General features: G+C 36.7%; 104 protein-coding genes and 1 pseudogene (2 of these 105 only partly in view). 26 read left to right on the forward strand and 79 right to left on the reverse strand.

Translation table 11 applies throughout. The annotated features are described in order from the left end of the window. The 7 genes from ABEB31_RS11670 to ABEB31_RS11700 all read right to left on the reverse strand — a co-directional run. On the reverse strand, positions 1-384 hold the start of the coding sequence (locus tag ABEB31_RS11670) for an alpha/beta fold hydrolase (protein WP_347051840.1). It extends 606 nt beyond the left edge of the window; 384 of the gene's 990 nt are visible here — the first part of the coding sequence; it begins with the start codon at positions 382-384; its stop codon lies off the left edge, out of view. 161 nt (positions 385-545) lie between these two features. After that, entirely contained in the window at positions 546-932 is a 387-nt protein-coding gene (locus ABEB31_RS11675; RefSeq protein WP_347051841.1) for a hypothetical protein, read from the reverse strand. A 9-nt stretch (positions 933-941) separates the two neighbouring features. Further along, a complete protein-coding gene (locus tag ABEB31_RS11680) occupies positions 942-1,379 on the reverse strand; it encodes an acyl-CoA thioesterase (protein WP_347051842.1) in 438 nt (145 codons plus the stop codon). Between the two features lie 80 nt (positions 1,380-1,459). Next, positions 1,460-1,834, reverse strand: a complete 375-nt coding sequence (locus tag ABEB31_RS11685; RefSeq protein WP_347051843.1) for a hypothetical protein — start codon at positions 1,832-1,834, stop codon at positions 1,460-1,462. Positions 1,835-1,847: 13 nt separating this feature from the next. Then, on the reverse strand, positions 1,848-2,309 hold the full coding sequence (locus ABEB31_RS11690) for an SRPBCC family protein (protein WP_347051844.1): 462 nt from the start codon (positions 2,307-2,309) through the stop codon (positions 1,848-1,850). 27 nt (positions 2,310-2,336) lie between these two features. Next, positions 2,337-2,729, reverse strand: a complete 393-nt coding sequence (locus ABEB31_RS11695) for a nuclear transport factor 2 family protein (RefSeq protein ID WP_347051845.1) — start codon at positions 2,727-2,729, stop codon at positions 2,337-2,339. Between the two features lie 138 nt (positions 2,730-2,867). Beyond that, positions 2,868-4,130, reverse strand: coding sequence for a Na+/H+ antiporter (locus ABEB31_RS11700; RefSeq protein ID WP_347051846.1), 1,263 nt, complete (start codon positions 4,128-4,130; stop codon positions 2,868-2,870). 281 nt (positions 4,131-4,411) lie between these two features. Between ABEB31_RS11700 and dnaK the strand changes: the two genes are divergently transcribed. The 5 genes from dnaK to ABEB31_RS11725 all read left to right on the forward strand — a co-directional run bounded on the left by dnaK (position 4,412) and on the right by ABEB31_RS11725 (position 9,502). Next, entirely contained in the window at positions 4,412-6,298 is a 1,887-nt protein-coding gene (gene dnaK / locus ABEB31_RS11705; RefSeq protein ID WP_347051847.1) for a molecular chaperone DnaK, read from the forward strand. Positions 6,299-6,502: 204 nt separating this feature from the next. Continuing rightward, a complete protein-coding gene (locus tag ABEB31_RS11710) occupies positions 6,503-7,057 on the forward strand; it encodes a helix-turn-helix domain-containing protein (protein WP_163394675.1) in 555 nt (184 codons plus the stop codon). Continuing rightward, entirely contained in the window at positions 7,054-8,304 is a 1,251-nt protein-coding gene (locus ABEB31_RS11715; RefSeq protein ID WP_163394676.1) for a site-specific integrase, read from the forward strand. Before ABEB31_RS11710 ends, ABEB31_RS11715 begins: the two co-directional genes overlap by 4 nt. A gap of 5 nt (positions 8,305-8,309) precedes the next feature. After that, a complete protein-coding gene (locus ABEB31_RS11720; protein ID WP_163394677.1) occupies positions 8,310-9,059 on the forward strand; it encodes a hypothetical protein in 750 nt (249 codons plus the stop codon). Positions 9,060-9,166: 107 nt separating this feature from the next. Continuing rightward, entirely contained in the window at positions 9,167-9,502 is a 336-nt protein-coding gene (locus ABEB31_RS11725) for a helix-turn-helix domain-containing protein (RefSeq protein WP_163394678.1), read from the forward strand. 105 nt (positions 9,503-9,607) lie between these two features. Here the strand turns inward: ABEB31_RS11725 and ABEB31_RS11730 are convergent, their stop codons facing one another. The 12 genes from ABEB31_RS11730 to ABEB31_RS11785 form a co-directional block, all read right to left on the reverse strand. Then, a complete protein-coding gene (locus ABEB31_RS11730; protein WP_163394679.1) occupies positions 9,608-10,342 on the reverse strand; it encodes a metallophosphoesterase family protein in 735 nt (244 codons plus the stop codon). Between the two features lie 23 nt (positions 10,343-10,365). Beyond that, positions 10,366-11,436: an ACR3 family arsenite efflux transporter gene (gene arsB / locus ABEB31_RS11735; RefSeq protein ID WP_163394680.1), complete on the reverse strand. Its 1,071-nt coding sequence runs from the start codon at positions 11,434-11,436 to the stop codon at positions 10,366-10,368. Positions 11,437-11,438: 2 nt separating this feature from the next. Next, entirely contained in the window at positions 11,439-12,053 is a 615-nt protein-coding gene (locus ABEB31_RS11740; RefSeq protein ID WP_163394880.1) for an arsenate-mycothiol transferase ArsC, read from the reverse strand. 46 nt (positions 12,054-12,099) lie between these two features. After that, a complete protein-coding gene (locus ABEB31_RS11745) occupies positions 12,100-12,573 on the reverse strand; it encodes a DUF6428 family protein (protein ID WP_163394681.1) in 474 nt (157 codons plus the stop codon). Between the two features lie 85 nt (positions 12,574-12,658). Next, positions 12,659-13,144 (reverse strand): GNAT family N-acetyltransferase, encoded by a 486-nt coding sequence (locus ABEB31_RS11750; protein WP_163394682.1) that lies wholly within the window; start codon positions 13,142-13,144, stop codon positions 12,659-12,661. A 10-nt stretch (positions 13,145-13,154) separates the two neighbouring features. Beyond that, on the reverse strand, positions 13,155-13,487 hold the full coding sequence (locus tag ABEB31_RS11755; protein WP_163394683.1) for an ArsR/SmtB family transcription factor: 333 nt from the start codon (positions 13,485-13,487) through the stop codon (positions 13,155-13,157). A 197-nt stretch (positions 13,488-13,684) separates the two neighbouring features. After that, positions 13,685-14,476, reverse strand: a complete 792-nt coding sequence (locus ABEB31_RS11760) for a cation diffusion facilitator family transporter (protein ID WP_163394684.1) — start codon at positions 14,474-14,476, stop codon at positions 13,685-13,687. 4 nt (positions 14,477-14,480) lie between these two features. Then, complete coding sequence (locus ABEB31_RS11765) at positions 14,481-16,649, reverse strand: TonB-dependent receptor (protein WP_163394685.1); 2,169 nt, start codon at positions 16,647-16,649, stop codon at positions 14,481-14,483. A 785-nt stretch (positions 16,650-17,434) separates the two neighbouring features. Continuing rightward, the gene (locus ABEB31_RS11770) at positions 17,435-18,667 is read right to left on the reverse strand and encodes a hypothetical protein (RefSeq protein ID WP_163394686.1); all 1,233 of its coding nucleotides are present in this window, start codon (positions 18,665-18,667) and stop codon (positions 17,435-17,437) included. Then, on the reverse strand, positions 18,664-19,104 hold the full coding sequence (locus tag ABEB31_RS11775; RefSeq protein WP_163394687.1) for a Rieske (2Fe-2S) protein: 441 nt from the start codon (positions 19,102-19,104) through the stop codon (positions 18,664-18,666). Before ABEB31_RS11775 ends, ABEB31_RS11770 begins: the two co-directional genes overlap by 4 nt. Positions 19,105-19,106: 2 nt before the next feature. Continuing rightward, a complete protein-coding gene (locus ABEB31_RS11780) occupies positions 19,107-20,312 on the reverse strand; it encodes a di-heme oxidoredictase family protein (protein WP_163394688.1) in 1,206 nt (401 codons plus the stop codon). Positions 20,313-20,789: 477 nt separating this feature from the next. Continuing rightward, a complete protein-coding gene (locus tag ABEB31_RS11785) occupies positions 20,790-21,548 on the reverse strand; it encodes a phosphatase PAP2 family protein (RefSeq protein ID WP_163394689.1) in 759 nt (252 codons plus the stop codon). Positions 21,549-21,866: 318 nt separating this feature from the next. Here ABEB31_RS11785 and ABEB31_RS11790 point away from each other — a divergent pair, with 318 nt between their 5' ends. From ABEB31_RS11790 to ABEB31_RS11800, 3 genes are all read left to right on the forward strand, one after another. Then, positions 21,867-22,052, forward strand: a complete 186-nt coding sequence (locus tag ABEB31_RS11790) for a hypothetical protein (RefSeq protein WP_163394690.1) — start codon at positions 21,867-21,869, stop codon at positions 22,050-22,052. A 798-nt stretch (positions 22,053-22,850) separates the two neighbouring features. Continuing rightward, entirely contained in the window at positions 22,851-23,522 is a 672-nt protein-coding gene (locus ABEB31_RS11795) for a response regulator transcription factor (protein ID WP_163394692.1), read from the forward strand. A gap of 203 nt (positions 23,523-23,725) precedes the next feature. Next, positions 23,726-24,406, forward strand: a complete 681-nt coding sequence (locus ABEB31_RS11800; protein ID WP_188726545.1) for a DUF1345 domain-containing protein — start codon at positions 23,726-23,728, stop codon at positions 24,404-24,406. Between the two features lie 516 nt (positions 24,407-24,922). Here ABEB31_RS11800 and ABEB31_RS11805 read toward each other — a convergent pair. From ABEB31_RS11805 to ABEB31_RS11835, 7 genes are all read right to left on the reverse strand, one after another. Next, positions 24,923-26,725: a heavy metal translocating P-type ATPase gene (locus tag ABEB31_RS11805; protein WP_347051848.1), complete on the reverse strand. Its 1,803-nt coding sequence runs from the start codon at positions 26,723-26,725 to the stop codon at positions 24,923-24,925. A 249-nt stretch (positions 26,726-26,974) separates the two neighbouring features. Further along, a complete protein-coding gene (locus ABEB31_RS11810; RefSeq protein ID WP_341874176.1) occupies positions 26,975-27,952 on the reverse strand; it encodes a bestrophin family protein in 978 nt (325 codons plus the stop codon). Next, positions 27,924-28,496: an MgtC/SapB family protein gene (locus ABEB31_RS11815; protein ID WP_347051849.1), complete on the reverse strand. Its 573-nt coding sequence runs from the start codon at positions 28,494-28,496 to the stop codon at positions 27,924-27,926. Before ABEB31_RS11815 ends, ABEB31_RS11810 begins: the two co-directional genes overlap by 29 nt. 20 nt (positions 28,497-28,516) lie before the next feature. Next, a complete protein-coding gene (locus ABEB31_RS11820) occupies positions 28,517-28,804 on the reverse strand; it encodes a heavy metal-binding domain-containing protein (RefSeq protein WP_163394694.1) in 288 nt (95 codons plus the stop codon). 22 nt (positions 28,805-28,826) lie between these two features. Next, positions 28,827-30,086, reverse strand: a complete 1,260-nt coding sequence (locus ABEB31_RS11825; protein ID WP_163394695.1) for an efflux RND transporter periplasmic adaptor subunit — start codon at positions 30,084-30,086, stop codon at positions 28,827-28,829. 11 nt (positions 30,087-30,097) lie between these two features. Beyond that, positions 30,098-34,447, reverse strand: a complete 4,350-nt coding sequence (locus ABEB31_RS11830; RefSeq protein WP_163394696.1) for a CusA/CzcA family heavy metal efflux RND transporter — start codon at positions 34,445-34,447, stop codon at positions 30,098-30,100. A gap of 379 nt (positions 34,448-34,826) precedes the next feature. Further along, positions 34,827-35,162, reverse strand: coding sequence for a DUF6660 family protein (locus ABEB31_RS11835; protein ID WP_163394697.1), 336 nt, complete (start codon positions 35,160-35,162; stop codon positions 34,827-34,829). 308 nt (positions 35,163-35,470) lie between these two features. On the opposite strand from ABEB31_RS11835, the gene ABEB31_RS11840 reads away from it, so the two are divergent. The 5 genes and pseudogenes from ABEB31_RS11840 to ABEB31_RS11860 all read left to right on the forward strand — a co-directional run. Continuing rightward, complete coding sequence (locus tag ABEB31_RS11840) at positions 35,471-36,157, forward strand: response regulator transcription factor (protein WP_163394698.1); 687 nt, start codon at positions 35,471-35,473, stop codon at positions 36,155-36,157. Further along, positions 36,150-37,418 (forward strand): sensor histidine kinase, encoded by a 1,269-nt coding sequence (locus ABEB31_RS11845; RefSeq protein WP_163394699.1) that lies wholly within the window; start codon positions 36,150-36,152, stop codon positions 37,416-37,418. The genes ABEB31_RS11840 and ABEB31_RS11845 overlap by 8 nt, the downstream gene beginning before the upstream one ends. Before the next feature lie 54 nt (positions 37,419-37,472). Then, a complete protein-coding gene (locus ABEB31_RS11850) occupies positions 37,473-39,434 on the forward strand; it encodes an LTA synthase family protein (protein ID WP_163394700.1) in 1,962 nt (653 codons plus the stop codon). After that, a complete protein-coding gene (locus ABEB31_RS11855; RefSeq protein ID WP_347051850.1) occupies positions 39,382-40,317 on the forward strand; it encodes a diacylglycerol/lipid kinase family protein in 936 nt (311 codons plus the stop codon). The genes ABEB31_RS11850 and ABEB31_RS11855 overlap by 53 nt, the downstream gene beginning before the upstream one ends. Before the next feature lie 88 nt (positions 40,318-40,405). Beyond that, positions 40,406-40,972 (forward strand): annotated as a pseudogene (locus ABEB31_RS11860) (HAD-IC family P-type ATPase); the annotation flags it as partial. A 199-nt stretch (positions 40,973-41,171) separates the two neighbouring features. On the opposite strand, the gene ABEB31_RS11865 reads toward ABEB31_RS11860, so the two are convergent. The 37 genes from ABEB31_RS11865 to ABEB31_RS12050 all read right to left on the reverse strand — a co-directional run bounded on the left by ABEB31_RS11865 (position 41,172) and on the right by ABEB31_RS12050 (position 79,339). Next, positions 41,172-41,786 (reverse strand): DUF305 domain-containing protein, encoded by a 615-nt coding sequence (locus ABEB31_RS11865; protein ID WP_163394702.1) that lies wholly within the window; start codon positions 41,784-41,786, stop codon positions 41,172-41,174. 17 nt (positions 41,787-41,803) lie between these two features. Continuing rightward, complete coding sequence (locus ABEB31_RS11870; protein ID WP_163394703.1) at positions 41,804-42,142, reverse strand: four-helix bundle copper-binding protein; 339 nt, start codon at positions 42,140-42,142, stop codon at positions 41,804-41,806. 18 nt (positions 42,143-42,160) lie between these two features. Beyond that, the gene (locus ABEB31_RS11875; protein ID WP_347051851.1) at positions 42,161-42,832 is read right to left on the reverse strand and encodes a DUF305 domain-containing protein; all 672 of its coding nucleotides are present in this window, start codon (positions 42,830-42,832) and stop codon (positions 42,161-42,163) included. A 222-nt stretch (positions 42,833-43,054) separates the two neighbouring features. Next, a complete protein-coding gene (locus tag ABEB31_RS11880; RefSeq protein ID WP_163394705.1) occupies positions 43,055-45,670 on the reverse strand; it encodes a multicopper oxidase domain-containing protein in 2,616 nt (871 codons plus the stop codon). A 27-nt stretch (positions 45,671-45,697) separates the two neighbouring features. Continuing rightward, positions 45,698-46,186: a DUF305 domain-containing protein gene (locus ABEB31_RS11885; RefSeq protein WP_229684341.1), complete on the reverse strand. Its 489-nt coding sequence runs from the start codon at positions 46,184-46,186 to the stop codon at positions 45,698-45,700. 147 nt (positions 46,187-46,333) lie between these two features. After that, entirely contained in the window at positions 46,334-47,206 is an 873-nt protein-coding gene (locus tag ABEB31_RS11890) for a DUF2911 domain-containing protein (protein WP_347051852.1), read from the reverse strand. Between the two features lie 12 nt (positions 47,207-47,218). Beyond that, positions 47,219-48,463, reverse strand: a complete 1,245-nt coding sequence (locus ABEB31_RS11895; protein ID WP_347051853.1) for a hypothetical protein — start codon at positions 48,461-48,463, stop codon at positions 47,219-47,221. A gap of 26 nt (positions 48,464-48,489) precedes the next feature. Continuing rightward, positions 48,490-51,015 (reverse strand): heavy metal translocating P-type ATPase, encoded by a 2,526-nt coding sequence (locus tag ABEB31_RS11900; protein WP_347051854.1) that lies wholly within the window; start codon positions 51,013-51,015, stop codon positions 48,490-48,492. Positions 51,016-51,191: 176 nt separating this feature from the next. Beyond that, entirely contained in the window at positions 51,192-51,731 is a 540-nt protein-coding gene (locus ABEB31_RS11905; protein WP_347051855.1) for a DUF3347 domain-containing protein, read from the reverse strand. Between the two features lie 21 nt (positions 51,732-51,752). Next, positions 51,753-52,967 carry an efflux RND transporter periplasmic adaptor subunit gene (locus ABEB31_RS11910; protein ID WP_347051856.1) on the reverse strand — a complete coding sequence of 405 codons (1,215 nt, stop codon included), beginning with the start codon at positions 52,965-52,967 and terminating at the stop codon, positions 51,753-51,755. A 3-nt stretch (positions 52,968-52,970) separates the two neighbouring features. Continuing rightward, positions 52,971-54,308, reverse strand: coding sequence for a heavy metal-binding domain-containing protein (locus tag ABEB31_RS11915; RefSeq protein WP_347051857.1), 1,338 nt, complete (start codon positions 54,306-54,308; stop codon positions 52,971-52,973). Further along, positions 54,286-55,536 carry a TolC family protein gene (locus ABEB31_RS11920; protein WP_347051858.1) on the reverse strand — a complete coding sequence of 417 codons (1,251 nt, stop codon included), beginning with the start codon at positions 55,534-55,536 and terminating at the stop codon, positions 54,286-54,288. The genes ABEB31_RS11915 and ABEB31_RS11920 overlap by 23 nt, the downstream gene beginning before the upstream one ends. Further along, positions 55,520-57,523: an efflux RND transporter permease subunit gene (locus ABEB31_RS11925; RefSeq protein ID WP_347051859.1), complete on the reverse strand. Its 2,004-nt coding sequence runs from the start codon at positions 57,521-57,523 to the stop codon at positions 55,520-55,522. The genes ABEB31_RS11920 and ABEB31_RS11925 overlap by 17 nt, the downstream gene beginning before the upstream one ends. Next, positions 57,441-58,751 carry an efflux RND transporter permease subunit gene (locus ABEB31_RS11930; protein WP_089055911.1) on the reverse strand — a complete coding sequence of 437 codons (1,311 nt, stop codon included), beginning with the start codon at positions 58,749-58,751 and terminating at the stop codon, positions 57,441-57,443. The genes ABEB31_RS11925 and ABEB31_RS11930 overlap by 83 nt, the downstream gene beginning before the upstream one ends. Before the next feature lie 4 nt (positions 58,752-58,755). Beyond that, positions 58,756-59,226, reverse strand: coding sequence for a heme-binding domain-containing protein (locus ABEB31_RS11935; RefSeq protein ID WP_347051860.1), 471 nt, complete (start codon positions 59,224-59,226; stop codon positions 58,756-58,758). Position 59,227: 1 nt separating this feature from the next. Continuing rightward, positions 59,228-59,917 (reverse strand): DUF3347 domain-containing protein, encoded by a 690-nt coding sequence (locus tag ABEB31_RS11940; protein ID WP_347051861.1) that lies wholly within the window; start codon positions 59,915-59,917, stop codon positions 59,228-59,230. A 29-nt stretch (positions 59,918-59,946) separates the two neighbouring features. Next, entirely contained in the window at positions 59,947-60,801 is an 855-nt protein-coding gene (locus tag ABEB31_RS11945; protein WP_160374889.1) for a DUF3347 domain-containing protein, read from the reverse strand. A 149-nt stretch (positions 60,802-60,950) separates the two neighbouring features. Continuing rightward, the gene (locus ABEB31_RS11950) at positions 60,951-61,319 is read right to left on the reverse strand and encodes a hypothetical protein (protein ID WP_160374890.1); all 369 of its coding nucleotides are present in this window, start codon (positions 61,317-61,319) and stop codon (positions 60,951-60,953) included. A gap of 222 nt (positions 61,320-61,541) precedes the next feature. After that, positions 61,542-61,760, reverse strand: coding sequence for a hypothetical protein (locus tag ABEB31_RS11955; protein ID WP_163394718.1), 219 nt, complete (start codon positions 61,758-61,760; stop codon positions 61,542-61,544). Positions 61,761-63,157: 1,397 nt separating this feature from the next. Beyond that, a complete protein-coding gene (locus ABEB31_RS11965; protein ID WP_160374891.1) occupies positions 63,158-64,213 on the reverse strand; it encodes a hypothetical protein in 1,056 nt (351 codons plus the stop codon). 19 nt (positions 64,214-64,232) lie between these two features. Beyond that, the gene (locus ABEB31_RS11970; RefSeq protein ID WP_160374892.1) at positions 64,233-65,036 is read right to left on the reverse strand and encodes a hypothetical protein; all 804 of its coding nucleotides are present in this window, start codon (positions 65,034-65,036) and stop codon (positions 64,233-64,235) included. A gap of 28 nt (positions 65,037-65,064) precedes the next feature. Continuing rightward, positions 65,065-65,910 carry a conjugative transposon protein TraN gene (gene traN / locus ABEB31_RS11975; RefSeq protein ID WP_160374893.1) on the reverse strand — a complete coding sequence of 282 codons (846 nt, stop codon included), beginning with the start codon at positions 65,908-65,910 and terminating at the stop codon, positions 65,065-65,067. A gap of 18 nt (positions 65,911-65,928) precedes the next feature. Then, the gene (gene traM / locus ABEB31_RS11980; RefSeq protein WP_160374894.1) at positions 65,929-67,212 is read right to left on the reverse strand and encodes a conjugative transposon protein TraM; all 1,284 of its coding nucleotides are present in this window, start codon (positions 67,210-67,212) and stop codon (positions 65,929-65,931) included. Positions 67,213-67,216: 4 nt separating this feature from the next. Continuing rightward, positions 67,217-67,711: a hypothetical protein gene (locus ABEB31_RS11985; protein ID WP_347051862.1), complete on the reverse strand. Its 495-nt coding sequence runs from the start codon at positions 67,709-67,711 to the stop codon at positions 67,217-67,219. A gap of 13 nt (positions 67,712-67,724) precedes the next feature. Beyond that, positions 67,725-68,345 carry a conjugative transposon protein TraK gene (traK, locus tag ABEB31_RS11990; protein WP_347051863.1) on the reverse strand — a complete coding sequence of 207 codons (621 nt, stop codon included), beginning with the start codon at positions 68,343-68,345 and terminating at the stop codon, positions 67,725-67,727. Between the two features lie 17 nt (positions 68,346-68,362). Beyond that, a complete protein-coding gene (traJ, locus tag ABEB31_RS11995) occupies positions 68,363-69,559 on the reverse strand; it encodes a conjugative transposon protein TraJ (RefSeq protein WP_347051864.1) in 1,197 nt (398 codons plus the stop codon). Between the two features lie 11 nt (positions 69,560-69,570). After that, complete coding sequence (locus ABEB31_RS12000; RefSeq protein WP_160374898.1) at positions 69,571-70,206, reverse strand: TerB family tellurite resistance protein; 636 nt, start codon at positions 70,204-70,206, stop codon at positions 69,571-69,573. Continuing rightward, complete coding sequence (locus ABEB31_RS12005) at positions 70,203-70,832, reverse strand: hypothetical protein (RefSeq protein ID WP_347051865.1); 630 nt, start codon at positions 70,830-70,832, stop codon at positions 70,203-70,205. The genes ABEB31_RS12000 and ABEB31_RS12005 overlap by 4 nt, the downstream gene beginning before the upstream one ends. A gap of 14 nt (positions 70,833-70,846) precedes the next feature. After that, positions 70,847-71,533: a conjugal transfer protein TraI gene (locus tag ABEB31_RS12010; RefSeq protein WP_347051866.1), complete on the reverse strand. Its 687-nt coding sequence runs from the start codon at positions 71,531-71,533 to the stop codon at positions 70,847-70,849. Positions 71,534-71,552: 19 nt separating this feature from the next. Continuing rightward, entirely contained in the window at positions 71,553-74,024 is a 2,472-nt protein-coding gene (locus ABEB31_RS12015) for a TraG family conjugative transposon ATPase (RefSeq protein ID WP_347051867.1), read from the reverse strand. A 30-nt stretch (positions 74,025-74,054) separates the two neighbouring features. After that, the gene (locus ABEB31_RS12020) at positions 74,055-74,381 is read right to left on the reverse strand and encodes a DUF4133 domain-containing protein (RefSeq protein ID WP_347051868.1); all 327 of its coding nucleotides are present in this window, start codon (positions 74,379-74,381) and stop codon (positions 74,055-74,057) included. Then, entirely contained in the window at positions 74,341-74,871 is a 531-nt protein-coding gene (locus tag ABEB31_RS12025) for a hypothetical protein (protein WP_347051869.1), read from the reverse strand. The genes ABEB31_RS12020 and ABEB31_RS12025 overlap by 41 nt, the downstream gene beginning before the upstream one ends. An 11-nt stretch (positions 74,872-74,882) precedes the next feature. After that, positions 74,883-75,221, reverse strand: coding sequence for a DUF4134 domain-containing protein (locus ABEB31_RS12030; protein ID WP_347051870.1), 339 nt, complete (start codon positions 75,219-75,221; stop codon positions 74,883-74,885). Positions 75,222-75,358: 137 nt separating this feature from the next. Beyond that, positions 75,359-75,838 carry a hypothetical protein gene (locus ABEB31_RS12035; protein WP_347051871.1) on the reverse strand — a complete coding sequence of 160 codons (480 nt, stop codon included), beginning with the start codon at positions 75,836-75,838 and terminating at the stop codon, positions 75,359-75,361. A gap of 279 nt (positions 75,839-76,117) precedes the next feature. Continuing rightward, positions 76,118-77,326, reverse strand: coding sequence for a hypothetical protein (locus ABEB31_RS12040; RefSeq protein WP_347051872.1), 1,209 nt, complete (start codon positions 77,324-77,326; stop codon positions 76,118-76,120). Positions 77,327-77,425: 99 nt separating this feature from the next. Beyond that, on the reverse strand, positions 77,426-78,061 hold the full coding sequence (locus tag ABEB31_RS12045) for a helix-turn-helix domain-containing protein (RefSeq protein ID WP_347051873.1): 636 nt from the start codon (positions 78,059-78,061) through the stop codon (positions 77,426-77,428). A gap of 549 nt (positions 78,062-78,610) precedes the next feature. Further along, a complete protein-coding gene (locus ABEB31_RS12050; RefSeq protein WP_347051874.1) occupies positions 78,611-79,339 on the reverse strand; it encodes a hypothetical protein in 729 nt (242 codons plus the stop codon). Positions 79,340-79,691: 352 nt separating this feature from the next. Here ABEB31_RS12050 and ABEB31_RS12055 point away from each other — a divergent pair, with 352 nt between their 5' ends. Both ABEB31_RS12055 and ABEB31_RS12060 read left to right on the forward strand, forming a co-directional pair. Continuing rightward, the gene (locus ABEB31_RS12055) at positions 79,692-81,365 is read left to right on the forward strand and encodes an AraC family transcriptional regulator (RefSeq protein WP_347051875.1); all 1,674 of its coding nucleotides are present in this window, start codon (positions 79,692-79,694) and stop codon (positions 81,363-81,365) included. A gap of 136 nt (positions 81,366-81,501) precedes the next feature. Next, on the forward strand, positions 81,502-81,678 hold the full coding sequence (locus ABEB31_RS12060) for a histone H1 (RefSeq protein ID WP_133525787.1): 177 nt from the start codon (positions 81,502-81,504) through the stop codon (positions 81,676-81,678). 103 nt (positions 81,679-81,781) lie between these two features. Here the strand turns inward: ABEB31_RS12060 and ABEB31_RS12065 are convergent, their stop codons facing one another. The 8 genes from ABEB31_RS12065 to ABEB31_RS12100 form a co-directional block, all read right to left on the reverse strand. Continuing rightward, entirely contained in the window at positions 81,782-83,881 is a 2,100-nt protein-coding gene (locus ABEB31_RS12065) for a DUF262 domain-containing protein (RefSeq protein ID WP_347051876.1), read from the reverse strand. Continuing rightward, positions 83,878-85,698, reverse strand: a complete 1,821-nt coding sequence (locus ABEB31_RS12070; RefSeq protein ID WP_347051877.1) for a DUF262 domain-containing protein — start codon at positions 85,696-85,698, stop codon at positions 83,878-83,880. Before ABEB31_RS12070 ends, ABEB31_RS12065 begins: the two co-directional genes overlap by 4 nt. A 161-nt stretch (positions 85,699-85,859) precedes the next feature. After that, a complete protein-coding gene (locus ABEB31_RS12075; protein ID WP_347051878.1) occupies positions 85,860-86,477 on the reverse strand; it encodes an ADP-ribosyltransferase in 618 nt (205 codons plus the stop codon). A gap of 66 nt (positions 86,478-86,543) precedes the next feature. Continuing rightward, positions 86,544-86,951: a hypothetical protein gene (locus ABEB31_RS12080; protein WP_347051879.1), complete on the reverse strand. Its 408-nt coding sequence runs from the start codon at positions 86,949-86,951 to the stop codon at positions 86,544-86,546. Between the two features lie 165 nt (positions 86,952-87,116). Further along, positions 87,117-88,220 (reverse strand): hypothetical protein, encoded by a 1,104-nt coding sequence (locus ABEB31_RS12085; RefSeq protein WP_347051880.1) that lies wholly within the window; start codon positions 88,218-88,220, stop codon positions 87,117-87,119. 61 nt (positions 88,221-88,281) lie between these two features. Then, positions 88,282-90,000, reverse strand: a complete 1,719-nt coding sequence (locus ABEB31_RS12090) for a hypothetical protein (protein ID WP_347051881.1) — start codon at positions 89,998-90,000, stop codon at positions 88,282-88,284. Further along, positions 89,978-91,093, reverse strand: a complete 1,116-nt coding sequence (locus ABEB31_RS12095) for a hypothetical protein (RefSeq protein WP_347051882.1) — start codon at positions 91,091-91,093, stop codon at positions 89,978-89,980. The genes ABEB31_RS12090 and ABEB31_RS12095 overlap by 23 nt, the downstream gene beginning before the upstream one ends. Before the next feature lie 225 nt (positions 91,094-91,318). After that, positions 91,319-91,579, reverse strand: a complete 261-nt coding sequence (locus tag ABEB31_RS12100; RefSeq protein ID WP_133525793.1) for a helix-turn-helix domain-containing protein — start codon at positions 91,577-91,579, stop codon at positions 91,319-91,321. A 527-nt stretch (positions 91,580-92,106) separates the two neighbouring features. Between ABEB31_RS12100 and ABEB31_RS12105 the strand changes: the two genes are divergently transcribed. The 3 genes from ABEB31_RS12105 (at position 92,107) to ABEB31_RS12115 (ending at position 99,210) form a co-directional block, all read left to right on the forward strand. After that, positions 92,107-95,130: a SusC/RagA family TonB-linked outer membrane protein gene (locus ABEB31_RS12105; RefSeq protein ID WP_347051883.1), complete on the forward strand. Its 3,024-nt coding sequence runs from the start codon at positions 92,107-92,109 to the stop codon at positions 95,128-95,130. Positions 95,131-95,205: 75 nt separating this feature from the next. Then, positions 95,206-96,543, forward strand: coding sequence for a RagB/SusD family nutrient uptake outer membrane protein (locus ABEB31_RS12110; RefSeq protein ID WP_347051884.1), 1,338 nt, complete (start codon positions 95,206-95,208; stop codon positions 96,541-96,543). A gap of 3 nt (positions 96,544-96,546) precedes the next feature. Next, entirely contained in the window at positions 96,547-99,210 is a 2,664-nt protein-coding gene (locus tag ABEB31_RS12115) for a S9 family peptidase (protein WP_347051885.1), read from the forward strand. A gap of 59 nt (positions 99,211-99,269) precedes the next feature. On the opposite strand, the gene ABEB31_RS12120 is transcribed toward ABEB31_RS12115, so the two are convergent. The 3 genes from ABEB31_RS12120 to ABEB31_RS12130 all read right to left on the reverse strand — a co-directional run bounded on the left by ABEB31_RS12120 (position 99,270) and on the right by ABEB31_RS12130 (position 101,738). Continuing rightward, positions 99,270-99,530 carry a hypothetical protein gene (locus ABEB31_RS12120; RefSeq protein WP_160374927.1) on the reverse strand — a complete coding sequence of 87 codons (261 nt, stop codon included), beginning with the start codon at positions 99,528-99,530 and terminating at the stop codon, positions 99,270-99,272. 103 nt (positions 99,531-99,633) lie between these two features. Beyond that, positions 99,634-101,151, reverse strand: a complete 1,518-nt coding sequence (locus tag ABEB31_RS12125; protein ID WP_347051886.1) for a MauE/DoxX family redox-associated membrane protein — start codon at positions 101,149-101,151, stop codon at positions 99,634-99,636. Positions 101,152-101,444: 293 nt separating this feature from the next. Beyond that, positions 101,445-101,738, reverse strand: coding sequence for a hypothetical protein (locus ABEB31_RS12130; RefSeq protein ID WP_347051887.1), 294 nt, complete (start codon positions 101,736-101,738; stop codon positions 101,445-101,447). 360 nt (positions 101,739-102,098) lie between these two features. Here ABEB31_RS12130 and ABEB31_RS12135 point away from each other — a divergent pair, with 360 nt between their 5' ends. From ABEB31_RS12135 to ABEB31_RS12155, 5 genes are all read left to right on the forward strand, one after another. Continuing rightward, positions 102,099-102,491 (forward strand): plasmid mobilization protein, encoded by a 393-nt coding sequence (locus ABEB31_RS12135; RefSeq protein WP_347051888.1) that lies wholly within the window; start codon positions 102,099-102,101, stop codon positions 102,489-102,491. Next, entirely contained in the window at positions 102,476-103,765 is a 1,290-nt protein-coding gene (locus ABEB31_RS12140) for a relaxase/mobilization nuclease domain-containing protein (protein WP_347051889.1), read from the forward strand. Before ABEB31_RS12135 ends, ABEB31_RS12140 begins: the two co-directional genes overlap by 16 nt. A gap of 17 nt (positions 103,766-103,782) precedes the next feature. After that, on the forward strand, positions 103,783-105,759 hold the full coding sequence (gene mobC, locus ABEB31_RS12145; RefSeq protein WP_347051890.1) for a conjugal transfer protein MobC: 1,977 nt from the start codon (positions 103,783-103,785) through the stop codon (positions 105,757-105,759). Between the two features lie 33 nt (positions 105,760-105,792). Then, positions 105,793-106,758, forward strand: a complete 966-nt coding sequence (locus tag ABEB31_RS12150; RefSeq protein WP_347051891.1) for a PDDEXK nuclease domain-containing protein — start codon at positions 105,793-105,795, stop codon at positions 106,756-106,758. Positions 106,759-106,848: 90 nt separating this feature from the next. After that, on the forward strand, positions 106,849-108,084 hold the full coding sequence (locus ABEB31_RS12155) for a competence protein CoiA family protein (protein WP_347052241.1): 1,236 nt from the start codon (positions 106,849-106,851) through the stop codon (positions 108,082-108,084). Here ABEB31_RS12155 and ABEB31_RS12160 read toward each other — a convergent pair. From ABEB31_RS12160 to ABEB31_RS12180, 5 genes are all read right to left on the reverse strand, one after another. Beyond that, the gene (locus tag ABEB31_RS12160) at positions 108,081-108,791 is read right to left on the reverse strand and encodes a hypothetical protein (protein WP_347051892.1); all 711 of its coding nucleotides are present in this window, start codon (positions 108,789-108,791) and stop codon (positions 108,081-108,083) included. The two genes, ABEB31_RS12155 and ABEB31_RS12160, sit on opposite strands and share 4 nt — an antisense overlap. Before the next feature lie 24 nt (positions 108,792-108,815). After that, positions 108,816-109,109, reverse strand: coding sequence for a hypothetical protein (locus tag ABEB31_RS12165; protein ID WP_347051893.1), 294 nt, complete (start codon positions 109,107-109,109; stop codon positions 108,816-108,818). Positions 109,110-109,141: 32 nt separating this feature from the next. Next, positions 109,142-109,795 carry a hypothetical protein gene (locus ABEB31_RS12170; protein ID WP_347051894.1) on the reverse strand — a complete coding sequence of 218 codons (654 nt, stop codon included), beginning with the start codon at positions 109,793-109,795 and terminating at the stop codon, positions 109,142-109,144. 80 nt (positions 109,796-109,875) lie between these two features. Then, complete coding sequence (locus tag ABEB31_RS12175; RefSeq protein WP_347051895.1) at positions 109,876-112,911, reverse strand: hypothetical protein; 3,036 nt, start codon at positions 112,909-112,911, stop codon at positions 109,876-109,878. 156 nt (positions 112,912-113,067) lie between these two features. After that, complete coding sequence (locus tag ABEB31_RS12180; RefSeq protein ID WP_347051896.1) at positions 113,068-114,204, reverse strand: NACHT domain-containing protein; 1,137 nt, start codon at positions 114,202-114,204, stop codon at positions 113,068-113,070. Between the two features lie 277 nt (positions 114,205-114,481). Between ABEB31_RS12180 and ABEB31_RS12185 the strand changes: the two genes are divergently transcribed. The 3 genes in view from ABEB31_RS12185 to ABEB31_RS12195 are tightly spaced (at most 37 nt apart) and all read left to right on the forward strand, a layout consistent with a single transcriptional unit that may run on beyond the window. Further along, on the forward strand, positions 114,482-114,871 hold the full coding sequence (locus tag ABEB31_RS12185) for a single-stranded DNA-binding protein (RefSeq protein ID WP_347051897.1): 390 nt from the start codon (positions 114,482-114,484) through the stop codon (positions 114,869-114,871). A gap of 37 nt (positions 114,872-114,908) precedes the next feature. Further along, positions 114,909-115,268, forward strand: coding sequence for a DUF7222 domain-containing protein (locus tag ABEB31_RS12190; RefSeq protein WP_347051898.1), 360 nt, complete (start codon positions 114,909-114,911; stop codon positions 115,266-115,268). A 30-nt stretch (positions 115,269-115,298) separates the two neighbouring features. Next, positions 115,299-115,343, forward strand: the start of a protein-coding gene (locus tag ABEB31_RS12195; RefSeq protein WP_347051899.1) for a PcfK-like family protein. It continues 336 nt past the right edge of the window; the window shows 45 of its 381 coding nt (coding positions 1-45); the start codon lies at positions 115,299-115,301; the stop codon falls past the right edge of the window.

The raw sequence follows: 115,343 nt of genomic DNA on the forward strand, positions 1-115,343 counted from the left end.
ATGCTCTAAAAGCGTTTTTGTGTTTTCGGCTAATTGCTGGAAGGTATATTGAAAATTATCGGGTTTTGTGGATTTTCCGAAACCAATCTGGTCGGGTACAATAACTCTGAAACCTTCTTTTGTCAGTGCTTTTATAGTGGTTTCCCAATACGCACCATTGAAGTTTTTTCCGTGAAGCAGCACAATATTCTTATTGTTGTAATTTTCTGGTTTAATATCCATATACGCCATTTTAAGTGCCTGACGCTGATTATTTATATCCAGAAATTTAACCGGAAACGGGTATTCGTAATTCGTCAGATTTATATCGAGCGCTTTTATCCTTTGTTCCTGCGAGAAACCCACAAGAGGCAAAAGAAGCATTATGATTTTTAAGATTTTCATTTTGTCCTGTATTTGATTTATGACTCATAAAGTTAAACCGAAGCATTTTTAAAACAAAGCGTAAAATCTTAAAATTATCAGAAAAATTAAAGCAACAGTATCCCGATTTATTTTATAATGAAAAAATCCAAAAGTAAAAGATACATTTTGGATTTTATTTGTCATAATTCTTTAATAGATTCTATAAGCCAGATGCCATTTGTTTTTTTTAAATTAAATTCAAAAGGCAATGCTGCTTGCTGTTCAGAAACTATAATTCTTGCAGTCAAGTCTGTTATTTCTTTTTCTGTATACACGGCATTTTTTTCTTTATTGATAAAACTGGATTTTCGGTTGTCCGGAAGGCTTTTTTCCATTTTTTTAAGCGTTTCCAAAACCATTAAATTTTCTTTGTTGAGAATCAATAATTCTTTTGCAGCTTCACTATCAAAACGGTTACAAGCATTTAAATAAGCCTCTACAGTTTGTCTGGGCGATTTTGTTCCTTCAGAAGTTTTACATCCTGCCAAAAGTGTGAGAATAATCAAAAACGAAAAAACAGATCTCATACAGGTACTTTATAATCCGATAAAATCATCGCTTTTTGGAAAAATACTCAATGCCTGAATTGCAATTTCGGGAGTGGGAGATGCCAGTTTTCTCAATTTGGTATCCATCCACGCACCATCTACAGTAATAGTTGCACAAAGTGTATCGTCTTCTCTTCTAAATTCGTGAATGATCGACCAGCGCGACGCATCGGCTTTCATTTTTGAAGTTTTGGTATGAAGGAATATTTTATCTGAAAGTTTTAATTCTTTTCTGAAAACACATTCTTCCCGAAATAAAACAGGCCCAAACCCCTGAGTTTGCATAACTCTTAATGTTAAGCCTAAGTCTTCGAGAATTTCGATACGATGCTGTGCGCCAAAATCATAATAAGCACTGTGGCGAACGTGAAAATTTGGGTCGAGATCTGACCAGCGAAAAGAAATTTCTTTTATAAATGATGCCATTTTTTTTATTTGTAAATTAATGAGAAATCGAAATTACGAATAAAAAGCTTACTTCATATTAAATTTAGAGATAAGGATTTCTATTTAAAATTATTTTGATAATGATTGACATGTTGAGGAAATTCTTCCTGATATAAAGGATAAGGAATTCCTATTATATTTATTTCAAATCCTTCGGAATCCATACCTGTTATATAACATCCATTGCCGGAGATTTCTATTCCGTTTTTATTATAAACTTTTAGATTTGCAACAATTTGGGTTGAAATAAATTGATCTTCAGGATATTCTTCGGTCTTTATAGTATTTATTTTGCAATAATTGCTAAAGAAATTATAATCAAAATTTTTATCTTGAAAATTAATTTGGCCGGAGACAAATCCCATAGGGGAATCGGCGTTTTCTAAATCAGAAGAACCAATATTTACATTATTAAGGAATATGTTATATTTCATTTTACAATCAATCCTAAAACTTCATTTTTGAAAGTTCAGTTTCCAGCTTATCAAAGTTCTCTTCGTTTTTATCCACCACATACGGTTTCAATTTTTGACATTCTTGTACGGTTTCAAAAAGCATTTTAAAAACTACTTTGGTTTCGTTCTCAGAAATGGCTTCAAAAGTCGTTAAGATTTGAAATAGAGGCTTCGAATGGCGTTTCCATGCAATAAGATTTGGTTCATCAATTTTAATAAATTCGACGTCATTTTCATAGTTTCCCTGCTCTGGACCGTGCATGGTAAAAGTCCATTTACCGCCTTCGCGGAAGTCAAACTCATGAAAAGTATTGGTAAAACCTTTTGGTCCCCACCAGTTTTTTAAATGATGCGGATTACTCCAGGCTTTAAAAACGAGTTCTTGTGGGGAATTCAAAATTCGTGTCGTTACAATTTCCGAATTTGGTGTTGTGGAAAGTATTTGTGAATTCATTATTGAATTTTATAATTATAAAAGTCATTATTCCTGAGATTCCTCAAAATTATCATAATAAGTATAATCTTTAGATATTTTTCCGTTTTCAATTGTAAATATCGTGCAAATTGGTAATTCAAATTTTGAATTATCGGGAGCTGTTCCAGTTGAAACAAATTCAACTACAATATGGTTTTCGCCTGAAGGATATATTTGAATTACTTTATCCTGAACATCCGGGAAAACGGTACTCAATTCAGTATATTTTTTTATAATGTCCTGATGAGATTGTTTTACAATTCCCTTTCCCAGAGAAGGATCTTTAAAATCTGCATTCTCGGTATACATTGCTGCCATTTCATTCCATTGATGTTTATTGAAATACTCAAAATATTGCTTTATGAGTTTTTCATTCTGAGAAGAAGATACTGTTGCCATTTTTTCAGATTTTACGTTGTTACAACTGATTATTAGAGTCAAAGCAAATATTGTTATAATGTTTTTCATAATTTTAATTGTGGAATAATAAAATCTAATATAGTGATTTTTTTAACTTCTTCTTTTTCAGTATCTTTTTTATTCATGGATTGTATTTTGATTCAGTTTTTTTACAATCCAGGGAAGCGTTAAACCTTGTCCAATTAATGTTAAAAGCACAACTGCCACAGAAATAAAAATGATTGCATTGCGGTGCGGAAATGGAGTTCCGTCTTCTAAAAATTTTGGAAGTCCGATGGCAATTGCTAAAGAAACAATGCCACGCATTCCGGACCAGCTTAAAATGATACTATTATTAAAATCTAATAAAGCATGTTCGCTGACTTTTCGTTTTCTTTTATTGTTTTGAAATGCTTTTTGGAGGTTGATTTTCTGCAGAAATATTCTGGCCATTCGAATCAGTAGCGCTATAATTGTAATAATCATAGCGTAACCAATGTAAGGAAGAATCATAGTACTGTCAATATCTTTAAGGATGTAACGAAAATTGAGTCCGATTAAAATAAAGATTAATCCGTTTAGAAGAAAAATGATTACATCCCACAATCCTTTTGACTGTGTCCTGAGGCTTTCGGGAAAGACTTTTTTGCTAAAACGGGAAATTGCCAATCCTAAAATTACCACTGCAATTACACCGGAAACATGAAGATGTTCGGCAAGGAGATAAGTTACAAAAGGCATTAAAAGCATGAAGCTAATGGTTACCTCCGGCTTATTTTTTACTCTGGATAAAATAAATGCCAGGATTTTTGAAATTACAAATCCAACAAGAAATCCTCCTCCAAGTAAGATTAAAAATTCAAAGGCGGCATTCCATATTATAAAAGCAGAACCCATAACGGCTGCAACGGCAAAACGATAGGCAACCAATGCCGAAGCATCATTAATTAAACTTTCTCCTTCCAGTATAGTAATTGTTTTGTGCGATATTTTGAGTCCTTTTGTAATATTTATAGCTGCGACTGCATCTGTAGCCGAAAGGATAGATCCGAGGACAAATGCCAATGGCCAGGTCATTTCGGGAATTAAATAATAGGCTGCAACAGCGATACCAACGGTAGTAAGAAAGACAAGCCAGATGGCAAGTGTGGTTATAGTATGAATATTGGTTTTGAAATCTTTTGCCGAGATATTAAAAGAAGCCTCATATAATAAAGGAGGCAAAAAAAGTAAAAATATAATATCGGGATTAATTTCTATTTCTGCCATTGTCGGAATAAAGCCAATTTCAACGCCCACAATAACCAAAAGAATAGGATAGGGCACTTTTAATTTGTCGGCAAAGGCAGCCAAACCAATTATAACAGTGAGAATAAAGATAATGATAGTATAGTTTTCCATTATTTAAATTTAGAAAGCGCTAATGTAATTAATCTTCATATTTAATCGAACAATATTTTTTTGCTGATAAATTATCAACATTAACAATTTCAGTAAAGCCTATAAATGACAGCTAAAAGACTGATATGCCACGGTTGTCAGTAATTAAAAATGTCATGTTGGCAGATTTTTTTAGTGTGCCAATATCAAACTGACAAATTATATTAGTTTTTTATCTTGGCACAAAGATTGACTTATGCCACATGAGTTTGAAATTAAATCAAAAATTAAATATATAAAAAATGGGTAAAATAATCGGAATTGACTTAGGTACGACGAACTCTTGTGTTTCTGTAATGGAAGGTAACGAAGCAGTTGTTATCCCTAACGCAGAAGGAAAAAGAACTACACCATCTATCATCGCTTTTGTTGAAGGTGGAGAAATTAAAGTAGGAGATCCTGCAAAAAGACAAGCAGTAACGAATCCTACAAAAACGATTGCTTCTATTAAACGTTTTATGGGACACACTTTTGCTGAAACTACAGAAGAAGCAAAAAGAGTTCCTTACAGTGTTGTAAAAGGTGACAACAATACACCACGTGTGGATATTGACGGTCGTTTATACACTTCTCAGGAATTGTCTGCAATGACACTTCAAAAAATGAAAAAAACTGCTGAAGACTATTTAGGTCAAACAGTAACTGAGGCAGTTATTACAGTTCCTGCTTACTTTAACGATGCACAACGTCAGGCTACAAAAGAAGCTGGAGAAATTGCAGGTCTTAAAGTTATGCGTATCATCAACGAGCCAACTGCTGCTGCACTTGCTTACGGATTAGATAAAAAAGGAACAGATCAAAAAATTGCTGTTTACGATTTAGGTGGAGGTACTTTTGATATCTCTGTTCTTGAATTAGGAGACGGTGTATTTGAAGTATTATCTACAAATGGTGATACTCACTTAGGTGGTGATGATTTTGACCAGGTTATTATTGACTGGTTAGCTGACGAATTCAAATCTGAAGAAGGAATTGATTTACGTTTAGACCCAATGTCATTACAACGTTTGAAAGAAGCTGCTGAGAAAGCTAAGATTGAATTATCATCTTCTGCTGAAACAGAAATCAACTTACCTTACGTAACTGCTACTGCTTCAGGACCAAAACACTTAGTGAAAAAATTATCAAGAGCTAAATTTGAGCAATTATCAGATTCTTTAGTAAAACGTTCTATGGAGCCAGTTGCTAAAGCATTAAAAGATGCAGGTTTATCTACATCTGATATTGACGAAGTAATCCTTGTAGGAGGTTCTACTCGTATGCCAAGAATCGCTGACGAAGTTGAAAAATTCTTCGGTAAAAAAGCATCTAAAGGTGTTAACCCTGATGAGGTTGTTGCTATTGGAGCTGCTATTCAAGGTGGAGTTTTATCTGGAGATGTAAAAGATGTATTGTTACTAGACGTAACGCCTCTTTCTTTAGGTATCGAAACTATGGGTGGTGTATTGACTAAATTAATCGAGTCTAACACGACTATCCCAACTAAAAAATCTCAAGTATTCTCTACTGCTGCAGATTCTCAACCATCTGTTGAAATCCACGTATTACAAGGAGAAAGAGCAATGGCTGCTGATAACAAAACTATCGGTCGTTTCCACTTAGATGGTATTCCACCAGCACCAAGAGGAGTTCCTCAAATCGAGGTTACTTTTGATATTGATGCTAATGGTATCATCAAAGTTTCTGCAACTGACAAAGGAACTGGAAAATCTCACGATATCCGTATCGAAGCTTCTTCTGGTTTAACAGCTGAAGAAATCGAAAAAATGAAAAAAGATGCTGAAGCTAATGCTGATGCTGATAAAATCGCAAAAGAAAGAGCTGAGAAACTGAACGAAGCTGACAGTACTATCTTCCAAACTGAATCTCAATTGAAAGAGTTAGGAGATAAATTGACAGATGATCACAAAACAGCTATCGAATATGCTTTAACAGAATTGAGAATGGCTCACCAATCTCAGGATCTTGATGCAATCCAAAAAGGATTAGACAATGTAAATGCAGCTTGGAAAACAGCTACAGAAGCAATGTACGCTCAAGGTGGTGACCAAGGTCAACAAGCTGCTCCACAACAAGAGCAGTCTTCTGGAGACAATGTTGAAGACGTTGAATTCGAAGAAGTCAAATAATTACTGATTAACATCAGTTAATAATAAGTATTAAACCGCTGTAAACGAAATGTTTACAGCGGTTTTTCTTTTTTATTCTTTTTTGTTTCTGCTGTTTTTTAATCATTTTTTGTCATATATTTGTACCATATTTGTACCGGCACTTAAAAGGCGATAATGTGGCACTTATGTATACTTATGGCACTTAAATTGGGGATAAAGGCGATGAAAAGAATAAATAAACAATGTCTTGTCTGTGGGGAAGTGTTTCTGCCCAAGACCGTAACTTCTGTCTACTGCTCACAAAAATGCAGTAAAAAAGCATACAAGCAGAAGATGAAGCAGCTTAAAAATGAAGCAGAAATCAAAGCGGTGATAGAGAAAATACCGCAGGACAGGGCCTTTCTTTCCGTCTCTGAGGCTGGCATGCTTTTTGGCATTGCCAAAAGAACCCTCTATAGGCTTGTCGGCCAGGGAAAAGTTCCGTCAGTTAATCTTGGAACCCGCCTTGTAAGGATAGACCGCAGCGTCATGGAAGGGATGTTCGGCCCTGAGCGCAGCCTGCCGCAGGCTGAGAGTATACCGAAGAAAAAATTATACAGCCTTGAAAAAGAAGACTGCTATTCCATCGGTGAAATAGCTCAGAGATTTCAGATATCAGAAGGTTCTGTCTACAGCCATATTAGGAAATATTCAATCCCAACCAGACAGATCGGAAAGCATGTATATGCCCCCAAAACGGAAATTGATAATTTGTATAACGGAAATGATTTTATATGAAGCAATTAGCAAAAACCAAGGTGACTGTGCGTCTTCGAAAGGCAGAAGACCGAAAGGAATGGTATGTTTACATAGAAAGCTATCCTGTAGAGGTTTCCGGAAAGAAAGCGCCCCAGAGAATCCGTGAATATTTAAACAGATCCGTAACAACAGTGGAGTGGGACAAGAAAAGAACTGCCCGCACAGATGCAGAGGGTATAAAATCCTATAAACCCAGACGCAGCGATAACGGAATAATAATCTGCAGCAGCGAAAGCGACCGTGAGATAATGCTATATGCGGACGCAGTGCGTAATATCCGGCAGAAAGAATACGATAAAACAGATCTGTACAGTGATGCTGAGAACCTATTGGTTGAACATAAAGAAAAAGCAAAAGAGGATTTTATTAAATACATTGCTGCGGTGGCGGCTAAAAGGCACGCCCGAGGTTCAAAATCCATTCAGATCACTTGGGAGCGCACCAAAGAATTTTTAAAAAGCTATTCATCTGGCAGCCTAATGTTTTCCCAAATTGACAGCAGAATGGCGGAAGATTTTAAACTTTTTTTATTATCAGCTCCGCGCGGAGGAGGTAAAAAAGGAATCCTTTCCCGCAACACTGCGGGAACGTATTTTTCGATATTTAAAGCCGCTTTGAAACAGGCTTTTATTGATGGATATTTAACCGTTGATTTATCTTCAAAAATAAAAGGCATCCCTGAGCAGGAGTCAAGACGTGAATATCTCACTATTGAAGAATTGAATGCATTGGCCCAAACGCCCTGCGAAAAAGACGTCCTTAAAAGAGCGGCGCTTTTCTCAGTGCTTACAGGTTTGAGGCATTCCGACATTCAGAAGCTCCGCTGGAAAGAGATAAGTCTGGAAGACGGCAGAGCCAAACTGCATTTTACGCAGAAAAAGACAAAGGGTGTCGAATACATGCCTATTTCTGAGCAGGCTTTAGATCTCTGCGGAGAACCGAGGCTTCCCGGACAGCTTGTCTTTGAGGATCTGCCCGACCCGTCGTGGATTTCACGCCCTCTGAAAAAATGGATTGAATCTGCAGGCATTAAAAAGAATATTACCTTCCACTGCTTCCGCCATACATTTGCAACACTACAGCTATCAAGCGGCACAGACATTTATACGGTCAGTAAAATGCTAGGGCATACCAATGTAAAAACTACTGAAATCTATGCCAAAGTAATAGATGAGAAGAAAAACAGTGCTTCGCAGGCAATACAATTGGAATCTTTAAAGAAATAAGCGCAATGAAAATTAAATACTTTGAATATATCACAGTTTACCTGTCTGTTTTTCTAGTCTGTGTCTTTGTGGGCATAATCGGGAGACTGGTGCTGCTGGAAAAAGGTGCGGATGAATATACGGCCGGCGTTTTCTTTTGGATCAGCACTGGATTTGGTGTTTTAATGTTTGCAATTCTAAGTTTATTTCTAAACGATTTGGCTGAGAGATTACTGAATCGTTTTTTGAGGGCAAAAAAAAATGAATCTCCTGAAAGCGGCATTCCAGGTGAAGACCTTGAAAAAATAGAAGAGGTGCGGCAGGATGTTTTAATTAAAACCGAATTATCTGCGAATAAAAATGCAGCCAGAGATATTGAACAGATAAGGGAGGAGCGGCAAAATGCAGTCAAAAATCAAAAACAGGCCAGAATTGATGCTGCCATCCGTTATTCACAGCAGGAGTTCGCGCTTTATGCGTCGGATGATGATCTGAAACAATTAGGCAAGAATATAATCATATATGCTGAAGAAATAAATTTCGAGAAGATTAGACCGGTAAAAGTAAAGGATCTGTCCAATCTCGATCTGTATCATTTCGGCTGGAATATCTGGAATTGTTTTAAAGTCAGCAGACAGGACAGAGCCGCACAGTTTTTAAAACTGACTTTTGCTGACGCTTTAAAAGATGTTGAAGTCAAGAGTATTAAAACGCATTTGAAAGATGATGAACAGAAAGGGCTTATAAAGATAATAGAAGATTTTACAGATTTTTAATTGCCAATACTCATAAAGCACTGTGTTTTTCAAGTGTTTTTGTTGTGAAGAAGGACACAGCAGAAACACTTTTTTCATTTGCACCATAACTATTAAAAACGATGGCTATGGATATAAATGAAATCTCTTTTGAAAACCTGCCCAAAGCAGTAGCACACTTAGTGAAAGAAATTGCCGAGATTAAACTTATGATTCAGAATGTGCAGGTATTTGAGTCTAAAGAAAAAAGTATTCCTATTGGAATTGAAGAAGCCAGCCGGTTAATAGGGAAAGCAAAGCCTACAATTTACGCTCTTGTAAGGCAAAGAAAAATTCCGTGCTATAAATATGGTAAAAAGCTGTACTTTTTTGAAGAAGAACTTTTAGAATGGATCTCTAAAGGGAAAAAGAAAACAATTCAGGAAATCGAATCAGAAGCATTGAAATATAATCATAATAAGTAGATGGATAATTTCCTGCAAGAATACAAGGGGCCTAGGTTCGAATCCTTCTGGAATCACTTAAACTGATTTTTATAAAATTTTCAATTGAATATTTACTTTACTTAATTAATATGCTTTCCTTAGCATTTGCGCTAAATCATTAGGAAGGATACTCTCTTCTATAGCTTGTGCAGCTTTTTCAATATCATAGTCCACTCTTACGAATTCTACCCCTATACCTTCTTTTTTACAAAACTTGCTGCTTTGGCTAATCGTTATCACAGCATAGCAGCATTTTGGATTTCCGTCTTTAGGTTTCCCTACTGATCCGGCATTAATGGCATGGAAATAATTTCCTTTTTTAGTCGGATTTTCTAAAACTCTGTGATATGGCTTGTGGGAGTGTCCGCAGATAAGAATATCCGCATTGCAATCAAGAAAAATATCCGTGAAATCTTTTTCTATTTTATCTTCAAGCAAATATTCCTTATTGCTATATGGACTACCGTGTACCATTAAGATCCTGATTAATTTATCAGCTGTTTGGAATTCCAATTTAATATGGGCAGGAAGAGAAGAAAGGTATTTAATCTGCTCTTTACCCACAATTTGATAGGCATAACTCTCAGAGTCGTTAGAACCTTCATTATGTATTTGTACAGCTTTAACATCATGATTTCCTGCCAGGGTAGGAATATGTCTTTTACGAATTTCGTTTATCACGGCGTTAGGACATACATTGTAGCCTACCAAATCTCCCAAGCAGTAAACAGCATCAATATTCTGCTGTTCAATACTTTTTAAGGTTTGTTCCAGTGCTGGGAAATTAGCATGTATATCCGACAGTATTGCAATTCTCATTTTCAGGAAATTAGTATAGAAAACTATACTGTTTTTAAATAATACGTCTTTCTGAACCAGAACGCAACATTAACCAGTGCTATAAGCGCCGGTACTTCTACCAAAGGCCCTATAACTCCTGCAAATGCCTGACCGCTGTTTATGCCAAACACACCAATTGCCACTGCAATTGCAAGTTCGAAATTGTTTCCTGTGGCCGTAAAAGCTATTGCCGTTGCTTTTGAATAGTCAGCACCAAAATATTTTCCAACAAAAAAGCTAATCAGAAACATGATGGTAAAGTATATTACAAGTGGAACTGCAATACGAACAACATCCATAGGGATCTGAACAATTAGTTCGCCTTTAAGGCTGAACATCACTATAATGGTAAAAAGCAGTGATATAAGTGTAATGGGAGAAATAAAAGGTACATATTTAGTTTCAAACCATTCTGAACCTTTTAGTGCAATAAGCGTGTAACGGCTTATGATTCCAAGTGCAAAAGGAATTCCCAAATATATCCCTACACTCTCGGCGATCTGCCCGATACTGATGTTAACTTCAAATCCGTTGTAACCAAAGTAGGGAGGAAGAACAGTTATGAAGATATAAGCATACACGCTGTAAAGTAATACCTGAAAAATACTGTTAAGTGCAATAAGGCCCGCAGCATATTCCCTGTTCCCATCTGCCAGGTCATTCCAAACTACAACCATGGCAATACAACGTGCCAAACCAATCAAAATGACACCGATCATATATTCTGGATAGTCGCTTAAAAAAAGCAGGGCCAGTAAAAACATTAAAATTGGACCGACAATCCAGTTCAGGAATAGGGAAGCACCAAGAATTTTAGTGTTTCTAAAAACCTGCCCCATCTGTTCGTATTTCACTTTTGCCAAAGGCGGATACATCATCAGAATCAGCCCAATTGCCAAAGGGATATTGGTTGTCCCGCTGGAAAAAGAGTTGATAAAATTTCCGCTGGAAGGAATGAAATATCCTATCGCAACCCCAAGGGCCATTGCAAGGAAAATCCAAAGGGTTAAAAATCTATCAAGGAAACCTAATTGTTTGCGTCCCTCGGCAGGCGCACAGTTATTTGCTGACATTTTTATTGTTTGATTTGTGAGAATGCATAAAACATTTCAGTTCCAATTTGAAGGCTTCGCTCCAGATATATTTCTTTTTGCTGCGGTGTGCCGTCTGATACCTTTGGATCTTCAAAGGTTATTGGAATACGTTTTTCGGCGCCGGCAATAAAAGGACAGCCACCATCTGCCTGTGAGCAGGTCATGATCGCGACAAATTCACTTTCAGGATTGAAATCATCATCATAAGTTTTAGAAAAACCGATAACGGGAAGTTCATTAGCCCCAAATTTTATGGAATAAACAGGGTTTTGCCCTTCTGAAATAGTTTTTATTTTAAACCCGGAATTTTGCAGGGTTTCGGCCACCTTTGGGAATAGGGCAGTAGCTTCAGTGCCTCCCGAATAACAGGAAACATTCTGTACACTAAAATGTGTAGCAGCAGTCTGCGCCCAAATCTGAGACAAATGGCTTCTTCTGGAATTATGTGTACAGATCATATTAAGCCGAATCGGCAGTTTGCTGTCAACTTTATTTTGAATATAATCCACTAATGGCTGCAGGATAGTTTTACGCTCCTCTGAAATCTGGTTAAAATCAAATGAACTAATGGTGTTTTTTATTTCAGTAAATAACATAGTTTTTGTCTGGTATGATAGTAAATTTTTAATAGTTATTTTGAAATTAACAACAGCCTGAGCCGGGAGCACATGAATTTGTACTTTCGCCATTGAGCTGTGATAATTTTACTTTCGATTTATCTGAAGGGATTCCGCACTGGTCCTGAGCCAGACAGGCAGTTTGTTTATTTAATAACACAAAATTTTTGCCATTAAAATCAAGATCATACTTACCAATTGTAGTATCCTGATATTCAACTTCAATTTCATGATCTTCAATACCCAGAACCTTTTCTGAAAGTTCGATAATATGAACCAGTTTTTGTGGTTTTAGCCTATGCTCATAATCATTGGCATCCCAAAGCTGAAAATTTACAACTGTTTCTTTTCTTACTGTTCCGCCACAGTCGATGAAGTTTTTTGTGATCAGGCCCACTTCTGTTACATGGAAATATTCCGGAACAAAATTTCCGTTTGGCAATTCAAAATTTACAGCCTCTACGGTTTTTAATACCTCTTTAATTTGTGAAAGTTTCATAATGTATGTTTTTAAAGTTTATAATTTTATTTGAAAGAAATAACTATGATTAAATTAATCTCTTTTGATGCACTTCTAATACTATTTATTTGATCAGTGCACTTCTTCTTTCTAGAAGAACGGTGTCTCTCCAAAGGCCATTTTGCTTCCCAATTTTTTCGCGGACACCTAAAATCCTGAATCCGGCTTTTTCATGAATACGCAGGCTAGCAATGTTTTCCGGAAATATACCGGCCTGAAGTGTCCATATACCTTCAGCTTCGCTTAAATGAACAAGCTCATTTAAAAGCGCAAGACCAATTCCTTTGCCGGAATGCTCCGGGTCAACATAAACACTTACTTCTGCTACGCCCGCATAAACGCACCGTGAGGAAATAGGTGTAAGGGCTGCCCAGCCTATGATCTGGTCATTACTTTGGGCAACAATCCTGCAGGAAGCGAGATGCGATTCATTCCATTCTTCCCATGAAGGGGCGCTTGTCTGAAAAGTAGCGTTTCCGGTTTTAATGCCTTTCTCGTAAATTACTTGAACCTGCGGCCAATCTGTATCCAATAGTTTTCTGATTTCCATAGTACTTAATTTAGCAACACTCGTTTCTCTTTTTTTCTAAATGAGCACTAATGTGTTCAAAAAATCCTTTTATTTTTTCCAGTCCAGGCTCATTAATACAGTAACAAATAGAGTTGCCATCAATGCTGCCTTTTATGAGACCCGCATTTTTAAGTTCCTTAAGATGCTGCGATACTGTAGGCTGTGATAGCGGTAGTTCGTTAACTATATCTCCGCAGATACAGGTATCTACTTTTAGCAGGTATTCCATAATTGCAATTCGGGCAGGATGCCCTAATGCTTTAGCCAAAATCGCAAGCTGGTTTTGATTGTCTGTAAAATGATCTGTTTTTGTAGCTCCCATTGCTTTATGTTTATATTGCAATATTACGATATAAAATTTATTATAAAAAGATTTTTACTATTTTTTTAGATAATTAAATAGATAAGCCTTTAAACATCAATGTTTAAAGGCCTATGAAACTTTTGTGGCAGGAGCCAGGCGGAACTATTTAAGTTTATAAAAGCAGCAAACAGCTTAATATCGTCTGGCAAATAGTATTATTTCAGTTTTAATATTTTAAAAGCGCCTCTGCCTACTATCGCAAAAACACAAATGCCAATTAACAGGTCAGGTATCATGGAGTTGGTATAGTGAACCAAAATACCGGCAATTACTACCCCGATATTAATGATAACATCGTTGGAAGTAAAAATCATGCTTGCTTCCATATGTGCCTCCTTGCTTTTTGATTTTTGGAGTAAATAAAGGCAAAGTGAATTACCCAACAGCGCAAACACGGAGACTATGATCATGGTTTGGAAATTTGGGATATTTTCCTGATGTAGATATCTTCGAATCACTTCAATAAGGCCTAAAATCGCCAAAACAATTTGAAAGTATCCACTTATCTGTGCAACGCTCACTTTCCTTGACACGGTGCTTCCAACTGCTAATAGTGCCAAACCATAAACGATGCTATCAGCCAGCATATCCAGGCTATCGGCCACTAATCCCATAGAATTGGAAATAAATCCGGTGATAATTTCTATAAGAAAGAATGAGAGATTTATAATCAAAACCTGCCATAACAATTTTCTTTGCCCGGAATCATCTGTTGGAGTTAAAATATCCAGTGTTTCTTCAGAGGTCAATAAAGTGCTGTCAAAATTAAGACTGTCAATAGCACTAGTGATACTATTGGCGTCATCTGAATGATAAATGCTTAATTTTCTGTTTGGAATATCAAAATCCAGACGTTCTATTTGATTTATACTGCTAAGCTTCATTCTGATAAGCTGCTCTTCACTAGGGCAATCCATCTTTTTAATGTTATAGGTGCTTTTTTTCATAACACTATAGCTTAATTTTTAAACCAGCATTTATTACAAATCCATCAAGGGGGGCATAAATATCCTTAAAGACAGGATTTGAAATTGGGCCGGTATAAATACTTCCAAATTTCGTTTGTCTGGTGTCGGTAAAGTTTTCAAAATTAGCAAAAACAGAAAAATTCTCCCATAATTTTTCGACCATAAAACCAAAAATCCAGTATTCTCTTCCAGTTGTCCCATCATTTAATTTTTGAGGACTGTAATAATAAGCCTCCAAACCAGCTTTCCATTTATCTTCTACTTCATACATCAAAACATTGTTCAATCGATGTTTGGCTGTTAAAGGATTTTCAGATTTAATACCATTGTCATCTATCGATGCATCAGTATAGGTATACCCTAGAAATAGCTTGAAATCTTTATAGCCTAATTTTAGATTTGTTTCAGTGCCCTTCGTATCTAAATAACCATCTACATTTACAAACTGATAAATATTGTCAGGAAGCGAAGTTAGGATCAGGGGATTATCTACATTGGTATAAAAGAATAACTGATTGATCGACAAAGATATATCTTCAGTAATATTAGTTTTGTAATTTACATCAAAATTAACGCCATAGCTTTTTTCAAGTTTGTTAAAATCACTATTGATTGGCAATACATTCTGGTACTGAATACGCTCGCTTTCCTCGGTAAATATAGTCGGTGTTTTATAACCCAATCCACCGCCAAGTCTTGAGGTAAGTTTAGGAGTGATTTTAAACAAAGCGGAAATTCTTGGCAATAGTGAAAACCCGTAATCAATAACATAATCACCTCTAAGACCGGTTTCAATATCCAGCCATTCCTTCGCTTTTAAGGTATTTTGAACAAAAGCCCCATATGTTATCTGATTATAATCTCTTAAAGGAAAAGCAGTAGTACTATTTTCTGTAAATTTATCAGTATATAAATTGGCTCCCGCAGCCCATTCGGATTTTTCGCCATTAAACGAATAGGTAATTTCAGAAAAAGTACTATTCTGAAGACCGTCAAAAGTATAATCAGGAATCGTGATGACACGGCTAAAATTATTAAAACTATTTTTGAATGTCAGTAATTCCTTTTCACTTAACCTATGTGTAAGTGTAAATTGAGTGCTGATACGCTTTGTTTTATTTTTTTCAAAATAACTGTCTGGGAAATTGCTCTGGTCTTTTATGTAATCTATGTTTCCGCCAATACGATTTTCGAAAACGGTATTTATGCCAAAATTAAGCTTAGTATTTTCATTAAAATAAACAAATAATTTCGGGTTGAAATTAAAGCGCTCAAACTTTGGAATAGCCGTAAGCTGGATATCGGCAGGATCATAAGGTGCATTTCGATCATGTGAGGCAAAAACGGTCAATCCAATTTTACTAAATCGCTGTGAATAAAACCCATTGACATTCAAACCAAGGGCAGAAGTTCCATTTAATAAAAATCGAAGTTCTCTTTCCTCGGTCGGTGTTTTGGAAATTAGGTTAACCAAACCTGCAATTGCGCCACCCCCATAAAGTGTAGAGGCGGATCCTTTGATTATCTCTACCTGCTTTAAGTCCAATGGAGGTGTCTGAAGTAATCCCAGGCCACTTGAAGCTCCGGAATAAACAGGGAAACCATCTTTTAATATTTGTGTATATCTTCCGTCTAATCCCTGAATTCTGATAGAGGAGTTTCCGGAAGTTGCGGAGGTCTGCTGGGTTTGGATACCGGTACTTTCATTAAGCATCATTCTGATATCCCCGGGTTTCATATTGGCTTTTTCCTCAAGTTCCTCTCCGGCAATAAGTTCAACGCGGGTTGGAATATTGCTTATAGTTCGTGTACCCCTGGTAGAAGTGACTATAATTTCATCCATCTCTTCAGCCTCGCTCTCTAATGAAATTTCTAAGAATTCATTTTTAAAGGGTACTGTAACCGGTACAATTTGCGATTTATAACCTTCCATGGAAAATGAAACATTATAAACTCCTTGCTGCAGATTTTCAAAAATAACCAGTCCTTCCGCGTTTGAAACAGATGATAGATTAGTTTGCCCAATACTGGCAGTTACACCGGGCATTGCCTCACTTGTTTCAGCATTTTTAAGGAGGAATTTAACTGTATTTTGTGCATGCGCTGTGCCAATAGTTACTATTGCCAAAGTCAATATAATATATTTAAACATTTATTATTTCTTAATATTAATACATAAATAGATTCATTATCTAGAATCATGAAGTTAGAACTATTTAAAATATTAAGATATTTTAGGCGGCTGCCAAATTTTGCAAGTGAATGAGGAATCAACAAACTTATTGTAAAAGATAGGCTGAGGTATCTCATTTGTTATAAATTCAAGCTTTTCAGAAATTTTGATTATAGAAGTATGTGTAATTGTAAAACCTGTACAGCTTCCACAGGAATAAAAAGGAGAACAGCTTCCGTTGCAGTTGTTTCCACAATTATGCGACTCATTTTTGCAATTTTTCTCTGTATCACATTTTGAATGCTTAGAGAATGCGGAACAGGGTACTGTTGAAAGAATCAGTACAATTATTGATAAGAATGTTAGAAAGAATTTCACATCCCAAATTTAGATATATTTTGACAATTATTTAAACTTATTAATAATTTCTTGTGTGAAGCTTCATTGATTTCAAATAATTATTTTAAGCAGATTGGTCATTAGACATCATACATCTGTAAAATTTAGCCCCAATCTCTCGAAAGGGGCTTGTGGATGATTTGAAGTCAATTTTTAGAATTTTAAAAATTATTGAACTATAATGAAGTTTTAATATTGTGAAAAAAAGGAAAGAAATCCCATTATGCCGGTAAGTACTATCACACATTTCCAGCAGTTTAGCCTGTTATTCATATTGAATTATTTTAGTGTTAAGATTGAATCTAAGACAATTTTCATGCCACGTTTAATGTATAGGCTATCTAAATGCAGGAGTACTTAAAATATTAGAAATAGGTTGAAATCCCTAAATTAAAGCCATCAGTAACAGACGGAGGATTGGAAAAAATATCCCTTTGTTTTAAATAACGGTAGTTCAGACGAATTACTGTTTGAGAACTGGGCCTAAAACTAATAGCAGGCATAATGCTCCATAGGTCTTCCCCAATATTGGTACCTGTCTCTTTGAATTTCCCAACATTCCAGTCCACGTACTCCAATCTGCAGGCGACATTTAGGGTTGCTTTTTCCCATCCCAGAATTGATCTTCTCAGGATTGGCTGGACAATATCTATGAAGCCTCCTTTTTGTTTATTGCCGAACTGCTGGGAATAGGTTTCAGGAACATCAACATAAATCCAGGCAAATTCTGTAGTGATAAAGGTTTTTATTTTTGGAAGCGTAGTGTTAAAATCCAAAGCAAATACGGCGACGTGTCTTTTTTTGTCAATTATAATTCCGTCATCCTGAAATTTGTTATATATCCCACCCATATATGAAATTCCCAGTTCACCAATTTTGTTATTTCTAAGGGCTATTTTTCCTGTAAATAAAGGTTCACCGCTATTTATTTCTTCAAATCGTTCAGGGTTATTTTTCGCAGCGGGCAGAAAAGTTTTATTTTCTGTGTTCTCAATTATAGAGTTGTCAAAACTGCCCGACAAATAAGCTTCATACCCAAACATCCAGTTTTTTGTATATTTTTTTCCAAAAAGCCCTGCACCGGCATTGCTAAATGTAGCGGGCAGCATTTGAGTTGAAGAAATTGGACGATCGGTAAATTCCCATTTGGGTCCGTCATGATTTTGATTGAAAGAGCCTATTGGGTTTAGAATTATTCCGGCCCTCAGGTTAATCAAAGGGTCAAATTCAATATCTACCGATGCAAATTCAATTGCAATTTCTTTTCCTCCGTCTTCAAATTCAATTTCGCTTAAAAACTTCACTCTTTTACTAATAGCTGATGACATGAATATGGAGAGCCTTCGCGCCTGAAATTGATGGCCTTCCGATACTCCGTCTGTAGTCAGTTTTTGCCAGTTCATTTCAAGGTAACCGCCTATGGATATTGGGGTCTTGCTGATGTTTAATGCTGGTCTGTTGTAAAGAGCATCCATATTCAGGATGTTTTGCACAGTATCTTTAGGCAGCCTTTTTAACAGCGTGGGGTCAATTTGTGCACAGCAATTTGCATAAGAGAAAAAAGCGATCGCCAGAAATGAAAGTAGTTTTAATCTCATTTTAAAGATATTTTTAGCATGTTGTTTTCTATTGCCACTGGAAACCTTCTAAGGTCTTCATTGGCGGGACCGTTTTCTAAAATTCCGCGGCTACTGAATTCACTTCCGTGCGCCGGGCACTGCAGCTTATCTCCAAAAACCTGTAATTCCGCGCCCTGATGGGTACATAACATAAACATGGCGCAATAATCATTTGCATTAAAGCGATACACACAAATTGGCGCTTTTAATATTTCATTTTGGATGATTATGTATTTTTTAAATGCTGTTTCTGTTCCTTTTTTTAAAATAAAATCAGAAACAGGAACTAAAAGATCCGTGTCTTTAATTTCCCTTGAAAGAATTTGTGAAGAAGTACAGCTTTGTAATAAAGTAGCCCCGGCTACTGCTGCCAAACATCCAAAACCACATGTTTTTAAAAATTGTTTTCTATCCATTATTATAATGATTTTATAAATTTCAGTAAAGCTTCTTTATCTTCTTTAGAAAGTTTTTCAAATGCATTTCTGCTTTGTTGGGCCTCGCCGCCATGTAATGTTATGGCTTGTTCAATAGTTTTTGCACGACCGTCATGCATCAAAAATAAGGTTCCTCCTTGTGAATTTTCTGAAAGACCTATCCCCCAAAGCGCAGCAGTTCTCCATTCATAGGTTTTGGCACTTCCCTCGGTATAGCCATCATCTAATGCACTTCCCATATCATGTAGAAGCAAATCAGTATATGGGGCAAAAGTTTTATAAGAAAGTGCATTTATGGGAGAATAACTTGTTGTAAGGTTACTTTTATGACAAGCCACACAATTAATTTGAGTAAATATATTTTTACCGCGAATAACATCGGCATCATTTTGATTTCGTTGAATTGGAGCTTTTAAGGTGCTTAAGTAAAAAATAACATCATTGACTTTAGCAGTTGAGATTTCAGGGTTAATTTCTAAATTAGAATAATGATCAATTGGATTAAATACAGATGTAATTCCGATATCCTGATTGTAGGCATTAACGGTTTGATGCAATAAATCAAAAGCAGATGCTTTTTTGCCATATCGTCCAATATGTTTGCTGTTTTGGGATACTGCATTGGAAGTTGGAATTGAATAACCAGGAATAATAATCCAGTTTACAGTACCTGAGATACCATCACCATTACTATCGTCGGGATCGGCCATTTGGATTAGATCAGCATCGGAAACATATTGTAAAAAGCCCAGGCCTGTAAATGCTGGCGGTGTAAATTTAGAGAATGTTGCCCCGGCTGGGATTTGTTCGGGCAAGTAACCTGGTAAAGCTCTGTTTTGAAGTTGTGGGCCTCCTTGATTTAAAAATTGATTTCCTGCCTGATCAATTTGTCCAAAACGGGTAAGTGTTGTAAATAAATGCCCTTTTCCGTCTCCCACGTGGCAATTGATGCAGCTCGTCCCAACAAATGTTGGTCCCAGACCTGTTTCTCTGGTAAAAACTTCATTTACTGCTGCATCACCTCTTAGGAATTGTGCAGATTCAGAATTCGACAAACCGTCAACCGGACCGTCCAGTAGTTCATTATCGGCTGGTATTTCAACATAACTTGTATCACATGACAATAGTGTAAAACAATAGAGCAGCAGCAAGAAAGGTAGTCTTAAAAAAATATTTAAATGATACATGATTTTATTTTTAGACAAATCTAAATATTTTTTTAAATACTTCTTAATTTTTTATTTTGTTTTTTAGTGCAAAACGTTACAGATATACTTTAAAATTAGATCACGTGGCAAAATTATTGATCCAGCAAACAGTTTTATGCAATAGGCCTCTATGTAAGGCCCTATTTTCTACATCAGATATGTATCATTTCCATTACATGAAAGTGATTTTTGTTATGGTTCTGCATTTACAATTGCGATGGAATTCAGGTACTGAGCTATTCCTGCAAATAGTATTGCACAGAAGATCAGCTCAATTTTAAATGAATACTATATTTAAAGGGTTTATTTACAAGCGTAGGTCAGAAAAGGTGCATTCATAATCAGTGATTTATTTAATGGTATATATCCGGAAATTTTAAACTTCCAGAGAAATAACAGCTATCCGCATCCATAGTGCTACTAATTTTATCAGGTATAAATTCGTATTGGTATATGTTAAAATGATTTTACAAATGTGATTCTAAACTGTCTTCCGTCGTACGATGGGACCAGAAAAGAAGTAGGATCGCCTTCTTTGTTTCCAAATATTTTTCTGGTCATATAGGGATTGAGCCAATATGCTGCTTTGGTACTTAATATTCCAATTCCGGTTCCAGCTGCTACATCGGTAAGCCAGTGCCTGTTGTTGTACATTCTAAATAATCCTGTTCCTGTAGCAATGGCATAGCCAGCCACTCCATACCATACGGATTGATCTTTATATTCCTGATAAAGGAACTCAGCTCCTGCAAAAGCTATAGCGGCGTGACCAGAAGGAAAAGAATTATTAGTGGTTCCATCCGGACGTTCAATATTGGTTATGGATTTTAATGCCATAACACTTCCTATAGTAAAAATAGTGGAAGTGGCTAAAATCACCGATCGGTCTCTGATATTATTTTTTCCTTTCACACCAAATGCATTAAGCGCATAAACTGAAACAGCGGGAACGTACCGTGAAAAATCGTCAAGGGTTACTTTTTTGTCTATGTTTTCTGTAATTTTATTGCGAATCTGAAAATTAAAACTTTTAATCTGTCCGCTATCAATTCCCCAGAATCCATATCCTACCAGTACACCTGGAATTATAAGCTGTTTATAATTGAATTGTATATTTTTAACCGAATCTGTAAAAATGCTGTCTCTTGCTTTGAATCCTTGGGCGAAGGCTGTAAAAGATATTAGCAAAAGCAATGAAATGATACTTCTTCTCATATATAAATTATTGAAATATATTTTAGATATAAAGCGATCCAGTTAGATCAGCAAAATGCTTTATTTTGAGACTCTTAAATAAAGATATTAATTTTTCTCCAGGCAGAATTTTTTCTACAATCTGAAATCTTGTACAACCACCAAAGGTTGAAAATTAATCAGGTATAAATTCTTAATATTTTGTTATTCATTTAATCTTAAGTAAATCCTAAGAATTCACCTGAGTGATTAAAGTAATTTAGTATAAACATATCGCTGAGCAATCATTAAGATTGCTCAAAACAGGTTATTAAGATTATTAATTAAAAATTATTTATTATGAGCACAAAGGAAAAAGAGGGACATGACCACCCTGAACACGACAAGCATAAGGAGCATCATACACATCCTGAGCACCACGAAGGGGAAGCAGGAAAAAATCATCCTGAGCATCATGATGAGCAGGAGCATCACACAGAGAAAGAGCACCATCTAGAAGGTGAACACCACAAAAAAAACAAATAATCCCAAAGATGTTTTAACGCTCCCTTAGTCTATTGATAAGGGGGCGTTTTTTATTGTTATAGCGGTTTTATTATCAATAAAAACACTTTTTCAATCGCTATGCTCTCTGGAAAAATTGGTATTAAATAATATTTACTTTTCAATCTGTCTGTTTTTTTTGTAGATTTACACTGATGAGCTGTCAAAGATCCATTTTTGTAATTTTACTGGCAATACGTCTACTGACATTGCTGTTGATTCCATGTGGGGATATGGAGCTTCCCTCTACTGTTGAGAAGGATAGTATTTCTCTTCAAAAAAGCAGCGATAATCATGACCACAAAGCTGTTTGCTGCTCGTTTTGCCAGTGTGCAAGCTGTAAAGGAGCTGTTGCTCTTACTGAGGTAAATCAACTTTCTTTTTATTTTACTTTTCAGTTTAAGACAGGTACTTCCAGGCTGTACGAATCCTTTCCTTCCCATTATCTTAGTTGCATATGGCAGCCTCCCCAGATAGGTTACGCCCAAGCATAGCCAAAATTTCCTTTCATTTTTTCGCAGGTGCCTCAGAAGGCATTTGTCAAATTTCAGTATGGTTTAAATGCTGCAATCCATATTGACCTAAGGCAGGGGAAATTTTATTTTCTGCATTGCGTCTGTAAGTATTATATCAGTAATTAAAATGAATTTCTAATTAAAAAGGCTGGGCTTAGTTTTAGATCTGCAGACTAATTGCATATGCATTGAGACTGCCTTTCGAAATAAATCTTACAATTTAGGATTGTAATCAAATCTCTAACCATTAATTACCTAGTTGAAAATGAATATTCTTATAATTGATGACCAGCCAAAAAGTGTAGATTTCCTGCGCCTTGGGCTGGAGGACGAGGGACACTTTGTCCATACTGCCGAAGATGGACAGGAGGGAGTCCTGCGGGCAACAACACGAAACTATGACCTTATACTGGTAAGCTGGATACTGCCATCAGCATCAGGCATGGAAGTATGCCAGGCGATAAGAGTGTATGATATCCATACTCCTATAATTTTTCTCACAGTTAAGGATTACCTCGAAGATACCATTATAGGGTTGGAGTGCGGTGCTAACGATTACATAAAAAAGCCATTTGGTCGAGCCGAGCTGCTATCAAGGATCATGGTGTATGAAAAAAAAGGACAGAACAAGTCAGAACGTGAATATAGACTCTCGGATATTATTATAAAAATGAGCAGTTACAAAGTATTTAAAGCCGACAGGGAGGTGGTGCTGACCCGCAAAGAATTTCTTCTGCTGGCTTACCTGGTGCGGCATAAAGGAGAGGTCTGTTCACGAGTGGATATTATACGGGAAGTCTGGGGAATAGATTATGAATATGACGCAAGTATCATCGATGTTTTTATGAGTAACATACGAAAAAAACTCCGTATCAATGCCGATGATAAAAGACTGCGAACCATAAGGGGTATTGGCTTTATGGCAGACGAAATCTGAAAAGCCCACATCTGAATTCTAATCATGACGATTTACAGAATATAGTCATAAACAGAATCAGATGTAGCTATTAACCGTATGATATAGTACTGTTTCTTTTAAGTCAGTAAATTTAACATGATGCAGTGGTAGAAATTTTTGGCTTTAAAAAGCGATCACGCAAAGTATTTCAACGTAAATTATAAATTATAAAATAGTAAGTTTTGAAGTTAAGAAAGAACTGGATTACCAAAATTGACAGCCACATAAGGCTGTATATTGCAATAGGCACTGGAATTGGCACTTTTTTTATTTTGGGAGATCTTCAAAAAGCCTCTATTCACTGGATGGCCTCCTGGCTGGCGTTCTCAGGGATGTTTCTTTTTTTATCCTGGATGTCCATTTTTACATGTCATCCCAAAGAGCTTCACAAAATAGCTGAAAAGCAGGATTCGGGAAGATCACTAATTATGATTTTAATCTTACTGGCCTCGCTGATCAGCATGATTGGCATAGTTTTATTTTACAAAACTTCAGAAGAAATGAAAGGCGCAGAACTCACTACCCATATTTTATTGACAATCTTCTCAGCCATATTTGCGTGGTGGCTGGTACATACCACCTTTACTTTTAAATATGCTCATCTATACTATGCCGTTGGGAAGCAGAAAGAAGGCAGACAGGTATACGGAGGTCTTGATTTTCCTGATGAAAATACTCCTGACTATCTGGATTTTTGTTATTTTTCATTTGTGCTTGGAACTACCTTTCAGGTATCAGATGTTAATATTACAGCCCGGCACATACGAAGGATAGCGCTGCTGCATGGACTGCTTTCTTTCTTCTTTAATACCATTATTTTGGCTCTTAGCATTAACATAATTGCTGGACTGATTCAAAAATAACTTCGGCCTAGATCTAAAAGGCATAACGCAAATCACAAAAGCCTGATAAGGAGGTATGCTGCCTAATAAAGCATTTCAGCTGATCCTCCGGTATCACCTGGAGCACAGGATCTTTTCGAGCTGCTGTGCAGCTAAACGCAGCGGCTTAACAAACAGTTTAACTCATCAGCTGGGAGAAACTGCCCTGCCGGGTATGTCTTTATTTACCTATGATCCTCTTTTTAATTGAAATGAAATAAGCAATCTTATGTGAATTAAAGCGAGTATAGAAAAGCTTTAAATATTTCAATATTCCAACTGGAAAAGGATGTCGCAGCCGGTATACATTTTTTATGCCAATAAAATCTGGAATTTTTCTATCGGCTGTAGTATGAAATACAAAAAAAAAACAAGGGAGCGATCGAATGACGATTGCTCCCTTGTTCTATAATATAGATGCTACTTCTATAGATATAATGATAACTTTCCGGCACTTTAATTATGCAAAATATTGGTTTTGTGCTGCCGGTGCTATTGTTACATTTTTAATCTCTGGATCCTTACAGCGTTTAAGATAGCTAAAAGGGATACCCCGACATCAGCGATTACCGCTTCCCAAAGTGTGGCCACACCTCCGGCTCCCAATGCCAGAACTATTACCTTCACGACCATTGCAAGGATTATATTCTGCCATACGATTTTCTTTGTCAGTTTTCCAATTTTTATGGCTGTAACAATTTTAGAAGGCTGATCATTTTGTATCACGATATCCGCTGTTTCAATTGTAGCGTCGCTGCCAAGTCCTCCCATAGCGATACCTGCATCTGCCAGCGCTACGACAGGTGCATCATTGACACCGTCGCCGACAAAGGCAATTTTCTTACCGTCGTTTTTCAGTGCCGTTACTTTTTCCACTTTTCCTTCCGGGAGTAAATCCCCGTAAGCGTTGTCGATTCCCAGACTTTTGGAAACTTCATCCACAACGGTCTGCTTGTCTCCCGAGAGCATCACAGTTTTTATTTTTAAATCATGCAGATCTTTGATCGCTTTTGGCGCATCCTCTTTTATTTTATCAGCAATTGTAATGTGTCCCTTATATTGTTTGTCAATAGCAAGAACTACAATAGTATATACTATAGTATCAACTTCAGCTGGATATTCGATGTTGAATTTTTTCATCAGCTTGGTATTTCCTGCAAGAACTTCTTTTCCGTCGATAATTCCTTTAAGACCATGTCCGGAAATTTCCTCTACATTGGAAATTGCAATGCTCTTAATACTGTCCTTACCTGCATGTTCGACCACTGCAAGCCCGATCGGATGGGTGGACTGGCTTTCAATAGCCGCAGCATATTTAAGGAGTTCCTCCTTTTCTATATCTTTTGAATTGATTTCCTGTACTTTAAAAATGCCTTCGGTCAGTGTTCCGGTTTTGTCCATTACCACTACATTGATTTCAGTCATTACATCAAGAAAATTCGATCCTTTAAATAAAATACCATTTCGGGAGGCAAGTCCTATTCCGCCAAAATAACCCAGAGGGATTGAAACCACAAGGGCACAAGGACAGCTGATCACAAGAAATACCAAAGCCCTGTAGAACCATACATTAAACTCGTAAGGGTCTACAAAGAAGTAAGGAGCGAAGCAGACTGCAACAGCCAGGGCAAAAACAATAGGGGTGTATATTTTTGCAAATCTGCTTATAAAGAGCTGTGTCTGTGATTTACGGGAGGTGGCATCCTGAACCATCTCAAGAATCTTACTGAGCTTGCTGTCCTGAAAAAGCGAAGTTACTTTTATTTCGGCAACCGTATTTAGATTAATCATTCCGGCATAAATCTGTTCTCCCTTGTTTTTTGTATCGGGCTTGCTTTCTCCTGTCAGGGCTGCTGTATTGAAGGACGCTTTTTCAGAAATCAGTTCACCATCCAAGGCTACTTTCTCTCCAGGCTTTATTTGGATGATTTCACCGGGTTTTACTTCTTTCGGGTCTACAACTACAAAGCCGCCGTCCCTCTGCACCGCGACCTGATCGGGTCTAATGTCTAAAAGTGCCTTAATGCTTCTTTTCGCACGGTTGACAGCTGCGTCCTGAAACCATTCCCCTATTGAATAAAATGCCATCACGGCAACACCTTCACTGTAGGAACCAATGGCAAAGGCGCCAATTGTGGCAACGCTCATTAGGAAAAATTCATTAAAGAAGTCAAATCTTATGGCCTTTCTGTAAGCCATGTATAAGACATTGTATCCGGCAAGGAGATAGGCTGCCGTAAATATTATAAGGTCAGCTGGAAACGGCGGTACAAATTTAAAACCAAATTCAAGCACCAGCATGATCACAAGTATGACTATGGCTAGCAGAAGCTGCCAGTGACTTTTCCATCCCGAATCAGTATCTTCAGCCCCGTGGTCGTGTCCGTCACTGTCCGAGTGCTGCTCTTCTTGCTGGACAGTTGTTACTTTGTTGTTTTCTTCTAGATCTCCAACAGGAGTTCTATTTGGAGTATCCGTATTTTGGGTGTTTTCACTCATAATGTAGTTTTTTAAGGCGGTATTGGAAAATACCGCAAGGTTATTATATAACTAGTTAATGTAATAGTAAGAGTCTGTTTGAATCGCCGGTATGACTGTATCGCTGCAAATTTCCTTTATGTTGTTTTCTATAACAGTGCAGAGTGCAGTCATGGGTATATCGGTGGGACTGTTCTCAAAAGGGTCCTGCATAATGATGGCGGTTTTTTCCACTGCTATAAACGTAGAGGATATAACAATGGTCAAAACAATTTCAATTGCCGGAAAACTGTCTTCAAGTCCAAAGGGAAGGATAGAGGTAAGAAGATAAATCAGAAAGTGGATCAGTAAGCTGTAGGATTTTGGAAATACGGTGTTTTTAATTCTTTCGCATTTTCCCATAGCGTCGTTCAGCCGGGCAATAGTAGTATCGATCTGCACCTGTTTATTGTCATTTAGTCCGAATTTTTTTGTTACAAGTGCCAGCTGATCCGCATGTCTGTTCAAAAGCTCTGCGGGAACATTATTTGCCTTTATATAGTGCTGCTCAAGATAAGATCCGACCCGCTTGGAGAATGGAATCTTTCTCAGGCTTTCCGATAGAGCAAAACACCAGATAACCTGTCTCTGGGCAAATTCTTTTAATTCAGAATCTGAATCAGGCAGGAACTGTTTGGTCTGCCTGATTAATGTTCTGGAATCATTGACAATTTCTCCCCACACTTTTCTTGCCTCCCACCAGCGGTCATAGGACTGTGCGGTACGAAAAGCAAGAAGCAATCCTACTATTGTCCCCATTATACTGGTAATGGGAAGAGGTATTGCAATTTCACGCAATATGGTATTATGGTCAAGGGTACCGATTACCAAAGCATAGGTTATGATAGCTGCGATATCAACCCAGATCGATTTAATGAAAAACACTATGGAACTTTTGTTGTTTTTAACTAGCATGGTAGTCGCTTTTAGGGTTTTTATAAAATTAATTATTAGGAAAGCCAGATCACTAATCCCCAATAATTTATAGTTCCTTATGACTTGAATGGTCATAGTTTATCTTTTTTTTCCACCTGATATACCATTTCTGGTGATGTAGGGAAAGTAAAAAATACAATGCACCAGCACTTGCCACGGCAATTATATACATGTTCAGACCAACGGCTACCCCGACGGCCGATGTGCACCAGATTGTAGCAGCAGTTGTAAGGCCATGTGAAGATTCCCCGTGATTGTTTCGGTAAATAATGCCTGCCCCAAGAAAACCTACTCCTGTTATAATATTGGCTATTACCCTTGATGCAGCACCTGGGTCTGCTGCGAGATGAACTGTAATGGAGGTAAACAGTGTTGCACCTATAGATACAGCTGCGTATGTCCGTACCCCGGCATCATGGCCGTGTCGTTCCCTGTCCAAGCCTATGAAGAATCCTAAAATTAAGGAAACCAGCAGTTTTAGAAGTATAAACAGCTCTGTATTAATATCCATATCTATGTAAATTACGAATTTATTGCCAAACATGGCTTTTTTAATCTTTAAAACCAGGCCATTATATGCCGTACCTGGTGTCTTAGATTTATTCCAGCACTGGTTCATCAATTTTAGGTCCCTAAAACCTAATGCTCATGACCTTGATGGTTTTTTGGATCATGCTTATGTCCCTGATGGTTTTCCTGGTTCACTTTGATAAGTTTCATTTGGCATACCGGACATTTCCCTTTCGTTTTATATACTTTTCCTTTTTCACAATTCGTTGGGCATTCATAAGCCAGTGTGTGCAGGTCTGAATCCTTATGCTCATGTTTTTGGTCATCGTGGGCAGAAATTTTTCGGTCATTGTTCCTGCAGGATAAAGCTGTTAATGCGCTTAGTATCAAAATAATAAATATAATTTTGGTTTTCATAATGAAGGTCTTTATGATCTTATTAGTGGTCATGACCTCCGCCGCCTTCACTTTTTAATAAATGACTTTGGATATAATACGCGCCTTTGGTCACTATTTTGGAGCCGGCATCGATTTTCTGAAGAAGGGTAGCTTGTATGAATCCCAGTTGTGAGGTTCCTGTTTTTACTTCAATACGCTGGAAATGATAGGTTTTGCCTTCATTCTCTTCGTGTTTGTCTCCATCGTCGTGAGCGTGCCCCTGCTTTTCATCGTGGGCTTCTTCTTCTTTATGACCCTCTTCCAGAACAAATATAAATTCGCGGCCGTCAGCTTTAACTATAGCTTCCACAGGAAGAGCGCTCACAGATTTTATGCCGATGTCGATAAGGGCATTGATATACATTCCAGGAATTAACTGTTGCTTGTCATTGATGATATCCGCGTGCACGGCAACTGATTTGGTCTCATTTTCAAATGATTTGCCCACACTGAAAATTTTTCCTTTAATTTCCGTATTATCCTGATTGGTCAAAATAAACCGTACATCTTGGCCCGGTTTTACCTTGCGAAGGTCTTTTTCGTAAACCAGCAGATCGACATGCAATTTTGAATTATCTACAATGCCAAGCAGTGGTTTTCCGGCTTCAACGTTGCTCCCCAATTTGATATTAATTTCAGTTATAAATCCTGCAATAGGCGCCTTTACGGCTACAGTGGAGGTTGCAGGACCATTTGGGTTAATATTTAACGTTGATAGCTGCTTTTGAAGAGAATTGAATCTTGCCTTTTCAGTTTCATAATTGGATTTTGTCTGCTGGAATACTTTTTTAGAGTTAACTTCCTCAGCGCTCAGAATTTTTTGTCTTTCAAATTCAAGTTTAAGGTACTCTAAATTGCTTTTGGAGGTAAGGTAAGCTTCCTGCATTTTAGAGAATTCAGGACTTTCGATAGTGGCAACGACTTGTCCTTTATTCACATGCTGGCCCTCGATAACAGAAATGCTTTTGACGATTCCTGTAGTAAACACTGATACATCTGCCTGATTCTGTGGAGGCAGTTTTGTATAACCATTAGCGTTGATAACATCGCTTAAGTTTTTCTGGGAAAAGCCACCAAGCTCTATTTGTGAACCTTTAAACTGAGCTTCATTGAGTTCCACTTCCTTGATTCCGGCCAGCTTTTCTTCGGTTTTATCTGCTTCTTTTGGAATTTCCGCATCATCCTTGCCAAGTATGAAATAAAGAATTATTGCAATTACTACAGCAGCTGCTATTGAATATATTATGTTTGATTTTCTCATTATAACTTAAATTATTGATTTATTAAATATTGAATTGCAATCACTGTCTGATTGTATTTGCTGATAGCATCATTATAGTTTAATTGTATCGTTGAGGCTGTTTCAATACTTTGAACATATTCTACATAGGAAATATCACCGTTTTGATATCCCTTTGTTGCATTTCGAATTATTGAATTAGCATTTTCAATTGCAGTATTCTGATAAAAGTCAATCAGCGACTGATACGTCTGCAATTGTTTGGCTAATTGTTCAAATTGAGTTTTTACCTGAGCATAAAGATACTCCGAATTCTTTTTTTCTACCTCTATGGTAGTTTTGGCTGCTTTTGCTTTGGCAGCGCCGCTTCCGGCAAAAACAGGTAGGGAAACTCCCACTGAGAAACCTTGGAACTGCAATGAATTGTCTGCTATGGCAGTGCTGTAAGGGTCCTGGCTTCCACTAATGGATTGTATGAAATATCCGGCTGAAAAATCGGGAAGCAATACTGACTTTTGAACTTTATAATTGGCTTGTGCGACTCTTACCTGATTCTCCGAAAGCTGAAGTCCGGGATTTTGTTTCACAAGGGTAGTGTCTGCCGAAATAGCAAAAGGTATGGGAACAAAAGTGGTATCGGAGACTGTAAAATCACCGTCAAGGTTCATCAGCGTTTTTAAATTGGAGATTTCAACCTGCAGCTGTGTGCTGTTTTCCTTTATACGCTGCTCGAGTTCCTGCTGCTTGGCAATGGCAATAGATTTTTCAAGCGAGTTAGTTTCCCCGGTCTGGAATTTCAGAGCTGCGGATTTTACGAACTTCTGCAGAATCACATTCTGCTTTTCAAGAATACGGTTTTGCTTTTGAAAATACAGCATGGTGTTCCAGGATTGGCGAATGCTGTATTTTACTTCCTGTTTGGTGATGCCCAATCTTGTCTGGCTTGCCTTGCTGTATTCGGTCAGCAATCTTTTGCGGGCAGCAATTTGAAAAGGGCTTATGCCTTGGGTTATTGTAATATTTTTGTCGTTTGCCTGTGAGTTAATTTTTCCAAAAGTTCCCAGGAACTCGGTTTTTGGAAGATCCCACGCGGACCCCAGCAATTGCGATTGTGCTTGTGTATCTAGCTGGGACGCCTGTATGCTTTTGTTGTTTTTCAAACCCAGGTCAAGGGCTGTACCTAAAGTAATAGGCTGTACAGGTCCCTGTGCATTTGCTGCTATAGAAAACAAACCTACAACTGCAATAGTAAGGGCAGTTTTTCCAGGACCTTTGATCTTACCTATGCCTTTTTCAAAGTACAGATAAAGGATCGGCAGTACGATCAATGTAAGCAATGTTGCAGTGAGAAGTCCGCCAATAACAACAGTCGCAAGTGGTTTCTGAACTTCTGCCCCGGCATTGGTGCTAATGGCCATTGGAAGGAATCCCAGTGACGCTACTGCCGCTGTCATAATCACAGGACGCAGTCTGACTTTGGTTCCCTCTCTAATTCTATCATGTATATCCTGCATTCCTTCTGCTTTTAATTGGTTAAAATATCCTATAAGTACAATACCGTTAAGTACTGCTACACCGAATAGCGCTATAAATCCTACACCGGCAGATATACTAAAGGGCATATCGCGGATCCATAGGGCAAAAATGCCACCAATAGCCGATAAGGGAATGGCTGTAAAAATTAGCAGGGACTGCTTAATAGAATTGAAGGTAAAGTAAAGCAAAATTAAAATTAGTCCCAGAGCGATCGGAACTGCTATGGAAAGACGCTTGCTTGCATCGATAAGGTTCTCAAAAGACCCTCCGTAGGTAGTGTAATAGCCGTCCGGCAGTTTTAATTTAGTATCCAGTTTGGCCTGAATTTCCTTTACAATACTTTCCACATCACCTCCGCGCACATTAAAACCGACAACAATTCTTCTCTTGCCGTTTTCACGTGAGATCTGCATTGGACCATCTTCATAATTTACATCGGCAATCTGCTCTAAGGGAATCTGGCTTCCAGAAGGCAGTGTAATAAATAGCGTTCTTAAGTTTTCAATATCCTTGCGGCTTTCATTGTCGAGTCTCACAACCATGTCAAAACGCTTTTCGCCTTCATAGACAACACCTGCAGCTTCACCTGCGAATCCCATGCGAACAACCCTATTGAGGTCGCCTATTTTTAAGCCATAAAGGGCTAATTTATCTTTATTATAACGGATTGTAATTTGTGGCAGACCTGCAACACGTTCTGCTTTTGCATCTGCAACACCTTTCACGCCTTTTATAAGCTGTACAACTTCTTCACCTTTGCTTACCAGCATATCGATATCTTCACCAAATATTTTAATGGCAACATCGCTTCTTACTCCGGTCATCAGCTCATTGAAACGCATTTGAATCGGTTGCGAAAACTCGGTTGAAGCGCCTGGAATCTCCTCAAGGGCCTCTTCCATTTTTTCCATTAGTTCCTCTTTGGTTTCAGCAGAAGTCCATTCACTCTTATCTTTAAGGGTAATGATCATATCACCCGCTTCAATCGGCATAGGATCTGTTGGTATCTCGGCACTACCGATCTTGGTAACGATCATTTTGATTTCAGGAAATTTAGCCTTTAGTATTTTTTCTGCCTTTGTGGTCGCTTCTATTTCCTGTGTAAGTGAACTTCCTGATGCTATAATAAGATGTGTTGCGATGTCTCCTTCATCAAGTTGTGGTATAAATTCACCTCCCAGTGAATTAAAAACAAACAGGGCAACTACAAAAAGAGCCAGCGCAACGCCTATAACGGCTGCTTTTACTTTCAGGGCTTTTTCCAACAAAGGGCTGTAGAAGCGGTAAATGGAATCGATTATTTTGTCACTGATGTTTTTCTTATGTCCGGTTTCTTTTTTAAGAGCAAGGGCAGACATCATCGGAACATAGGTCAGTGAGAGTATGAAAGCACCCAATATCGCAAAAGAAACGGTTTGGGCCATTGGTCCAAACATTTTTCCCTCAATTCCTACAAGGGCAAGAATTGGCAGATAAACAATAAGAATTATGATTTCTCCAAAGGCGGCGCTGCTTCTGATTTTAGAAGAGGCCTGATACACTTCTTCGTTCATTTCTGCTGTATTGAGCTTGCCTTTATTGCTGACCTGAAGTCGATGTATAATAGCTTCTACGATGATAACCGCACCATCTACAATAAGACCAAAATCTATAGCTCCAAGGCTCATCAGGTTACCGCTAACACCAAATAGTTTCATCATCGTGATGGCAAATAACAATGCCAGAGGAATAACAGAAGCTACTACAAGTCCGGCCCTCCAGTTGCCAAGCAATAGCACAAGAATGAATATTACAATAAGGGCGCCTTCAATCAGATTTTTTTCAACAGTTGAAATGGCTTTATTAACCAGAACAGTTCTGTCCATGAACGGCTCAATTTCTACGCCTTCAGGGAGTGATTTTTTGATCTGTTCCATTTTTTCTTTTACGATCTTTACGATCTCACCGCTGTTTTCACCCTTAAGCATCATTACCATCCCTGAAACCTCTTCGCCTTTGCCATCCTTGGTAACAGCTCCGTAACGGATTCCTGCCCCAATTTGCACCTTTGCTACATCGCGGATAAGGATAGGGATTCCATTTTGGTTTTTGACTACGATTTTATTAATGTCATCGATATTATTAACCATACCAATACCTCTGATGAAGTAGGCGTAAGGCTTTTTATCGATATAAGCACCGCCGGTATTTTCGTTGTTGTTCTCCAGTGCATCGAAAATTTCCGTTATGGTGGTATTCATGCTTTTGAGCTTATCCGGCTGAACAGCTATTTCGTACTGTTTAAGTATACCGCCCAGCGTGTTTACCTCGGCAACTCCTTTTGTTCCGATAAGCTGGGGCTTGATAATCCAATCCTGAATTGTTTTTAATTCCGTAGCATTGAATTTGTTTTCATACCCTTTTTTGGGGAATACCACATATTGGTAAATTTCTCCCAACCCAGTACTAAGGGGAGCCATTTCGGGAACTCCTACGCCTTTTGGTATTGTGTTTTCTGCTTCTTTTATTCTTTCGGCAATTTGGGCGCGTGCCCAGTAGATATCAACGTTTTCCTCAAAAACCACTGTTACGACACTCAGTCCGAAACGGCTGATTGAACGAAGTTCAACCATCCTGGGAATTGATTTTACAGACTGTTCTATAGGATAGGTGATGAATTGTTCTACCTCCTGAGTGGCAAGTGTAGGGGAGCTGGTGATAATCTGCACCTGATTGTTGGTTATGTCCGGTAAGGCGTCGATAGGGAGCGTGTAAAGCGAATAGCTTCCTACAGCTATAAGTACCAAGGTGAATAATCCAATAATAAACTTATTATTGATACTAAAATGAATTATTTTATCTAACATTATCTTATTGTAAATTAAATGTATAAAAGCGGTTTTGATGATCTCTCCCTGTTTGATCTGCATTATTGATGGCATGCCAAATGAGGGGCACTGCTAAAAAAAATGGAAATGGAGGTGACTGCGATCTAAGTACAGTATACTGATCAATTTGCCTGTTCTTCTAAGGACGGTGTACAGTGAAAAAGTGATAAATTCTTGCACCGACTCCCAATAGCAGTAATAGGCAAATCAGAACTGTGATAATTGTTCGCAGAACAGCATAGGGTTTTTTAGGCTGTACAGCCTTTTTTTTTGATTTTATCATTTTGGCATAATTAATTGATACTATTATGAGACGACAATACAACACAATTGTGAAGCTGCCTGGGTCGCTATAATATTATGAATTGATCTGAGGGGGCTGCCAAATGCTTCCAGTGAAGCTTGATATTAAAGTAGATTGGTATTGTGATACCTTAGGAGAAATTTCCTGAATGGTAACGGGGAAATCAAAGGAAACAGTATTCACATTATTGACCACCTGAATTCCACAGCAGGCGCAGCTGCAAAAAGGGGAACATAAGTCTCTTTCTCCTTTGTGTGAATTACTGTCATTATGATGGGATTGTGATATCTCGGCAGCTTTTAATACAGCACTATACGCTTCGGTATCAGCGCAGGTAATCCCTGAGAGGCTTAGCAGATAGATAGTTAGTATAAAGCTTAGTATTTTCACGCAATAAAAGTAAATAATTATTTTTAACCTTCCAATAAAATTATGGAAAATTTATATTTCATGCTTTACAATATCGTATAGTGCAGTATTCAGAAGCCATACTATTATCTTTTTCAATAGTGCTGTTTTACAGTATGTTAGTTTGATATCTTACAATAGCATATGTACGCTTATTTATGTCGGGACATGCTATATTTAAGGTATTGGTATTTTTTACGTAGATAAATACAAATAATATTTGCAAGTATATCTTATCTTTGCGGTAATGAGCTGTAATGTAGGATTTTTTAAAGCAGCTTAGTGATAGTATGAAAATTTTATTAGTCGAGGATGAGCACTTTTTGTCCGAAAGCATCAAAGATTATCTCTCGGGCAATGGAATTTTGTGCCAATGCGTAGACAAAGTAGCCTCTGCACTTGAAAAAATTGCGGACTATCAGTACGATTGTGTTGTGCTTGATCTGGGGCTTCCTGATGGCAACGGGTTAGAGCTTCTTTTGACACTCAGAGAACAGAATAGAAATGAGGGCGTGATTATTATTACCGCTAACGGTATCACACTTGAAAATAAGATCGAAGGATTTAACAGCGGAGCCGATGACTATCTTACCAAACCTTTTGAACTGGCAGAATTAATGGTTCGTATCAAAGCGCTGGTACGCAGAAAGCAGTTTAACGGCAATAACATTGTCCTTTACAATGAAATCGCCATAGACATGCTTGCCAGAACAGTTAAAGTTGGAAACATCTTTATAGACATTACCAAAACGGAAATAGATTTGCTGCTTTATCTGGTTGCCAATGAAAATAAGGTACTCTCCAAGAGTACGATCGCTGAGCATATTTCAGGCGACATGGCAGATATGCTGGATAACCATCATTTCGTATATGCCCATATAAAAAACCTAAAGAAGAAGCTTGTTGATGCAGGTTATGATGATTACATCAAGACCATGTATGGGATGGGCTATAAATGGACGATGAAAAATGAGTAAAAAGCTGCTGGCCAAGACCCTTAAATACTATATGGTATTTTCAATTACAATGCTAATTATTGCGGGCATCGCTTTTTACTTTTTCGGGACTTTGCTGTATGTCAATAATGCAGACCGCGAACTTTTAATTCTCAAAAAAGAATTTGTCAGTCTTTCTCTCCCTGCGCTCAAGCCAGATAAAATTGCTGCCTGGAATGAATTTAACCGTGATCTTAAGATTAGGGACAACGATAAGCAGCTTGCCGGGGATATTTTTTTTTACCACAGTTATTACAACTGCCTGAGCGAAACATACGAACGCTACAGGGTGTTGCATTCTCCTGTAAGTATCCAAGGTAAAAATTATATTTTTTCAGCCAAGATCAATCTGATTAAAGATGAAGCTTTGATAATAGGAATAGTCCGTCTCTTTGCTATTATCGGCTTTTTGCTGCTGACGGGTTTATTTCTGATCACCAGATTTCTCTCGATCCGTTTATGGAAGCCCTTTTACACCACACTCCAGCAAATGGAGCGTTTCGAAATTGATAAAGTAATCAAGCCTGAACTCCCCAATGTGGATATAGAAGAATTCGAAAGGCTTAATGCGGCAATTTCCAGGCTGATGGACAAAAATACAAGTATCTATGCAAGTCAAAGTGAATTTATTGAAAATGCTTCACACGAACTCCAGACCCCTCTTGCCATATTTAAGGGAATGCTTCAGACACTGCAGCAGCGTGATGATATAACCAAGGGTCAGTTTGAAATTCTGGAAAATATAAATGTAGCGGCTTGCAGGCTCGGTAAAATCAATAAGAACCTTTTGCTTCTTTCAAGGCTTGAGAGCAGGCAGTTCGATATAACCCAAGGTATGACAGTCAATGCTGTTGTGGAACACCAGCTGCCTTTTTTTACAGAACAGGCCCAGGCCAGAAACCTGGTGATACGATATACTTCCCAGGCAGTCCTATATGTTTCAGCCAATGGCGTTTTGCTTGAAATTGTAATCAACAATCTCTTTAACAATGCTATTAGGCATAATAATAGGGAGGGGGAAATCAATATAGTAGTCAAAGAAGACTCATTGTGCTTCAGTAATTCAAGTGGATCAGGACCACTGGATGAGGTGCGTCTTTTTAATCGTTTTACCAAAGCGAGCACCAGCTCTCAGGGAAGCGGACTAGGCCTGGCTATCATCAGCAGGATCGCTACCCTTAATGGATGGAGGTTCTCCTACAGATTCGAAGAAAAACAGCATTTTTTCCGCGTGGATTTCTAATCTTCTAAATATCTTCTAAATTGATACTGAAGTTTGTTGAAAATTTCAGTATCTATGTTTACAAGTTTCAAATCCGCAGGCAGGTTTGACCTGTTGCTTCATTTTACGCTTTGGTTTATTCTCAGTTCTCTGTTGCTTCGTATTGTTTTTATTCTCCTTCAATTTCAAGAGGTATCCATCGGATTCTCTGACTTGCTTCAAACACTGCTTACAGGACTGTTCTATGATTTGGGGACGGTAAGTTTTATTATTCTGCCTGCATCTTTTTATTATCTGATTATGCCCTCCCGATGGGTGGGAAGTTTAGCTGACACGACAATCATACTTTTTTTTACTGCACTTTCTATATTCATTCTGGTGCTTACCTTTTTTGCAGAGATTATATTCTGGGACGAGTTCAAATCTAAATTCAATTTTATAGCCGTGGATTACCTGATTTATACACATGAGGTAGTGGCCAATATCCAGGAATCTTATCCGCTGCCCATATTAATTGGAAGCATGCTTTTGATCACAGGACTTTTTATTTTTATTTTCTTCAAAAGGGGTGCCGTCATAAATACGCTTTTGGTCACTGCTTCAACGTTATCCCGTCTTGTTGTGTTTTTATTAGTACTTTCAATATCGGTAACATATACCTGTTTTGTCCGCAATGACATGGCTGAATGGTCTGCCAACCGCTATAATTCTGAGATTTCCAAGTCAGGGATTTATTCTTTTTTTGCTGCCTTTCGTAATAACCAGATGGAATTTAAGCAATTTTACAGCTCCATTGATGACGATAAGGCATTTGCTCTGGTAAGAAGCAGGCTTCAGGGAAGCGGAAATACCGGTGGAAAAACCCTGCGCACTGTCCGCCGTAAAATTATTGACAGTTGCGGGCTGCAAGAACAGCGAAAGAATGTTGTTTTTATACTGGTAGAGAGTTTTAGCGCAGGATTTATGAAAGAATTCGGCAATAAGGAAAACATTACACCTTTTTTGGACAGTCTGGCCCAGCAAAGTATTTTTTTCAGTGATATGTACGCTACTGGAACGCGCACGGTAAGGGGAATGGAGGCTGTTACGCTCTGTATCCCTCCAACACCGGGCCAGAGCATTGTTAAACGGCCGGAAAACAGTGACCTTTTTACTATTGGATCAGTATTCAGAAAAAAGAAATACGCTACAGATTTCTTTTATGGAGGGGACGGATACTTTGATAATATGAATGCCTTTTTTGGAGGGAACGGCTTTACCATTTATGACCGTGGCCGGGGAAGTGTGCTGAGTGATAAGATTAAAACAGTCAGAAACAACATTCAGGACAAAGAAGTAACCTTTGAAAATGCATGGGGCATATGTGATGGCGATATCTATGCCAAGATGCTTACAACGGCTGATTCGCATTACAGTAAAAAAGAGCTTTTTTTTAATTTTGTCATGACCACTTCCAATCACAGGCCCTATACCTATCCTGATAATGCCATTGATATACCTTCTGGAACAGGGAGAAACGGGGCGGTGAAATACACCGATTATGCATTGGGTGAATTTTTCCGAAAGGCCAAGGAGAAACTATGGTTCAAAAACACCGTTTTTGTAGTGATCGCTGACCATTGTGCAAGCAGTGCGGGTAAGGATGAAATTGATATAGCCAACTATCATATTCCGGCGTTTATTGTCAATATGCCTCACGATCAAAACCGAAAAGTGCTGAAACAGTGCTCACAGATTGATTTTTTTCCCACTTTTTTTTCCCTTATGCATTGGAGTTACAACTCCAATTTTTTTGGGAATGATATATTAAATTCCAATTATGAACAGCGTGCCCTTGTGGGTACCTACAGAAAACTGACCTTAATGAAGAAAAACAGGGTAATGATCCTCTCTGACCAGAAAAAGCAGTCTGCTTATTTATGGAATAAGAAAGACAACAGCCTTTCGCCAGTAGCTATTGACCCAAATATGCTGGAAGAAACTATTGCCTGGTACCAGACCGCGGATTATCTATTTACCAATAAATTATTACATTAAAATCATGGCTTCACACTATATTCATTTTATCGTCAATCCAATTTCGGGCGGCGGTACCCATAATATAAATGCTCAGATGATCAGAAATTTTTTCCCCAGCTATGTTGTGGTAGTCGAATATACTCAGTATAAGGGGCACGCCATGGCTCTGGCCACCGCAGCTATGGAAAATGACCCGTACTGTATTGTGGCCTGCGGCGGAGACGGCACAGTAAATGAGGTTGCCTCGTGTCTGGTGAAATCTAAAATCATTCTGGGGATTATCCCGGTGGGTTCAGGCAACGGACTGGCTTCGCACCTGAAGATTCCCAAGCAGATTGATAGGGCTATGGACATTATTTCCAAAGGCAGGACCATACGAATTGATGCAGGAAAGGCCAATAATTATTATTTTTTCAGCAATATGGGTATTGCCATTGACGGTATGATTATAAAAAAATATGAAAAGGCAAAAAGAAAAAAGCTGATGGCTTATGCATGGGCATCTTTTGTTGCTGCCTTTGAATACCGTACCGCAGAAACTCTCTTGAATATCAACGGGCAGAACATGTGGATCGAACCAATGCTACTGTTCATTTCCAATTCCAATGAAATGGGCTACGGTATGAGCCTTACTCCTAGGGCCAGTCTTACCGATGGAAAACTGGATATTTTTATGGTTCCAAAAATTAATTTTTTTGAAAAACTGCAGCTTGCTTTCAGCATTCTTAAAGGAACTACAGAAAGTTTTAAGAAAGCTAGAATGATAAAATGTGATACAATGAATATTGTTGTGCCAAAGAAAATATTCATTGATGCGCAGATTGACGGTGAATACCACTACTTGAAAACCAATAAGGTTTATGTAACTATACTAAAAGAGAGTCTTAGTGTTGCATTCTAATAAAGTTCCGGTCCCATAATTTACGTTATATAAATATTATTCTCTTTGGCAGCAATTTTTTTGAAAATGCGATTTGGATTGGCGGGGTTTTGCAGGTTATCTAACCATTGCCGATACAATAAAAGAAGATGCGCAGTTGACTGTTTACAAACTAAAATCCATTGGAGTTAAGACAACAATGCTGAGCGGCGATAAAACAAATGTTGTTCAATTTGTAGCCGATAAGCTTGGGATTGCGAGTGCTTTTGGAGATTTATTGCCGGAAGACAAAGTAAATAAGGAAAACGAAATCAAGGACAGGAATGAAACAGTTGCTTTTGTCGGTGACGGGGTCAATGATGCGCCGGTTGTGGCTTTGAGTACTGTCTGAATAGCGATGGGAGGCTTGGGAAGTGATGCCACAATTGAAACAGCCGATGTAGTGATCCAGGATGACAGGCCAAGCAAAATTTCGATGGCAATTAACATAGGCAAACAGACCCAAAAAATCGTGTGGCAAAATATTACATTGGCTTTCGTTGTTAAGGGAATTGTTCTGATTTTGGGAGCAGCCGGTCTTGCAACAATGTGGGAAGCTGTCTTTGCAGATGTCGGGGTTGCATTATTGGCAATTTTAAATGCGCTCAGAATTACTAAGCATTATACTATGCAATAAATAAACTGATAGAGTCCATTGTTTCGTGCAAATGTGATTTTTGTAAGTTAGCCTTTCAGAAGTTTACTTATAATTATGAATTTCTGCTATTTTTACTTCTTTATGACCTAAAGTATTAATATAATGCTAATTCGAAAATTCACCAAAGATACACAGGTTTTATCCCTCAAAGATATTCTGAAAAGTAAGTTCTTTTTGCTTATCTGCGATTTTCAATGAGCCACTGAGCCAACTCGATGATTTCCTTTGTTTGGAGGTCAACCATCATTTTTGCCATTGTGTTTAATTCCACATTGCTACCGTGATGTATGTATGCCGAAGCATTATCCAGAGCAGCCTGATGATGAACTATCATCATTGTAGCAAAATCGTTGTCAATATCCCCTGTAATTAATTGGGTATCGGCATCAGTACCCATCTTTTTCATCGACATCATCAACTCGGTGGAAAAATTTGCATCGGTGTTATCTAATATCAGACCTGAAAGAATGGATTGCAGCTGCTGTATCTCCTTTTGCTGCGCATCAATAATAGTTTTTGCTTTGGCTTTCATTTCTGTATTGGTGCCTTCCTGCAGCTCAAGGTTTGCCATATCAATTGCTCCCTGATGGTGCATGATCATCATCGTGGCAAAATCGATATCCGGATCGTCTTTCATTGTCATGCCATCCATTTCTGTCATCATGGTGTGCATTTTTTGCATCATTTTATTGCTGTCATGAGACTGCAGCTGGATCGCCTTGTTATCGTCATCATTGGAGCATGAACAAAGCCCAACAATGGTCATTGCCAGCAGTACAATAGTCTTTTTCATAATATTATATATTTAAATTAATTCATCATTGCCAAACAAGCTTCAGCGCATTTTCTGCACGCTACAGCGCATTTACGGCAATGTTCCATACCCATCTCTGCATGTTTATCGCACTCATTAGCACATTGATTGCATGCATCGGCACACAGTCTGCATAGTTCTGCACTTCGGATACTTCCCAGGCTCATAATAGAGGCGGCTGCACGGCAAAATGCTGCACATTCTAAATCAGTTTGGATGCATTTCGCTAAATGGTTTACATCCTTTTCTTTTAAACATTCTGTTGCACAGTGGTCGCAAGCTATGGCACAATCGAGGCATTCCTCGATACACTGTTGGTATACTTGGTGTGACATAATATTCTGATCTTAAAATTATTGATTTGCTGACAGCCATTTTTCCAGGTCTTCTATTTCCTTTTTCTGGTCAGCTATCATTTTCATTGTCATCGTTTTAAACTCTGCGCTTTTTGAATACTGAAGAATGTGTTCACCCATCTTTATCCCATCCTTATGATGCTTGATCATCATTGTTGCAAAATCCTTATCCACTGTACCTGTAGCTTCTGGTAGTCGCATCATTTCCTGCATGTTGTCCATAATAGCCTTGCCTAATCCGTTATCGGTTTTCGAAGGGTCGTAATTACTTGTCTGGCCATTGAATTTTGAAATCATTTTGTCAAGACTCGTTATTTCCTTTTGCTGGGCCTCTTTCATTTTGCCGGCCATCGCTTTTAGCTTTTCATCAGTTCCAGAATTGAGCTCTGCAGTTGCCATATCGATAGCTCCTTTATGATGCTCTTTCATGTTCATGGCCAAGTCGTAATCTATATTTCCTTTTTTTTGCATCTGGTGCATCCTGTCCATCATGCTCTTCATTGCCTCCATTATTGTGTTATTTGCTACGCCTGCACTTGCACTTTCAACTGAAGTGTCGTTAGAATCGGATGCCGGCATTTCAGTTTTAGTTGTTTGGGTAGCTGTTTCTTTTTTGCATCCTGCCAATGAAAAAAGGATGACAAATGCGATTATTGCATATTTTTTCATAATTGTTATTTATAAGTTAATATTATTGTAATTTTTTATGACAATGTACAAGTATATTAGACTTTTTAGTTACAAAATTTCCATTTGGATTTTCAAAATTTTAAGAACTAGATGAACCCTCATGCTAATAGTAACTGCCACACCCCATAATGGCTGGACAGCGGACTGTCATATCATTGTAAGGCTGCACCTGAATTAAAAATTTTAACGGCCAGCCAAAATTTAGTAATTGAGAATAAATCCGGCACCAAAGCCCATATCGCTATCGTAATGAGAGGAAAGGGAACCCCATCGGGTTATTATATAGCGTAGACCGGCCATATATTCCTTGTCTGTATTCCACATCAAATTCATTCTAAGCCTCTTAGAGACCGGGATGTCCTTGCGTTCAAACTGTAATCTGACTTTACCATCCGTGAAAACTTCGGCTTGTGCTACTATTAACATAGGAAGGGTATAGTTGACCCCTAGACTCGCCACTGCACGTTTATCTTTAGTATTTTTTTGTCCAAAGAGATTTCTTTCCTGTTCATCTTCTCCCATTTTTCTATATCTCCAGTCAAATCCTATAAATGGCATTAGCCATTGCATTTTTCCAATATAGCGTCCAATATGTGTTTCAGTTTCATAGCCATGCATATCATTGTAGCCTAATCTCCATTCGGTCCCTATACTCCAGCGTGTCCCCTGATACATTGCTTCGCCATCGTTTCCATTAGTAGCAAAATCGTTTTCAGCCATGAAATGGAATTCTCTATCATCAGCAAACAATTTTCGCTGAGCCAGTTTAGGGTCTGGTATTTCTGGATTTGGAGGTGAATCTTCATAAGAAAAAATTCTGCCCATACCAGCCATCATATGGTAGAGAATGTGACAGTGGAAAAACCAGTCGCCACCATCTTCGCTTGCGGCGAATTCAATAATATCTGTTTCCATTGGCATGATGTCGATGATGTTTTTCAATGGCGCAAAATCACCTTGCCCATTGATTACCCTGAAATCATGTCCATGCAAATGCATTGGATGCCGCATCATTGAATTATTATGCAGAATAATACGTAAAATTTCTCCCTTCTTGATCAGGATTTTATCAGCTTCGGAAACAACTTTGTTATCCAGGCTCCACACATAGCGGTTCATATTTCCCGTAAGCTCGAATTTGAGTTCCCTTACGGGCGCATCTTTTGACAATGCCGTGCTTGTAGGAGATTTTAGCATCGCATAATTTAATGTCACAATATCGGCAAGGGCATTGGCATTGTACTTATTTTCCATATTGTGCATGTCATGCATTTTATCAGGGGCATCCAATTTGGTTTCTTCTTTGTCCATATCCATTGGCATATCATTACTTCCTTTTGTTTGTGGGCCTGTAATTTCAGGATACATTACCGAGTTCATATCCATCTGATTCAGCGACATCTTCATCCCCATATCATTTAGGTCTCCATTCATTTTCATCATATCGTTCATCATTTGCATCCCTTCAAAGTATTTCAGTTTGGGTAAAGGGGAGGTGAGCTGTCTGATGCCATTTCCAATGTATAGTGATGCTGATTTTGTCCGGTCTTCCGGTGTGGCTAAAAACTCATAAGAGGTGTTTTCCGCCGGAATGGTTAAAACAAGGTCATAAGTTTCGGAAACTGCGATAAGCAAACGATCTACCTCAACCGGCTCAACATCATTGCCATCACTGGCCACTACTGTAATTTTGCCTCCGGCATACGTAAGCCAAAAATTACTGGATGCACCGCCATTAGAGACGCGTAATCTTACCTTATCACCGGTTTTGAACTGCGAAAGCTGGCTTTCGTTTTTCCCATTAATTAAAAATTTCTCATAATAGACATCGCTTACATCCATAGCGTTCATACGCTTCCACTCATTGCGGACCTTGGTTTTTAAATAGCCTTGTTTTATAGCTTCGCCATAACTTTGGGTCGTGCCTTTTTTTATCGCAAACCAATCCGAGGCATTATGGAGCATTCTATGAACGTTCTCCGGGTTGATATCGGTCCATTCGCTCAGCACAATCGGAATTGTGGGAAGATTGTCTATTCCCTGGCGAAAATTCGGATCGGAGTTTCGTTTGTTCATCACAAAAGATCCATACATTCCTATTTGTTCCTGCAATCCCGAGTGGCTATGATACCAATGGGTCCCATGCTGCCTGATGGGAAAAGAATATTTGTAGGTACTGTGCGCTTTTATAGGCATTTGGGTAAGGTTAGGCACTCCATCTTCTTTATTGGGTAGAAACAAACCATGCCAGTGTAATGAGGTTTCTTCGTCAAGTTCATTATGGACATAAATTTCTGCGGTATCACCTTCTGTAAAGGTTAATGTAGGCATTGGTATCTGGCCATTTACCGCTATTGCTCTTTTTGATTTCCCTGAAAAATTTACCACCGTATCGCGAACATATAAATCGTACCTTACAACTTTAGGTGGCTCATCATTTACCATCATTTTTTTTACTGGGGGATCTACTGTTTTCTTTTCCATGTTTGTCATATCATGCGCCTGGTGCATATCGATGTTATCCGCAGAGGAAGATTTAGCCTTTTTAGGCATTTCCTCTTTAACAGGAGTTGCAGCTTTAGGTTTTGCACCTGCCTTCGGCTTAGTGGTTTTAGACTTTTCTTTCACTAATGCCATGCCGCACTTTGGGCATTTTCCCGGTTTGGATTCATGGATATCGGGATGCATGGGACAAGTATAGGTAGTGGGATTCGACTCTTCTTTGACAGGCTTTTTATCTATTGCCATTTTCATATCCTGCGCCTGAATTAGGACAGGAAGCATAATAAATACGAGTATTGTCAGTATATTTTTCATATTGCTTTTTTAAAGAATAGTGTTCTATTATTTTTTTTTCATCTCTTTCAACTTTGCTTTCATTTGAGCAATTTCAGTTTGTTGTGCTTTTATAATGTCTTGGGCAAGTTGACTTATTTCCGGATCGTGAAGGGAAGCCTCTTTAGCCATTAGTATTGCTGCTGCATGATGTGGTATCATCGATTTTAAAAATTGTTTATCTCCAACAGCTGCTTGCTCTCTTATGCAGGAAAAAAAAATGATTGCGGCAAGGCTGCCTGTGGTAAGCAATACTATGTTCCATTTTTTATTCATGTACATACTATCCATTACTGTAATCTCAATAATCAGCATTGGCATAGTCATTAGTCCTGCCATGTAAAATTGGTTTACATTGGGAATGACATTAGCAAAAATATCGACCATCGAATACATTAGTATGTACATAGAAATAAATGATAATACTATCATAATGGCTAATTTTTTGTACATTTTGGAGTCTATCTCTTTTGAATGCTGCTGTGTTACGTGTTCCATTTTCATATTTTTAGCTTTAAAAGTTATTTATATTAATCGATTTCCCAAACCACAAGTCTAATGTTACTTTAACACAGCATTACCTTAAATGGCCGGGATTTTTTCCGTGATTGTATTTTTCAATGTGATACTGTAAGAGTTTAATATTTATTTGCTTTTAAGTAATAATTCCCACTCGATAATTTGTTTTTTTAATTTTTCTGCACTTTTCATTTTTTTCTGCTCTGCAATGACCAGCGCTTTTTTTGCAGCTGCAATAGCGTTGGGATAATCTTTCTGTCCTGCCGATAGTTTTTGTCTCAAGCTGGGATAATAAAAATTTTCCGGATCTAATTTTTCAGCTTCAAGTAGCCAGGCTATGGCCTGATTACTATCTCGGTTGGTAGAGGAATAATAATTTGCAGCCTGAAATAATAAATTGGCATCGTGGCTTTTCTCTTTGATGATATATTGGTCAATTAGGGCTAAAATTTCTTTGTCAGCTTTGCTTTTCATTGGTATTTTAACCATGGTATTTTCCCATTCTATTTTAAGGAAACCTTCCCCTTTACTATTGATATCGTTTAATTCGATAGTAAAAGTTTCGTAAAAATTAGTCGTTTTTTCTGTGGGTACGGTAAAACGCATAACATCTTTTTTCTCATCATAGCCAGTTTCTCCATGTAAAGTAATATCACTATTTATGATGATAGTCCACTCATTTTCAGAAGGAATTGAAAATATAGAATAGGTTCCTGTTTTTAAAATATTTTCTCCAAAGGTGATGTCCTCATTAGTACTGATGGTCGTGCAGTCACTGGCACCTGTTCGCCATAGTTTACCAAAGGGCACCAATTCACCAAATATTTTTCGTTCTCTTGCCAGGGGTCTGCTATAGGCCATTTTAATTGTTGAGCTTCCAATTTCTTGTTGAAATGTTGCTGAAGGGCTTGCAGAAGTAAGCTTAATTTGAACTTTTTCCTGTGCCGAAATTGATAACGATTGTATTATAATGAAGCTTAATAGAATTATTTTTTTCATAGTTTTTTAATTTTAAATTGATTTTGATATTTTTTCCATTACCGAATGGTCGGTTCCAAAGTTACAGATAGCATCACAATTAGCTCTTAATTCAGAAAACAGGATATATTGTATATTCATTTTCGAGTTTTTTATAACGGGCCTATTTAGCTGAAGCACTACATCCTTTTCCCTGTTATTGGGAATAATAATATAAAAAACTTCCTGTCCGCTTGAAATACTAAAGTAGAGGTCAGACAAGCGCAGTATGCCGGAGTAGATACTAGTGCTCTTTTCTACTTCAAAGGCACCTATAATTTTGTTTGTGCCTTTTTCGAACCAGAGCACATCAATAAGCTTGATGGTATTTTGAGTGTCCTTGTCAGTAGGCAACTCAGGGAATTTTACCAGTGAAATAAATGAGAAATTTTGTCCATTAAATGATTTGTTTTTATCATTGCTTGCCGGGGTAACATCGAAACCTAGAGAAATACCTATTTTTAGCAGATGGTATTGCATCTCACTATGCAGATTTTCCTCAAGTTTTTCTTCGAGTATTTCTTTTTGACGCTTGTATACGTTTTTTTCGAATTTTGAACGTTCTGCCTCGCTTAAATATTCATCGTTACCGATTAGCATTTTCTGAGTTCCAATTTCAAAACACAATCCTGCAATGGCACCCAAATCATTTGACAGCTGAGATTTATGCAAAGTGTTAGTTTCCATCAAAGTTTCTCTTATTTTAAGATATTCTGTCCAGCTTCCCAATTTTTTTTTGTCTTTAAAAAGAAAATTAAAACCATTGAGAATAGCAGTGTTGAATGGCGGGAACCAGGTTGGGTGTATGAAATACAAAATACTGGCAACCGCAGGCCCTAATCCTTTAATTTTTAATTCATCGAGTTTTATGATTTCTTTTACAACCTGCTCTTCAGACTTGGCATTGATACAATTTTCAAGGAATTGACCGAAAGCCAATTTATTGTTTTGATTTTCATAGATATCAGGAATGCGTAATTTGGGTTTCCAATAAAACGGATGGGAAACCCCTGCAAAGACTTGTTTTTGTTCAGCAATGCAACTCAGAACAAATTCTAAGCTGCTTTCTTTAAAATCATTAGGAAAGGTTTTCTTTTTAATATCCTCAATGACTTGTAAAACACCGCGTCTTATAGTCCGAAATGCCTTTAACCGTTGGTTGTTATCTATAAACCAGTTATTGTAGACACTTTCGTTATCGTTTTTATACTGCAGAATAATTTGTCCTAGATTGGTCATTTGTTTTTATAATAAATTATTTTTCTTTAGAGTTTTAAGTTTCTCAATCGCAATGCATTGACAATAACAGATACCGAGCTAAAACTCATTGCCAGGGCAGCAATCATAGGAGAAAGTAATATTCCGAAAAACGGATATAAAACTCCCGCAGCAACTGGTACACCTAAGACATTATATATAAAAGCAAAGAACAGGTTTTGCTTGATGTTGCTCATTACAGCGTGGCTCAGATTTTTTGCTTTTACAATTCCTTGCAAATCTCCTTTTACCAAAGTAATCTTGGCACTTTCTATCGCAACATCTGTTCCTGTTCCCATCGCAATGCCAATGTCCGATTGTGCCAAAGCTGGCGCATCGTTTATACCATCTCCTGCCATAGCAACAACTTTTCCTTCAGCTTGTAATTTTTCTATTACTTTTAATTTGTCTTCCGGTAAACAACCTGCTTGGAAAGAGGTTAAATGCAACTCGTCAGCAACAGCTTTGGCAGTATTTACATTATCTCCCGTAAGCATAATTACTTCAACTCCTTGACTCATTAATTCTTTTATAGCAGCAGCACTGGTTTCTTTTATAGCATCGGTTATCGTTACAAATCCCACTACGTTATTATCCACAGCGATATAAGAAACTGTTTTTCCTAATTTTTGTTCGGCAATAATTTTCTCTTCAATTGTGGCAGAAATAGCTGCGCCTACTTGCTCCATTAATTTTTTATTCCCTAATGCGATCTTTTTATCAATAGCAGTTCCAATAACTCCTTTTCCTGCAATATTTTCAAAATTATCGACTTTCGTTAAAGAGACATTCTTAGCTTTTGCAAATTTTACTACTGCTTGTGCTAAAGGATGTTCGCTATACTGATTTAAAGACGCAATGTATTGCAACAGTTCATCTTCTGAATATTGAAATGCAACAATTTTTTCTACCGAAGGTTTCCCTTCTGTAATTGTTCCTGTTTTATCAGTAATCAGAACATTTACCTTATCCATTTTTTCTAAAGCTTCGGCATTTTTTATCAGAATTCCCGATTGAGCGCCTTTTCCAACTCCTACCATTACAGACATAGGGGTTGCCAGTCCTAAAGCACAGGGACAGGCAATAATTAGTACCGCAATGGCATTTATAAAACCATAGACCAATGCCGGTTCGGGACCAAATTTCGCCCAAATAAAAAAGGTAAGAATGGAAATTACAACAACAATTGGTACAAAATATTTAGCAATACTATCGGCTAATTTCTGAATTGGTGCTCTGGAACGGCTTGCATTATTAACCATTTGTATAATTTGCGAAAGCAAGGTTTCCGAACCAACTTTTTCGGCAATCATGATAAATGATTTGTTTCCGTTTATAGTTCCTGAAGATACCATATCGCCTATTTTTTTATCTACAGGAATAGGTTCGCCGGTAATCATCGATTCGTCTATTGTACTTTCACCATCGGTTATTTTTCCATCCACAGGAATTTTATCTCCGGGTTTTACCCGTAATAAATCACCTTTTTTGATATCATGGATTGAGATTACTTTATCAACGCCATCAATTACCAAAGTAGCTTCGGTAGGAGCCAATTTTAACAATTCTTTTATAGCGCCACTGGTTTGACTGTGCGCCCTGGCCTCAAGCAATTGTCCTAACAAAACCAAAGTTAGAATAACTGTTGTGGCCTCGAAGTATAATAGTACTGTCCCGTGCTGGGTCTTAAATTCACTTGGAAAAATGTCTGGAAAAAACATTCCAACTAAACTAAATAAAAATGCCACTCCTGTACCAATTCCGATAAGGGTAAACATATTTAAATTCCATGTAATTATTGATTTCCATGCTCGTACAAAAAATACCCAACAGGCATAAAAGACAACAGGAAGTGATAAAATAAGCTGTACCCAATTCCATTTAGCCGCATCCATTAGCCCGAGTAAAGGATTGTTGTGTGCCATTTCTATCATGGCAATGGCGAAAATAGGAACTGTAAATACAACCGCTATTTTCATTTTCTTAACCAAACCCTTATAAATCCTTTGTTCTTCGCTTTCGCTTGGTTCCATTGGTACTAGATCCATCCCGCAAATAGGACATGAACCTGGCGCATTGGTTATAATTTCCGGATGCATCGGGCATGTGTATTGCAGTGCCTGAACCGCAGCTGGTTCTTGTACCAAATGCATTCCGCATACAGGACAATCTCCCGGTTTATCATACATTTTATCTCCTTCACAATGCATCGGGCAAGAGTATTGCCCGCCCGCATCATTATGAGGCACAGCCAACTTTTTATGATCCTGATCGCTAGCAGTACCACAGCATGATTTCTCGGCTGTTTTTTCTTGCGAATGAGTGTTGTGGGTCATTTCAATGGTGTACTTTCCAACGGCAGTCAATGCTTGCTGCAGTTGCTCGGTCGCAATATGTTTTTCCATTATAATGGTTGCCAATGGGGGATCTAAAGTAACATTTGCTTTTATTCCCTCCACTGCATTTAATGTTTTTTCTACTTTTGTACGACATCCATCGCAAGTCATTCCCGATATTGTATAGGTGTGTGTCATAAGGTTGTTTTTTTACAGTTTAGAAGTGTTATTTGTTTGGTATATAGAAAGTTAGTTTTTTTTTTAGTAAACCTGTAATTTTAATTTACTTAAAACGGCTTGTTGTTCATCAGCTGTTACAGCCTATTGTTAAGCAATGAAAAATAATTACAAATAGTTATGTATTTAGATTCTTATTATTTAATTATTTCTTTCACCTCACCACAGTTGAGCATTTTTTCTCCAAAGTAAGGATTACGCACTTCTTTCGTAGAACTAATCCATACAGCTCCTTTATTGTCGAAAGCCATGGGACAATATTCAACGTATAGTTCAGCCTGAGCCATTCCTGCTTTTTTTAGCAAGGCAACCATTTCATCACTTAGTTTAGAATAGGCAGCCCGCTGCTTATTGATATCAGGAGCTGAAACGATTGCTGCGGCACTTTCTGCAAGATTGCTGTTGTTGCTGATTTCCCTTGCTCCCGCTTCAATCGCATTGGCCGCCAGTTTTGCTTCCGCCAGATTATCCTGGGCAAGGGCTACTGTTAAATTGGCATACTGGCTGTATATCGCGTTTAATACATCATCATTTATCCTGATTTCGGGTTCCTTTGAAATTTGGACTGAAGTTTCACTATCCTGAGGATTCTCTTGCTTTTTGTTTTCATTATTACCGCAGGCAATAAGTAAGAAGATTGATACTATTGGGATTCCTATTTTGGTTATTTTTTTCATCGTCTGTTGTGAGATTGGTTATTACATTTTCATTCCTGACATTGGGTTTTTGCCCTTCTTTAATATAAATTCACTGTACAGGAGATAGGCTCCGGATGCAACAACGACATCGCCTTTTTTTAAGCCGCTGGTAATTTCGACTTCATCGAAGGTTTCCGAACCAATCGCCACCATTCTAGGCTGATATTTGCCTTTTTCGATTTCAATCCAAACATGTGTGCCGCTGCCGTCTCTTATAACAGCATCCACAGGTATTGTCAATTTCATTTTCTGTTCTGAGGAAGGCAGTAAAACAATTGCCTGCTGACCTGCCTGCCATTGATTGTTTGGATTGGCAATAGTACCGCGCAGCTGTATTAACTGCTTGCTTGTCTGCAGGGCAGGATTTATAAAATCTACGGTCATTGTTTGGGGCTGATCTTCATAACCCGAGATTATAACTTTAACCTTTTGGCCGGTTTTAATTTTACCTGCATCGGCTGGATAAACATCAGCTTCGACCCATAAACGATTATAATCTTCTAATTTCATAATAGAGGCTCCTTCTGCTACATATTGGCCTTCCGTAATGGAAAGTTCCGCAACTATTCCTGAATTAGGGGCATAATAAACAACATAAGGTGATGCTTTTTGTTTTCTGATTAATACCTGAAGCTGGGTTTCAGATTGTCCATACAATAATAGTTTTTGTTTTGCAGCATTTTTTATTTGGGCAAAGCGTTTATCCTCTGTAAAGCTTGCAGCCTGTGCTGTGGCAAGAAGATACTCCTGTTGCAGGGCTGAAAGCTGTTCTGAATATATGCTGTATAAAGGCTGTCCTTTTCGAACGGGAACACCAGTTTCTTTTACATACAACTCTTCAATCCTTCCTGCAACCAGGCTTGAGATGTAAACAGTTTGCTCAGGGTCAGTGACCAGACGCCCGTTTAGACGGGAAGAATTTGAAAATTCATTTTCCCCTGCAGTTATTGTAGTCAGATTGGCTAGAGCTTGCTGACTAGGTCCCAAGGTTAGAAAGTCCTGTGCGCTGTTTTTTTCGAAGGGCACTAAATCCATTCCACAGATTGGGCATGAGCCAGGACTATCTTTTACAATTTGCGGATGCATGGGGCAGGTATAGGTTTGAGCTTTTTCCTGACTGACTTTTTTTTCTTCTTTTTGGGCACATGCTGTAAATAGAAGTGGAAAAACCATTGCAATGAGCAAAATAGTACGAATTATTAATTTACTGTTCATGACTTAATTTTTTAATTTATTTTCTGAAGCTATCTTGATAAAACTCTCACTGTCTATCATATAGGCCGCATTGCTGGCAATACCCCAATCACTGATGTCTTGATCTATTAGGACCATTCCATCAGCATTGTTTTTCGTTTTAACTTCTCTGGGAACAAATACGTCCTTTTCTCTTTTGAAAACGATGGATTTATTACCTAGATTGAGAACGGCACTTTGCGGAAGCCACCAGCCTTTACTGACAATAGGAACGGCTGCAGTTACTAATTTTCCGGTCTGAAATTTATTATCCTGCAAATAAATCCTTGCTATAGTAAAGTTGCTTCCCTCTTTAAAGACGGGCTGAATGAGTCCGATAATACCAGTATATACAGTTTGCTTATCTGATGGTTCATAAAACACCAGTTTTTGTCCTTTTTTAATCTGGGGGGATACCGATGGATCAAAAGCAAACTCAGCGATAAGGTTTTTGTTGGTATAGATTGTAAAGAGTGATTGTCCAGCACCAATATATTGCCCTTCTCTTAGCATAATAGCAGGGGCAGCAGGTGCAGGTGCGCTACTTGTTGCTGCATTGCCACTTGAACCCATAGCGCCCATGCCATCATCTGATGATGCATTTTGAGGCGAAGCTGCCGGAGCTGCTCTAGAGGCGCTTGCTCTTGCAGTATTGTCTAAGATGTACCCGGTGGCATTACTGTAAACGGGAATGCGATAGGAAATTGTACCTGTCTTTAATACCTGTTGTATTTGTTTCTGCTGCATACCTAGCAGAGACAGTCTCTCTTTTGCTTTTTGAAGCATCGGATTGTTTGCATCGGATTGATAAATAAACAACAATTCTCTTTGCGCGGCAGCGAGGTCAGGTGAATAGATTTCCATGATTAGCTGTCCTTTTTTTACGGGCTGGTAATTGTACTTAATCAGCAGGCGCTCAATCCTTCCGCTTACCCTGCTGGAAATGCTGGTCTGCTCACGGGTATCGTAGGTGATAACTCCTTGCACCTGTATGGAGAATATTTTAGTGCCACGCTCAGGTTTTATAACAGAGATATTAGAAATGACCTGCTGGTTGACGGGTTTTAAAAGGTGCTTCAGCCCGCTGTCTATGGCTGTTTCCGTGCCTGGGGTATGTTTTGGCACCAATTCCATCCCGCATATTGGACAGCTGCCGGGCTTATCCTTTACAACCTCGGGATGCATTGGGCAAGTATATTGCTGGCCTGCACCATGCTGATCTTCAGGTGTATGGTTGGGCTTGGTTGTCTTGTTGCAGGCATTCAGTAATAATATCGAAACGAATAACAATGCGAGTAACTTAGCGATAGAGTTCTTTTTCATAATCGACAATCATTTGATATAGTTTTAATTTTTCATCCAATAAGTCATTCTGCAGCATATTTAAAGCTTCCCAGGAGTCAATTACTACAGGAATCTGCAGTTTGTTTTCCTGATAGTTCAGAAAGTTTACATCCAGGGACTTTTGCATAGAAGGGATTATTTTTGTTTCGAGTCCCAAAATCCTTTTTTGCATGGTCAGTATTTCATATTGCATACCGTACAACATTCCCTGGGTTTCCTGCAGCATGGCGGATTTCTCTTTCTCCATTGCCTGCACATTATATTGCATTGCTTTGGTATCTGATTTATACATTTTTGATGACCAGGGAGCAATAGGAATAGACATCATTGCCATTACCGAATAGGCTTTGGGCATCATTTTATCAAAAGAATTCATATGATCAAACTGGATTTTAAAAGAGGGATTTTTTTCTGCTTTCATGGCCTCAATACTAAGCTGCATCGATTCAATTCCAGCATCCATCTTCTTGATATCTCCACGTACCCCTGCAAGGCTTGTGGTGTCGTGTAAAGCTGGGTTGAAGACAGGATTAATACTCGTGTCTATGGCAAAATCAGCATTGCCGGGCTGGTTCATCAAGCTGTTGAGCCATGCTCTTGCTTTTGCAATTTCACCTTCCTGCATGCGGACCATATTTTTGTTTTCTTCAATCCTTGCGTCGATCTTGTATACATTACCCAATTGCGATTGGTTGTAGGGATAGCGCACTTCCTCAATCTTTTTCATGGTCAGCATTATCTTTTCGTTCTGATCCAAAACTTTCATTCGCTGTTCGGCCACCATCCAGCTGTAGTAGAGCTGTTTGGCCTTCGATTTATAGTCGTTAAGGGTAACGGCACGGGTAGCGTTCTCAATGTTTCCTTGGGACTGGATGAATTTTTTCTTCTTGTTTAGCTTTCCTACATTGGGGATGTCCTGTTCAATTCTGAACATTAAAGATCCTTTGTCGCGGTCATCCATAACTTCCTGAAAAGGATAAGGGGTCATAAAGGTTCCCACACCCACCATTGGTGCCATCCATGCTGTTGCGGCATCAGCACTGTATTTGTATCCTTCTGCCTTTAAACTATAGCTTTGCAGGAGCACATTTTTTTTATCAATCCTTTGAAGGATTGTATCGAGAGACAAGACCTGTTTGGTCTGGCTCCATAGCTGTATGGGCAGTAAAAGCAATAGTACTGCCAGTATTTTAATGTTTGACATCATGTACTTCAAGTTTGCCATATTTTCTTAGTTCATATTCTTTGGACATTAGGAAAATAAGCGGGGTTACTAATAAGATATGTACGGCAGAGGTAAATACGCCGCCAATCATGGGCAATACAATTGGTTTCATTACATCCATTCCAACACCATTGGACCACAGGACAGGTACTAAGCCAAATAATGAAACGCAGACGGTCATTAGCTTTGGGCGCAATCGTTTTGCGGCGCCGTGTACCACATATTCCCTGAGATCTTCTTTAGTGATGGTTTCCCTTGAGTTTCCTTTGGCCTTGATAAGTTGCTCCATGGCATCATTGAGATAGATAACCATCACAATTCCGGTTTCCACGGCAATTCCAAAAAGGGCAATAAAACCTACCGCTACCGCCACTGATAGATTGACATCCCAGAAAAAAATGATATAGGCACCTCCAATTAAAGCAAAAGGAACTGTTATAAGGCTTAAAAAGGCTTCTCTAAGGGAATTAAAGGCAAAATAGAGGGCGAAGAAAATAATAAGCAATACTAGTGGTGCAATGATTTTAAGTGTTTTTTCTCCGCTAATCAGGTTCTCATACTGTCCGCTCCATTCTATAAAGTACCCTTCAGGAAGTATGTTTTTGGCGCTTTCCAATTTTTTCATGGCTTCCTGTACGGTTCCTCCCATATCACGATCCCGTATATTGAACATAACAGCTCCACGCAATAATGCATTTTCAGAACTGATCATTGGCGGGCCATCTACGAATTTAATATCAGCAACGGCAGATAAAGGTACTTCTCCAAAGGTTGGAGACTGTAAGGGAATGCGTTTAATGCGTTCCACGCTATTTCTATAATCCTGCGCTATACGCACACTTATTGAAAAACGTCTTCGTCCTTCAACAGTATTACCAATGGATGCACCACCTAAAGCAAATTCCACCGTTTGGTTTACATCATCTACTGTTAATCCATATCGGGCCAATTCCTGGCGATTAACATCAACATCAAGGTATTTACCTCCGGTAATAGGATCTACAAATAAATCAGACACTCCTGGAGTTCCTTCTAAAGCCATTTTCACCCTTTCAGACACACGGGCAATGGTGTCGAGATTTTGTCCGTAGACTTTAATTCCTACATCGGTACGAATTCCTGTTGCCAGCATATTGATTCGGTTAATAATGGGCTGTGTCCAACCGTTTACTACACCAGGTATCTGGAGTTTGGTGTCGAGTTCCTTAATAATATCTTTTTTATCTATTCCTTCACGCCACTGTGATTTTGGTTTTAGCATGATAATGGTTTCAATCATGCTCATTGGGGAATTATCCGTAGCTGTGTTAGCTCGCCCTGCCTTTCCCAAAACACTTTCTACTTCAGGAACCGATTTGATTATTTTATCCTGGACCTGCAAAATGCGTTTGATTTCTCCATTAGATACATCAGGAAGGGTAACAGGCATAAATAAAATACTCTGCTCATCCAATGGAGGCATAAACTCCGTTCCCAGCCGCATCAATAATGGTATAGAAATCAATAATGCAAGAATATTGACTGCAAGAGTTGTTTTTCTCCATTTCAGAACCCAGCGTATAATTGGCTCATAACCTCTTTCCAAAAAGCGATTTACCGGATGTGAATCGGTTGGACGGAATTTTCCTTTCATAAAAAAAGATATCAGTACCGGAGCTAATGTAAGTACCAAGAGGGCATCCACAATCAATATGAATGTTTTTGTATAAGCTAAAGGATGGAATAGTTTTCCTTCCTGTCCGGTAAGCATAAACACAGGTAAGAAAGAAGTAATTATAATTACAGTGGCAAAGAATACGCCACGAGAAACCTGCTTGCTACTTTTCTCAATTATTTTGAGCCTTTCCTCTTCGGATATCCATTGTGGTTTTTTGCGAAATATATTTTTAATTCTTTTCATCAGAGTTTGTTTCATTTTTTTGTTCAGATTCCCATTGTGCATACCTTTGTGAGAGATGCTGGTAGGCATTTTCACTCATAATAATACCATTGTCAACTATTACTCCAATGGCAAGTGCTATACCTGTAAGTGACATAATATTGGAGGATATGTCAAAGGCATTGAGCAGTATGAAACTTGCTGCAATTGTAATTGGTATCTGGATGATAATACTCAGTGCACTACGCCAGTGAAAAAGAAAAATAATAACGATAAGCGACACTACAAGCATTTCTTCAATTAAGGTACGCTTCACCGAATCAATAGATTCTTTAATCAGATGCCCCCGGTCATATACAATATTGAATTTTACCCCCTTTGGAAGCCCTTTAGCAACTTCCTTCATTTTTTCTTTTACATTATCAATTACAGCATCTGCGTTTTCACCATAACGCATCACTACTATACCGCCAACGACTTCGCCAGTACCATTATGATCAAAGATTCCCAATCGGGTTTCCCCGCTCATCTGAACAGTTCCTATATCGCTGACTTTTATAGGAATACCATTTTGGTTTTTCAGTGGAATATCCTCAATCTCTTTGATGGATTTCAGATAACCGGATGTCTTAATGATGTAGCCAATATCACTCATGTCGAATTTTCTTCCGCCGCTTTCATTATTATTGGCACGTACAGCACTTATAACCTCCGGGACAGACAGCTTATAATATAGCAGTTTGTTTGGATCAATGGTAACCTGGTATTCTTTTTGAAATCCTCCAAACGAAGCAATTTCACTCACTCCGGGAACATTTTGCAACGCAAACTTGACGTACCAGTCTTGTAGGGCTCTTTGTTCGCCAAGGTCAATACCGGGTGCCTCCAAAGTATACCAGAGTATATGCCCAACCCCAGTTCCATCGGGTCCTAATTGCGGGGCAACTCCTTTGGGCAAGGTGCTGCTAATAGTACTGAGCCTTTCCAGTACTCTTGATCTTGCCCAGTATACATCAACATCATCTTCAAAAATGACATAGATAAAACTCATACCAAACATGGAAGCAGCTCTTACATATTTAATTTTGGGCAATCCCTGAAGGTTGGTAACCAAGGGATAGGTGATCTGGTCTTCAACGAGCTGTGGAGCACGTCCCATCCATTCTGTAAATACGATTACCTGATTTTCAGATAAATCGGGAATAGCATCAATAGGATTTTTTTGAATAGAGATGATACCCCATACAAATATTCCTGCCGATAATAGTAAAACGATATAACGGTTTCGCAGCGACCATTCTATTAATTTATGTACCATAGATTTAATTTATTTGTGCAAGACTATCGCTTACTTTTTCAATCCAATTGAGCAGCTGTTCTTTCTGAACAGTATTCAGCACTGCATTTTTATGGATAAGCGTATAGGAAGCCAAAGGCATTTCGTTGGCTTTTATCTGCTTGGCAATTCGGTCTAATTTATTTTCCTGTTTTCGTTTGGAATAACTTCCCCATTGGCTAAAATTCAAATTTTCTTTACCCTTAGTAATATGCCCCTCCATGAAAGTACGTGCCGGCTGTATGTAGGAGTACCATGGATATTGCGTGTTGTTGCTGTGACAATCATAACAGGAAGTCTGAAGAATCGTTTGTACATTTTTGGGAATAGGATAGACTCTCGAAATGTGAATTGGTAAAACCTGCCCGTAATCGGAATTTCGGGCAGGCTGATACAATTGCATCAGTAGAAAAATAATTAACCCAATAAAAAGAATTTTTCTGATGAATCGTTTCATTTTACAATTGTTTTTTCATTGATCCGCAGGTAAGCATTTTGGAACCATAGTAAGGGTTTTTTATGTCTTTTGTTTCACTAATCCAGATAGCTCCTTTCCCTGCATCATACATAGGGCAGAAGTCCTGATACAATTTTTGTTCTGACTTGAAAGATTTTATCAAATCATTCATGTCTTTACTGAGCATGGCGAAATGCTCTCTTTGGTGCTCAATATTTCCACCATTAGCTCCAATATGTTGGGCGTGTTCTTTGGCATCATCAGCTATATCAAGATATTCTGTCTTTAATTTCGCATCGATTGAATTGGGATTTACACTATTAAAAATTGTGTATAATGTATTTGCGGCATTTGCGGCACCTTTTGTATCATCTTTGGTTAATGCATTTTTTAGAGACAGGTAATTATTAACGATTTCGTTAATAGAAAATGTTGCCTGAGCAGCCTGGGTTGTTTTTGCTTCTGCGTTTTTTTCAGTAATAGTTTGCTTTACTGGCTCGGTTAATTCCATTGCGCACTTGGAGCATTTGTCTCCTTTTTTTCCTGTAACTTCAGGATGCATGGAACAGGCATACAATTGTGATGCTGTTTCTGTTGCTTCAGAGGTAGTTGTTGCCGCTTCGGTGTTTTTTTGGTTACAAGAAACCATTACTAATGCCATTGCTATAGTGGAAAGAATTACATTTTTCATTTTTATTGTTTTTATTTTTTTTTGATTGATTATTTGATTGTTTCTATAGTTGATCCACAGCTTAACATCTGGGAGCCGTAATACGGATTCTTGATACCGCTTTCTTTGCTGAGCCAATTCGCATCAACCATTGGACAATGGTTATAATAAACCGGTTGTGGCTGATTGGCAGTTTTTATAAGATCGTAAGTGCTTTTCGATAAGTTTTTGAAGGATTCTCTTTGTTTTTTAATATCCTGGGTCTCAGAAATATTTTTTGCATCCGTAGCTAAGCTTTTCATTACATTCATCCATGTGGTATGTTCTTTGGGCTTTAGCTTGTCCATTTCAACAGCATTGATCGCATTAAGAAGCTCTTTGGATTTCATTTTGGCAGTTGTAGCATCTGTTTTCACCAAAGCATCTTTTAGCTCAAAGTAGTTCTCGAAAATGGCTTTAAAGGGACTGTCTTGTTGTGCATCTGGAAGAACTGCGGTTGTATGCTGGGAATGATCCATTTTCTCCATATCCATTTTTGATTCTTTCATTGGGACAGCCATCTTATTTGTTCTTTCATATTGGCAGCATTTTGGAAGTTTTGCATAAGCATCACCAGGAGATAAGAATTGCTCGCTGTCGTATCCCGCTAAGGCAATTCGTTTTAGGATCTCATCTTGATTTGTTTTCTTCTGGTCGTAGGTAATTGCCGCAATTTTGGTGTTTTCATCCCAGTTTACCGATGCGATGTTTTTGATGTTTCCTGCTTTTTCAATAGCAGTTTTGCACATTAGACAATTGCCATAAATTTTTGTGTTTACGGTTTTTGCATTTTTTATAGGTGCACCAAAACTTATGGCTGATAACAATATAGTAATTGCCATCAATGCTTTTTTGATTGTTTTCATTTTAAAATATTTGAAGTGGATAAAGCCTTTGAGAATTAAGCGTATAGGCGAAGTGCATAGACTACATTCTATAAAAGCAAAAAATAAAAAGTAATGAAGCGCAAAGGGCTTCCTTTTTTGACACACTTATGGCTGTCAAAAATGGTGTTTTAGCTTATTTTAGGAATAAGCCAGATGGAATAGAAACCCGATAAAGGTGAGGTTTGGGAATCGGAAAATTTTTGTTTTTGAGAAAAAACACTTATGACATTGTTTTTGAATTCCAGCTCGCTTGTAAAACAGATACCTCCATTACAAACCGAAGCACAGCTGCACATCGAATGTCCGCATTTTCCACCGCAGCCATCATGTTCTTTGCTGCCTGAATGATTTGTTTTGGAACAGCAATTATCATTATCAGCATTAGGGCCTTTTTTGGTACAGGAATGATTTACCTCAATTTTTTCACATGCAAAAGTCACTGCCGGCTTTAAAAATAAGCCCAGCATAACAATTAATATGAGGTGAAATCTGTTCATGTAAAAAATTTAATGAAAACAAAAATACTTATATTATCTTATATTTTAACAAAAAAAATGTTAAAAAGCGCAGTTCTGCAGCGGCAAATTATACTGGATAGGTTAACCTGTTGTACTGCTCATACTCTTGCTAAGGCAATAAGAGGCGCTTTGCCATTTGGGTTAGGGTAAAGGCAATACGTTCAATGAATCTTTTATTGACCTATATGCCCCATATAAATATTATCCGTTTATTTTCTCCTTATGATATTCCTCGAGCCATTTTTCCATTTTTTGCAATAGCTGGATTTCTTTAGGGTTGCCGGCCGGATCTAAAAGGCCCGTTATGGTCCTTTTGTAATTGAATTTCTTGTCCTCAAAAAGGCAGGTGAACTTAGGGAATTCATTGTGGGAGACAAGCCATTTGTTCTGATCGGTATTTGTAATTGTAAATTTTTTCATGTCTAATAATCTCCCCAAAGCTGCCTGCAGGCAAGATTGCTTTTTTTTAGGTTTTTGCTGCTGGATATAAGCGCAAAATTAGCGTATTTATTGCAGTGGTTCAAGTATCTGTTTCAGATCGGGATATTTTTTCATGCCCTTTAGTATTCGTTGATGCAGCCTGATTAATATTAAAGACGGCAGACGAATGTTAGGCCTTATGTTGCAAGTAGCATTTACTGGTAAGCCTATGGGTTTCTTAAGAGTTAATTCACCCGGGTGCTTACTGCTTTTCTACCTGGCTATGTTTGTCCATAGTATCCCAATTGCTTCCCTTTTTTCTTTTATCAAAGACCTGTATGCTGTTGTCTTATTTCAGGAGCAAAGGTAGTCCGTGTCCTGAAGCAAAAGCAAGGCCGGGCCTTTCAGGTTTGCCAAAAAATCTCCACCCATCCGGGTTTTTCAAGCCTATAGGATACTTTTATAATACTTCGTGCTATTGAAAAGCGATTTAGATTGAGGGTTGCTAACAGCATAATTGTGTTTCCGCATATCGTAATTCATATAATGCCTATTTTTGATTATTGGGAATCCTCTTTTGTAATAGCGAAAATAATGCTATCTTTTAGGAGCTTTTCCCGCTATACGTTCCAATCTTTTGTGCCGAACCCCGGCATAAAAGGATTTCCACTGCTATCGGGGCTACGAAAGCTATAAATAGTTAGGGCCAATTTATTATTTATCATTATCTGGGGCACTTCCTGCACATTAATAGAGCTTTTATCTTAGGTGCTTTTAGTCCGTTTCGATTGCAAATTGATTTTTATAAAATGTGATGTAAAATTAAAAGGGGGTATTTTTAGTGTATACCGTATTTTTTTAATATTAGATTTGTGGCAGCGCTATAATTTCACTGTACTTATATTTGATTATTTGATCTGAATAATTCTCAATTACTGAAATAACCTGCTTAAAATAGCTTTGGAACACAATATAGGTTAATATAGTCCCAGAGCCTCTGAAGTAATAGAACGGTATGGATCAATGTTGAAAACAGATAAAATACAGAAAACTTATAATTTGTCTGTTAATTGAACATCATCTTCATTTAATTATAATTTACAGCGGAAAATAAATTGTGCTTCTCTGCTTTCTATTTTTTTTAGGTAAATATTGAATGTAGCCATACTCATGTAATTCCCTAATGCATTTATGGTAGGTGACTGGCCCTGTTATCTTTGCGATCTTCATGATTTCATATCTGTAAGCCTGAACAGGATTGGCAAACCCTTTATCGTATCTGAATTGCAATAGTGCAGCATATAACCCTATATGTGTTATACTGATACGATAATCATTTTCTATAGCCTTGAAGAAGTTGGATAAAGATTTTAAGGATTCCATAATATTATGCTTCATTAATGGACAGGAGAACTATTCCGTAAGGACAGGCTTGGCCTGCTCTGTTCGTTTTCTGCTTTCATTTGTTTTACGCTTCCCAGCGTTTTGTTTCCCAATGCAGCTGCAATTGTTATTTTTCTGGACCGGTCATCAAAAATGTTTACTGATTTATATTGGGGATTTGCTTCAATATAAAATCGATGTTCATTTCCGTCTCGTGCCATAGTTACAGCGATTCGGCTTCCTTGTTTTAAAGAATCTATCCAATTTTGTTCTTCCCTCTTGTCTAAGGTTCTTTTTAATGGCAGCTCCCTTATTACTTTTTCAAGATCATAGCCGTATCCCATGGGGAACTCTTTTATTCGATGGTTGCCCTGGGGATCTTTATCATTGAAATCAAGCTGTTGCCAGGAGGCCTTAATTTGCACCGAGCGGCCGGCTAGTAAATTGTATGCCTGGGTTAGGTCTGCAATTTCATCACCCTGCAGCTTAAAATATTGCTGTCTGTTATTTTCAGGATGTAGTTCATTTTGCAAAGTGCTTTTATACCCTTCCAATTGGTAACGGCCCGAGGTGTCCTTAGAAAAAGAAAGCTGATGATTTATTTTCTCTTTCTCGCTGATGTAATAGGACAGTGGAATACTAAACTTTTCTTGCCCCTCTCTGATATGCTGATTTATTCGGGCAGATAAATCAGGAAAACCGATTCGCTGCATCTTTGCATGCAGCAAATCGATGTTTAGTTCCAATTCTTTTGATTCCCGTCGTGCCAATGCCTGAATAAATAAGGGACTAATAACAAGTTTTCGGAAAAGCCGAACAAGCAGATTGGGATGAAGTAGCTTTATCATCCTTGCGTTTTCTTGTTTTAGAACTCTTAGCGTGAATTGTTCCTCAGTATTCTGTGTTGTTTTATACTTGGCTGCAATTCGCTGATAATCTCTCAGTTTTTCTTTAAGAAGTGACTTGTTATTCGAAAGATTAAATGAAAATACCTTAGTGAAACGATCCTCTCTAAGGCGCCACTGGTTTAATTCCGCCTCTACTCTGTTAACGGGAAACTGCTCGTTCATAACTCAACTTTTTGGTGTGCTACACTGAATTGGATTGATTTTTTCTTTTCTTCTTTCCTTCTTTAGGTAGGTCCGGACCGTCGCCGTCCTCAGCTTGGTTTTGTTTTTTATTTTCCATCTTGATCGTACTTTTTTCCCCTTCAGACTGCTTTTCATTTGCGGACTGACGAGTATCAATGCGTTTCAGATTGATATCATAGACGTTAATAGTCTTAAATTGTGGACTGGCTTCAATATATTGCTTAATCTCATTTCCTTCTTTATGGAAAGTAGCGGATTGCAGGTTTCCCTTTTTCAAAGAATTGATCAGGTCTTCTTTGTATTTTGGGGTTTCGAGTTCTTTAATTGGATGTTTGAAGAGTGCTGCTTCTAAATCATAGCCGTAATTCTGATGGTAATGGTTTAGTTTAAAGTTTCCATTAGCTTCGGATTGCTTAAAATCGATTTGAACCCAAGAATTGTAAATTTCTCCCTCCTTGTTGCTAAGATCTTTATTTACTGATCTGCCTTCCATAAGATTGTAAGCTTCTTTCATGGTTATGTTGCTGCTTTTATTGATATAAAATGTTTGCGCCAAATCTTCCTTGGAATTTTCCTTTTGCATTTCCACTTTGTAAGAATTAAAGAAATACAGGTCACTTTCTTTTGACTTATTAAAATTCAATGTAGCTGCAGCAGTATCATTGCCATATTGCGCATTATGCGTCAAAGTGAAAGTAGGCTCTTCTTTCTGCATTTTTTCTTTTAATTGAGACTCTAATGCATCTCCAAAACCAGTGTACTTTAACTGGTCGCGCAGGTATTCAAAATTTTTCTCGTTCATGATTTCAATTTTTTAATTATTAAATAGTTTATAGTTTGGGAAGTACAGTCACCTGTACCAGTTTTGTATTCTTGACATGTTCTTCTAAATGTCTGCCGCCATTTTTCTCCATTAACTGTATGACTAAATATTTTTTTTCCGGAATTGTAAATTTTGGCAGCGCAAACACAAAGATGTTTTCTGCTTCAGCTTGAATTTTATCAATATCATTGAGGATATAAATGGGCGTAATTTCAATTTCCTGTGAAGCCGTTCGTTTTACTTTTTTAGCATCACGAATAAAAAAACGAATCTGGTCGATATCGTAACTGATTTTAGAATTGTTGGTTACTTTTATCCTGTAGTACATCACCTGCTCACGAATAAAAATCCCGTTGAGCTTAAGGTCAATATCGTATTTACTTTCCTTTTGACCTCGCAGCTTTTTTTTGTCATATAGCGCTAACTTTGAATATTCCTGAATATCCTTCTCATTAGTAATTTCATCTGAAAAATAAATTTCCTGTACATCAGGCTTGGTTTTATTAAGTGTCAGATTCAGCTGTGGAAACTCTTCATTATAGTCCAATACGAAAGAGTAGAGTTTACCATCTGCAGTTACTACCGTAAGATTGGTCTGGAAAAATCCCTTTTGAGCTGCCTTAACCTGAAGGATGTTTTCAAGACCTTTAGCTTTTTGTACCAGTATTTCGGGACTTCCTTTGTCGACACTTTTTATGGCAAAAGGAAATACAATACTCGTCGTTTTTGAATAGGCTATCATTAAAGAGTCTGATTCTGTTTGGAATAAACGGTTTTTACTTGTTTGTTGTCCCAATACACTGATGGTCATAAATAATAGAGGAACCATCAACAATAGTTTTAAATTTTTCATCTGTATCATTTTTAGTTTTTAATTGGAATCTTTTTGTTTCTGTTTTTCATCACGCAGCAGTACCTTATAACCTGCTTTTACCACTACTTTAACCAGTTTTACTTTTTTGCTTAGCAGACTTTTAGCTGCTTCAATTCCTGCTCCCGCTGCTTGAGCTCCCCAGGAATCATCCAATGTTGCAACTCCTAAAGTTTGCATGGAGCGATCAGCCGAAGCTTTGGCGACATCACGATTAATGGCTCCCGGAATGTATATACCGACAAGTCCATCCATATCATAAACTGACAAGTCCACCGGAAATAGGGAGTTGTTGTATCTAATACTATTAATGTTTATTGTTAATCTTTCTCCTTTTAAGGAAGCTGTTCCAAATAAAAAATTGTCTTTTGAAATTTTAATGCCATTTATGAATATGGCGTTCATGAGTCGGAACTTAACTGTTGACCCATTTACAATTGTTTGTGTATCGTGAATCATAGCTTCCACGGCATTCTGCTCTAAATCATTATCTTCAGATTCATCTAAAGCGTAAAAACCATTCTGTTTGTACTGAGAACTTTTCAATGTTTTGTTTTGTAAAGAAGAAACAGGATCTTCATGCTCTTTGGTTGAAATAGTAAAGACTTGTCCACGCTGGGCTTCGGAAGCTTCTTTTAATTTTTCCTGTACCCTACCCGGATGTTGGATATCCAAAATACTCTCCAGCATTCCACCGAGCTGCTGCAGTTCCGGATCCTGACTGTCCTGCTTCTCATTCATTGAGTGCATCATTTGTTCGAGCCTGTCCACATCATTGGAATGTATTGACGTTTCATTTGATTTCGTATATCTTGCATAATCCCTGTTTTGCTCTGGGAGTGATACTGGAGTATTGATTGCTTTTTGCAATGCTTCCAATTTTTGATGCACTTTTTTTTCGTTTGGATCGCGGTAAACGGATTTATTTAAACCATGTTGTTCTTTTCCTGGAGTTACAGCACTACTGTCCTGAGTGGAATCAATCTGAAAGGACTGGCTTAAATAGTTGGGATCTTTTCGGAGAAGTTCATCAAGCTTTGCTGAATCAAGAGCAGCCAGATCGTAGTAATTCATTTTATCGAGCGGAATTCCTTCTTTCAGGTTCGCATTGGGAAGTTTTAGATTAAAACCTTTTTGCTGAGGTTCTGCCGGGTTGGCAGCATCCATTTTTCCACCGCCCAATGCCCAAAATAGGGCAGTCAGAAATGGCAACGCCAATATTGGCAGTATCAGGAGCATCTTGCGATGCTTTAAGGCCTTTAATGATTTTGTGTTTTGTTCCATGATATTAATTTTTAAGATGTGAGTAATAATAATTTTCTAGTATTGTTAAACTGTCCAGAAGTCCGGGACGGTCAGAGACAATACTGTCATACGTTTTTTTTCCTTCCGGACTTCGGCCCAGACTATCCATATATTTCCTAAAACCTTTAATTTTTTCAAATTCTGTTTTACTGATAATTGATTTGAGTTCGACAGGTTTTTCTTTTGTCGTTACTAGATTGGTTGGTTTGGTAATCGGGGTTACTGTTATATTTCTATTTGTATTACCTGAAAAACTATTAACGATCAGGTATATACTGCAAGTAGTTGTAAATACTATAAAACACAACAGAATCACAATCCAGTTAAGACGCGAGAAATGAGCTGTTTTGCGTTCCAGCCAATTGGCACATTTATACTGCAATCGCAGATTAGCCTGGTCAAACTTTTGCCACAGGTTATTTTGAGCAGTTCCAGGAACATCGCTCTTTTTGATATTTCGTTTAAAAGTGAATTTCATGATTGCAGCTTTATTATTTTCTGTTTTCGGTACTTATGTCCCTGTTCTCAATAGTATTCCATCGCTCGATTAAAAAGCCATGGGGATTGTTGTCACTTCTCGATACATTACGAAGGTTGCCTTCTGTTATAAGGTTTCGATGCGCAATACTGGTGGTACGAATGATATTTTGAGTAGCATAACATCGGAATCCATAGGGATAGCGGTTAAGGTCAATAGTCACACTGTCAATCTGTATGGTCTGGCTGACGTTCCCTGATATAATACCGGAGTAGTAACCGTTTTCCTTTAAATCGTCGTAAACCCGTTTGGCACTGTCATCGGCCAGATAAAGCGCCTTTGTTACATTGCTTTTAATGACTTTATCATCCGGGTCAAGTGTAAAAAACAGCTTATGGAACGTTTTTACATGATCCCTGGCCTCCACTGGAATATTATCTTTTCGGTCTGAAGCATAGGCTTCAAGGGCTTTTCCGTTAGCCAGTATATAAACCTTATTTTGCATTTGAGACACCAGTGAGAAACTCTTATAAAGTGAAAAACAGCTAATTATAATACATCCCGTAATGACCAGCAGGGTAAAACCACGAACATGCCGAAAGGCAGTGTCAATATTTTTCATTTTGCTAAACATAAACTTTGAATTTAGGGTTACGATTTACCTTTTAATTTATCAGCCATATAACTATCCCTGTCCTTGAAGTAAGGCGCAGAATTTCCGGAATCTGACATGCTTTGGTACATACGACCGGCAGCATTCCCCATAGCATCCGCTGCCATTGCTGTCCCTTGAGATGTAGTATTGACAATGGAAGTTGTAGAATTACTAAACATACTAGTCACTTTTTGTCCGAGTGCACCGCCACCGCCGGCATGAACAATATAATTGGCAACAGAGGGAACAGTGAAATAGCCTATAATTCCAATAATCATAAAGACCAAGTAGGCAACATCAGTTCTGCTAAAGAAAGTATCTCCATATTCTCCAGCTTGCGCAATATCAATCTTTAGCATATTCTCCTGAATTTTTCCAATGATGCTTCCAAATATGTTAGCCACAGGAAGCCACAGATAGATATTGATGTAACGTGCCAGCCAGACGGTAAGGGTGTGTTGAAAACCATCGAAGACCGAAATGCCAAAAACGATTGGACCTAAAATAGAAAGTACCACCAATTGAAAAGTCCGCAGCGTATCGATGCACAGGGAAGCAGCTTCAAATAATACGCGCAGTACCTCGCTCATCCACTCCTTTACTGAATTTCGGAAATTATAAGAGGCCTTGCTCATGGCAAATTTGATATCATTTCCAATACCATCGAGCATTCCCTGCCCACTTGGATCTGCATCATCATGGGTATAGCGGTACCATTTATCCTGGTCGCCGCTTCCAGTAGAACCCACATACATTTTCCAGGGATCTGTTTCTTTGAGTGCTTCTTCTTTATCTTTAAGCAGTCTTTCAATCGCTTTGTTGGATCCTTCTACCATTGCAGAAGTTGCTGTAACGGTAGGTTTCATGACACCATTTATCATATAGAGGACAGAGGGAAAAATCATAATGCAAAATCCGATAACAAAGGGACGAAAGAGCGGGTAAAAATCTATGGGTTCAGCACTGGCTATATGTCGCCAGACTCTTGAGGCGATATACCAAATAGCTGCAAAACCGGCAAGTCCCTGTCCCACGCCAATCAGGTTACTGCATAAAGGCATCATTTCATCATACAATTTTTCCAGTACACTATGCAGGCCGTTCATGTCTTCAGCAATTCCTTGTGCGTGAATGGTAAATGGCATTATCATTGCAAAAAGAGCAAGTAGTAATGGCTTACTTATCTTTATCATAACCGTTAGATTTAATTATTTAGCTTATAAATACTGCGCATTGCGCGGGTATCATTGCGCTCTTTTGCACGCTGCAGAGCCAGTACCGCAGTATTATTGTTGAAGTTTCTCAGGAATAAAAGTTTGTCCTGCATATCGGCATATATTTTGTCAATAGAGGCCAGCCTTTCATCATCTGACATTCGCATTTTATTTGCGGTAATCACAGAGGTCAGTTCATCAAGATTTCTGAGGCTTTGCTTAAAAAGATTATCGTACACCTTTTCGAAATATTCAATTTCTTCAGCATTGAAATTTTTACTGTCCCTAAAGCGACTAAAAGCGGACTTGTATTCTTTTACCAGCAGCACCTGATAATTCACAATGTCGCCAATACGCCTGTAATTCTTAACTGTGGGACTGACTTGCATCAGCGCATCAAGAAATGTTTCATGAAGGCTGAAATTCCCTTCAGACAAATCCTTTACCGTATTATAACCTCCATTAAGTATTTCATAGCCCTTTTTCATATCCTTTAGAATCTGTTTGAACTGGGCCAACTTCTCTATGTTCAAAATCAATTGTTGGATTTCCTGTTTTTGGGCTGTTATCTGCGATGGGAATAAGAGTCCCATAAATACCATTCCTGTAATCAGTAATTTTTTCATGGCAAATCAGTATTTATGCCGTTTAGGTCACGGCTGTTTTTTGCTTCTTGCAATTCGGCTGCTCTCGATACAGCCAGGATTTTGGTTTCATTACTGAAGCTCTCAGAGAAAGCATAGTTATCAAGCATACTCTGGTAAATCGTATCGATTCGTTTCATTCGCTCATCGTCTTTCATTTCTAACTTTCCGTCCGTAACGATTGTCAGTAGCTCATCCAGATGGGTATCACAGTTTTTGAGTAGCCTTTCAAAGACCCTTTTGATATAATCGACCTCATCTCCGTGAAACAAATCATCCTGCCGGATTTGCTGGTGTAAACTCTTGTAGCTTTTGAAGATTTTTATCTGGAGACCTATAATTTCCGTTACCCTGGCATACTTTTTTATTTTGGGATTGACGACCTTGAGCGAATTCAGGTAATCGGTATGAAGATTAAATTCTCCACGTTTGAGATCTCCTATGGTATTGAGTCCTTTTTTGACTGCGGAATAGCCTTTTTGGGCATATCCGATGTAGACCTGCAGGGCTACTATTTGCTCTAAAAGCATCCTTTGCTGTTTGGCCTGTGCCTGCAGATTCCCTGCACATAGTGCCGTAAAAAGCACTAGTAAGAATATTTTTCTCATGATTTATTGGTTGTTTACGGAATTCCGTAAAATTGTTTAACGGATTTGACATCATGTTCTGTTTTGGCCCTTTGAAGACTCAGTAGTATGTTCTGCCTGTTAAAGAGTGTCAGGTCATCATAATTGGCATCAATCTGATCTGCAGCAGCATTTATGATCTCCAGCCTTTTGGCATCACTCATCTGTGTGGTGAAAGAATCCAACACAAGGAAAATCTGATCAATGTTTTTTAAGCTTTCATCAAGTATCCCCGAATACACACTTTGCATATAATCCAGTTCGCTGGCCTTAAAATGAGCATCCTTTTGAAACAAGCTCCAGGCTCTTTCGTATTCATCTACCAAGCGAACCTGCTTTTCACTGATATCTTTGATTCGCTGGTAATAGGTAATAATGGATTTAACTTTTGCCAGTTCCTCATAATAATTCTTATAGAGTTCTTTTTGTTTCTGGGTCCAATCGGAAATCTCATCCAGCTTTAGTTTGGAGAGGATATTTTCTATTTTTTTCTGTGCATTCTGCAGCCAGATCGTTTTGTTCTGCAATTTTTGGATCCTAAGGTCAATAGCCTTAATTACCTTTTTGGCAACTGCTCTTACGATTTCCAAAATAGGTATTGCCGCAACTGTTGCCGGTCTTGCCGGAGTGCTGATCAGTAAAAAGCACAACAGGCAAATCATGATTTTCTTTTTTGTTTTCATAATTATTGTTGTTTTGTTTTCATAATTTTTCTGCTCTTAGATCATTGGCAAGTGCTGCAATGCCTTTTCTGATATCACCATCAAATTTCTTTGCATACCCCTGTACTTTTACTTTTTCGGTTTCTTCGGTTGTGTAGGCGTAATACTCCTCAAGGGATACCTCGGTGCGGTATACTTTAGACTGCATGCCCCCAAGGGAGATAAACACTTCTTTGTATTTCTTATCAGGATCATTGGCTTTGTTTACAGATAGTACGAGCGCCTTTTCTTTTTCTGTAAGCCCAAGCAGTTCCTGAATCTGCTCGAATTTGTTTTGATACTTGCTTTGGTCCAGTAATATCTTGCAGTCACTGTTATTGATAATAGCCTGTTTAACGACAGGAGAGGATATAATATCTTCTACTTCCTGGGTGACTACTATGGCTTCTCCAAAGAATTTACGCACAGTCTTGAATAAATACCGAATATATTCGGCCATTCCTTCCTTGGCAATAGCTTTCCAGGCTTCTTCTATCAGGATCATTTTACGCACTCCCTTAAGCTTGCGCATCTTACTGATAAAGACTTCCATGATGATGATAGTCACCACTGGAAAAAGTATCGGATGGTCTTTGATATTATCAAGTTCAAATACAATAAATCGTTCTTTTAACAGGTCCAGATTCTCGGTAGCATTGAGCAGGTAATCGAATTCACCTCCCTTGTAGTAAGGACGCAGTACATACAGAAAATTGTTTACATCAAAATCCTTTTCCTTTACCTTGTCACCTTCCAATATGGATACAAACTCATTTTTCAGAAATTCATAAAAGCTGTCAAAGCAGGGAAACAAATCAGAATTGCTGTCTAACTTTTCATAGTACAATTGAAGCGCATTGGACAGTGCAACATATTCACTGCGGTTGAATGTCTCATTGTCTTTTTTCCAAAGTGCTAATAACAATGTTTTAATACTTTCTTTTTTCTCGGTATCAAGCAAGTCGCCTTCACTGATATAAAAGGGATTAAACCGAATAGGGTTCTTTTCATCGTAGGTAAAGTAGTAGCCCTTTACCATATCACAGAGTCCCTTGTAGCTGTGTCCCACATCCACAAGTACAACATGGGTTCCCTGCTCATAATAGCTTCTGACCATATGGTTGGTAAAAAAGGATTTACCGCTTCCTGAAGGCCCCAGTATAAATTTGTTCCGATTGGTACAAATCCCCATCTTAACAGGTTCGTCACTAATATCAACATGGACCGGTTTTCCAGTCAAACGGTCTCCTAATCGAATTCCAGTCGGACTAAGGGAAGAACAATAGCCCGTTTCCAGATTCAGGAAGCATGTCGCTTGTTCTGTGAAGGTATCAAAGGTGTCGTTCATTGGGAAATCTGCGGAATTCCCGGGAATTCCTGCCCAGAAAATTTGCGAGGCCCCTACCGTTTCCTGTTTAGCCGAGGCATCCATCTGGGCCAGTGCTGAAGAAACTTTGTTTTTCAGGTCTTTGAGTTCTTCTTTATTATCGGTCCAGATCAGTACATTAAAATGAGCTTTTACAGGCAGTCGCTGCTGGCCTATAGCCTCGTTAAGAAAATCATTTGTAGCATCCCGCGCTATCAGGTTCTCCCTGCTGTAGGCTGATAAGGATTGCAGGCGTAGTCTTTTGCTTTCGAGCTTTTGCAGTGTTTTCTGGAAATCTTCTATAAAAATGTATTGGTTGTATATATGGTTGCAGGAAAGTAATTGTCCCAGAGTGGAAGCAAATCCGATGCTGAACTTGGTCTTATCAGTAGAATACCGGTCGTAATTAATCCTGGAACCGCATAAGGCAGGAAGATCAGCTGCATCTCCCAATGTGTAAATCTGACAATGTTTGTCACCAACCTGCAAACCGTCATCAAAAGCGATATCTTTAAAAACAAATGAGTTTTGTTTTTCAGACAGAAAACAATATTGCTCTATTATTCCGATCTTTCTGCTGTGGCTTCTGAGCTCATCGTTTCCAAGACGGGTAATTTTTACAAAACCACTGTCTTCCAATATGCGTCTGAATTGCCCGGTACTGTCTATAAAATCCTGGCGCAGTTGCGCTTTTAAAGTTTCTTCCGGGACAAGGGATGGTCTTAGTAGATTCGAAAATAAGGAGCTGGATGTTTTTCTCCCTGCCGGTTTTTTGGTCAGGAATATATAACAGGAATGATCCAGAAAAGGACGTTCATTAAAAAAACGATCACTGCTTCGGGTCAGAAAACTCGAATCTTCACTGGTGAAATCAGGCTCAAACCTGCTATCGATAAACCAGTCCTGTTTATGTAAAACAGTGAACTTAGGCAGTAGTTTTATGGCTTTCAGCCATGCCTGGTGGAATGCCTCATATTCCTGATCCGACAGGGTAAATATCTCAGGCAGTTCCGCTTTGAACACCACTGTAACATCTCCCTGTTTGGATAGGATGCAGTCGTGCTGCACATCCATTATCGGTAAAATATCATCTATCATCTTTTCCATCTTCATCTTATTTACCAGTTTATTGTACTATCAAATGTTTTTCTGCATTTGAAATATTCTCCTGCTTTGTGTTCTCACTGCACTGGGAATCTGCCGTTTTGCCAAAGTTTTCATGAGTCCGTACTCGCCGTATTTGTGACTCATCTTATATATCTTAAGCACCCATAGCGTACCTGAAATTCCAATGACAGCGATACAGAGAAAGGAGGGCAGCCCCGCTATGTACATTGCGGCAAAAAGAATCATCAGCAGTATAATGCCGCCGCCTAAATACCAGATGTATTGCGCTTTTAACCCTTTGAATTCTATACTTTGATTAATCCCTTTGTTGATTTGGTATACGCTGTTTGACATCATTTTTGCTTTTAAAATTATTTGAGCTATATCCTGATTTCGATAAGCTGTCGCTTTTCTGAAGCCTGTTTAGATAGCCCGTTATTTTTGGGATCAGCATATTTTTGAAGTTGGGATCTGTTAGACTTCCTGCTGTAAAACCATTTGTTTCAAATAATTCACTGCAGGCGCCCATAAGGTTCAATACTTCATAAGTGAGAGTCCCCGAACGGGTAAAATCCACGTAGGTGTCCTCAAATTCTTCAAAGAGCAGCGAGCGCAGGTATGTAAATCGGGAGGGCTTTAGCTCGGCAGTAAGTACATTAAGGCATATTTCTTCAATGATCTCCCTAGGGGTGTACTCGGAGGCCATCTCGTCTGCCAGGGCAAGGACGCTTTTTACTTTCTGGTCAAGATATTCCGTAACGCTATATTGTTCCTGCAATTTGTACATCAGCTCAGGATTGTTATGAATGATGTACTCCCACAACTTTTCTTTGAGAATGTTTTCCATGATTGCCCATTTTAAATTCCAAAGAAAGATTGGATAACGGTTGCTACAACAACCAGAAACACGCAGCTGCCAAACCACGCGGCAGCCACTTTTCCGGTATCAGGATCGCCGGCGTTCCATTTTTGATATACTTTTACCGCGCCGATTAAACCCAGAATTGCCCCAACGGCATACATAAGTTCGGTTCCCGCATCGAAATAGCTTCTGACTTTCTCATTAGCCTCATTGATCCCGGCAAGTCCGTCTTGGGCATAACTGTGATAGTTGATAAATAACAGCAGAAAGTGCAGGGTAACAATAATAATTTTTTGTTTCGTTGATTTTCTAAAATTCCAGCTCCATTTTTTCATAACGCATTATTTTAAAGTTCAAATAATCAGATAAAAAACGGAGGAGCTGCCGCTGTCACAATTCCATTTCCATTGTCACATAAGCCATACCGCACAGGAATGGACAGGGGATTTCCTCCGTAATATTTTTGAATTTCCTAACCCCATAAAGCTTCAGCTTCTGGTTGGGTTACGATGGAATATCCGAATTTGTTACATTCTTGGACTATCAGTTCACTTATTGAGGAACTAAAAGAGGAATCTCTAATTAAGGGATACTGCTGAAGGACGGATTTTAGCCTATAGGCAAATTCCTGTTTGACAAGTTTTGTTTTGGCCGCATCGGCAATAACAGTTTTCAAGTGATCAATTAAGGCATCGACCTGTGTAAATGTGGTATCAAATTCTTCTGAAGAAGAATCTGTTGCCATAGTTTTTGGTAAATACGGTGTATTTAATTGGGATTCGAACTCCTGATAATTATCTTTCTGGAATCCGTGAAATTTTAGTTTTCTTTTACCTGCAGCGATTTCTTTAAGGTCATTAAAGTAAAATCGTACTCCAACAAATAGGTACCAGCCCGCTGTTAAAAGAACAATCACAACTATGTAATTGTTCCATGAAATGTTTGTAAACATACGCTCTTCATTTTATCGTTCGACATTAGTTCTCATCATCCTTTCTGATTAATTTTTCAATACGGATGTTCATCATTACAGGGCAAAGGAACGATAGTCAAAAAGGTGCTACAAGTCCAGCTTTTTGTTGTACCCCTGCTGGACTCCGCTGGACTCTCTGTAAAACCGGGAGAAAAAAAATGAAAAAATTTTAAAAAAAATAGAAGCCTCCCTGGGGGAGGCTGATTTTTAATTGGGTAAAATGTTTTGAAAATTGATTAGAATTATAATAAGATCAATTTAATATTCTTTTATTTTTTTAATCATTTTTTCAAGTGTCTCTATTGCTATTTCCTTATCCCGGTCCTCTGCCACATAAGCTTTGCTTCGCATCGAATCATAGGAGAGGAAATCCTTATTAGGGGTCGATAAATAGGGAACGATTGTCTTGAATAGCTGATTCATTGATTTTGAAATTAAGATGTCCAGCTCACCCGATGCCCTTAGAATCAGCGCTGTTTGATCTGTTGACAATCGGCAGAGAACCTTCTCACTTTTGTTTTCTGCTATAGTGGGTGCAGGCTGTTTATGAGCTGTAGAGGTAGAGGATGTTGAGGTACTGAGCTGCTGTTTTTTTTCTTGAAAGATTATTTCCTGTTCAAACCAGTCTCGCAGTATTTTCTTTAGACTTTGACAATTGGGATACAAAGCCACGCCTTCAATAGTACTGATTTGATTGAATTCTTTGAAGTAAAAAAGCAGGGATTCCATTCTATCGTGCATTTGTTCAAAAGCATCAATTTTATTTGAAATGGTCTGCGTGAAATAGTTGATAAAAATCTTGCTGTTAAAATTCATATAAATCAATAATTCTTTGAGGCTCATATTAGCGGCATCTTTACTGTAACTGTGCGTTAAAGATTCTAATTCCTTTACGAGTAGTTTTTGGTAAAGGATTTCCCGAAAAGTAATTTTCTTTTTCTTTTTTGGACTGGCAAAACAATAAAGTGTGTTAAAGACAATATCGACCAATACCTTTTCCTGAGTTTCAAAAAACAGACTGTTTCTGAGTTTGTCAAGCCTTTGCTTCTGCTTTTTATTGGATGTAGTCAGGTAAGATGCAGGAATTCTCGAATCTAAACTCAAAAAGCGGTTAAATCTGGACTCTATAAAAGTCAGTAATTCATCAAGTGATGACAGCAATGCAGTGACAACTTCCTTTACATCATCCCGCTGTAGATGCATGGTGGCATTTATGGCGATAAGTTGCTCCCATAGGTTAATTAGGGCTGAATGGTAATTTTTCACAAGCACTTTAATATGCTTTTCTCTGTTAAGCGAAAAAACCTGAATGGTAAGCTGGGTCTGGATTAATTGTGTTTGCTCTATAGCTTTATTAATTATTGCTTTGCACTGAAGGGATGTCAATTGATTAACATCATTTTTTTTCGGGTTTAGATGTAAAGTAACAACCGAATCCAGCCACTCTAAAAGATAGGTTTGAGTCATGTCTTTAATTTTTTAGTAAATACAGCTCTATTTCTGAATTCAGGTGTCCTTAAATCAATTTCTTCAAAGCATTTTTAACGGTTAATTTTTTGTGCAACTTTAACGAACATTTAATCTTATACGATATTCAGAGGGCGACATTGAAGTATGTCTTTTAAAAAAAGTACTGAAAAAGGAGGTATTGGCAAATTGAAGTTCTTCAGAAATGTATAAAATGGTTAAATCATTATTTTGAAGCAATATTTTGGCTTCCAGGATTATTGCATTTTCTATACATTGTTTTGCAGTTATCTCGGTAACTTGTTTTACAATTTTGGTAAGGTGGCCGGCAGAAACATGCAGAGAATCTGCATAGAATTTTACACTGTGCTGTTTTCTGCAATTGAGTTCTAATAGCCGGAAAAAATGAACTACCAATTTTTCAGTACTGGAATGTTTTACATGATTGTACCAGGATGATATATAATAAGCTCTGGCAAGTTCGTATAGGAAAAGATTAAAACTTAAAAGTAATGTTTCCCTTTTATAGATATGTTTGTTTGAGCTTCTCACCTTGCTGCGAACCAATTTAAGTAAATCGATTAGAGGCATTATATCTTTGTTCTTAAGAAAAATTTTGGAAACATATTGTGAAATGAAATATTCAAAATATCCAACATGCGGCCATCTTATGCTGTTCTCCAAAGCGAACTCTGAGGTAAAGGAAAGTAGGCAGATCTGCAATTGATGGCTCATTATCAAAATTTCACAGTTCGACCTCTTAGGTATGACGATCACCTCATTTATAAATAAATGGATTTTTCTGTTGTTAATTTGTATGCAGACGGCCCCTGAGTTTATAATTAGGACTGTAAACCGGTCCATTATAAGTAATTCCTTAAAAGCAATTCTCGAGTTGAATGTTTTAAAGATATAGACCTGAATGCCTGAAGGGTTATATTTTGATTTCCGTGATGCCAAAATAGATGCTTTATGATTTTTAATTTGTATGTATAGGAAGGAAAAGAGTTTGTTTCTTGTATGTATTGGCTGTTTAATTTTTAAATAATCTGGACATGAGTATGACGCAGACAAAAAATAAATTTGACATACCATTTACAAAAAACAGAAACGCTAATTTGCGGGAAGAATCACTTTGTATGCCTCCCTCTGTCAGATGGCCTGATATTTCATCATAGACTAAAAGATCTATGATGAAATAAAGGCAGATAAGATTGAAAAGGATCAAAAAAACACAGTATGCGTACTGCAGTTTTTTTTCAGCCAACTCCGTTATATACATGGCTACGGCGTTTGTAGATTTTGAATCATAATTCCGGCTACAGTTGATCTCTTAACTGCGGCAAAGGAATTGGCAACAGCACCCTGCACAGCTCCAACGCGATTTCCAACTGATGTTTCCCAATCTTTATCCTTGCGTTCCCGGGTATAGTATATGGCATATCTTGTAATGGATGAGGTGGTCAGAATAATCCTTTTTTCCTCATTGCTAAACTGGGAATTGGACATAACAGAAGCCTCAAATGAAATGATGGACTGATGAATAACGCTATAATCATTGACCTGCCATAAAAGCATCGAGGCCATAAAACTGGAAAGGCAGTCCTTTGCAGTACTTGTCATAGGTGAATTTGCAATTGCCTGCTCTAATTCTATTTGGGGATTATCAATAATCTCCTGTATGTCACTATGGATTATAGGGGAGCTTGTTTCTAAACTAAACAGATCATTATTCAAAGCTGAAATAGAATCGACTTTCTGGCTGACTTGTGCAATTGTGCTGCAGGTATGGTATCCTGTCAAGTAGGCGTCCAGGATGTCATTGTGTATTTTGCCCGCTATATCATAAGGGTTAGCCGTGTTTTCGGGATTGAGTCCGGTAAGCATTTTTCCTGCTTTATAGGATTCATCTTTAGCAGTGCTATTTTCTAAATTTTCAGTACTCTCAATATTCTCACTTGTACAGGAAGCTAGGAGTGATGTGATGATCACTAATGATAAAAGATTTTTCATGATAAATTTGTTAAATGTAAAGACTGCTTTTTCGCAGTCAGTTCATTTCACCCGGGTTAGCAGAACTTTAATCGGGCACCTTGCCCAATATTTTTTGCTTTTGAATTCATGACAAATCTATAGGCAGAAATCCAGCCCCGCAAAACATTATGTGTGGATTTCCGGTAATTGGGATATGGATTTTCCGCAAATCCACACATGATTTTTTGTATTAAATATCTTGACTATCAATATATTACGTTATATTTGAGGCTCTTTTTTCGCATTCGTTACATTATCCTTATCGAATTGCGTTTTTTTCCTGTAAAACTGTATTTTGTGTTTAATTAGTGCCCTAAATTTAATTAAGCTTATGATCAAAAAGTATCTCTTATTAGTTTTTCTTTGTTTTGGAGTTCAATTTTATGGCCGTGATTTACATCCTGAAATTCTCGATACGTTGCAGTCAAAAAGTTATGATTATCTTTTTGAACGCATTGAAGCCGAAGCTGAGGATAAATCAAAACAAGCTTATTATCTAAGGTACTTTCTCACTAAGGCAAATAAGGAGGGAAATGCCGATGAAATCGTAAATGGCTATAAAAATTATCTGCACTACGCGACCGATAAATTAAAACTCATATATGCTGACAGTATGATTTTTGCTGCCAGGCGGTCGAAAGACAATGCACTGATTGGCTCTGCTTACCTTTCCAAAGGAATTGTTTACTACGGTCAGAAAAAGCATAAATATGCTCTTGATAATTATCTGATAGCAGATAATTATATTTCTAAAACCGCCGACAAATACCTAACATATAAGGTTAAGTACAACATCGGAAATATAAAATACTATCTTGGATTTTATGACGAGGCAATTTCTCTTTTTAGTGAGTGCAGGGATTTTTTTAAAGGCAAAAATGAAAGGGCGTACCTTAATTCATTGCATTTGCTTGGCTTGTGCTATAATAAAATTGGCAATTATGGTCTATGTTCTGAAATAAACGGGAAGGGTCATGAGGAGGGGAGAAGACTGGAAAATAATGATATGAGAGATTACTTTATTCATTCAGAGGGAATCAATCAGTATTTTAAAAATAATTATGGTACAGCGATCCAAAAAATCAATCAGTCACTTCCATCCATATATAAAAACAAGGATTTTGGAAATATCTCTGTTGGATACTTTTACATTGGTAAAAGTTATTGGGCGCTTGGAAAACCCGAAATGGCATTGTCCTATTTTATGAAAGTTGACCGGATTTTTGATGATAAGCAATACATACGCCCGGACCTCAGGGAGAATTACGAACTGATAATAAAATATTATAAGTCTAAAAAGGACCTGTCCAAACAGCTTTTTTATATTGAAAAGTTGCTTAAAGCAGACAGTGTACTGGATAACAATTTTAGATATCTTTCAAATAGGGTACGTAAAGTATATGATACCAATATACTGGTAAAAGAGAAGAAAGAGATTCAGGACTCTTTTAATAGAAGGAAGCATAATGACCTTATTTTTACGGGTATAACTGTACTATTATTTTTAATTGTTTTGTTCATGGCCTACAGGCATATCAGAAATAAGAATATTTACAGACAGAATTTTGAAGAGGCAATGAAGCAAAACGGTTCTGCCCCGAAGCTGGAAGTAAAAAATGGGCATAACGGAATTGATGATATCCATAAAGATACGGTTGCACTTATACTAAAGCAGCTTGAGAAATTTGAAAGAAATCAAAAATTTCTTGAAAAAGATCTGACTTCAATAAAACTTGCCGCAGTATTCAAATCCAACCCTAAATATTTGTCAAAGATTATTTATCATTTCAGGGGAAAAAAATTCACAAACTACATAGCGGATCTGAAGATAGATTATGTAATCTCCTTATTGAAAGAGGATCCTAAAGTGAGGAAGTATTCCAACAGGGCATTGGCAGAGGAGGCTGGTTTTAGCAGCACGCAAAGATTTGCACAGGCATTTTTTGCAAAAGCGGGATGCCCAACGTCTTATTTTATTAACGAGCTTAATAAGATATCGGAGTAAAATATATTTTTAACAAGCAACTCGGGAAAAAATTGCGATCCGGTCGATTCAGTAATAGCTTTTATTTTTTCTTGGAAAATTAGGGTCTATGGTAAGTAAAATTATATTTTTGCTCACTTAACTTAAATAAATAATCATGAAAGATTTAGTAGCAAAAATAAACGCCGAAATCGAAACATTTAAAACAGAATCTGAATCTTTAATTGAAAAAGGTGTTAAAGCAGCAGGCGCAAGAGCCCGTAAATCAACTTTGGAAATTGAAAAACTTTTGAAAGAGTTTAGAAAAGTTTCAATTGAAGAATCGAAAAAATAAGAAATACTTTCAGAATTAAATCCCGTTAGTTCTAGCTAACGGGATTTTTTAGATTAATGCTATTTAGAAAAGTTGCAAAAAAAATAAAACAGCCTCCAATTTTTTATTCATCTTTTGCCCATTTAATAATTAGATCAAATGGTGTTTTTTTCTTATTCCTGCCAATTATTTCAATATCCAAAGTATTATTTAGATTTAATCCTAAATTAAATCTAAACTGGTGGTTATAAACTTGAAAAATTGGACTAACAGAGGGGAAATATTTACAATTTTCTATTCCATCTGTAAATAACGATCTATATCCTGTTTCTTTTTTAAGCCAACCAAAATTGAAATTATGATTCTTGAAAAACTGGCTGTATGATAGATTATAAACTCTTTCGCTAATTATATAATAAAGATATAATTGATCTGTAACGAATCTTATTTTTGAAAAGTCTTCATATTTACCTGTCAATTCTATAACGTATTTTTTTTGAATCTTTATTATATATTCAGTTAATCCCAGTTTAGACATGCTAAATTTTTTAGCAAATATAAGAACTGCCGGATGCTTTTTAAAAAGACCAGAATAAACCAATCGGGATTCATAGGTTTGTGAATATAGGGTAGTGATCAAAAGATTTCCCCAAATAATATTAAAATCTTTTTCAGAGATTTTTTTATAGCCTTTGTATATTTCTTTTAACATCCCTAAGTGTTTAGCCTCATATTGGTTGATATCTAGTTCCACACCATTAAATTGAACTTCAGAATCAATAAATGGGGTTAATAAAATATTTGTAATATTTCCTTTGAAATTTTTGTGATCTTCTATTTCATGAATTAATGCTTTGGATTCAGTAAATTTGTTTATTAAAATGGCTTTAAAAATTTCTTCTTTTCTCTGGTCTACATTTAAACCTATTAATTTATTGTCATCCTTTAATTCTTGTAATGTCGTGTAAACATTTTTATCAGAAATAAGATTTTCTAAAGATGATATTAATCTTGGCCATTCACGTCTCGAATTATCAGGCGTATTTTCTACTAAATTTCTGACCACTCGAATAAAATCACTTAAATTTACTTTAGGTTGTTCGTTAAAGGAATATATGAGAGTTAGGAAAAAAATAATAGATTGATTTGTATCACGCTTATTGTTTAGAATATCTTTTAAAATGCCATGTATAGATTCTTCTTCCCACATTATAGAGTTATTATAGCTCTTTGTTTCTTCTATAAAATCAAATGAAAATATTAAAAATTCAAGATTATATTCTATCGAGTATACTTCACTAAGTACTCTAAAATCTAAAAAATTGCTCTCATAAGATTTTGCCCTAAATTCTGCGTTCTTATAATACAGCATTTCAGTTAAAAAACTCAAATATGCCATAAATGGGCTATCAATTATATATGAATTTGCACTTCTATAATCCCATAGATTGTCTACCCACTTGTATTCTATTTTATCTTTTACAATCTCTAATAGTTTGTGGTTATAGCGTATGATTTTTGTAAATTCGGATTTGAAATTCTCGAATTCAGTAAGCATTTTACCTCTTGCATTCATTCTAATATAAAGATTCTCAGTCAAGCCAAATTGGTCTAAATCTGTGAAATAAAATGATACGAGGTTACTTTTTTTACCAATTAGTTTATCAAGTATTCCTATGGGGGCATTTATTAGCTTTACATTATTTGCTAAAGTATCCAACATATTGAGCATACCCGATACAGTAGGATCATTTTTCCATTCTTCATTAAACCAAACAGAATCTTCAATTTCAGATTTTATTTCAGATAAATCCTTAAAATTGCTAAAGTCTAAAAGGATTCTACAGAAATCATGAGCCGAAGGCCTTGTTTCATAGGTGAACTTTTTTAAAACATCTTGTACTTCGTTTAAGCGCCCTTCTTTTACTGCAACAAAAAAATGAAGCAAAAATAGTGTAGTCAATCTTTGCTGGCCATCTAACGGTATAAATATTTTTTTCTTTTCATCCTCTAATACTTCCGTTAAAATTGAGCCGTAAACAAAATCCAGTTCTATCTTTTCATCTTCTAAAATTGATTGTATCAAATAATCATCTACAAATTTATTTCTTAGCTTTAGTACGTCCTCCGTATTTCTCCCTTGCGCATAGTCTCTCTGAATTATCGGGATTTCAATTTTGTCATAAAAGTTACATAATTCCCAAAAGGTATATTTACTGTTCATGATGATTTGATTTGTGAATTTAAATAAGGCTCGAGTTTATCTTCAATGTCTTTGTAGTAATTTTTTTTATCAGCCTTACTCCAATAAAATGGTTGTAAATCAGAGTCAGTATAATACTTTAAAAAAATATTTTTTGTTGTGATAGGTATATATTTACCTTCCTTTTCTAATTGTAGGATTTTGTTTCTTTTGACAGGAAATATTGCATTGTTCAATGAGGAGTTATGCTTTATTGATAATAACGATAAATTATCTAAGACGTGTACCGATTCAGAATCAAAGACTTGAATAAGATCGTTTTTTAGTTCATTAAATAACTTTTCATCGATCTTATCTTGGTTTAACAAATTCAAAATTCTAGTTATATATTCTTCATTTATCAAAAACGATTCGGATATTTGCTCGTCATTTTCTTGTGATTCCACATCTATAGTTTTAATATCCTTAATTACTTCATATGTGTCTTCAAGCCATTTTCTGATAGCTTTTGGATCTTTCATTTCTTTTGATTCTTGTGCGTGTATGTGTTCTATACTCCACCCTCCATCACGTTCAACTTTCTTATATAAATCAAAAGGGAATCTGTTTTTTTGAGCTGTTTTCAGTGTAGAGGATGCAACTATATTATGTAATAAAAAAATTTTCTTCAATTCACCAGTCCCATTTTCATAGGATAGCTTGTTTAAATCAATATCAGAAAGTTTCATCCGGACTTCATCTAACGCCCATTCCTTAAAGTCTGTTTTACTACACTTTGAATTATCGATTATATGACGAATTTCTTTTATTGGATTATCGTCTATTGCTAAAAGAAATCCTAAATGATGATATAAATAATCATTTTCAAACCAAAACTTTAATTTTCCGAAATATTCTTTGGTTTGGTTCCATAATCTAATGGCATTATTTTTTTCATCCTCCAAATCTTCGGATCTAATTTCCTTTTCAAACCATAAATAAGTTGAATATTTTTTTGCATTATTTTTGGCAATTAGCCTAAAAATAAACTCTATAGTGGAGGAGGTTTCTTCTAAATAATTACTATTGAGAAAATACCAAAATTCTTCATTTCGAAGTTCCATTTCAATTCTGTGCCATTCATTTGAAATTTCAGCTTGTCTCAATATTGCTTCGCGTTCAGTTAGGCCGTGTTTGATTTTAGAAAGTAATAACGCTCTGATAAGCTCAGCGTCAGTTAAGGGGATTTTACCTATATTTAAACGATTGAAAATATCAATTTTTTTACTTTCAACTTCATCTATATTCTCAATTTCCTTTAGCTCTTCTATTTGATACCAAATAATTTCGACTCTTTTCGTTAAGGTCGAATTAAAGTCATCTATATAACCTACATCATTTTTTGTTTTTTCTTCAAACCATTCTTTTACAATACTATAAGCCTGGCTCATAAAGTGAAAATCAGGACTGTCATGATTATAAGTTTCAGGCGATAGCATATCTAAAAAGATAGTGCTTTTTGCTCTTTTTTCAAAAATTATAGCATATCTGGGACGCTTTAGATAATTAAATATTATATTCATTGTTATTAGACGCTGCTGTCCATCAATTACTTCCCATATATTCATAACATGCTCATCCTTTGCAGGAACTACAACAATCGGCTGCAAGCAATACTTTTTTTCATCCGTAAGCATGAAATTATGTATATCATCAAGCAAAGCAGAAACATGTTCTCTGTCCCACCGGTAGCCTCTTTGGTAGTAAGGAATCAGATAATGTTCAAATCTTGGATTTCTATCAGGTGTCTTATCATTCAAGATGATTTTACCCACGGGTTTTAATTCTATTATATTCATTTTTTGTCTTTAGTTATTATAGAATTAATCTTTTATTTTTTTATCTTTCTTTTAGGTAAGTTCGGCATCTTGCAATAGTTAATCTTCTTATATTCTTTTTTCAGTTTTTTGAAAAAATTATATTTAGCTCTGTTAATTAAAAATGTATTAAGAGGATTATTTTATTCTAGATATCGATCAAAATTTAATTCTATAACTCTAAGAAAATTAAATTTTAATATAGTTTCTCTTTCAATAATTTCACCTAGAGTAGCAGTAGGAAACTCAGTATTTATCTTTACAGTAAATAGCGATTTACGCTTAAATAGAATTTCACCTTCATAAGTATTATTGTCAAAATCTTTAATTTTGTCTACGTCAAGTACTTCAGATCCTTTGGGAATGGTGATAGTTAAGAACGCTGGCTCATATTCAAAGGACGGATTCTGGTAGAATTTTTGTGTATCACCAATATTTTTAGATGTAGACATATAACCGTAGTCTATATATTTATCGTCTCTAAGAGTTTTTAGCATCTCACGATAATTACAGACCCTATACACTAACAAATCTTTATCAGTCCTATTCCCAGCAAAACAAGTGTCAAGGCATTCTACCAAAGTTTTTGAATTTTTTACCAATTGTAAGTTAGCCCTCAGGATTCCGTTTAATTGGAAGGTAAATCCCTGTGTTGAAACCTCAATTTCTTCTATTTTTTCCTCAATTGATAAGATTTCCGAGGAACTTTGAACATAACTTTTGATAGCTCTGAGTTGTGAAGGTTGTAATTCTATTCTCATTTTTTATTTTTTGAAGCTTATATGAAGTTTTCTTTTAAGATTATTTGTTAGAATTTATAATAATTATCAAATTATTATAACTCCTGGCATTTCTTCATAAACTACGGTGACTTCAAAGTCTTTAGTATTGTAAGGTGCAACTAGCAAAACTTCAAATTGATTGCAAAAAGGTGGTAGCGATTGCATGTTATTTTCGTTTTGCGTTGGAAAGAAAAAATTAACAACAAAAGTTGGATGGATTTGATTGTTAATTAGGGTTAATGGTTGAGCAAAGCTATCTACTGACCCATTTGTGGATATAGATGTGAAATTTAAATAAACTCCATTTATCCACCCTAACCATAAGTGTGGTGGCTTATCAGATAAAAATGGGATATCAATTTTTAAGATTTTTACACCACTGAAAGAATGCTGACATTTAAATGTAATCTTTGGCCTCGTTGGGCTTAATGTAAAGGTTTTAAAATGGCTCATATGTTATTATTTCTTAATATTCCTTTTAGTTAAATTATGAAATTACTGGGGCTATAATTTATATCCCAATAAAAAAAGCATTTTCGATTCGATACTACAGAACCTTAAGGCTTTCTATTAAGGTTTTCCGCAGTAGTATTATTGCAAATGATAATTTAACATCGTCTAGCTATCAGTTTTTACTGAAGTTAACAAACTAATAGTTTCCGGAAGTTCATCTCGGAATTTTTGATATCGGTCGATTAATTTACTAAAATTCGTTTTGATGTAAGATTGTTCCGCTTTAAAAGCTTCGACTGTGTTTAAAATTGCATTGCACGACAATCGAAGAGAATTTGTTCTTAAATCATCACGAGTGACAGCCAATATTAAAAGAACAGGCTTGCATAAGTTTTCTGGAAGTAGAAAAGGATTAATACTTTCACCCTTCAATTTTTTATCAATAAATTCTCTTTTAAAAATTTCATTAAGAGGTTTCAACCGTGGATCTGTATCGAAATTGAATCCTGGTTCTTGTTCAATTTCAATATGATATTGTGAAAGTTGGTCACGAAAATCTTGTAGCAGTTTATTAAGTATAGTAGTGTTTACACTTATGCCATTTAAATAGCTGTTGTACTTTTCTTTTATCAGGTCAAAATTAAATTTTAAAACTTCTGTATAACTGGCAACTCTATTTGTAGTTAATACATATTCTTTATAATTTTTGTTTGCTTCTTCTTCGCTAATAATTATATTCGGCTTCCAATTTCCATACTTAAATTCAACATATTGTAATAATTCAGCTTTATCCATGGAGTCAAAATTTTTCCCATCTAATGCTTCATATATTTTTAAATCTGGAATTTCAAAACTATTATCTGTAAAAGATGCATTAAAATTTTCAAGAGCTGCTTTTTGAGATTTAAGATTTTCCTCGAGACTAATTAGCTCGGCAATCCAGCGCCTGCCTGTTCGCTTAATTTTTTTTCTATTTGTAAAAAAATCAATAACCCTATTAGCAAAAATACCTAGAAACAATGTGAAAACAGGAATTATATATTTCCAATAATCAGGTTCTAATGTTTCTTTTACCATTATTAGTGTGGCATCTTCTTTTACTTTAATTGGTATTATAGTTTTCTCTTTTAGATCAATTTTTATCGTATCACTTTTTTTAGACTGTATATTTGATTTAATTTTGGAAATGTTACCCTCTTGAGGAAACGTTTTTGAAGACGATAGTAAAACAGCTGTAAGAAATATTAATTTAAGTAATTTTTTCTTCATATCTAATTATGTTTGTTATTTTTAACTTTCCAAACTTGATTATTCAAAAGAATTTTCGTTATTACTCTATTAAGTATAGTGTCTCTTTTAAATACTCCTTTTGTTCGTCATTTATTGAATTTAATAAAGATCTTTCATCTGTTAAATTAGTTAGAATTAATTTGGCTTTCCCATTCATTATCTCTTCGTTATATTCAGATGCAGTTTTTGTATTTTTCTTAGATTCTGCAAAAGATAATATTATCTGATTATTACTTGGTTTGTTTTTGAAGATAAATTCAAGTATTAATTTTCTATTATCTTCATCAATATCCTCTTTAAAAATTGCATCCATCATAAAGGGGAATACGTGAACATAACTTGTTTGCTCAATTACTTTATTGAAAGCAAAGTAATATGAGAGTAAAGTTTTTAGTAATTCAACTCCTTGTTTTGGGAATATCTTCATTTGATATAAAAGGAGATATAACTCATTGTCAAAAGGTTTCACTTTTAACTCATTCAAGTAATCTTTGAAATATTCTTTGAAAATATAATCCCTACTATTACGCTCTTTTTTTAGCTCATCATCTGTTTTAAATGCTTTTAATTCTATGTTTTTTTTATTTAATTCTATAGTAGTTTCTCCAATTTGAAATAAGATATTATTTGATAATTGAACTTTTGTTTTGTTATCTAGCCAAGAAGTGAAAGTTAAATCGGCGATTTTGTATTTATGTAGTAGCGCATAATCGTTAGCGACAATTTCTTTTTGTGTTGACATCGCTGTTTCCAAACTATTTATATTCCCTTTTATATCTTTCAGTTCATTTTTTAATTTAGTGATTTCTGATTCAGTATTGTTGAAATCTTGGTAATATTCATAAATATTTTCTATGGAACTGGGCAAATTTTGCTGGCAAGTAGGACAATCATTTTCTATTGGATTTTCTGCTTTTAAAGCTTTTTTAACTATTCTAAGAATTTTTAATCTTTCTTCAATGAATGTTAATTTATTACATTTGGTTAAGTACTCTTTTTCTATTTGAATAAGTTCATCTTTATTTTTTTTATAGTACTCAATATATTCGAGAGATTTTGAGATAAACAATTCGTCTTTTAACTTAGAAAGTTTAAATTCATCATCATGTTGCTCTGTATCCGTTAGAAACTTTATTTTGGCTTCGAAATTTTTTTTATCCCTCTCTAATTCCTGTTTTTTTAACCTATCAAATTCGTTCGTTATACCAAGATAATAGTCATAATAGTCAGTTTTAAAATTTTTAAAAAAATCTAATCCTCTAAAAGATTTTAAAGCTAAAACCCATCCATAATCTTGTGATACATAGTAAGGCAAAAACATTGCTTCTAACGAGGCTAATTTATATTCGCCAGCTGATTCTAAATTTAATGTAAATCCAAATAATTCGCTTAAATATTCTTTAAGCAATATATGTTCCCTAGAGTTATTTGCTCCAATACCAGAATATTTAATTAATGGACGGTTTTCTCTTTTGATATAGATAAAATCGTTATCTCGAATAATACTGATATTTTCGTTACTTTCTCTTCTCATAATAAAGTCAAGTCTAAAAATCACACCTTCATCTAAAATTTCAAATAATTTGTGTTTTTCATCATTTATTCCAAATGTGTATTGTATAGCTTGTAATACTGTACTTTTTCCAGAAGTGTTTTTTCCATGAATAATGTTTATGCCTTTATCAAATTTTGTAAAGAAACTGGTGTTGTTTCTTTCACAGTAGATAAAGAAGCTTTTATAGAATAGTTGAGTCTTCATTATTAATTTCTTTAATATTTAATACTTCAAAAAGTGCAGCAAATAGGATTGCTTTAATTTGTAAATCATTGAAATGTGTAGTGTAATTGCTTTGAAATAAATCAAACAATTCAATTACATTTTCTTCTTCTGAATAAGTTGTGAGACTTTTAATTTGTTCTTTTGTGAAACGCAATATTTTTTGATGTTCAGCCTCTTGAATGCTTTTAAATAAATCAAACGCACTATCAAACGCTAATTCAAAATTTTCTTTTTCAACTGGTTTGATTCGTAATTTTGAAGATATTTCATATTTTCTTAAATGCCAATAATCAAAACATTTTGCTTTCGTTGTTAAAATTTTTAAAGCATTTTCTATTTTATGACTTTCAACTCTTTTGGTTTTATCTAACAATTGGACTTGATTCCCATGATTATAGATTACCTCAATTTTTCTAAAAAGACTAATAAGTGAATCTATTGCAGCTCTTTTATCAAATATTTTGTTACCAAAAACTTCACTAATTTTCCCTTCTAGTTGATTTTCTTGTTCTTTTGCAGTAGTTGTAAAAGGGATCCATAAAAAATTCAATTTTTCCAATTGATCATGTAGACTTGTTTCAGTGATGTTGGCTCTAAAATGTGCTTGTAGATCATTATGTAAATTTCCAAATTGGATATTGGGATTATCATTTTTTATAGATACAACTATATCTTTTTTATTCTCTTTTTTTGGATATTTTTTCTTTATCTCAATAGTTTGATTGGTGGAGAAATACAGAATATGTTTATAATTGTCAGATTTCAACATTTTATCCAAAATTAACTTTTCACCAGTTTTTAAAAGTTTGTTTAAAATTTCAAATAACTCAGGATTAGCGCGCCAAATACTAGGCGATTTCTTCTTAGATTGATATGCTTCGATTAAACTAACTTCTCCCTCTTCATTTAAAAAGCAAAACAAAAAATCGTCGTGATGTTCGAGACATATAAAATAGTTTTTATCTTGGAACCTATTAATGTAATTATCTAAAAGTAAATAGATAGCAGTATTTCTCTGTAATGCAAATCCATTATGAGCATCCGGTCCTGAATTTATTGTTTTATCTATCATTTTCGATTTCTTTGATTTGAATTGCCTGACAACAATAAATCTAATTTTTTTTAGGCTATAGCCTGTTAATTACTTTCCAAACAAACAAAAGTGCTTTTGTATTCACTTATGGTTTTCCATAATGTTCTTTCTCAAATGGAAATTAGCTTTTTAATTTATATAGGAATACCGTATTAATACCTGTTTTTAGTTTCCAGAAGACAAAAAAAAGATGCACAAAGCATCTTATTTATGAATATCAATTTTTTTTAAGTCAAAATCAAAATCAAGTAATTCCTTAGGATGGATTCCGAGACCTGTTGCGATACTTACGATTGTTTCGAGAGTTGGATTACCTGTTCCAATTTCATATTTATGATAATTGCTTGAATCAAATTTTGTTGTACTATCAACTCCACTTAAAGTTTTTATTTTTTCCGCTCTAATTTTTTTTAAGTTTTCGCCAAAGGCTTTCTTATATGCCTTCAAAAGTTCTTCCTTAGCCATAATACTATAATTTGAAGGAACAATATTTGACTTTTATTAAAATTATTTATGGTGATATATCACCATAAATAATTTTTTGCATATATTTGTAACAATTCAATTGAAAATGAATTAATATCTTTGCGATTCTTCAAAACAAAATATTGAAGCATTCGCTTTGAATCTCGTTTCAGAAAATTGGCGTTTTTAAAACCACGAGATGATAAGTAAGATGCTCACGACCTTTACGGGCGTGGGCTCACTTATTTGTGGTTGGGTATGCCAATGCCTCTGAAACAATAAGCTGAGTTCGCGCCTTTTTTATAATAACTCAGATAACATTCAAAGTAAAATCTTCCTTTATTTTAAAGTTCGCATTGCAAGTGTTGAACCTTTAATCAATGTTATGTGAACTAAACAAATTAATTCCCTTATGATCATTAAGCCGTTTACTTAATGCATAAAAAATGGCCCTCTACCACAGCGACCAAACTAGTATAGAGGACCGTAGCTAATCAAATTATTGTTTAACTAACCAATCCAATATTATGAATAATTTTTCATATTACAAGGATGGGAAAAATCTTTATTGCCTAATTTTTATGGCGGTATTGTTGTCTTTTTCATCTTTACAATCCAAAAATTTAGTCCGGCACAAAAACACATTTACTCAACAAAATCAAATTCAAGGTACTATAACAGATGGCAGTAATCCTTTGCCTGGCGTAACCATTGCTGTTAAAGGCAAATCGAATGCTGCAGCTATTTCTGATTACAGCGGACAGTTTGTTCTTTCTGTATCTCCGCAGGATACGTTAATTGTTTCATTCATCGGCTTTAAAACAGCTGTTATACCTGTAAAAGGAAGAAGGGTAGTGGATATTCAATTGTTATATGACACAACTACCTTACAGGAAGTGAGGGTAAATGCCGGATATTATTCTGTTAAGGAAAGCGAGCGTACCGGAAGTATTGCCCGTATTACAGCCAAGGATATTGAAAACCAACCTGTGACGAATGTATTCGCTACCATGCAGGGGCGGATGGCAGGAGTAAGCATTACACAAACTACAGGAGTACCCGGTGGAGGATTTGATATTAAAATTCGTGGACAGAACAGTATTCGAAGTGATGGTAATAATCCCTTATACATTATAGATGGTGTTCCATACGCCTCGGATCCAATCGGCTATAATCAAACAGCCTCCACATTTCCTACCGTTACAAGTCCACTCAACAGTATAAATCCCGATACAATTGAAAGTATCGAGATACTTAAAGATGCTGATGCCACCTCGATTTATGGGTCAAGAGGCGCCAATGGGGTGGTGCTTATCACTACTAAGAAAGGAAAAGGCGGAAAAACTGTTGTGAGTGTTAAAGCTACAACAGGGGCCGGAACAGTTACTAAATTTATGAAACTGATGGGTACCGAGCAGTATCTTGCTATGAGGAGACAGGCTTTTGTCAATGATGATCTGACCCAGTATAATCCTTGGGACTATGATATTAACGGGACATGGGACCAGAATCGTGAAACAGACTGGCAGAAAGAATTTTTGGGTGGTACTGCCCAAATAACGGATTTGCAGGCAACGCTCTCGGGCGGGTCTGATAAAACGCAGTTTTTATTAAGCAGTAGTTATCACACAGAGTCTACTGTCTTTCCCGGCCAATATATGTACAAGAAAGGAGGGACACAGTTCAGCATGAGTCACCGCTCTGAAGATAATAGGTTCAAACTCACTTTTTCAGCAGGATACAATATTCAGGACAATGATCAGCCTGCATATGATCTTACTGCAAGCTCAAGGTATCTCGCGCCAAATGCTCCTGCGCTGTATGATGAGGCCGGAAATTTAAACTGGGAAAATGGAACTTGGCAGAACCCGCTTCGTTACAGGGATGCAAAGTTCAGATCCAAAACAAATGATCTTGTTACCAGCGCCGTTTTGTCTTATGATTTACTGGATAATTTAGTTCTGAAAAGCAATTTCGGTTTTACAGATTTAAGGCACGAAGAAACCCGAACTTCGCCTTCTACCATCTATAATCCTGCTTATCAGCTGACAAGTGCCTTTTCCGGTATTTACTTAAATAATACAGACCGACAGTCCTGGATAGTGGAGCCTCAGATAAGTTGGGAAAAAGAAATGACTTTTGGTAAAGTCAATATTCTTGCCGGAGGAACTTTCCAGAGCCAGATAACGGATCGGCTTTATCAATTCGGAAACGGTTTCACATCAAATGATCTCATCTATGACCTTGCATCTGCAAGTACTGTGCGGGTTTTATACAGTGATGATGTACTGTATAAATATCAGGCCTTCTTTGGAAGGATCAACTATAATTGGCAGGACCGTTATATTGTAAATCTGACGGGAAGGCGCGATGGCTCAAGCAGGTTTGGTCCGGGTAACCAGTTTGCCAATTTCGGTGCCGTGGGAGTGGCATGGATTTTTACCAAAGAAAGATTTTTGAAAGATATTTCATGGATGAGTTTCGGCAAACTGCGCGGCAGTTATGGAACAACGGGAAATGACCAGATTGGTGATTACCAGTTTCTCGATACCTATACCTCTTCGGGGCTTAATTATGATTCCAATGTGGGATTACAGCCTTCACGACTTTATAATCCTGACTTTGGATGGGAAACAAATAAAAAAATTGAAGCTGCTTTGGAAATGGGCTTCCTGCAGGATAAAATATTTCTAACCGCCGCCTGGTATCAGAATCGTTCATCCAATCAGCTAGTGGGCATACCTTTGGCAGGAACTACTGGATTCCAGTCCATGCAGGCCAATTTAGATGCTGTTGTGCAAAACACAGGATTTGAATTCACTGTCCGGACTCAAAATTTCAATACTCAGAACTTTAAATGGACGACCAGCCTTAATCTTACTTTAGCCCGAAATAAACTTATTAGTTTTCCGGGACTTTCCGCATCTCCTTACAATGAGAAATATCGTATTGGAGAACCCTTAAATATTGAGCTAAATTATAAATATACCGGTATTGACAGCCAGACAGGTGTTTATCTTTTCGAGGATATTAATAAGGATGGCGCCATATCGTTTCCCGAGGACAAACAAAGTGTAGTTGATTTCAACCCGCAGTACTTTGGCGGACTGCAAAATCAGCTCTCCTATAAACGATGGAAGCTTGATTTCCTTTTTCAATTTGCAAAACAGGAGAATCGCGGCTATTATAATGGTTTTGCCGGACAGATGTCCAATCAGCCGGCAAGGGCTGCGGACAGCTGGATAAAGTCCGGTGATAATGCAGCACAGCAAATTTATACCAGCGGCTACAATGAAGATGCTGTCACTGCTGACTATCTCTATAACCAGAGCACGGGTTCTATTACTGATGCGTCTTTTATTCGCCTAAAGAATATAGCTTTTTCCTATGACCTGCCTTTAGGTACGAAAAGTACACAGTGCCAGCTAATCCTGCAGGGGCAGAACCTGCTCACTTTTACAAAATATAAGGATGGCGATCCTGAATTTATAGCCTCAGGTTACCTGCCTCCCCTGAAAATCATTACTGCTGGAATTCAACTCACTTTTTAATTATCTGTCATGAAAACAATCTCGTTTAAAATTATTTCTATACACCAATTATTGCTTTTTCAAGCAATAACAATAGTGTGTCTGAGCTCATGTGATTCTTTTGTAGAAGTTGATCTGCCAAAATCACAATTAACAACAGTTTCAGTATTTGATAACTATTCAACAGCAAACGCTGCACTGTCGGATATTTATTCTAAAATGAGGGATCAGGGCTTACTTTCCGGTACTGCTTCAGGAGTTTCTAATCAGCTGGGCAGTTATGCTGATGAGTTAACCTGCTTTGCAAGCCCTGGAGATCCGACGCTTCCGTTTTACACAAATACACTTTTGCCTGCAAATTCAACTATCACAGATTATTGGAATATCAGTTATAATCAGATTTATGCAGCTAATGCAGTTATGGAAGGAGTGGAGTTAAGTAATGAATTAACTGCAGTTGAAAAAGGGCAGTTAAAAGGTGAAGCTCTGTTTATAAGGTCTTTGGCGCATTTTTATCTAACAAATCTCTATGGAGACATTCCTTATATTACTTCGACGAACCATAAGATCAATAACGCAGCTGAGAAGATTAAGGTCAAAGAGGTTTATGCCAAAGTTATTGTGGATTTGGAATCAGCGATAGCCCTGCTTGCACCGGACTATAAAAATGCAGAAAGAATACGGCCCAACCAATTTACGGCCAAAGCATTATTGGCAAGGGTATATCTGTATAACGAGTCATGGGCAGAAGCAGCAAACGCTGCATCAGCGGTATTAAATGCTGTAAATCTCTATGCTATTGAAGATAATCCAGCCATTGTATTTATAAAAGGTTCCAAGGAAACACTTTGGCAGTTTCAGCCATCAGCTTCCGGAAAAAACACAGATGAAGCAGGTATTTTTATATTTTTTTCAAGCCCTCCGCCCCTTGTGGCTATAAGTAATAATCTGATCACATCATTTGAAACAGATGACTTGCGAAAAACTAATTGGACTGCATCTATTAGTGACGGTACTACTACGTGGTATCATCCCTATAAATATAAGGAGTTTGATTATACAGCTTCCTCAGTTGAGTACTCGGTGATATTTCGCCTAGCTGAACAATATCTAATAAGAGCAGAAGCAAGGGCACATCAGGGAGATCTCATAGGTGCTAAAGAAGATTTAAATGTTATAAGAAAGCGCGCGGGGCTGGCCGCCACAGAGGCTGTCTCCGGGCAGGAAATTATTAATGCTGTTTTACGCGAAAGGAGATGGGAATTATTTACAGAATACGGACATCGTTTTTTTGATCTCAAACGCTCGGGAGAAATTAATAGTGTTCTCTCTGTGTCAAAAGCAGGATGGAATTCGACAGATGTTTTATTCCCACTGCCTCAAAATGAGTTAAGTATAAATCCCAACCTGCGTCCACAGAATAGCGGATATTAAATTATGATACCTCAAAATATTTTACCAGTCGGAATCAAGAAACAGGAATCTCTGTATATGAATCTCAATTTTTTTTTAGTTTTATTTGTTATTTTGCCATTAGTAGCCTGTCCCTTATGGGGGCAGGTGGTGCAAAAGAAACCGTTGACTGAATTCGATTATCAGAAATGGGGAGAACTAATAGTTGAAAATATTTCTCAAAATGGGCAGTGGATAAGTTACAGGATGATTTATGATAATGATATAGATACTTTATTTGTACGCAATACAGCTAACCTTAAAACTTATAATTTTCCAAAAGGGATATTTCCTCGTTTTGCGGGTAATGGACATCTGATCTGTAAAGATAAAAATAACCTCAGGACTTTAAATTTAACTTCAGGAGATCAGGAAGCTTATCCCATTGATACACAGGTTGAATATTCATCTGCGAGAGACCAGATAATTACACTTTTAAAAAAAGACAAAATTCTGCAAATCCTTAATTTATCAACTAATGAGGTCAAAACAATTCACGAAGTAGTCCACTTTTCCCTGAGCCCTAATGAAAAAGGACTTATTATTTTAATAAAAGAGAATTCAAATTATTCTGTTGGACTTTTAAGTCTGAATAATACCTCGGCAATAAACTGGATTTTAAAGCAGCAGAGCGCTGATTTTTACAACTTTTCATGGGAGGAAAATGGAAAAGCAGTCGCTTTTTACACCGCATCGGATTCAAATGATGATAGTATGAGTCTTTGTTTGTATAATCTGCAGCTAAAGAAATTGTATAAGCTTGATGCAGGTGAGCAAAGTAATTTTCCTTTGGATAAAAATTTTGACAAGGATGGGACTTATCCATTAAGCATATCACCTGATTTAGAAAAGGTATTCTTTGGACTTGCTCCAAAAAACAGGCCTGCTCAAAAAAAAGCCAGTGATACAGTGGAAGTTTGGAATACTGCAGATAAGTGGATTTATCCCCGAGAACAAAGATCTGGGAGGTTTTACGAAAAAGCAAATCTGGCTGTGTGGTATCCTGCATCGGGAAATATTGTCCAAATTTCATCTGCGGATTTCCCCAGCGTTATGCTCAACGGCAATAAAACTATGGCAATTGTATCGAATCCTAAACAATATGAACCCCAGTTTGAAATTGAAGCTCCCAGGGATTATTATATAGTGAATCTGGTTACAGGTGAAAAAGATATACTGGTCAGAAAACAGAGCGAAATCCATTCGGATCTGCTCCCATCTCCTTCGGGCAGGTTTATTGCGTACTATAGGGATAATAACTGGTGGATTTACGATGCTAAAATTAAATCTCACAAGAACATCACACAGAAAATCAAAGTGCCTTTCTTTGGCAGAGTCTTTATATTGGGTGGTGATTCCGCATATGGTAATCCCGGATGGACTCCAGGAGACAAAGAGATCTTATTGTATGATCAATATGATATTTGGGCGGTAAGGTATGATGGAACTTCATTTAGAAGACTTACGAAGGGGAGGGAAAATAAAAATAAATTCAGATTAAGTACTCTGGGAGATTATGATCTTCTGGTCCAAAATTATGACGGCTGGAAAGGAGTTACTATAGATTTAAATGACAAGCTGATTCTTCGTGCAGAAGGCGATGACGGCAAGACTGGATATTACAGCTTGGAGAAAGACAGTGGCATGAAACAAATATTGTATGGTGATAGTTATTTTGATAATATGCATTACATAAAAAAACATCATCTATATATCTATCAGCAGCAGAAATTTAATCTTCCGCCGCGGCTGGTTGTAAAAGAAAATAACAGTGTGGAAAAAATCATTTTTCAAAGCAATTCCCATTACAATAAATTTCAATGGGGAACGTCTGAACTTATTTCATACAGCAATTCAAAAGGAAAAGAATTACAGGGCATTTTATACTATCCAGCAAATTACAGTCCAAAAAAAAAGTATCCAATGATTGTTTATGTTTACGAAAAGCAATCTCATGGACTTCATAAATATATTAATCCTACCTTATTTTCCGGCAGTGGCTTTAATGCATCTGTGCTAACAACAAATGACTATTTTATTTTATGTCCTGATATTGAACATGAAACTGGAAAAGTTGGAGAGGATACGGTCGATTGTACTGTTAGTGCAACCCATCACATTATAAATAAAAATTTGGTTGATCCATTAAAAGTCGGTTTGATGGGACATTCTTTCGGAGGGTATGAGGTAAATTTTATAATTACCCAGACAGACCTTTTTGCTGCAGCTGTTTCTGGCGCTTCAATTGCAGATCTTTACAGTTTTTATCTGACTGTAGGTTGGGACCTGAATATTTCTGATATGAGCCGTTTTCAAAGCCAGCAGTGGCGCATGGGGAAAACTCCTTTTGAGGATCCTGATTTATATTTAAAAAATTCTCCTATAGTAAATACAGACGCTATTAAAACCCCTATTTTGTTATGGGCTGGAAAGGCAGACTGGCATGTCAATTGGCAACAGAGTGTGGAATTTTATATGGCCCTGAGAAGATTGGGGAAATCTGCAACAATGCTTTTGTACCCGAATGAAAAGCATGTCTTAATGAAAGAAAAAAATCAAATAAATCTTAGTCTCAGAATCAGTCAATGGTTTGATTATTACCTTAAAAATGATGAGTCTGTTACATGGCCAGAAGAGGCAGTTAATTAATTATTTAAACAACAATGCAGTTCTTTTTTAGAACTGCATTGCATTTAAGCATCCTTTGATTAATTAGGACGATAAAGAACCTCCTGGCAGTTATTATCCTTTCCAAAAGCCTGTTGTCCATTGGCCTGACAGATTTGAGGTCTCGGTGTAGTGTTACAACTTACCGGAACATTACAGGGCAATTGAGCGCTGTTTATATATCCAGTTTTAGGGGCAGCCTTTGAAGCACTCTGCATTGAAGTGGTCAAAAAAGCACCTGAGATTCCCATTACTGCAACTAGTGCAAAGGGCATTGTCGATTTTAAAAATGTGGTTTTCATAATAATATGTATTAAGGTTAAAATGATCTACTATTTTATACAGGTGTTCGATCTTATTCCTGGTACCGGCCGGTATACTTTTGTAAATTTTTATGAATGTCTGTTAATCAGTTTCCATCTCTTTTTTAAGGTTTTCCCTTAGCTCATACATCAATAGTTTTGTACCGATCATAACATACAAATGTCTATCGGTTAAAAACAAAGATTTAAGTTTGTCATCTCCAATTTCAAAAATGGGAAAACTTAAAATATAACTGTTTTTTCTAATGTTATAAACATCAATAACCGAAGCATGTTTCCAGATGGCAGGATCTTCATAAAGTCCTGGAATTTTTGATTCTACAAGCAGCAGGTTGTTATGCAGAGTGCTTTGGGAATTAACCATAACCGGCGGAGCTGACATCTTACGTACAGTTTCGTTTTTGAGATATGCTACCTTAATTTTTGCTTTGGAAATAGTATCGATGGTCTTGCCGCGGTAATCTAATTTTCCATTCTTGTCTGCTACTATAATTTCATTCCGGTAAAAATACACATACACAGCCCTTTCCATTTTATTGCTGTACAGCAACATGCCATCGGTATCAAAAATTCCGTCAATCTGCTGTATTAATAAATCCGGCGCATACTTGATTTTAGTGCCGTTTTCTGCTGAATATGTACCAAGAATGTTAGCAGATTTGACCCCGCTATTATTTCGAAAAATAAAAGTTGATTTATCAATTGGCTCCGCTGATGTAAAACGGGGAGGCTCTTTTAAATGAGAAGTAATCTTCCAGTTTTCAGTGCTGCCTGCATATATATAGGGAACAGTTCCATCCATTAAGTAAAAATGTTTTTCCCTTACTAAAGTTTTGATGGCACCAAGGGCAATACGGTGGCCATTAAGATCTATTTTATTTCTTTGCTGAAACTTGAATGAGGTATCGATCGATAAAATTTGAGAAGGTGTTGTGTAATTGCCCAAGTACAGTTTGCCTGTGCTACTGCCTGAGAAATAATAAGAATTATATTTTAAATCTGTGGAATGTACAAGGTGTACTGATCTCTTAATATAGCGTCTGATAAATGGATTTTTATGGTGCATAATTTCTTCAGATGATAGAAATAAAGCTATAACAAAGAATATACTTAATAGTATCGAAAAAGGAATAGTTTTAGCTGGCGACAATTTGTTTTTTAGACTATTATTCTCCGTTTTATATCGATGACTAAAAACTATTCCCAGCACCGCTATTCCAACAAAGAAAAGATTAAAGACTAAATGAACATTCCAGCTCATTTTCTCTAAAATTCCGCCACAGGAACAGGGAACGAAAGAACTGTAATGCAGGACAATATAAATATATGCCGTAAACATAGTCATCAAACAGAGACAGGCATACAAACCATAATTGCGGAATTTCGGAACAAAGAGTAGAAACGCAATTAAGAGCTCGAGAGTTGGGACCATCCATGATACGTACGATGCATAAGAACTCAATAATGGGGATTGTCCAAGCTGCACCTGAAAATTCTCAAAATCCAATAATTTGCTCACAGCTGCATAAACAAATAGCATCACGTATAAAAGACATATTATTTGTATGGTAATTGTTCTTATGTTTTTGTTTAATTCCATGACTTCAGGTAAAGTAATTAGTTGAAAAGTTCCTGATGAGTTATTAGGACTTGATAGGACCTCTATACTCTTTTGTAAATCTTAAAAAGCATCCAATAGGATCATGTATTTTGTTGATTACAACTAAGACAAATTTACAATGATCTGTTATTTTGGTTGTTATCAAAAACAGGCACAGATTATTCAATAGCATTCAATTGTTAGTTAAAAAATAAGATTGCCTCCCAGCATAAAAAGGAGATGCCAATAAACAATATTTGTTTATTGGCATCAATTGATTTTTTTAACTTTAATTACTTTCCGGTATCGCTCAGTGTACTGAATTTTTCGCTGAATTCTATGAGTCCGGCTTTGTGAAGAAATTCATCTCCAAATTGTTTTAATTCCTGAAGATTTTCCTGTGGAATAGTTGTCAAAAAGAGCGATGATTTATCATCACCTTTTGCCGCGAGCCCGCGTTCAATTACATGGTTTAATAAAAGTACATTCTTCCGTGAAATTTTTAAATCCATCTTCACTACTTCATTCATGCCCGGGATACTAAATATAGTATCGAAAACCTTTGCTACATCATTTGTTGTCATCATAATTTCACGTCTTTAAATTAATATTTATTAATACAAAGATATATATAGGCTTCTTAATTATCATGGACATAATATGTCCATGATAGGCTCAATAGGCAGAGCTTGCCTAACTTCGTACAGATTAAGAAATAATCTGTAAATATTTACTCAAGGCAGTTTATTGTGATTGGATTTCAGGATTGCTTCAGAAAATGCAAAAATCCTAAAAGACATTAATAAAGCTGAAAGATCGCCACGTTCCTGCAATCGGCCAGATGTCCGGTTGTTAAACAACCGAATCTGGCTGCCCTGTACTCGGAACTCGTGGGCAGTGACACTGGAAAGAGAAAGAGAGTTTGAAATTAATGAAAAGGAAAGAAGATGGAAAAAGAAAATTCAAACAGAACACGTATTGTAGGCCTGCGTTTTACACCTGCAGAGTACGCAAAAATTGAACGTAGATGGAAGGCGACAACCTGTCGAAAATTAAGTGAATACATCCGCAAATATTTATTTAATAAAGCCATCACAACCAATTATCGAAATGAGTCCCTAGACGAATTAATGGGTGAAATTATCCGCTTACGCAATGAACTTAAAGCAATAGGAAATAATCTAAATCAGGCCGTGAAAAAACTGCACACCCTTAACCAGGTTCCTGAGTTTCGAACCTGGATTATAAGCCATGAACTCGAGCAGAAAATATTGCTTGGTAAGATTGAAGAGATAAAAAAATGTACTCAAAAAATTTCTGAAAAATGGTTGCAATCATAAAGACAGGATCCTCTGTTCATAATGTTTTTAATTATAATGAGAACAAAGTGAAACAAGGTGTTGCAGAGTGTATCGCAGAAGGAAATTATCCCGTTGATCTGGAGCAGATGAATGTTTCAATGAGGCTCAACAGATTGCTGAAACAAAATGCTTTGAACCAGAATGTAAAGAGAAATAGTGTTCATATCTCACTGAATTTTGATCCTTCTGAAAGTACATTATCCCAAGAGAAATTAATTGCAATTGCACATACTTACATGGAAAAAATTGGCTTTGCAGAGCAGCCCTATTTGGTATACCAGCATCACGATGCAGCTCACCCGCACATCCATTTGGTATCCATAAAAGTGAAGCCGGACGGAAGCCGTATTGACATGCACAATATTGGTCGGAACCAATCTGAAACTGCCCGTAAAGAGATTGAGAAATCTTTCGGACTTGTAGAGGCACAAGGCCGTAAAAACAATACTGATTCCTCGCTCAAACCTATAGCTGCATCCAAGGTACGTTATGGCCGGATACAATCAAAAAAAGCAATTTCTGCAGTGCTCGACGGTGTAGTATCTTCCTATAAATATACCAGTCTTTCGGAATTGAATGCAGTATTGCAGCTATATAATGTAATGGCTGACCGGGGAAACGAGAACTCCAGGGTGTTTAAGGCAAATGGACTGGTATATCGAATACTTGACACGGAGGGAAAGCCTATTGGTGTGCCCATTAAAGCCAGTGACTTTTATAACAAGCCGACGCTTAAGTTTTTAGAGCAGAAATTTGCATCCAATAAGAATGTAAATACGGGAATGAAGAACAGGATAAAAAATGCAGTTGACCTTGCTCTTTTGTCGAGAAATGTTCGATTATCCCAGCTGACAAAATTACTCGAGAAAGAAGGAATTAATATCATATGCAGAAAAAATACTGAAGGATTAATTTACGGAATTACCTATGTAGATCATGCCACTAAATGTGTCTTTAATGGCAGCGCATTAGGTAAGCAGTACAGCGCAAAAGCAATACAGGAACGCTGTATTTTAATGGGCAGTAACAAGTTCAATTTCGATAATGGAAGTTCGGTAAGAACGCATAACGGTAAGATTACCGATATTAACAGCGAGGATTTATTCCAGGATAATAATGCGACCGGTACAGATCTACTGGGCAGAATAGTGGATGTTTTGACCCAGGCAGAACAGACCATAAATTATATTCCAAATCAGCTTAAAGGCAAGCGAAAAAAGAAAAAAAGAAAAGGACAGTCCGATAATCAATAACACTAAATATAATGGCGATGCAGACAGGAGAAAATGAACAGGCGCTTAGAAAAATACTTGATATGACAAGGCTTATTGGCATTATCATTCTTATAATTCACTTTTACTTTTATTGCTACTACGCTTTTAGGCAATGGGAGCTCACTAGCGCGTTTAGCGATAAAATATTGGGCAATATCTACCGTACGGGATTGTTCTCGCATTTCCACAAATCTAAATTTTTCGCACTCGGTTTTTTGATGATTTCGCTCCTGGGTGCAAAGGGTCGTAAAAATGAAAAACTTAATTACAGAACGGCTTTTACCTATTGTTTAACAGGTCTGGTTACTTATTTTATTAGTTATTTTTCGCTGTACCTGTTTTCACTTGGCTCCCGTAATGCTATTGCTTATATGACGTGCACCTCAGCGGGGTTTCTATTGATTCTTTCGGGAGGCACTATGCTTTCAAGGATTATAAAAAACAGGCTCAGCCAAAAAGATGTTTTTAATAAACTCAATGAGACTTTTCCACAGGAAGAAAGACTTCTGGAAAATGAATATTCCATCAACCTTCCAGCCAGATATTATCTAAAAGACAAACAGCGTAGCAGCTGGATCAATATTATAAATCCATTTCGGGCTCTTATGGTTCTGGGCACTCCGGGATCGGGCAAATCTTATTTTGTTATCCGTCATGTGATAACCCAGCATATAAAAAAAGGTTTCAGCATGTTTGTCTACGATTTTAAATATGATGACCTCTCCAAAATTGTTTATAATACATTTGAAAACAACAAACATGTTTATAAAATAGTGCCTAAATGTTACTTTATCAATTTTGATAAGATCATGCACCGCTGCAATCCGCTGGATCCCCAGAGTATGGAAGATATAACCGATGCCTCGGAATCGGCAAGGACTATTCTGATGGGGCTCAACAGAGAATGGATTAAAAGGCAGGGTGACTTTTTTGTGGAGTCGCCAATTAATTTTTTATCGGCGGTAATCTGGTATCTCAGAAAGTATAAAGACGGCGAATTCTGTACCCTGCCTCACGTAATTGAACTCATGCAGATGGATTACGACAGTCTCTTTACGCTGCTCCGGACAGAGAAAGAAATTGAAGTACTGATAAACCCGTTTATTAACGCTTACCTCAACGAGGCGACTGACCAGCTTGAGGGGCAGATTGCTACTGCGAAAATCGCCATGGCCCGGCTTTCCTCCCCGCAGTTATACTATGTCTTATCAGGAAATGATTTCACTTTGGATATCAACAATCCTGAGGAGCCTAAAATTGTATGCATGGGAAACAACCCGCAGAAAATACAAATATACGGAGCCGTATTATCCCTCTATGTAAACAGGCTTGTTAAGCTGGTAAACAAAAAAGGAAAAATGAAATCAAGTCTGGTCTTTGATGAATTCCCTACTATATATCTCAATAATATGGACAGTTTAATCGCCACTGCAAGAAGCAATAAAGTGGCGACCTGCCTGGGTGTTCAGGACTTCACCCAGCTTCGAAAAGACTACGGGCGGGAACAGGCAGATGTTATTATGAATATTGTCGGAAATATAATTAGTGGACAAGTGACAGGAGATACTTCCAAGCAATTATCAGAGCGATTCGGAAAAATTATGCAGGACAGGGAAAGCCTCTCTATCAATAGCGGAGACACTTCAATCAGTCGCTCCAAACAATTGGAATCTGCTGTCCCGCCATCGAAAATCTCGGCGCTGAGTTCAGGAGAATTTGTGGGCATGGTTGCCGATGATCCCGATTGTAAAATTGAGCTCAAAACCTTTCACAACGAAATTATAAATGATCATGAGGCACTTAGAAAAGAGATGGAGAATTATAAGGAAATACCACCTGTCCGAAAACTTGACAACGTAATGATCCAGCGTAATTACCTTCAGATAAAGCAGGATATTCAGGATATAAATCATTCCGAAATGGAACGCCTGCTGAACGATCCCGCGCTGGCTTATTTAGTATTAAAGAAATAACATGAACAATAAGAAACTTAAAATTTAAAAGCGATGTTACAGGAACAATTCTCAGATATAATCCAGTTAATAAAACAATCCAGATCCAAAGCAATAGCAGCGGTCAATACCGAGATGATAAATCTGTACTGGAATATTGGACAGTACATCTATATCAGGCTGGAAAACCAGCAGTGGGGACAATCGGTGGTTAGCGAATTAGCACTGTTTTTAAAGAATACCGAGCCTGAATTAAAAGGTTTTTCAGATAAAAATCTTTGGAGAATGAAGCAGTTTTATCAGGCCTATAAAGATTTTCCAAAACTCTCAGCACTGCTGAGAGAAATTAGCTGGACAAATAATCTTATAATTTTAAGCCGGACAAAATCCATGGAGGAGCGCGAGTTTTATCTTGCGCTCTCAAAACAGGAGAAGTTCAGTTCCAGAGAACTCGAGAGACAAATTAACAGCGGTGTTTTTGAAAGGACTATTCTGGGAAATACAAAACTCTCATCAGCGATGAGAGAATTACATCCGGATATCGCCAATACATTTAAAGACAGTTATATTTTTGATTTCCTTAATCTCTCAGATTCCTTCAGCGAGAACGACCTTCAAAAAGGCCTTCTCAGTCAGATGAAAGATTTTATACTTGAACTTGGCAAAGATTTTCTATTTATCGCAGAGGAATATAAAGTTCAGGTTGGACATAGTGATTTTTTTATTGACCTGCTTTTTTATCACAGGGGACTTCAATGCCTCATAGCCTTTGAACTAAAATCAGATAAATTTAAACCGGAACATCTAGGACAGCTCAATTTTTATCTGGAAGCATTAGATCGTGATGTTCGCAAACCTAATGAAAACCCGAGTATAGGAATCTTGTTATGCAAAGATCAGGATCATGCTGTGGTGGAATATGCACTAAGTAGAAGCCTTTCTCCAACTATGGTAGCAGAATACAAAGTACAGCTGCCGGATAAAAAAATGCTTGTCACCAAGCTTAACGGTCTTCTTTAAGGTGCGATTTTATTAATGAAAAAACGATATATTTGGAAGTAATGAATGAATGATTTTTCATATAAATAATAAACTTTCATTATTTTGACCATGCAGCATGCGATAGACATTAGTGGAAAAAAGATTACTCCTGCTTATTCCGGCGAAAAAGCCGTATGCGGCTTCTGCAAAAAGGAGGTAAGAGGAAAATGTGGAGAAATTTATATTTGGCATTGGCAGCATGTCCATAACCAAGATTGTGACTTATGGAAAGAAGGTGAAACCGAGTGGCATCGGGACTGGAAAAATAAATTTCCATTTGACTGGCAGGAAACAATTATAGAAAAGAACGGCGAAAAGCACATCGCTGACATTTTTACGCAAAATGGTATTGTAATAGAATTTCAAAATTCCACGATTTCTTCAGTAACTATTGCCGAGCGGGAAAAATTTTATGAAAAAATGATTTGGGTTATAAATGCGCAGACGTTTAAAGATAATTTGATTACTGAAAATTTATCAACTGAACAGCTGGCAGAAACCGAGCTTCGCTATGCAAAACAGAGAAGTCTGTTAAGTAAACACAATTCTGTTGGACTGCAGAATATAAAGAAAAAACAAAACAGTTTGACTTCGGAAATCCAATCTAGGGAAGATGCGTTAGAAGAATTAGAGTCTATGACTGACCTTTTTAAAAGCTACAATAAAAATGCAGAAACATTTGCCGAGCAGATTATAATTATCTGGCAAAGCGAAAACTTATTTGTTGATTCATCTCTTATAGAAATTCTCAGTGACGATACAATTTCTACTAAAAAAACATTTTTTAGGTTATTGGGGGACTTGAAACGCAACAAGCACTTTTTAGGGGCAGCTATCAAAAATAATATAAAAATTGAGGAGCTTTACAAGGAACGTAATGAGATTCTCAATGAACTTGAAAATCTGAAACCAGCCCTGAGGAAGGAATTAAAATCCATCGCCTCGCAGTATCTAAATCTCGAAGTCGAAATTGCCCAGTTTAAAAGAGAAATTTCGTTTTTGAAGTCGGAGAACGCTGAGAATGATAGGGAATATCAGGATCTCAAAACCTCAATCGACAATTATATCAATACAAATTTGAAAAAAATAGAAGCTGATTTTGATGAAGAAAAAAATAAAATTATTAAAGATAAGGACAAATTGACCCTGTCATGGAAACGCGAAAGGAAAAGCTGGGGTTCAGCAGGTGCGCCAATTTTCTTTGACATCGGGGATGGCAATTTGCTTTACAAACATCCCGACAATAAAGTAAGCATAGTAAAAGTTTGTGATTTTATGAGTAAATATAACCCTGACGAGAGCTAGCCAACATAATTTTTCATGATTTTAAATGTTGAATTTATAATTTCTTCTTGAGTATACTTTCTTCCCATTTTTTTTTCAACGGAGACTAATTCTTCCATAATCTCCTGCTTCATTTCTGCAGGCATTTTATCCGCTTTACCACCTGCAGCAATATGTACTTGGTCGAAAAACTCATCCAGTCCTCCCACATAAACATCTAGTAATTTTTTTACAATTTTTTGAGTGAATTCAATAAAAATAGATTTATCAAAAGGTTTGATCATTTCTTGACCTCCCACATTATTAGTAGGGGCATCCAGAATCAAATCATTTATTCCAAAACAATCTGTTTTTTCCAGCTCGTCATATCGTCCATCTAAACTCAAAATGACAACAAATTCATCTATAAAAAGACACAGTGAATTATAAAAGTCTGGGTGAAATAAAAGCCACTTTCCTTTTTGCCGCTCACAGTTATTACATCTGATTATTTTATATGATAATGTTTTTAACAAATCACTTTCAGAGATTAAACTATCATCGAGGCTTTTGTTTTTTATAGGAAGGAAAGTATCTAATATTATTCTTAACTGTTCGTTTTGCCCGGCAGTTAATTTAACACCACTTTCTCTATGTATTGACATCCGCCAGAATATACTTATCCAAAATAAGATTCCCTCTGAGCTGCTAATTCCGGATTCGTAATTAACTTCATCCAGCGTTTGCAATGTTTGTGAATATCTGCTTTCAATTTAAGCGAGTCTTTCTTCACAATCAGAACACAGCAAATGGTCTGCTACCAAAGGATGATTGTTATTTTCAATATCCTTATCGCTGATTTGTCCAAATGTTTCTTCAAGTTTTTCTGGCTGTACAGCCCTTCCAAAATGGGACTTAGAAAATAATCTTCCAATCTTAAATCCTATTTCATAATCACGTCCAGTTTTCCCCTCTATATTCTCAATTCTTTTAAGTAGAAAGTGCGGTACAATATGAGAACCTTTTTTATCGGCATCATTTTCTTTACAAAGATTACATTTTTCCATTTTTTCAGATTAATTTTATATTAATGTAAAAACTAATTTTTTCGATTTGCTTTTGAATTTATTGAATCTCTAATTTGTTTCAATTCTAATTTCAAAGTTTCAATTTCGTTTTCGTTTTTTTTACTGGCGTTCCAATTGCCGGCAAACGTAATTATAGCAAGTATTAATAAAATTAGGGTAGATAAATTTTTTGCAACATCATAAGTATTCTCCCAGAATTCCTTTGTTCCTTTAGTTAGATATTTCTCATCACTGTATGATGCAATCCCTGCTTGAGAAATATAATAATAAGAGGTATGGGAAAATTTTTCTTCTAATATCTCTTCCAGTATTTCTTTTTCGTTTTTTAAATAATATAATTGTTGTAAAACCTCGGATTCCCGAAGCTTAGAAATTTCTGAAAGTTTATCGAAACTCAGGCCTATGTCGCTGATATCAATTATATCCGGCTCACCATGAGATTTTCTCTTTTTGTACAAAGTTTTTAGTATCAAATGACGATGGCGATATTTTTTGATCCTGATAATCGTGTTATATTTATTAATACAACGTTTTACAACTTGTCTCAATGTTAATGCCATAAACTTTATTTTTAAAACTTCTGTTTTATTTTTTTTGTTAATAAATCTAAAAATATTTCTTTTGTCTTTTCTTGATCGTGTGAATGAACTTAGAATTGAAAACATTTCTTCTTTAGGGTACCAATATAAGCCATGCAGATAATCCCGTTTTTTGAAGTATTTTATAATTTTTACTTTTTTATGTCTTATGAAATAAACATGTATTTATTATCATCTAATAATTTTAAAACTTGTGCTAGTTTATAAGGCTTTGATTTGTGACTGTAAAGTAACTCATGGACGTCACTTTTTAATTTGTTCAAATAGAATAAATCAACATTCTGTGCCTTGAGTGTCCCAGTGTCTATATTGTTGAGCAATTCTAAGGCTTTTACGCAGGTAGCTTCATCATTTGCTTTACAAATGTTGCTGATGGTCTCAAAACACACTCTCAAAGGCGAATAATGATCGCCAAACAGATCTTCTGTTTTCGGAGCTGAGAGGCATAAATCAAATGTAGAGACCAGTACTTCTAAAGCACTTGAATGGGTGAAATTCAGCCATTCCTGATTTCTAAAAGCAAATTCTCCTGTTTTATTATCAGTAATCTGATTTTTTATTATTTCGTGATATTTTGCAAAACCATCCTCGTAATTTAAGCCGATCAGGTTTCTTGCGATTTCTTTTTCTGTATAAATATCATCAGCCAGTAAACTTGGGCATTTATTAATTAAAAAATCCCTAGCGATGTCCTGCCTGTCTGCTTTTGTTAACAGTGATACAATGGAGTCGTATAGAGAGCGATTGGTTTCTCTGTTGTTTTGTAAATTATAGTTCAAAAGCTCTTTTAGGGTTTCCAAATCCCTGCTGAAAAAGTTTTCTAGTATTTCTCCTGCATAGTAATATCGTCCAGCCTCTAAAAAAGCATATATTTTTGATTTTAAATCGATATTTAACCTCTTAATATCAATTTGATTTGCCAGGCAGTATTTTAAATGATTACAAAAATTTGGTGCTGAAAGCTTTGCATTTAACAAATTGTATTTGACGCGCTCATTCACGTTTCCAATATCCACAATACCTTCCAGATATTCAGTCTTAATTCCTTTCTCGAAATTATTGAGCCACAGCATGTTCAAAAGCAATTCTGGATCAAGGTTAAAGTGAAAAAACTTTTGAAATTTATAGATAGCTTCAAAGACATAATATTCGTAGCTGTGTTCATTTTCTCCTATAAAAAGATGATTCGAATAATACTCTTTCACTAAAGGAGTGTTCTCATCGCACCAATCTTTAATAAATTGTTTTTGTTTATCCGAGATTTCAATTTTCTTGCTTTTTTCATCTTTCGGAAGACTGTTTAAAATATCCTGCATTATATTGGATTTTGCCTCCGCTATTTCTTTGTCGACATCTGCTTTATTAAGCTTTTCGCCTTCGGAGTAATTATCTCTGAGAATTTCATATAAAAGCTGTTTTGCATTGCCGGTAACGGTTTTCTGCAGTTCAAAGTCGTTGTAGTACTTATGGTAGAATTTATCAAGATCTTCAAAACTTAAATCTGTTTTACCAAGGTATTCAAAGAGTTTGGAAATTTGAGCAGTAATTTCTTCATTGTCAAAAAGGACATCAAAATCCTTTTGTTCTTTGGTTTGCCAATGTTCGGTTCTTACATTAAGCTCCTCTTTGCTGCATTTTTCCTGAAAAATGTAAGAGCTTCGCGACTCGATATAATTTTCAAGCTGTTTGCTTAAATCAAAATTCCTATTGCTTAATACATTTCTAAATTGATGCAGGAATTCGTCATTTAAGATGCCCGAACTATATTTCTGTAGAATTTTTTCAAAATCATCTTCGTTGATAATTGCTGCTAAAAAATGTCTGTCAACGTTGTTTCCGTGAACGCATTCTATTATTATATCAAATAGGGGCGTTTCAATACTACAGGCTTTAGCAACATCTAATAGCAGATCATCATCATAATGATTTGCTTTATCGTCTATGACTGCATTTGAAATAATTCTAATTAAATCTGGATGGAATTGCTTATTGTATTTGAAAAACTCTTTTATATGAGCTGAAAATTCTTTAATTAAACTTTCTTTAAACGAATGGTTTTTTTGCCTGTCAATGCAGTATTCATAAATTTTCAATAGTACAGCACCATTCTCAATATTGGTAAATAAACTGAATACATTGTCCTTTGTTGAAATAATAGAGCCGTATTTTGTTATTGAATTCCATTTTTTCATCCCAATTGTTTTGTCTAATATTTCTAAAAAATAGTCAATATTGTCTATTGTAGATGCAACGGGCACACTCGATAGGATTGCGCGTATAATTTCTTTTTCATCTCTGTTTTTAAGCAGTTCGATTATTTGATTAAAAAAAACTGAATCTTCATTCAGGCCCAGGCTCTTGGTAAGCATAATGGCATCCTCCACAACATATACGTAATTTTCCTCAGCAGAATTGTTTTCGCGGATGATTTCCAAAACGACCGTCTTTATCTGCTCAAAGTATACGGGAGTAACGTTCATGTAAGACAGAAGTTTTAAAGCGGACATTCTGGCTCTTCTATGACGATTGCTACTGTTTATTTCAGAAATCAGAAATTCAATATTCTCCTTGCATTCACTAAATAAAGCAATGTTTTTTAGATCGTTAATCCAAAGATTCTCTTCTATGCAGTTTTTAGTAAAAAAGTTTTGTAAAACCTTAGATTTTATCTCATCTGTAATCCTGTCTGAATCCGCATTAAAAAGTAATTCAAAATCATTATCCAGCAGCCAGTCAATCAGGGCGTCATATAAACTTCTCCTTGAAAAAATAAGATTCAACAGAAAAGTAACAACATTATGCCAGGTTGGGTGAACTTTATTTGTCTCTACATCAATCTTAATTATTTCAATAATTTCATCAAAATCTAAGTCGGACAAAATACTGGCAACAAAATATTCCTGAATATTTTTAAGTACAAAACTCCAGTTGTCTGCCAGGTTTTCTTCCAGAAAAGAGTTTTTAGCCAGAGTTATTTCATCCACCTGAGCCGCTCTTTTAATTTCACCGGCAGTTAAAAACGGTTTCTGCATAGCTTCTAATACAAATGCTATTTTTTTTGTATAGCTTAAAATCCTGTCTTTATCAAATACGATGTCATTGCTGAATTTATTCATTCTGTCATCATTCAATCTTAAGTCGACAAATTCCTGAATTAGTAAGGCTTTGTTAGTCAGTAGCACTTTATGAATTTTATAGTGGCTTCCTATTAAATCAAGGTAAAAGGGATTTTCTAAAATTTCCCTGTTTTTAGAGGTGTCAAAATTTCTGTGGTTTTCTAAATCTAAGTCATATTTAGTTTTAAGGAATTCTATTCCGCTGGAAACACTGACCTCATTTTAAAAGTATATATCAAGATCATGTATGGTTTTTATATATTTTTTGTAAATATTAGTTCGACAGCTAATTGTAAGAGAGAGGCTTTTATTATCAAATGATCCTTTATTCTCAGAGATAAAATTTCTCAGCTTACTGCTGAAGTCTGTAATGTTTTCAATTTCATCAACACCATCAAAAATTATGGCTAGTCTTGGAATTAACTTGAAATTTGGTGGCAGAAAATTTTCAATCTGAGAGGACATTGTAAAATTCTTTAATGTCTTAAAGAAAGGGATTATGTTTGTGATTTCCCTTTTATTCCATAGCTCTGCAGCTAACTGTTTTAATTCGGAAGTTTTGCCATATCCCGGATTGCCCAGTAGAATAATGCCTTTTTTACTTTCCAGCTCAGAAAGTAAAGTTTTCTGATTCGAAGTTGACATATAAAACTCATGCTTCCTTTTTTGGCTCTCCCTTAAACTCCTTTTAATGTGATATTGGTCAATTTCAATAGTTTCGATATACTTTTCTTTGTCCGACTCATCAATGACAATCTTCTGCAAATTTTTGTCCGAGAAAATAAACTTGTCAAATTGGTTTAAAATATCTTCTCTTTCTTCTTCTGTTAAAACTTGGGCTTCCTTCTTGTATGCTCTTTTGTAAATTTCAGGATAAAGAGAAAAATACTTTTCAACGTCTGTTTCCGGACTTAAAATAGCAACTTTAAAATGAGAGTTGGCAAAACTTTCCAAAAATGGTTTGTTTTTGGTTTCTTCATAAATATTGCTAAATTTTCTTCTGGGTGATATAAAAAGTACTAGATCAACCTTATCGTGAGAAGATGCAATCTGAGGCAACTTAATCATCGCATCCGTATAATTCAGCTCTGAAGTATAGTCTTTACATTCACTATAAATAGATTTGTTTATGTATTTATTATTCACAATTTCTATCAGATTGTCGTACCCATTTTGAGTGCCTGATAATTGAATTCTTTTACGTACAACTTCAAACTGTAATTCCTTAAAAATCGTTGACAGAAAATCCATTGCCAAAATTTCTAAATCTTCTCCCTTTTTTGCCATAAAACAAATTTTTAATGTATTACAAATATAGAGTAACTCTTGCCAAAAGAGTGGAGATTTTATTCTTTTCATATTTGGAGTTTGGCGAAAATTGTACTTGCAGGTTTTAGTTTAAGGAGAAAAGTATTTTATAGGTTTTCACTCGAAACGGACTAAAAGGGCAGCCAAATTAGTGTCCGCCGGGTACTGCATGCGCATAACAGCTTTGCTGCCCTTCGGGACTTATAGCACTCCGTACCCGTTAACCGGACACTGGATTCTTGCTTTCTTTTTTTCCGTTTTTTCTTTTGAAAACAATTTTTGCGGAGCAGGCGGGAAGAAGCAGTAATAATTTAAAACTTTTAAAATCATGGAAATTACAGGACGCTTAACCAGAGATGCTGTTGTTGTTCAAACAGCAAAAGACAGACAGGTTGTTAACTTCTCCATTGCAGTTAATGAGACCTACAAAACCAAAGACAGTAATGAAGTTAAAAAAATAGTCACTTTTATTGACTGCTCGTACTGGCTCACTGCAGGTATAGCCCAGTGGCTCAAAAAAGGCACAATGGTGGAACTATTCGGAAGAGTAGGAGTGAACGCCTATCTCAATTCAGAGGGCAAAGCTGTGGGAAGCCTCACTTTTCACACAAGCAACATTAAAATACTTGTTTTTGCATCAGACACTCAGCCTGCGCAGGCTAAAGCCGTTCCCGCAAAAAACAATAAAAGCGAACAGCCTGACGACCTGCCTTTTTAATTCGGATGATAAATGTATAAGCCTAAAGAAATGAGTTATGAAAACCTTAGAAAAATCAGTATACGCCCATTACGATGTGAGCCTTGCGCTTAATAAAATTATTCTTTCCGAATTGGAATCCTATGACGGAATTAAAAAAGAACAGCTTAAATCTTTCCTTGAAGACCTGCAGAACGGCGGATGCATTAGCGGTATGATTTCCGAATTTATTTATCATGCGGATTGCAAAAAGTTCTATATCCAGCATCTTGAAGATCTGGAAAACATCAGGGAAGAAATCGAAGATTCGCTTGGCGAAGCTGTAAAAAACAGACACCGCCTTCCTCACTACACTTTTATGTGTTGGCTGTGTTTCGAAGAGTACTGTTTTGACATCTATAGAAACAGTTTTGAATAACAGGGACTGTTCAATCTTAAATCAACTTTTATGAAAGCTTCAGAAAAATTTAAAACCGTTATAGAAAATTATCTG

The sequence above is a fragment of the Flavobacterium olei genome (assembly GCF_039749035.1).
Classification (GTDB): Bacteria; Bacteroidota; Bacteroidia; order Flavobacteriales; family Flavobacteriaceae; genus Flavobacterium; species Flavobacterium olei.

Bases quoted from the DNA above. Each gene is read 5' to 3' on its own strand.
- ABEB31_RS11870 (WP_163394703.1), bottom strand. From the start codon at position 42,142: ATGTCACACCAAGTATACCAACAGTGTATCGAGGAATGCCTCGATTGT.
- ABEB31_RS11750 (WP_163394682.1), bottom strand. From the start codon at position 13,144: ATGGAAATCAGAAAACTATTGGATACAGATTGGCCGCAGGTTCAAGTA.
- ABEB31_RS12085 (WP_347051880.1), bottom strand. From the start codon at position 88,220: ATGAAGAAAAAATTACTTAAATTAATATTTCTTACAGCTGTTTTACTA.
- ABEB31_RS11805 (WP_347051848.1), bottom strand. From the start codon at position 26,725: ATGCTGGTGCTTGAATTTGGTTTTAAATTTGTACCGCCGTTTCCAGCT.
- ABEB31_RS12130 (WP_347051887.1), bottom strand. From the start codon at position 101,738: ATGATGACAACAAATGATGTAGCAAAGGTTTTCGATACTATATTTAGT.
- ABEB31_RS12015 (WP_347051867.1), bottom strand. From the start codon at position 74,024: ATGGAAAAGATGATAGATGATATTTTACCGATAATGGATGTGCAGCAC.
- ABEB31_RS12140 (WP_347051889.1), top strand. From the start codon at position 102,476: ATGGTTGCAATCATAAAGACAGGATCCTCTGTTCATAATGTTTTTAAT.
- ABEB31_RS11685 (WP_347051843.1), bottom strand. From the start codon at position 1,834: ATGAAATATAACATATTCCTTAATAATGTAAATATTGGTTCTTCTGAT.
- ABEB31_RS11830 (WP_163394696.1), bottom strand. From the start codon at position 34,447: ATGTTAGATAAAATAATTCATTTTAGTATCAATAATAAGTTTATTATT.
- ABEB31_RS11710 (WP_163394675.1), top strand. From the start codon at position 6,503: ATGAAAAGAATAAATAAACAATGTCTTGTCTGTGGGGAAGTGTTTCTG.
- ABEB31_RS11885 (WP_229684341.1), bottom strand. From the start codon at position 46,186: ATGGAACACGTAACACAGCAGCATTCAAAAGAGATAGACTCCAAAATG.
- ABEB31_RS12010 (WP_347051866.1), bottom strand. From the start codon at position 71,533: ATGAAAACAAAAAAGAAAATCATGATTTGCCTGTTGTGCTTTTTACTG.
- dnaK (WP_347051847.1), top strand. From the start codon at position 4,412: ATGGGTAAAATAATCGGAATTGACTTAGGTACGACGAACTCTTGTGTT.
- ABEB31_RS12025 (WP_347051869.1), bottom strand. From the start codon at position 74,871: ATGGAAAACATTCTCAAAGAAAAGTTGTGGGAGTACATCATTCATAAC.
- ABEB31_RS11725 (WP_163394678.1), top strand. From the start codon at position 9,167: ATGGATATAAATGAAATCTCTTTTGAAAACCTGCCCAAAGCAGTAGCA.
- ABEB31_RS11920 (WP_347051858.1), bottom strand. From the start codon at position 55,536: ATGATGTCAAACATTAAAATACTGGCAGTACTATTGCTTTTACTGCCC.
- ABEB31_RS12065 (WP_347051876.1), bottom strand. From the start codon at position 83,881: ATGAACAGTAAATATACCTTTTGGGAATTATGTAACTTTTATGACAAA.
- ABEB31_RS11760 (WP_163394684.1), bottom strand. From the start codon at position 14,476: ATGAAAAAAAGCACCTATAACATTAAAAAGATGGATTGCCCTAGTGAA.
- ABEB31_RS12100 (WP_133525793.1), bottom strand. From the start codon at position 91,579: ATGGCTAAGGAAGAACTTTTGAAGGCATATAAGAAAGCCTTTGGCGAA.
- ABEB31_RS11895 (WP_347051853.1), bottom strand. From the start codon at position 48,463: ATGACCAATCTAGGACAAATTATTCTGCAGTATAAAAACGATAACGAA.
- ABEB31_RS11825 (WP_163394695.1), bottom strand. From the start codon at position 30,086: ATGAGAAAATCAAACATAATATATTCAATAGCAGCTGCTGTAGTAATT.
- ABEB31_RS12080 (WP_347051879.1), bottom strand. From the start codon at position 86,951: ATGAGCCATTTTAAAACCTTTACATTAAGCCCAACGAGGCCAAAGATT.
- ABEB31_RS11700 (WP_347051846.1), bottom strand. From the start codon at position 4,130: ATGGAAAACTATACTATCATTATCTTTATTCTCACTGTTATAATTGGT.
- ABEB31_RS12070 (WP_347051877.1), bottom strand. From the start codon at position 85,698: ATGAATATAATAGAATTAAAACCCGTGGGTAAAATCATCTTGAATGAT.
- ABEB31_RS11695 (WP_347051845.1), bottom strand. From the start codon at position 2,729: ATGGCAACAGTATCTTCTTCTCAGAATGAAAAACTCATAAAGCAATAT.
- ABEB31_RS11745 (WP_163394681.1), bottom strand. From the start codon at position 12,573: ATGAAACTTTCACAAATTAAAGAGGTATTAAAAACCGTAGAGGCTGTA.
- ABEB31_RS11845 (WP_163394699.1), top strand. From the start codon at position 36,150: ATGAGTAAAAAGCTGCTGGCCAAGACCCTTAAATACTATATGGTATTT.
- ABEB31_RS11880 (WP_163394705.1), bottom strand. From the start codon at position 45,670: ATGAAAAATATACTGACAATACTCGTATTTATTATGCTTCCTGTCCTA.
- ABEB31_RS12050 (WP_347051874.1), bottom strand. From the start codon at position 79,339: ATGAAAAATCTTTTATCATTAGTGATCATCACATCACTCCTAGCTTCC.
- ABEB31_RS11795 (WP_163394692.1), top strand. From the start codon at position 22,851: ATGAATATTCTTATAATTGATGACCAGCCAAAAAGTGTAGATTTCCTG.
- ABEB31_RS12020 (WP_347051868.1), bottom strand. From the start codon at position 74,381: ATGATGTCAAACAGCGTATACCAAATCAACAAAGGGATTAATCAAAGT.
- ABEB31_RS11690 (WP_347051844.1), bottom strand. From the start codon at position 2,309: ATGAATTCACAAATACTTTCCACAACACCAAATTCGGAAATTGTAACG.
- ABEB31_RS11925 (WP_347051859.1), bottom strand. From the start codon at position 57,523: ATGCCTACCAGCATCTCTCACAAAGGTATGCACAATGGGAATCTGAAC.
- ABEB31_RS11915 (WP_347051857.1), bottom strand. From the start codon at position 54,308: ATGAAAAAGAACTCTATCGCTAAGTTACTCGCATTGTTATTCGTTTCG.
- ABEB31_RS11840 (WP_163394698.1), top strand. From the start codon at position 35,471: ATGAAAATTTTATTAGTCGAGGATGAGCACTTTTTGTCCGAAAGCATC.
- ABEB31_RS12155 (WP_347052241.1), top strand. From the start codon at position 106,849: ATGCAGCATGCGATAGACATTAGTGGAAAAAAGATTACTCCTGCTTAT.
- ABEB31_RS11850 (WP_163394700.1), top strand. From the start codon at position 37,473: ATGTTTACAAGTTTCAAATCCGCAGGCAGGTTTGACCTGTTGCTTCAT.
- ABEB31_RS11945 (WP_160374889.1), bottom strand. From the start codon at position 60,801: ATGAAAACAATCAAAAAAGCATTGATGGCAATTACTATATTGTTATCA.
- ABEB31_RS11820 (WP_163394694.1), bottom strand. From the start codon at position 28,804: ATGAAAACCAAAATTATATTTATTATTTTGATACTAAGCGCATTAACA.
- ABEB31_RS11950 (WP_160374890.1), bottom strand. From the start codon at position 61,319: ATGAACAGATTTCACCTCATATTAATTGTTATGCTGGGCTTATTTTTA.
- ABEB31_RS12185 (WP_347051897.1), top strand. From the start codon at position 114,482: ATGGAAATTACAGGACGCTTAACCAGAGATGCTGTTGTTGTTCAAACA.
- ABEB31_RS12055 (WP_347051875.1), top strand. From the start codon at position 79,692: ATGATCAAAAAGTATCTCTTATTAGTTTTTCTTTGTTTTGGAGTTCAA.
- ABEB31_RS12180 (WP_347051896.1), bottom strand. From the start codon at position 114,204: ATGAAAAGAATAAAATCTCCACTCTTTTGGCAAGAGTTACTCTATATT.
- ABEB31_RS12105 (WP_347051883.1), top strand. From the start codon at position 92,107: ATGAATAATTTTTCATATTACAAGGATGGGAAAAATCTTTATTGCCTA.
- ABEB31_RS12190 (WP_347051898.1), top strand. From the start codon at position 114,909: ATGAAAACCTTAGAAAAATCAGTATACGCCCATTACGATGTGAGCCTT.
- traJ (WP_347051864.1), bottom strand. From the start codon at position 69,559: ATGATAAAGATAAGTAAGCCATTACTACTTGCTCTTTTTGCAATGATA.
- traK (WP_347051863.1), bottom strand. From the start codon at position 68,345: ATGTTTAGCAAAATGAAAAATATTGACACTGCCTTTCGGCATGTTCGT.
- ABEB31_RS12150 (WP_347051891.1), top strand. From the start codon at position 105,793: ATGTTACAGGAACAATTCTCAGATATAATCCAGTTAATAAAACAATCC.
- ABEB31_RS11890 (WP_347051852.1), bottom strand. From the start codon at position 47,206: ATGAAAAAAATAATTCTATTAAGCTTCATTATAATACAATCGTTATCA.
- ABEB31_RS11810 (WP_341874176.1), bottom strand. From the start codon at position 27,952: ATGACCATTCAAGTCATAAGGAACTATAAATTATTGGGGATTAGTGAT.
- mobC (WP_347051890.1), top strand. From the start codon at position 103,783: ATGCAGACAGGAGAAAATGAACAGGCGCTTAGAAAAATACTTGATATG.
- ABEB31_RS11965 (WP_160374891.1), bottom strand. From the start codon at position 64,213: ATGAACGAGCAGTTTCCCGTTAACAGAGTAGAGGCGGAATTAAACCAG.
- ABEB31_RS12045 (WP_347051873.1), bottom strand. From the start codon at position 78,061: ATGAGCCATCAATTGCAGATCTGCCTACTTTCCTTTACCTCAGAGTTC.
- ABEB31_RS11930 (WP_089055911.1), bottom strand. From the start codon at position 58,751: ATGGTACATAAATTAATAGAATGGTCGCTGCGAAACCGTTATATCGTT.
- ABEB31_RS11780 (WP_163394688.1), bottom strand. From the start codon at position 20,312: ATGTATCATTTAAATATTTTTTTAAGACTACCTTTCTTGCTGCTGCTC.
- ABEB31_RS11675 (WP_347051841.1), bottom strand. From the start codon at position 932: ATGAGATCTGTTTTTTCGTTTTTGATTATTCTCACACTTTTGGCAGGA.
- ABEB31_RS11910 (WP_347051856.1), bottom strand. From the start codon at position 52,967: ATGAACAGTAAATTAATAATTCGTACTATTTTGCTCATTGCAATGGTT.
- arsB (WP_163394680.1), bottom strand. From the start codon at position 11,436: ATGTCAGCAAATAACTGTGCGCCTGCCGAGGGACGCAAACAATTAGGT.
- ABEB31_RS11785 (WP_163394689.1), bottom strand. From the start codon at position 21,548: ATGAGAAGAAGTATCATTTCATTGCTTTTGCTAATATCTTTTACAGCC.
- ABEB31_RS12170 (WP_347051894.1), bottom strand. From the start codon at position 109,795: ATGTTTTCAATTCTAAGTTCATTCACACGATCAAGAAAAGACAAAAGA.
- ABEB31_RS11770 (WP_163394686.1), bottom strand. From the start codon at position 18,667: ATGAGATTAAAACTACTTTCATTTCTGGCGATCGCTTTTTTCTCTTAT.
- ABEB31_RS11790 (WP_163394690.1), top strand. From the start codon at position 21,867: ATGAGCACAAAGGAAAAAGAGGGACATGACCACCCTGAACACGACAAG.
- ABEB31_RS12090 (WP_347051881.1), bottom strand. From the start codon at position 90,000: ATGAAGACTCAACTATTCTATAAAAGCTTCTTTATCTACTGTGAAAGA.
- ABEB31_RS11765 (WP_163394685.1), bottom strand. From the start codon at position 16,649: ATGTTTAAATATATTATATTGACTTTGGCAATAGTAACTATTGGCACA.
- ABEB31_RS11775 (WP_163394687.1), bottom strand. From the start codon at position 19,104: ATGGATAGAAAACAATTTTTAAAAACATGTGGTTTTGGATGTTTGGCA.
- ABEB31_RS11815 (WP_347051849.1), bottom strand. From the start codon at position 28,496: ATGAACCAGTGCTGGAATAAATCTAAGACACCAGGTACGGCATATAAT.
- ABEB31_RS12075 (WP_347051878.1), bottom strand. From the start codon at position 86,477: ATGAGAATAGAATTACAACCTTCACAACTCAGAGCTATCAAAAGTTAT.
- ABEB31_RS11755 (WP_163394683.1), bottom strand. From the start codon at position 13,487: ATGGGAGCTACAAAAACAGATCATTTTACAGACAATCAAAACCAGCTT.
- ABEB31_RS11900 (WP_347051854.1), bottom strand. From the start codon at position 51,015: ATGACACACACCTATACAATATCGGGAATGACTTGCGATGGATGTCGT.
- ABEB31_RS12095 (WP_347051882.1), bottom strand. From the start codon at position 91,093: ATGATAGATAAAACAATAAATTCAGGACCGGATGCTCATAATGGATTT.
- ABEB31_RS11865 (WP_163394702.1), bottom strand. From the start codon at position 41,786: ATGAAAAAGACTATTGTACTGCTGGCAATGACCATTGTTGGGCTTTGT.
- ABEB31_RS12005 (WP_347051865.1), bottom strand. From the start codon at position 70,832: ATGAGAAAAATATTCTTACTAGTGCTTTTTACGGCACTATGTGCAGGG.
- ABEB31_RS11940 (WP_347051861.1), bottom strand. From the start codon at position 59,917: ATGAAAAATGTAATTCTTTCCACTATAGCAATGGCATTAGTAATGGTT.
- ABEB31_RS12165 (WP_347051893.1), bottom strand. From the start codon at position 109,109: ATGGAAAAATGTAATCTTTGTAAAGAAAATGATGCCGATAAAAAAGGT.
- ABEB31_RS11730 (WP_163394679.1), bottom strand. From the start codon at position 10,342: ATGAGAATTGCAATACTGTCGGATATACATGCTAATTTCCCAGCACTG.
- ABEB31_RS11720 (WP_163394677.1), top strand. From the start codon at position 8,310: ATGAAAATTAAATACTTTGAATATATCACAGTTTACCTGTCTGTTTTT.
- ABEB31_RS12035 (WP_347051871.1), bottom strand. From the start codon at position 75,838: ATGTTTACAAACATTTCATGGAACAATTACATAGTTGTGATTGTTCTT.
- ABEB31_RS12115 (WP_347051885.1), top strand. From the start codon at position 96,547: ATGATACCTCAAAATATTTTACCAGTCGGAATCAAGAAACAGGAATCT.
- ABEB31_RS11680 (WP_347051842.1), bottom strand. From the start codon at position 1,379: ATGGCATCATTTATAAAAGAAATTTCTTTTCGCTGGTCAGATCTCGAC.
- ABEB31_RS11905 (WP_347051855.1), bottom strand. From the start codon at position 51,731: ATGAAAAAAATAACCAAAATAGGAATCCCAATAGTATCAATCTTCTTA.
- ABEB31_RS11715 (WP_163394676.1), top strand. From the start codon at position 7,054: ATGAAGCAATTAGCAAAAACCAAGGTGACTGTGCGTCTTCGAAAGGCA.
- ABEB31_RS11955 (WP_163394718.1), bottom strand. From the start codon at position 61,760: ATGAAAAAATTTACAATTACAAATACCGATCAGAACAAATGGCTTGTC.
- ABEB31_RS12060 (WP_133525787.1), top strand. From the start codon at position 81,502: ATGAAAGATTTAGTAGCAAAAATAAACGCCGAAATCGAAACATTTAAA.
- ABEB31_RS11875 (WP_347051851.1), bottom strand. From the start codon at position 42,832: ATGAAAAAATATGCAATAATCGCATTTGTCATCCTTTTTTCATTGGCA.
- ABEB31_RS12000 (WP_160374898.1), bottom strand. From the start codon at position 70,206: ATGAAAAAATTACTGATTACAGGAATGGTATTTATGGGACTCTTATTC.
- ABEB31_RS11985 (WP_347051862.1), bottom strand. From the start codon at position 67,711: ATGAAATTCACTTTTAAACGAAATATCAAAAAGAGCGATGTTCCTGGA.
- ABEB31_RS11970 (WP_160374892.1), bottom strand. From the start codon at position 65,036: ATGAACGAGAAAAATTTTGAATACCTGCGCGACCAGTTAAAGTACACT.
- ABEB31_RS12120 (WP_160374927.1), bottom strand. From the start codon at position 99,530: ATGAAAACCACATTTTTAAAATCGACAATGCCCTTTGCACTAGTTGCA.
- ABEB31_RS12135 (WP_347051888.1), top strand. From the start codon at position 102,099: ATGGAAAAAGAAAATTCAAACAGAACACGTATTGTAGGCCTGCGTTTT.
- ABEB31_RS11740 (WP_163394880.1), bottom strand. From the start codon at position 12,053: ATGTTATTTACTGAAATAAAAAACACCATTAGTTCATTTGATTTTAAC.
- ABEB31_RS12030 (WP_347051870.1), bottom strand. From the start codon at position 75,221: ATGAAAAAATGGAGCTGGAATTTTAGAAAATCAACGAAACAAAAAATT.
- traM (WP_160374894.1), bottom strand. From the start codon at position 67,212: ATGGAACAAAACACAAAATCATTAAAGGCCTTAAAGCATCGCAAGATG.
- ABEB31_RS12125 (WP_347051886.1), bottom strand. From the start codon at position 101,151: ATGGAATTAAACAAAAACATAAGAACAATTACCATACAAATAATATGT.
- ABEB31_RS12040 (WP_347051872.1), bottom strand. From the start codon at position 77,326: ATGACTCAAACCTATCTTTTAGAGTGGCTGGATTCGGTTGTTACTTTA.
- ABEB31_RS11935 (WP_347051860.1), bottom strand. From the start codon at position 59,226: ATGAAACGATTCATCAGAAAAATTCTTTTTATTGGGTTAATTATTTTT.
- traN (WP_160374893.1), bottom strand. From the start codon at position 65,910: ATGAAAAATTTAAAACTATTGTTGATGGTTCCTCTATTATTTATGACC.